Origin of the sequence: Streptomyces sp. NPDC006879 (assembly GCF_042869595.1) — a bacterium.
Taxonomy (GTDB): Bacteria; Actinomycetota; Actinomycetes; order Streptomycetales; family Streptomycetaceae; genus Streptomyces.
Window position 1 is genome coordinate 19,952 of sequence record NZ_JBIAGC010000018.1, and the last position, 98,961, is coordinate 118,912.

Here is a 98,961-nt window from a genome sequence, read left to right on the forward strand (position 1 = left end):
CGGGCCACCGCGTCCCCGCCCCCCCGCCCCCCCCCGTCGGCTCCGACCCCGCCCTACGGCCACCCCGCGCCCCCGCCACCGGGGCCGCCGCGGCGTAGGGGGTGCCCCCTACGCCGCGGCGTCCGCGGTCGGCAGCACGATCTCGAAGCGGCAACCCCCCGGTACGTTGCGCACATCGGCGCGACCAGCATGAGCCTCGACGATGCCCCGCACGATGGCGAGGCCGAGGCCGGCTCCGGCCGGAGGGGTCCGGGCCTCGCTGCCGCGCCATCCGGTGTCGAAGACCCTCGGCAGGTCTTCGTCGGGGATTCCCCCGCAGCAGTCGGTCACCGACACCACCACCCCGTCCGCGCTGCGCTCGGCGGCGACCGCGACGGTGCCGTCGGCAGGAGTGTGACGAATGGCGTTGACCAGCAGGTTTGCCAGCACCCGGGTCATTTCCTTGCCATCCACCTCGACCGGTACGGCGGCCACCGGCTCGCCCACGAGCCGCACGCCGTGTTCCCGGGCCAGCGGGTCGGCACCGGAGAGCGCGTCACCGATCAGGTCGTACACCGACATACGGCTGGTGGTCAGCGCGAGCGCCCCAGCGTGGATGCGGGAGAGCTCGAAGAGGTCACCGACCATGGAGTTGAGCCGGTCCACCTCGGTACGGATCTGGCGGTGGTAGCGGGTCGGGTCGGCGACCACGCCGTCTTCCAACGCCTCTGACATGGCCCGCAGGCCCGCGAGTGGCGTTCGTAGGTCGTGCGAGATCCAGGCCACCAGTTCACGCCGCGAGGATTCAAGAGCCCGCTCCCGTTCCCTTGAGGCCGCGAGCTTGGCACTGGTGGCGGCGAGTTCCCTTGACAGGTGGGACAGTTCGGCGGTGGCGGGGGCCAAGGGCGCCGCGAAGCTCCCGCCGTCGCCGAAGTCACGGGCGGCGAGCGCCAGGTCCCGGCTGCGGGCCACCACCCAGCGGCCCAGTAGGAGGGCGGTGGCCAGCGAGACCACGGCAGCCATCGCGACGACCAGAGTGACGACCTTGAGGTCGTGCGGGGACAAGAACATCGCCTGGGCGACCGCGAGGGTACCGGCGAGCATCGCGGTGACGGCCACAGCGGCCACGACGGCGAGCGATACGGCGACGGAGCGTCGACGCACCGCTCGCAGGGCCAACGCACCGAGCAGACCCGCGCAGGTGGCACCGGCGAAGGCGAAGGCGGCGATCAGCAGCAGGTCCTTCATGCGGCGCCCGCTTCCGGCCGCTGCGCGGTGTCTTCGGGCGTGGTCGGCACGGCCTCCGGTTCGAAGCGGTACCCGACGCCCCACACCGTCTGGATGAGCCGGGGCTGGCCCGGGTCCTGCTCGATCTTGCCTCGGAGCCTGCGTACATGGACGGTCACCGTGGACAGGTCACCGAACTCCCAGCCCCATACGTGCCGCATCAGCTCTTCCCTGGTGTGGGCCCGGCCGGGGTGGGTCAGGAAGTGGGCGAGCAGATCGAATTCCCGCAGGGTCAGCGCGAGTTCCTGCCCGTCCCGTTCCGCCCGGCGGGTCCGGGGGTCCAGGCTCAGACCCGCAGCCCGCAGCGGCCGGGTGGCAGTGGGCCCGGCTCCCGGCTCGCCGCCCTCCCCTCGGCTGCGGCGCAGCACGGACTCCACCCGCAGAACGAGTTCGCGGGGGCTGAAGGGTTTGGTGACGTAGTCGTCGGCGCCCAGCTCCAGTCCGGCGATGCGGTCGTCCTCGTCCCCGCGCGCGGTGAGCATGATCACTGGGACGGGCCGCTGGGCACGGAGGCGGCGACACACCTCGAAGCCGTCGACCCCGGGCAACATGAGGTCGAGCACGACGAGGTCCGGTCGGCCACGGGCGGCGCTGTGCAGGGCGGCGACACCATCGGCGGCCTGCTCCACGAGGAAGCCGGCCCGTTCGAGATATCCGCTGACGACCTCGGCGACCGTCGGGTCGTCGTCGACGACCAGGATCCGGCCGCCCGCGGCCTGCTGTGGGTGCGGGGCGCTGCTGTTCATAGGCTCAGCCTCCCATCTCATGGGGTGACCGGTCGCGCGCCGATGGCCCCCCGCGGGCTGACGTCCGCGTTTCGTAAGGTGTGGATCGCACTTCGGACCCTCCTGGATTCCTACGGTGGGGAGGTGACCGTAGACGTGGTACTTCCCTGTTTGAACGAGGCCGAGGCGCTGCCCTGGGTGCTCGCCCGCATCCCCGCCGGGTGGCGGGCCCTGGTCGTGGACAACGGCTCCACCGACGGCTCGGCGGAGATCGCCCGTGCTCTGGGCGCCACCGTGGTGCACGAGTCGCGGCGCGGGTTCGGAGCCGCCTGCCATGCGGGGCTGATGGCGGCCGAGGCAGAGTTCGTCTGCTTTTGCGACTGTGACGCCTCACTCGACCCCGGTCTGCTGGCCGGATTCGTCAGAACCGTCGCGGACGGCGGCGCCGACCTCGTACTGGGTCGTCGTCGGCCTCGGACGCTGGGAGCCTGGCCGGTGCACGCCCGCGCCGGCAACCTGGCGCTGGCCCGGATGGTGCGCCGGCGCACCGGTCTGAACCTGCGCGACCTGGGGCCGATGAGGGCGGCGCGCCGGGAAGCCCTCGTCGGGCTGGCGTTGACCGACCGGCGCAGTGGCTACCCCCTACAGATGGTGGTTCGGGCCGGTGAAGCCGGCTGGCGGGTGCGGGAGGTCGACGTGCCCTATCTGCCCCGCTCCGGCAAGTCCAAGGTCACCGGGACCTGGCGGGGGACCTGGCAGGCGGTGCGGGACATGCGCGCCGTGCTGGACGCCGCCGGTCCGGCGGCTGTGGTGTCGACCGGCGGTGCCCGGACGGCGACCTCGGGGGGCGGGCGGTGACCACTGTTCTCGTCATCGCCAAGGAACCGGTGCCGGGCCGCGTGAAGACCCGGCTCACCCCGCCCTTCACACCGTCACAGGCGGCACGGCTGGCCGAGGCCGCTCTCGCGGACACCCTTGAGGTGGTCGCCGCCTCGGGGGCCGACCGCTGCGCCCTGGTACTCGACGGGTGCGCCGGGCCCTGGCTGCCGCCCGGCGTGGAGGTGGTCCCGCAGTGCGCCGGGACGCTCGACCAGCGCTTGGCGGCTGCCTTCGCCGGTTGCGAGGGCCCCGCGCTGCTGATCGGGATGGACACCCCTCAGGTGAGCCCGCAGCTCCTGGCTCCCGCGCTGGGCCCCACGGCCTGGCAGGAGCACGACGCCTGGTTCGGCCCGGCCACGGACGGCGGCTTCTGGGCCCTGGGGCTCGCCGCCCCCGACCCGGCGCTGCTGCGCGGAGTCCCCATGTCGTTGCCGCAGACCGGAGCACTGCAGTACGAGCGGCTGCACTCCGCGGGACTGCGCGTGGGACGGCTGCCCGAGCTGCGCGACGTGGACACGGCACAGGACGCCCTGGAAGTGGCGGCGTTGGCCCCGCACGGGCGTTTCGGCGCCCTGCTCGGACAACTGGCACCGGCGGTGGGCGTATGAACGCGCTCGACACCCGCGAGGGCGGTCCGGGCGCCGCATGGCGCGCGGATCCGTACAACGACGCCCTGCGGGCGGGCAGGGGTCCGCTGTTCCTGCGCCGGTCGGACGGCTGGCTGCTGCCCCTGGAGGTGGAGCGCTGGTGCGAGGCCCCCGATACGGCTGACTGGAGCGTGCTCGGGCGGTGCCGCGGGGCGGTGCTGGACATCGGTTGCGGGCCCGGCCGGTTGGTGGCGGCATTGGCCGCTCGCGGCCACCGCGCCCTGGGGATCGACGTCAGCCCGGAGGCGGTGGCCCGGACCGTGCGGTCCGGGGCCAGCGCCCTGTGCCGCTCGGTCTTCGATCCGCTGCCCGGGGAGGGTCGCTGGGACACCAGCTTGCTGATCGACGGGAACATCGGGATCGGCGGTGATCCCACCGCTCTGCTGCGCCGGATGGCGGCGGTGACCGCACCAGGCGGGGTGCTGATCGCCGAGTGCGCGGCCTTGGAGGTGGACGAACGCTGTGAGGTCCGGGTCGTGGACGGGCACGGCAGCCGAGGTGCGCCGTTCGAGTGGGCTCGGGTGGGGGTGCGTGCCCTGCACGCCCACGCGGAGGCGTCCGGCTGGGGGACGCTGCGTCAGTGGACGGTGCAGGGAAGGCACTTCGTGGAGCTGGGGCGCGGGCCTCAGCTGCCGGTACGACGGGACCTCAGCCGGTTCATGACGACCACCAACGCGGTGATCAGCAAGATGGCTGCGAGCACCAGCGCCAGATTGCGGCCGTAGGGCAGCGGCAGCGCGGAGGGATTGGGCGGGGCGCCGGGGCGCAGCAGCAACGGAAGTGTGATCAGCACTACCGCCCCGCCGGCCGCCAGCGCTCCGCGCACCACACCGCGGGTCCGGGCCAGACCCACGATGAGCAGGCCCACGGCGAGGATGAACGGGGCGATCAGGGCATCGTGCAGAACGAGCGCTCCGCCGAGCCAGAGGCCGACCTCCCAGGGATCTGGCTGTACCAGCACCTGCTTGACGCCGATGGCGATCAGCACGATGCCGAGGGCGCCGAGCGTCAGGCGCAGGCCTCGGGCGGGGCGGTGATCGGGGGTGGTCTTGCTGTTCACAGCACCTCCAGGCGTGTGACCCACTTGGTCTGTAGGACTCCGGGACGGTTGGGCGCGATGATCCGGGCGGGGTATCCGTGACTGGGCGAGAGCACTTGGCCGTTGAGGCGGAGCGCGAGGAGCGTCTTGGGGTCACGGGCGTAGGTACGCCCCATCTCCATGACCCGGTAGGCGCCCCGGGTCTCCAGGGAGACCACGCGCAGTGCCGCGTCGGGGGCGGCTCCCGCCCGGTCGAGGAGGTCGCGGATGCGCACCCCGCTCCAGTGCGCGTTCACGCTCCAGCCTTCCACGCAGGCGATCGGTAGCCGGGACTCGTTCTGGGGCAGCGCCGCGAGTTGGTCGAGCGTGAGGACGTACGGGGTGGGGCCGACCACTTCCAGGCGCCAGTCGCGCAGGGCCGAGGCACTGATGCCGGCGGCGGCCACGGTGCGGTTGACGGGCAGGCCCTGCGGGCCGTAGTCGGGATTGCGGGGCGCGAGCAGATCGAGGTCCTTCAGTGGGGTGAAGGACTGGCCCACGGTCGTCAGGGTCACCGCGCCGACGGCCGCGCCGACTCCCAGCAGCAGCGAACGCCGGTCCGGGGCGTCGGCTGCCGGGAGAGCGAGGGTCCCGGGCGAGCGCCGGCTCCAGTGGTCCCTGATCTCGGGGGCCTTGACGGCGATGTGCAGCAGGATCGATCCGGCCACCACCCAGGCCACGGCGAAGTGCACGGGCACGAACGAGAACGGCCAGGGGTACCACTCGGCGATGTTCAACAGCCCGGTGAGGACCTGGAAGACGGCGGAGGCCACCAGCAGCGCCACGGAGAGCCGTTCGAGCCCGTGGCGCACCGAACGGACCGGGGGCCAGATGAAGAGCCGCGGGTAGACGGTCCACAGTTTGGCAAGCAGCAGGACGATCGCCGCGAGCCCGCAGGCGATGTGCAGCCCTTGGGTGATCCGGTAGCCCCAGACGGGACGCGCCGGCAGGTGGCCGGCCAACCAGCTGGGCGGCTGCTGGAGGTAATGGCTGATCAGGCCGGTCAGGAAGCACACGGCAAAGGCTGCTCCGAGCAGGCGGCCGAGCGCGGTGGCGGTACGGGGGTCGTGCAACCGACCAGAAAATCTCATGTCCCCATGACACCGCCGAGTCCGCCCCGGCGGGCGGTTCGACACCTTACGAAACGCGGACGGTGGGCCGTGTCCGGCGGATTCCGCTGAGATGCGCTGCCAGTCTGGGGCCATGTTCCGCCGCACCAGAACTCCGCTGCCGATCCCGGCCCCCGCCCCGGTCCGCACCGCCGCTCCCGCTGACGGAGGGGGGCCGTCAACCGTTCGCCGCACGGTCCTCGTGGCCGTGCTGCTCACCGCGCTGACGGCCGTGCTCGTCGCCACCGTCCGAAAGGACGGGTACCACCGCGACCCGGCTGGCTTGAGCTGCTGGTACGCGGCTGCCTGGCTGCTGTTCGCCGCCGCCGCCTACGCGGTGTGGCGGCTGCCGGTGCGACGGGCGGTGCCGCTGATCCTGCTGGGTTCGGTGCTGGTGGCGGCGACGGGCCTGGTAGCAGGTCCTCGTACCAGCACCGACTCCTACCGTTACGTGTGGGACGGCAGGGTGCAGGCGGCTGGTCATTCGCCCTATGACTACGCGCCGGCCGATCCGGCCCTGGTCGACCTGCGCGAAGACTGGCTGTTCCCGCGGGGCCCCGAGTGCGCTGGGCCGGACCGTGCCCCGGTGGGCGCGGGGGTGTGCACCCGAATCAATCGTCCGCAGGTGCACACGATCTACCCGCCGTTGGCGGAGGGCTGGTTCCTGCTGGTGCAGTCGCTCTCCCCCGCCGATGCCCGGCACAAGCCTCCGCAGGTGGGCGGCGCGCTGCTCGCCGTCGGCGTGACGGGGGCGCTGCTGTTGGTGCTCCGGCGCCGCGGGGATCCTCGGAGCGCCGTGTACTGGGGCTGGTGCCCGGCCGTTCCCGTGGAGGCGGTGAACAACGCCCACGCCGACGTGCTGGCGGTGCTGTTGTCGGTGCTGGCCCTCGGCGTGGTGGTGCGTCACCGGCTGGCCGGCGGTGCATTGTTCGGTCTGGCGATCGCCGCGAAGATGCTGCCGGCGGTCCTGTTGCCGGGCGCCCTGTCGGGCGTGCTGTCCGGGCTCCGCGCCGGAACCCGGACGTGGGCTGACCGGTTGCGCCGGGCCGCGGCCGTGCTGCTGCCCGCCGCCGCCGTCGTCGGCCTGCTGTACGTCCCGTACGTCCTGCTTTCACGCGGCTCCGTCTTCGGCTTCCTGGGCGGCTACGTCAAGGAGGAGGGCTACGAGGACGCTTCCGCCAAGGGCCGCTATGCGCTGTTGAGGCTGGTCCTGCCCGACGACTGGGCGCTGCCGGCCACCTTGCTGGTGCTGGCCCTGGTGGTGGGGCACGTCTTGTGGCGGGGCGATCCGCTGCGTCCCTGGCGTGGCGCACTGGCCGTGACCGGCTCGGCGTTCTTGCTGCTGACCCCGGGCTACTCCTGGTACGCGCTGCTCCTCGTCGCCCTGGTCGCGCTGGACGGCCGCTGGGAGTGGCTCGGCGTGGCGGTGGCCGGCGTCGCGGCCTACGTGAGCGCACGCTGGCTGGGAGGAGGTACGGGTACCGTCGCCTACGCCCTCGCGGGCGCCATGGTGGCCGCCGGATGGTTCGCCCGGGGTCGGGCCGCGCGGGGAGCCCGCGGCGAATGGCCCCTTCAGCGGGCCCGAAGGGCGGTCGCCAGCTGAGCCCGGGAGCGGACGTCGAGCTTCTGGTAGATCCGGGTCAGGCGCGCCTCCACCGTCTTCACACTGAGGAAGAGCATCGCCGCCGCCTCCTGGTTGCTGGCTCCTTCACTGACGAGCAGGGCCAGGCGCGCCTCGGCCTCGGTCAGTGCCGCGGTGGCGGGATGATTGGCCCGGCCGGTGGTCTCCGCGCGGGCCGGGGCGTCCACGGCGAGCTCCGCCCAGGGCTTGGCCCCGCACTGGGTGAACACCTCCGCCGCCGCCTGGAGCGCCCGGCGGGCCGGCGCCTTCCTGCGTCGGCGCCGTTCCACCCGGGCGAGGGTGAGGAGGGTGCGCCCCCGCTCCACCGGGAGCTCCAGCACGGCGAAACGTTCCGCGGTGTCCTGGAGCAGCCCGACGGCGGTGTCGGTCTCGCCCCGCACGGCCAGGCACATCCCGTGCGCCCGGTTCAGAGCGGCGACCACGGTGTCCCGACCGAGGTCCTGAGCGACCTCGCGGACCTCGTCGATGAGCCGGGCCGCCTGGTCGGTCTGGTCGGCGGCCACCAGTGCCTCGGCGAGTTCACCGTGCCACCGCAGGATCGAGGGGTCCACCACCTGCTGGGCAGCCTCCGAATCGGCGACCCGTCGCAGGGTGGTGACGGCCCGTGTGGTCTCCCCCATGGCCAGTTCGACCATGCCCAGGGCGTACAGGCTGCGGGAGAGGAACACCTGGTCCTGTTCCTCCTCAGAAGCCTGGACGCCGCGCCGCGCATAGCTCACGGCGCGGCGGAAACTACCTCCGGTCGCCTCGGCCAGGGCCGCCACGTACCAGGCGGGCCCCGGTGAGAGGCCGGCTTCTATGGTCAGGTCCACCGCTCGGCGGGAGTGGCCGAGGGCGGCGGCACAGCGTCCACGGCGGAGCTCGACCTCGGTGAGGCTGCGTAGGACCTCGAAGACGTCCTCGCTGGAGCCGGTCCGCTCCACGGCCGGTAGCAGGGTCAGGAGTTGCTCGCGCGCGTCGGTGAGCCGGTCATCGAAGAGGGCGTGGCGGACCGCGAGGTACTGGGGGGCGTTGCGCATCACCAGCGGCACTTCGGGCGCGGGCAGGGCGAGCGCTTCGGCGAGGATGTCCTCGGCTCCCCCGTCACCGAGGATCCGGCCCATCCTGGCGCTCACCGTGAGCGCCATCGCCTCGGCGACGGGGTCGCCGCCGATCCGGGCGAGTTCGCCGGCCTCGGCCGCGGCATGGCGGGACCGTACCGGGTCCCCGTCGCACAGGTTGAGCTTCCAGGCGGTGCGGAGTTTGAGGGCGGCCAGCAGGGAGGGGTCGCCGGCCGCGTCGTCCAGGGCCCGAGCGAAGGTCTCGTCCAGCTCACCCAGTGCTTGGCCGGCCGAGTCGATGACGGCCAGGCGGGCCCGCACCCGGTCGGCCGGGGAAGCGTCCCGGGCCAGCACGGCACGGGTGGCCCGGCGCGCCAGGTCGGCCCGGCCGGCACAGCCGGCGTCCTCGGCGGCGCCGACGAGGCGGGCGAGTTCGGCGCCGGGTTGGTCCAGGGGGGTTCGGTCCGCGGCGAGCAGGCCGAGTTCCGCAGCCAGGGTACGGTCCCCGCGACGGCGGCACACGGCAGCGGCGGCGTCCACTTCGGCGGCGAGCGCCTCGTCGGCGGTGTCGACGGCCAGGGCCCGGTGCCGCGCCGCTTGGACGGGGTCGGGGCAGGCCGTCGCGAGGGCGGTGTGTGCGACGGACCGCTCGGCCCATCCGGCGTCGGCGGCAAGGACGGTGGGCAGTACGCCGGCGGTGAAGGCGACGGCGCCGTCTTCACCGATGGTGACCAGCCCAGCCCGTTCGGCATCGGCGAGTTCGGTCTCGGCGTGCAGGCGACCGGCACGGCGCAACAGGGCCGTGGTGGGACGGGCGGCGAGTGCAGCGAGCAGCAAGGTGGTGTGCGCGGCGGGTGGGCCCTCGGCGAGCAGTCGGCGGGCGGCTTCGCGGGCCTGCCCGGAGACGGGCAGCGGGTCGGCGTGGTGCACGAACTCCCTCACCTCGGCGAGCGAGCGGCCCAGCGCGAGGGCGAGTCGGGGGTTTCCGCCGCTGGCCCGGTGGATGCGGCCGGCCAGTCGGGACGGGAGCCGATGGTGGACGAGGAGCTCGGCGACCTCGTCGGCACCCATCGGAGGCACCCTGATGGTGGGGGTGCCGGGGCCGCAGAGGGTTTCGGCGGCGGGGGCACCGCTCTGGACGCATTCGGTGGCCAGGACCCGCACCCGGGGCGGGGCGTGGCGCAGCGCGAACCGCAACAGGTCCACGCTTTCCGCGTCGAGCCACTGGGCGTTGTCCGCGACGATCAGGACGGGGGCTTCCGCGGCGAGGGAACGCAGCACCTCGACGAAGGCGAGCCGCAGGGCGACACCGTCGCGTCCCGCGCGCGGGGCGTCCCGCTCGCGGCGCAGCAGGGCGATGGCAGTGCGCTGTGGTCCGGCCAGGTGGTCCAGGGCTGCGTGGGGGACGGAGATGAGCAGAGCGGCGGCACTCGCCTCGGGTATCCAGCGGTCGGCGGCTTCGGGCGCCAGGGTCAGCACGGTCTCTCCCCGGGCCTCGGCGAGGCCCGCGACCGCGGCGGCGACCGCACTCTTGCCCACGCCGGCCGGGCCGGTGAGCACGGCCCGCCCGCTGTTGGAGGTCAGTGCGCGTTCCACTGCCGTGGTGAGGTCGCTGCGCCCGACGGGCGCGTCGATGTCGGTCCACGCCTCCACGGGCCCCCCTGTCTCTCGGTCTCCGGGCCGCTGTGCCGTTCCGCCCCTGTGCCCTTTCTGTGAGCGCGAGGATACGAGTTCGACCGCCGGACTGGACCCGAGTGTGACGCAGAAATCAGCCAGCTGACCGAAATGACCGTCGGACCTGCCGATGCATGAGGCATCGGCAGGTCCGAGGTGGCAATTGGACCGAACTTCTGTTGGTCAGGTCAGAAGGTCAGGCTCCAGGAGTCGATGTATCCGACGTCGTAGCGGGCGGTGTCCTGAACCCGCAGCTGCCAGGTGCCGTTGGCCGCCACGGCCGAGGCGTCCACCGTGTACGTGGTGATGAGGTTGTCCGCGCTGCCGCCGGAGGCGTTGTGCAGGCGAGTGGTGGCACCGTTCGGGGCGACCAGGTCGACCAGCAGGTCCCCGCGGTAGGTGTGCTTGATGTCCACGGCAACCTTGAGGTCGGCCGGAGCGTTGCCGCTGACTCCGCTCACGGTGATCGCGGAGGAGACGGAGCCGGCGTTGTCGGGGATGGCCACGTCATCGGAGTTGGTGAAGGTGGAGCCGGCCGGCGGGGTGGTGCCGCTCACCGCCGCCACCGTCTTGGCGGCGTCAGCGAGGCCGGCCCCGCAGCCACCGGTGCAGGTGCCGGCGAGCGTACGGGCGTTGGCCTTGATGGCGGCTTCGATCTGGGCGGGGGTCAGCGAGGAGTTCGCGGACTTCATGAGCGCGGCGAGACCGGCGATGTGCGGGGCCGCCATGCTGGTGCCCTGGTACGGCTTGTAGATCTCCGATCCCGGGGTGGTCGTGCCCGAGTTCAGGGTGGAGAGGATGCCGTTCTCCGGGGTGGTGACAGTGCCGGGGGTGTCGGTGGCCCGGCGGGTCTCACCACCCGGGGCGGCGATGTCGATGATCGAACCGTAGTTGGAGTAGAAGGAGCGGTCACCGGTGCGGTTGGTGGCAGCGACGTTGATGACGTTGCCGCAGCTGGCCGGGGAGAAGCCGCTGGCGTCCGCGTTGCTGTTGCCGGCGGCGACCACGACGGTGGTACCGCGGCCGACTGCCGCGTTGATGGCGTTCTGGTAGCTGGTGCCGCAGGTACCCGATCCGCCGAGGCTCATGTTGATGACCTTGGCGGGGGTCGGGTTCGCCGGAACACCGGCGACCGAACCGCCGGACGCCCAGGTGATGGCGTCGACGATGTCGGAGGTGGAGCCTCCGCACTTGCCCAGCACCCGCACGGGCTGGATCTTGGCGCCGTAGGCGATGCCGACGACGCCCTTGCCGTTCCCGGTGGCGGCGGCGATGGTGCCCGCCACGTGGGTGCCGTGCCAGGAGGAGTCGGAGGCTTTGGAACCGAAGCCGCACTCACCGGCGGAGTTCCAGTCGCCGGCGTCGGACGGGTCGTTGTCGCGACCGTTGCCGTCACGGGCGTAGCTGGCACTGGAGATGAAGTCGTAGCCGGGGACGATGTTGGCGGCGAGGTCCGAGTGGGCCACGTAGCCGGTGTCGATGACGGCGACGGTGACGCCGGAGCCGGTGGTCTTGTCCCAGGCGGCGGGAACGTTCATGCCGGCGGTGGACTCGAAGAGGTCCCACTGCTTGGCGTACTCGGTGTCGTTCGGAGTGGCCAGGGCGTACGCGCGGGAGTCGGGCTCCACGTACGCCACGTCCGGGTCGGCACGGAACTCGGCCATCACGTCGGCGGCGTCGGCGGCGTCAAGCGTGCCGCCGAGGTCGACGAGGGCGGCGCCGGTGCCGAGGCGACGCTCGAACGCCACCGATTCGCCGGCCTTGCGGCCCTTGCTCTGGGCGTCGGCGGCAGCCGCCTTGTTCGACCGGGCTTCGGCGGCGTTCGACTTGTAGCCGACGATCAGGTTCTCGACCGGGGCGGTGGGGCTGGGGACGGCTGCCGTCGTGGCGGCGGCCGGAGCCGCTGCGGGCAGGGACAGCGCCATCGAGGTGGTGGCGGTTCCGGCCAGCAGGGTGGCGGAGACCGCCACCACCGATATGAGCCTTCGTCTGGTTGCTTGCAAGGTGATCCCTTTCGCGAACCGCCGTTTCGGGCAGGCCGAAGCGACGGCTGGTGCAGGTGTGGGAGGTGATCGCAGTGCGTGGTGCTACATGCGGTGCCGTGCGCTGTACTTCAGTGCAATGTGATGCGTGCTATTGCCGTGCTGTACTGCGTGCAGTTCTACTCGGGCGGTACTGCGGGGCCGGGCGCGAGCTCCTCCACACGCACCCGGCCACCACTGTTCGCCTGGCTGCTCCGGCCGCGTCGACGGGGCGCGAGAGCAACGGGCGGTACCCGGGATCCACCGGCGCGAACGAATTCGCGTCATGTGGGGTTGGCGAACGGCCGCTCGGGCCGGTGGAGATCGCCGGTGGACAGACAGTAGGCAAAGTCCCCGTGAACTCGATACGGGGAAAACCCTTGTCGCCCCCCCCCTGTCACCCCCTCGGGGCCCCGATCAGGGCTGGAGCCGCACCGGCAGCATCGCCACACTGTTGCCAACAAAGCTCGCGTGCCGGGGCAGTTCGGACTCCTCCATCGCGAGCCTCAGCGTCGGGAACCGGCCGAAGAGCCGCTCCAGCGCGACTGTCGCCTCCATCCGGGCGAGCGGCGCGCCCAGGCAGTAGTGCGCACCGTGCCCGAGGGAGAGGTGCCGCACCGCACCGGACTCGCAGGCGACCCGAGTGACGTCGAACCGCTCCGCGTCCGCACCGTAGGCCGCGCGGTCACGGCCGGCGGCCGAATATCCGGCGAGCACGGGGGTGCCCCGGGGGATCACGGTGCCGGCCAGGACGAGGTCGCGCACCGGGTAGCGGAAGGGGAAGTAACTCACCGGACTGTCCCAACGGAGCGTCTCCTCAACCACCTCCGACCAACCGGCCTTCCCCGCGAGAACCGCCTCCAACTGGTCAGGGTGGGCGCACAGGGCCCGCACGGCGTTGGTGATCAGGTTGAGAGTGGTCTCGTGTCCCGCAATGATCATCAACATGAGGGTCCCCAGCAGCTCATGGGCCCCCAGCCTGTCACCGCCCTCCTCACGGACAGCGATCAACGCGCTGGTGAGGTCATCGCTCGGGTCCGCCGCGCGGGCAGTGGCCACGGCGCCGAGGAGGCCCACCAACTCACGGTTGGCAGCAATCGTTTCTTCAGGGCTGATATCAGTGGCGACCACCTGGTTGGACAAGTGATGCAGGCGGTCGTGGTGTTCGGCGTCCACGCCGAGCAACTCGCAGATGACCCCCATCGGCAGAGGCATGGCGAAGCGCCTGCGCAGGTCCACCACCCCCCGCCCCAGCCCGTCCCCGTCCGCCTTGGCGGCCGGGAGGAGGGCATCGAGCAGGCGCTCCGTCAGTTCCTCTATAGAAGGCCTGAGTTCGAGCACCCGACGGGCGGTGAAGGCCTTGCTGACCAGGGAGCGCAACCGCCGGTGGTCAGCACCGTCCGCGGTGGTCATGCCGCGCACGGTGGCGAAGGTCTTCAGAGGCCACCCGTCGGGGATCCTCCCCTCCTGTAACGCCGTGAAATGATGTGCGTCCTTAGCGACGTCAGGATGGGCGAGGAACTCCTTCAAAGCCTCGTGGCCCAGCACCGCCACGCCCTGGACCTCGCCGGGGAGCAGCACCGGGGCCACGGCGCCCCGCGCGAGCAGACGTGCGTTGGCGGCGTGGGGACAGCCGCCCGTGGGATCCATCCGATGGGGCGCGGTGTTCGAGTCGTCCACGGAACTCACTCCTCATACCGAAGCGGCACTGAGTTTCCACAGTGCTGCCAGGGCGGGGAGTTCCACAACAGTGTCGCCGCCGGTTCTCGTCGCGGGCGGCGACGGGCGGCGCCCGGCGCGCCCGAGCACAGCGCTGTGACCTGGTCGTCGTCACCCCCTCACACCGCGCCGGCCGGTGAGGCCCCCGGTCACACCGCGCTGCTCGCGGCGGGCCCGCCGTCGAGCGTCTCGGTCATGCGCGGCCGGGCCGCCCACGGTTCATTGGGCGTCCTCCGGCCAGCCGTAGCCGGTTCGGGGGCGCTCCGGCAGAGCACCGAGCGCCGCGAGGTCATGGTCGGCGGCGCGCATCAGCTGCCCGGCGAGGTCGCGCATCGCGCGGCTCGCAGCGAGCTCGTCCCCGATCTCCGGGACGTCCACGTCCTCCGGGTTACAGCGCGCCGACCCGTGGCCGGTGAGCGTCTGGTTCTTGGTGACGAGGACCGCCCTGGCCTTGGTGGTGCCGCCCTCCTCGTGCAGCGACAGCCCCACCTTCCATTCCAGGTCCCGCATCATGGCAAGCCTCCTCGTTCGCCGCCCGTCGTCCGCGGCATCGCCGTCGAGCGGGCAGGGCCTCATGACGCGCCCGCCTCAGCGGCCTCACCTCCCAGCATCCCCCCAGGACGGCGGACGCGCACGACGAAGACGATCGTTGGGATGGGCCGAGCGCGAGTCACCGGCTCGCGGGGGGCGCCGGGTGCTTCGCCGGGCGATGCTGGGAGGGGGCCGAGCGAAGCGGAACGGGCGGGAGGTGACCCGATGGATCCGGTGGCCGCCCTGCGGCGGATCGCCTTCCTACTGGAACGCGACCAGGCGCCCACCTACCGGGTCCGGGCCTTTCGTATCGCGGCCGAGCAAGTCGCGTCCATGGCCCCCGAGGAACCGGCGGAACGCGCCGCCGCAGGCACCCTGACCGCCGTCAAGGGCATCGGCGAGAAGACCGCGGCCGTAATCGCCGAAGCGTTGGCGGGGCGGATCCCGCAGTACCTGCAGCGCCTGGAGGAGCGGAGCTCCGCCCCCCTGCCCGCCCCGGTCACCGGTGCGGAGCTGCGGGCCGCACTGCGCGGTGACTGTCACCTGCACTCAGACTGGTCCGACGGTGGCAGCACCATCGAGGAGATGGGCCGCACAGCGGCGGGACTCGGCCACCAGTGGGTGGTGCTCAGCGACCACTCACCGCGGCTGAAGGTGGCCCGGGGGCTCTCCGCGCAGCGGCTGCGGGAGCAGATGCGGGTGGTGGCCGAGTTGAACGAGACGTGGGCGCCCTTCCGTCTGCTCACCGGGATCGAATGCGACATCCTCGACGACGGTTCGCTGGACCAGGATCCGCAGTTGCTGGCGCAACTCGACGTGGTGGTGGTGTCGGTGCACTCGAAGCTGCGGATGGACCGGCGCTCGATGACCCGGCGGATGGTCGCGGCGGTGCGCAACCCGCACGCCGACGTCCTGGGGCACTGCACGGGGCGCCTGCTGACCGGCAGGACACGGCCGGAGTCCGACTTCGACGCCGAGGAGGTGTTCGCCGCCTGCGCCGAGTCGGGCACGGCAGTGGAGATCAACAGCCGGCCGGAGCGGTTGGACCCTCCCAGGAGGTTGCTGCGTCGGGCCGTCGCGGCTGGCGTGCTCTTCGCCATCGACACGGACGCGCACGCGCCGGGCCAGTTGGCATGGCAGGTCTATGGATGCGCCCGGGCTCATGAGTGCGCGGTGCCGGCCGAGCGGGTGGTCAACTCCTGGCCGCTGGAGGACCTCCTCGACTGGAGCCGCGGCACCTGACCCGCCGCTCGCACTGCCCGACACGGCTCAGCCCGCGGTTCAGGGCCGTCTCTCGACGCTCGTAGCGGGCCGAAGCCGCCCCCGCCCGCAGGCTGTGGTGGGCTACTCAGGTCCCCGCCCCCTGCCGAACGCCGCCAGGATCCGCTCTGCGGCCGAGGTGGGCGTCAGCTCGCCGTCCCGCACCTGCCGCTCCACCTCCGGGGCCAGCTCCCGCACCTCGGGGTGCGCCCGCAGCTGCCCGAGGAGTTCGTCGTGGACCATGGACCAGGCCCAGTCGACCTGCTGCCCGCGTCGTTTCGCAGCCAGCCGCCCGCCCGCGTCGAGCAGTGCACGGTGCTGTTCGAGGCGGTCCCAGAGGGTGTCCAGACCGGACCCCTCTCGGGCACTGCAACTCAGCACCGGCGGGGTCCAGGCGGCATCGGCGGGATGCATCAGCCGCAGCGCACCGGCCAGTTCGCGGGCGGCGCTGCGGGCGTCCCGTTCGTGGGGGCCGTCGGCCTTGTTGACCGCGATGACGTCAGCGAGCTCAAGGACCCCCTTCTTGATTCCCTGGAGCTGATCACCGGTACGGGCCAGGGTGAGCAGCAGGAACGAGTCGACCATGCCGGCGACCGTCGTCTCGGACTGTCCGACACCGACGGTCTCCACCAGCACCACGTCGAAGCCGGCGGCCTCCATCACCACCATCGACTCGCGGGTCGCCTTGGCGACGCCGCCCAGGGTGCCCGCGCTGGGCGAGGGGCGCACGAAGGCGGCCGGGTCGACGGCCAGGCGTTCCATACGGGTCTTGTCGCCCAGGATCGAACCCCCGGTGCGGGTGGAAGAGGGGTCCACGGCCAGGACGGCCACCCGGTGGCCAAGGCTCGTCAGCATCGTCCCGAAGGCATCGATGAAGGTGGACTTGCCGACCCCCGGCACCCCGCTGATTCCGATGCGTCGGGCCCGACCGGTGTGCGGTAGGAGCTCGGTGAGCAGCCGCTGTGCCAGCATCCGGTGGTCGGGGCGGGTGGACTCGACGAGAGTGATGGCCCGAGCCACGAAGGCCCGCTTCCCGTCGAGTACGCCCTTCACGTAGCTTTCGAGGTCGAGTGCCACGGGCGACTACAGCTCGTCGTGGCCCAGTGCCGCGCCGAGCCGCGTCACCAGGTCGTAGGCCGCGTCCGGAATGACCGTCCCGGGTGGGAAGACCGCAGCCGCCCCCATGTCGAGCAGGGTGGGCACGTCCTGCGGCGGGATGACGCCCCCCACCACCACCATGATGTCCTCCCGTCCCTCGGCCGCGAGTTCCTGGCGCAGCGCCGGCACCAGGGTCAGGTGCCCGGCGGCGAGCGAGGAGACGCCGACGATGTGGACATCGGCTTCGACCGCCTGACGGGCCACTTCGGCGGGGGTCTGGAAGAGCGGGCCGACGTCGACGTCGAATCCGAGGTCCGCGAAGGCGGTGGCAATCACCTTCTGGCCACGGTCGTGCCCGTCCTGACCCATCTTGGCGACCAGGATCCGTGGGCGTCGGCCTTCCGCTTCCTCGAAGCGCTCGACGAGGGAACGTGTGCGATCCACCGAAGGGGACTCCCCTGCCTCGTTGCGGTACACACCGGAGATGGTGCGGATCTGGCCCGCGTGTCGCCCGTACACCGACTCCAGGGCGTCGGAGATCTCACCCACCGTGGCCTTCGCTCTGGCCGCTCCCACCGCGAGAGCGAGCAGGTTCCCTTCCAGCCCGGGGCCTGATTCTCGTCCGGCCGCCTCGGACAGCGCGCGCAGCGCGTCCTGGCAGGCCTGTTCGTCGCGCTCCTCGCGCAGCCGGCGGAGCTTGGCGATCTGCTGGGCGCGCACCGAGGAGTTGTCGACCTTCAGGACGTCGATCTGCTCGTCGGTTTCCACGCGGTACTTGTTCACCCCGATGACGGGCTGGCGTCCGGAGTCGATGCGGGCCTGGGTCCGGGCCGCGGCTTCTTCCACGCGGAGCTTGGGGATACCCGCGTCGATGGCCTGTGCCATGCCGCCGGCCTTCTCGACCTCCTGGATGTGCTGCCAGGCGCGGCGGGCCAGGTCGTAGGTGAGGCGTTCGACGTAGGCGCTGCCGCCCCATGGGTCGATGACCCGGCAGGTGCCGGATTCCTGCTGGAGCAGCAACTGGGTGTTACGGGCGATGCGGGCGGAGAAGTCGGTGGGCAGTGCCAGCGCCTCGTCGAGGGCGTTGGTGTGCAGCGACTGCGTGTGCCCCTGGGTGGCGGCCATCGCCTCCACACAGGTGCGGGTGACGTTGTTGAAGACGTCCTGGGCTGTCAGGGACCAGCCGGAGGTCTGTGAATGGGTGCGCAGAGAAAGCGACTTGGCGTTCTTCGGGTCGAACTGCTTGACGAGCTTGGCCCACAGCAGGCGGGCTGCCCGGAGCTTGGCGATCTCCATGAAGAAGTTCATGCCGATGGCCCAGAAGAAGGACAGCCGGGGCGCGAACGCGTCGACGTCCAGACCTGCCTCGCGGCCGGCCCGCAGGTACTCCACTCCGTCCGCGAGGGTGTAGGCCAGTTCCAGGTCGGCGGTGGCCCCGGCCTCCTGGATGTGGTAGCCCGAGATGGAGATGGAGTTGTAGCGGGGCATCTTCTGCGAGGTGTACGCGAAGATGTCGGAGATGATCCGCATCGAGGGGCGTGGCGGATAGATGTAGGTGTTGCGGACCATGAACTCCTTGAGGATGTCGTTCTGAATGGTCCCGGCCAGTTTCTCCGGCGGTACGCCCTGTTCCTCGGCCGCCACGATGTACAGCGCGAGAACGGGCAGCACCGCACCGTTCATCGTCATCGACACGGTCATCTTGTCCAGCGGGATGCCGTCGAAGAGTTGACGCATGTCGTAGATGGAGTCGATGGCCACGCCCGCCATGCCCACGTCCCCGGTGACCCGCGGGTGGTCGCTGTCGTACCCGCGGTGGGTGGGCAGGTCGAAGGCGACCGACAGCCCCTTCTGACCGGCCGCCAGATTGCGCCGGTAGAAGGCGTTGGACTCCTCGGCCGTGGAGAAACCGGCGTACTGGCGGATGGTCCAGGGCTGGTTGACGTACATGGTGGGGTACGGGCCGCGCAGGTAGGGGGCGACGCCCGGGAAGGTGCCCAGGAAGTCCAGGCCCTCCAGGTCACGACCGGTGTACAGCGGCTTGACGCCGATGCCTTCCGGGGTTTCCCACAGCAGATCGTCGGCGCTGTCGCCGGTGGACTCCTTGACGGCAGCGCGCCACTGTTCCTCGGTGACGGGTGCCTGAGCGCCGGCGCTGAGGGGAATCTGCGAGAAGTCGGGGATCGAGTGCGGATCGTGCGTCATGCCGCCACTCCCATGCGGTCGAGAACGGAGGTCAGGACGCTCACGGCGTCGCATCCGGCGTAGACGTAGGCGTCGACGCCCTCGTGCTCACCGGGCCGTCCGGCGAGGAAAACCTGTTGGGCACCTGCCGATTTGAGGGCTCCGGCGACGGCCGCGGCCTGCTCTTCGTACAGGGTGTCGCTGGAGCACAGGACGGCGCAGGGAGCGCCACTACGGGTGAAGGCCGCGGCCACGGTGCCCGCGTCCACGGGCACCGGGTCGTGCACCGCTTCCACTCCTGCGGCCTGGAAGAGGTTGGCCGCGAAGGTGACCCGGGCGGTGTGCGCCGAGGCGGGGCCGAGCGCGGCGAGGAACACCTTGGGGCGACTGCCGGTGGCGAGGAGGTGGGCGTCCGAGCGGGACCGCAACGCCTCGTAGTCCTCGTCCCGGCGGACCCTGGGCAATCCCCCGGTGTCGCCTTCGGGCGCGGGTTCCCGGTGTACGGGTTGCTCGGCCAAGTTGGGGAACTCGCTGACGCCGGTGACGGGTTCACGACGGGTGGCGAGCTTCTTCTTGCGCGCCTGCCAGGTGGCGGCGATCCGCTCCCCGAGCAACCCGCTCTCCAAAGCTTGGCGTTGGCCTCCGGCGCGTTCGAGTTCCTGGAAGAACCTCCAGGCGGCATCGGCGAGTTCGCTGGTGAGGCGTTCCACGTACCAGGAGCCTCCGGCAGGATCGGCCACTCGGCCCAGGTGCGACTCTTCGAGGAGGACGGAGGAGGTGTTCCTGGCGATGCGGCGGGCGAAGGCGTCGGGGAGCCCCCACTCGCTGTCGAAGGGCAGGACGCTGACCGCGTGGGCGCCGCCCACACCGGCGCCGAGTGTGGCGATCGTGGTGCGCAGCATGTTCACGTACGGATCGCGCCGGGTCATCATCACCGGTGAGGTGACGGCGTGTTGGCGCTGCGCACCGGCCTGCGGCGCTCCGCACGCCTCCAGGACCCGGGCCCACAGCAGGCGCGCCGCGCGCAGCTTGGCGATGGTCAGGAACTGATCCGCGGTGGCTGCGTAGCGGAACTCCATCTGGCGGCACGCCGCTTCGACGTCGAGTCCGGCCGCGGCCAGGTGGCGCAGGTAGGCGACGCCGGTGGCGAGCGAGGTGCCGAGTTCCTGCGCGGTGGAGGCGCCCGCCTCGTGGTACGGCAGCGCGTCCACGGTCAGGGCGCGCATCTGCGGGAACTCCTCGTGGCAGCGCACCGCGAGCGCCGCGATGCCCTCGGGGTCGTCCAGGGCGAGGGGGGTGGCGCCGGTACGGGCGCCCAGACCCAGCGGGTCGGCGCCGAGGTTGCCGCGCGCCTGGTCGCGGGGCACGGAGCGCCGTTCGTAGAGCTCCAACAGCCCCCGTGCTGCGGCCATCGTTTCGGCGCCGGCATCGAGCACGACGGGGGCGAGGTCGAGGTAGACGCCTTCCAGTGCTTGGGGGAGCGCCTCGACGGGGAGGGCGCTGCCGCCTACGGACAGCCACAGCGAAGTGACGCCGTTCTCCAGGTCAGCAAGGATCGCCGCGTTGGTCCGGGCGGGGTCGGCCAGTTGGTGGCGCTGGCGGACGTCCCAGCCGCCTACGGGGCGGCTTCCGCGTACGTAGGGGGCGAATCCCGGGTAGCCGTTCTCGGGCGAGTCACCGTCTTCGGCCGTGTACAGGGGCCGGGCGGTGAGTCCGTCCTCCAGTGCGGTGGCCAGCGCTTGTTCGGCTGCCGAGCCCGACACCTCTTTGCCCGACTTGCGCAGCACACCTTCCACCAGGTGCTGCCACTGCTCATGGGTGGCATCCGGGAATTCGGAAGCGAGCGAGAGCCCTTCATCGGGCAGAACCGTCATGTCTGGATGCTAGGACAGCCGTCAGATGAGCAGCAGGGCCACCAGATGTGACCTTCCCCTCTCCTGACCTGCGAACAAGGCGTCAAATCGCCACAAGGACACGATGTCCGGATCGGCGCGGCGGTCCCGGGGGCCGTTTTCCGACAGGCGCCCGAAAGGTCACCCTCGGGGCATTCGACGGACTGGAGCGACGGAGCCTATTGGGTTAGGTTAGGCATGCCTAAGTTTCATTCAGCGGACCCTGGAGACCCGGATGGACCCCTGTAGCGCCCCCGATGCTCAGCCGACCGCAGCCGAACGCATCCGGTCGGTCCTCGCCGCCGCCCACTCCATGACCGTGGTCAGCGACGGCCGCCACGCCGAGGTCCACCGCCTCGACGAACTCGGCGCCATGGGGCACGTGCACCTCCACGCCCCCGGCGGGGATTCCGCCCACCCCTCCAACCGGCGCGTCCCCATCCGCCTTGAGCTCACCGACATCGCACCTGTGCCGGTGCGCGACCGGGTGCGCGCCCGCGTCACGCTCACCGGCCTGGTCGAGGAGCCCTACCACGAGGGAAGCACCGAGAGCATCTGCATGGAGTTCGGGCAGGCCGTACTGGAAGACCCCAAGGGCCGCAGTTTCGTCACGCTCGAAGCACTCGAATCGAGCCGGCCCGACCCACTGGCCACCTACGGGGCGAACATGCTCACCCACCTGGTGGACGACCACGGTGAACTGGTCACCCGGCTGATCCGGCTGGTCCACCCTCGCCCGGCAGCAGGAGTGACCCGCGCGATGCCCGTCGGAATGGACCGCTACGGAATCACTCTGCGACTCGAATACCCGGACCGCCACCGAGACGCGCGGCTACTCTTCCCCACCCCGGTGACCGAGGCCGACCAGGCCGGACCGCAGATCCACGCCCTGCTGAGTGCCGCCCGTCGCGCCTGCCACCCCAACCGGCTGCCGAGCTGACGCCGGGGCTCGCGCCCATCAGCAGTCCTCACCCGTTTGCCCTGGTGCCCGAGACGGAGCGCTGTGCACGATCGAGGCTGAGAAGCAGGGCGCCTCTCCTCGACCCCGGGGACGCGCCGGCAAAGGCCGCCGCTTCACCGACCCCAGCAAGCTCTGCGCACACCACCCTCGTCACGAGCCGCCCGCCGGCCGCGGCGTGCGTCGGCTCGCAGCCAGCGGGGCACTTCCACCAACGGGGTCAGCACCCCGGGGCAACCGTGCGGGTGAGAAAGGGGCAGGCGATGGGTGAGGCGATCGGCAGCATGCTGGCCTCGGCGGTGGGCATCGCGATCAGCCCACTGCCACTGGTCGCGGTGATCTTGATGCTGACCACACCGCGCGGTCGTACCAACGGCATGGCGTTCACCGCCGGCTGGGTGGGCGCACTCGCCCTGGTGGTCGGCCTCGTCGTCGCCGTGGGCAGCGGCTTGGAGGGCGACGGGGACACCTCCACGGGCCCACAGTGGCTCAAGCTCGCGCTGGGGGTCGTCTTCCTCCTCCTGGCACTGCGACAGTGGCGCAACCGCCCCCGGGGCGGGCAACAAGCCCCACCACCGAAGTGGATGCGGGCCATGGACCGCTTCACCCCGTCGAAGGCAGCCGCACTCGCGGTGGTGCTGGTCGCGGCCAACCCGAAGAACCTGGCGCTCGCCCTGGGCGGGGCCGCCTCGATCGCCAGCAGCCCGGCAGGTGCGGGCGCCAAGGCGGTGGCCTCGGCGTTGATGGTCCTGATCGGCTCGCTGTGCACGCTACTGCCCCTCGGCGTCTACCTGCTCGGAGGTGAGCGCGCCGCGCGGGTACTGGACAGCTGGAAGAACTGGATGTCGCTCCACAACGCCGCCATCATGGCCACCATCCTCCTCGCGCTGGGCGCCAAGTACATCGGGGACGCCCTGGGCGGCCCGCTCTGAGCCGCCCTTGACAGACACCTCGTACGCCCTGCGCGCCCGCGTCCAATCGACCGATCTGCCCGGCTGCCGGACCGGGCGGGGCAGCCCGCGGCCCGAAGACCGCGAAGGGCAGACCCGGCATGCACCGCCTCCTGGGCAGAGCTGACCCCGGACGCGCCGAAGGCCGCCCTCTCATTTGGATGAGAGAACGGCCTTCGACCTGCGTTTCCGCACAGTCGGGACGACAGGATTTGAACCTGCGACCCCTTGACCCCCAGTCAAGTGCGCTACCAAGCTGCGCCACGTCCCGATGCCCGCTGACCTGGGGTTTCCCCCGGCCGAACGCGCATGAGAACCATACCGTACTTCGCCCGGTGGTCGCGCACGCCTTTAGGACGGCCGCGGCGGAGGGAGCGCGTGTCGAGGTTCTCCACAGCCGGCCGGGAGTCGGGGCGTGAGGGGCGCGTGGCGACCGCGGTCACCGGGTGGCCTTGCCCTCAGTCGGTCTCCTCGCGCTGGCGGATCTGTTCGACGAGCTCCGCGGCCAGGGCCTTGATCCGGTCCAGCCCCTCCCTGCCCCACGTTCTCGGCACGGTGTCGACCGCGCACACCGTCCCCAGGGCGAAGCCCCGTCGGTCCATCAGGGGGGCTCCGATGTAGGAACGGACGCCGTTCTCGTCCGCGACGGCGTTGGCTGCGAACCGTGAGAAGTCCCGAACGTCCTCCAACACCAGCGCACGGCGTCGCACCACGACGTACGGGCAGTAGCCGCGGTCACGGGCGAGCACTCGCTGGGGGTAGGCGCGCCCGGACGGTTCCTCGGGGCCCGTGTGATGGAGGCCGGCGAAGAACTGTCTGCTCTCGTCGATGAAGTTCACCCCCGCGCAGGAGGTCTCGAACTCCCGCCCGATCCTCGCCGCGAAATCGTCGAGGGATTCCTCGGCCCGGTTGCCGAGTCCGAGCTCGCGCAGTCGAAGCGTCCGTTCCGGGGCCTGCAGGTCCACGGGAGTGAGCAGCAGGTGGCCGGTCGATTCGTAGAACGTCACCTCAGGGCCCCCTCCTGACGCACGGCCCCTGGGTCAGTGCTTCTCAGCAGGTGCCGGACCAGGGCGATCAGGGCGTCCGTGCCCGACCGGGCCTCCCGGGCGTCGCAGCTGACGAGCGGAACCTCGGCGGGTAGGTCCAGGGCGGCTCGGACCTCCTGTTGCGAGTAGCGGTGCCCGCTTTCGAACTCGTTGACGGCGACGATGAAGGCGATCCCCCGCCGCTCGTAGAAGTCCAGCGCCGGAAAGCAGTCCGCGAGTCTCCTGGTGTCGGCCAGCACCACGGCTCCGAGGGCACCGCGGCTGAGCTCCTCCCACAGGAACCAGAAGCGTTGCTGCCCCGGGGTGCCGAAGAGGTAGAGGACGTGCCCGCTGGCCAGTGTGATCCGGCCGAAGTCAAGTGCGACCGTCGTCGCGGTCTTCGCCTCCACGCCCTCCAGGGGATCGGTCCCTTCACCCTGGCTGCTGAGCAGTTCCTCGGTGCTCAGGGGTTCGATCTCGCTCACCGCGCCCACGAACGTGGTCTTGCCCACACCGAAACCACCCGAGACCAGGATCTTCAGCGTTGCCGGCGCCACCTCCGCGGGGACCGCCCCGTTGTCGCGGTCCTTGGAACCTTCAAAGTCGTCTACGTAGACCATCGAGCACCGCCTCCAGCAGCGACCGGTCGTCACAGGCACGTGCCGGGAAGCGCGGCGCCTGGGCCACCACCGCGCCGCACTCCAGCAGGTCGGACAGGAGCACTTTCGTCACCACCGCGGGCAGCCGCAGATGCCCGGCGACTTCGGCCACGGACACCGGACTGGCACACAGCTGCAGAGCCTGTGCGTGGTCCGGCCCCCAGGCGTGGTGGGCCGGCTCACCGGTCGCGTGCACCAGGGAGAGCAGGTCCAGCGCGGACGCCGGGCGGGTGCGGCCGTTGCTCACTTGGTAGGGGCGGACCAGGCGGCCCGCCGCGTCATCGAGCCAGGGCGGGTCGTGCGGTGCGGGCGGAGCCTTCACCGGCCCGTGGCCTCGGCGGAGGCCGGACCGGGCCGCCGTGGACCGACGCCGAGGCTCGGCCGGACGCTCTTGACGAGCATCGCCATCTCGTAGCCGAGAACGCCCGCATCGGCTTCCCGGTCTGCCAGGACCGCGAGGCAGGTCCCCGAACCGGCGGCCGATACGAAGACCAGGGCGCGGTCGAGCTCCACCACCACCTGGCGGACCTCCGCCCCCTCCCCGAAGCGGGCTCCGGCACTGCGGCCGAGTGAGTACAGCCCGGAGGCGAGGGCCGCGAGGTGGTCGGCACTGTCCGGATCGAGGCCGTGGACGGACTTGACCAGGCCGTCGGCGGTGAGCAGGACCGCGCTGCGGGTGAACGGCACGCGCTGTACCAGCCCGCCCAGCAGCCAGTCGAGGTCGCCGGTGTGGCCCGGCGTTGCTTCGGTCGTGGACATGAGAAAGGAGGCTCCTTGGTGAAGGGGTTCGGGGACGGGCCGCATCAATCCGGGCCCGGGTCCAGGTAGCGGTTCGCCTCGTGATCCGCGTCGTCGATGTCGAGCCGCGCCTGCCCCAGACCGAAGCCGCGCTGGAACGCGGCCATCAACCCGGGGTCGTGCAGCGGGGGTTCGTCTTCTCCGCAATGGCTTGACGCGGTCGGTGCCCGCAGGTGTGCGGCGAGGTGGTGCTGGCCTTGGCGCCGCGGAAGCGGCGGGCGCTCGCCCGCGTAGGCCGGCCCAGCGGTGGTCCGGGCAGCGGGAGACGGCGAGGGTGGTGGGCACCTGTGGTCGAGCGGCGGGACCGGGGCCGGGGAGCTCTGTGCCGCGGTGACGCCGGGGTGCGGATCAGCGGCAGAGGAGGCAAACGGGGCTGGAGACTGTGGGGGGACGGTCGCTTCGGCCGGCTCCTGCGGCCCCATCAACGACTGCGGGAGCACGGCGACGGCGAGCACCCCGCCATAGATGTTCGGCTTCAGTTGCACCGCGATGCCGTGTCGCCGGGCCAGTGCCGATACGACGTACAGGCCGATCCGTCCGTCGGCGAGCAGACCGGCCACGCTTACCTGGTCCGGATCGCAAAGCAGGGTGTTCATACGGGCCTGTTCCGCGGCGGGCATACCCAGGCCTCGGTCGTCCACCTCGACGGCGATGCCGGCGGTGACACGTTCGGCGCGCACGAGTACGTCGGTGTTGGGGGCGGAGAAGACGGTGGCGTTCTCGACGAGTTCGGCGATCAGGTGGATGACGTCAGCGGCGGCGTGACCGCCGATGCTCACGGAGTCGGGGGGCACCACCTTGACCCGCGAGTACTGTTCGACCTCGGCGACCGAGGAGCGCAACACCTCACTGATGCCGATGGGCCTGGTCCACTGGCGTCGGGATGTGGCGCCGCCCAGCACGGCGAGGTTTTCGGCGTGGCGACGGATGCGGGTGGCCAGGTGATCGACGTGGAAGAGCTCCCTGAGCAACTCAGGGTCCTCCACCACGTCCTCCAGATCGTCGAGGAGGGTGATCTCACGGTGAACGAGTGACTGGAGTCGTCGGGCGAGGTTGACGAACACCTCCACCTTCTGGTCGTTCTCGCTGGGCCCGGCGGGCACCGGGGGGCCGGGCACGGCGGCGGCACGAGCCAGAGCGACGAAGGCGCCCTCGCGGGCCAGGCGCAGTTCGTGGGCAAGGCGGCCGAACTCGTCCGTGGGCGCGACGACCGGCGCGGGACGGCGCTCAGGTAACTCTTCTCCGCGTTCGATCTGCTCGACGGCCCAACGCAGTTCCTTCTGCCCGCGCGCGTTCGCCCGGCGCAGGGACTCGCAGTGTTCGGCGACGGTCCTCGCGGGCCGCTGAGCCCCCAGGGCCGCAGCCGCGAGGGATGCCAGGACGAGCGCGCCGCAGCCGGCGAGCACGGGCCAGAGCTGGACGTCGGGGCGGGCATGGGTGAACTGGAGGGTGAAGATCACTGCGGCGGCTCCGGCGAGCGCGGCGGCGAGCGCGGGCAGGACGGCGGCACGGACCAGCTGGGCCCGTATCCGCGGCACCGTGCGGTGGGTGGCGGGGCGGGCGGCTGCGCGGCCTCGACGGCCGCCCTCCCGGCGGGGGGCGCGGTCTTGGCGCGCCGCGGGTGCGCGGAGCTCGGACATCGGCGTCCTCGGTAGATGGGGCCACCGGGCGGGGCCCGGCGTTGATCACCGATGGCCCACGCTAATGCGCAGCCGCGGCCCGAGACCGCCCAGTCCGCGAACTTCGCCGCACTGCTTCCCGCTCCGGGAGGAGCGCTCGTACGACCGCCCGAATAATCCTGGCCTGGCCTGGGGCTTTGGTCGTGTCCAGCCCGCCCGGCCGCTTCCGTGGGAGCTCCGGACCCACGGAGGTCGGGGCCGGGAGGAGGCGGCGGCCCCGGCGCCGCTCCGCAGGGGACCGTCGTCCGGCATCCGCCCGACGGACGACGAGCAGGATCGGGCCGCGAACCCCGGTCAGTGGACGGACCGTCACCCACCCGGTCCCCGGGACGCGAAGGCCCGCGCCCCGGGACGGGCAGTACACCGCGTCATGCAACGCGACGACGACCCGGCCGGTCTCACTTCGTCTCGACCCGCCCCACGGCGTTGGGACCGGCGGTCAGGGCACTGACCGCCGTGTGCCACGCGGTGTCCTCGGAGTCGAACTGCATGCGGAGGTAGGCCGCGACGAGGCGAGCGAGAGCGGCCACCCGTTCGGGGTTCTCATCGGTCGTCTCGGCAGCGTCGTAGCCGGAGACACCGCCGAGGAGGTGCTCGGCGCCGAACAGGGTGAGCAAGGTCTTGGGTGCAGGGGCGAGGGTGTAGGGGTCGGCGTGCCAGTCGGGGCCGATGTCGGTGAAGTGACTCGGGTCGTCCATGTCGCCGGTGACGACCAGGGCGGGGGAGCTCATGGTGGTGAGGTCGAGGGTGTCGAGGAAGGAAACCAGCGGGGCCATCGGGCCGTTGAGGATGTCGCCGCCCCGGCCTGGTGCGGCCAGCAGGACACCGGCCTTGATCCGGGGCTCGATCAGGTTCACCTCCTCCCCGGTGTGGGGGTCCGCGGCGCGGGCGCCCAGGAGGAGGCTGGCCGTGTGGCCGCCCATGGAGTGCCCGGCCACCGCGACCCTGGCGTGGTCGACGCGGCCGGCGAGTTGCGGTACCGCCTTCTCAATCTCGTCGAGCCCATCGAGGATGTGGCTCATGTCCTCGGCGCGCGAGCGCCAGAACAAGGGGGCTCCAGGAGCTTCGGTGAGCTGGTGGCTCAAGGTCCGGGAGCTGAGGTGGGTGGGTTGGACGACGACGAATCCGGCTGCCGCCCAGAGGTTGGCGAGGGGGGCGTAACCGTTGAGCGAGGAAAGGTGGTTGGAGAAACCATGGCCGTGGGAGAGCAGGATGACGGGTAGGCCGGCTCCGGTCCCGGGCGCCGAGACGCGCAGGTGGAGTGCTACCGGTCGTCCGGGGACCTTCAGGACGACCGGGCCGTACGACAGGACGGGAACGGGCGCGACGGTGTGGGTGGAGGCGTTCATGGCGGGTTGGCCCCTTCTGCGGTGCCTGGGCCGCTGCCGGCGTGGGCCGGGCGGCGGGCACGTGGTCAGGCGCGATCCAATGCGGTTAGACTGAAGCGGATCGCTGTTCCATTTAAATATCCGGAACAGTGATCCGGTTTGTCAATGGTCCCGGAGGAACGAGTGACGCCCACGCAGGATCCCGCCCCAAGAACGCCGACCCGAAGCAAGCGGGCCGACGCGCGGCGCAACCAGGAGACTCTGCTCGCCGCCGCGGCCGAGGTGTTCGTGGCCTCGGGCGTCGATGCGCCGATCCGCCAGATTGCGGCCAAGGCCGGTGTGGGGCTGGGAACGATCTACCGGCACTTCCCCACCCGGGCGGATCTGGTCACCGCGGTCTACCAGCACCAGATCGAGGCCTGCGCGGAGGCCGGCCCGAGATTGCTGACCGAGGCGAGTCGCCCGTTCGACGCGCTCCGCCAGTGGATCGACCTCTTCACCGGTTTCCTGGTCACCAAACACGGGCTCGCCGACGCCCTGCAGTCCGACAGCGACCGCTTCGCCGCGCTGCACACCTACTTCCTCGACCGCCTAGTGCCCGTCTGCGGGGAGCTGCTCAGCGCCGCGGTGGAAGCCAAAGACGTTCGCCCCGGCATCGAGCCCTACGAACTGATGCGCGGCGTCGGCAACCTGTGCATCGGTCGCGACAGCGACCCGCGCTACGACCCCCGTCGGCTGATCGCCCTGCTCCTCCAGGGAATGCGGCTGCCCTCGACTGACTGAGCGCGCAGGTCCCGTCCGAGCGGGACGAGGGCGTGACCTCGTGGAGCGGTGAGGATCGGCTGCGGATCAGGCGGGGCCGGACACCAGCCCTACGCGGTGGGCGAGAACGACGGCCTGCACACGGTCACGCAGACCGAGTTTGGCCAGGATCCGAGAGACGTACGTCTTGACCGTCTCCGCCGCGATGACCAGCGATTCGGCGATCTCGGCGTTCGAGTGGCCCTCCGCCAACTGCCGGAAGACCTCCAGCTCGCGGGGGGTGAGCGCGCGGATGACCTCCTCCCGGGCCGGGCGGGCGGCGTCCCTCGGCCGCAGGTGTTCCGCGAAGTGGCCGATGAGGTGACGGGTGACAGCAGGGGCAAGCAGAGCCTCGCCACGAGCCACCGTGCGGACGCCGGCCACCAGTTGGGCGGGCGGCGTGTCCTTGAGAAGGAATCCGCTGGCCCCGGCCTTAAGCGCATCGTAGACGTAGGCGTCGACGTTGAAGGTGGTGACCACCAACACCTTGGGCGGCGCCTCGGCACCGGGGCCGGCCAGCCGGGCCGTCGCCTCGATGCCGTCGAGCAGGGGCATCCTGATGTCCATCACGACGACGTCGGGTCGCAGTCGCCGCCCGGCCTCGACCGCCTCGTACCCGTTCTCCGCCTCACCGACCACCTCCATGTCGGGCTGAGCCGAGAAGATGGTGACGTAGCCGGTGCGCACCAGGGCCTGGTCGTCGCAGACCAGCACCCGGATCGGCCGGTCCGGCGGAGGAAGCGGCACCGGTGCGCGCGTCGGGTCGCTCACGGTCTCAACTCCTGGGCGGGCTCGGTCGGGATCACTGCACGGACACCGAAGCCACCGCCGGGCCGCGGTCCGGCGACCAGTTCACCATCTACCGTTCGTACCCGTTCACGCAGCCCGGCCAGCCCCCGCCCGCCGGCGGGCGCACCGGCCTCGACCGTGCGGGCCGTTCCTTTGGTGACCACCTCGATCTCGGTCCGCGCCGGGCCGTACCGTACCCGCACTCGGGTCGACTGCCCGGCCGCGTGCTTCATCGCGTTGGTCAGCGCTTCCTGCACCACCCGGTACCCCGCCAGCTCCACGTCCACGGCCTGTGGCCGCCGCTCGCCGTCTTCGGTGAACTCCACCGGCTGTCCGGCCGCGCGGGCCCGAGCGACCAGGTCGCCCAGTTTCCCCAAGGTGGGTGCCCGGTCCACCTCGGCCACGGCCCCCGGCGCGGAGGTAGGGTTGCCGGTCGCCTCCAGTACGCCCAGCAGGTACCGCAGCTCCGTCAGCGCCCGCCTGCCGGTGTCGCTGACGGCCGCGAGCCCCGCGCCCGCCCTCGCGGGCGCGGAGTCGAGGAGGAACTGCGCCGCGTCGGCCTGGACCACCATCGCCGTCACGTGATGGGTCACGACGTCGTGCAGCTCCCGCGCGATGCGCGCCCGCTCTTCCGCCGCGGCCACCTCACCGGCCAGCCGCCGGCGCTCGGCCTCCGCCATCCGCCCCCTCCGCACGCCGCTCCCCACCAGCCATGCCGCGCACAACCCCAGACCGAACGCCACGTAGTCGGCGAACCCCTGCGGCGAACCCAGCCGGTTCAGGACAGTGGCCATTACGACATAGCCCGCGCAAGCCGCTGCAACCGTCCCACCCCGGAGGCGGGACTGATGGGCTCCCGCGGAGTACAGCGACAGATAGAGGCCCAGGCTCGCGAACGTCGTCGCGAAACCCAGCACCTGATGCACCGCGAACGCGGCACCGACCACGGCGAGAACGGCGGCGGGCCACCGGCGCCGAAAGGCAAGCGGCAGGGTCTGAGCCAACGTCAGACCCACGCCCAGCAGGTCCACCGGCCGCTGCGGCAGGTCACCGATCTGCGCCCCCAGCTTCGACAGGACCGGCACACCGGCCGGCGCCGTCAGCGCCAGGGCGAGCAACGCGTCCTTGCCGAAGTCCTGCCGCGCGTCCCACCAACCGAGGGGCGCCCGCAGGAGTTCCGTTGCTCGCGGCGGCTTCGGGAGCCTCACGTCCTTCTCCTCCAGTCTGCCGGCGGCGCTCAGCGCTGCGTCTGCCGCCGCGTGACCGGAGCCCCGCGCCGCCGGGCGAGGACGAACATCGGCACGGCCAGCGCCAGACCGACGACGGGCACGGCCGAAGCCTCCAGGCCGAACACCCCGCCGGTCAGCAGGGGCGGGCCGGACGGCTGCGTGCTCAGCACCCCCTCGATGGTGTGCCCCGAGACCGGTATGCCAAGCAGCGTCTCGGTGGTGTTCCACGCGAAGTGCAGCCCCACCACGAACCAGATGCTACGCCGCCACAGGAACGCCGCCCCGAGGAGGACCCCCGCCTCCACCGCGATCGCCAGCCCGCTCCACAGGGTCGCTCCCGGGTTGAGCAGATGGGAGCCCCCGAAGAACAAGGCAGTACCGGCAACGGCGACCGAGCTGCCCCACAGCTTCTCCAGGGCCTGGAAGGCGAGCCCGCGGAACATCAGCTCCTCCGTGACGGCGGTGCCGATCTGGACCATCACCACGGACGTCACGACCCCGGCGATCCCGTTGTCCGCCCAGGAGAACGAATAGCCCCCGAACACCGCGACCACCAGCACCGAGACGAGCACGAACACCAGCCCGACCGCGCCGCCCCGCAGCGCCTCCCGGGCGACTCCCGGACCGTAGACCTCCGGTACCGCTCGCCGCACCAGTTTGCGCATGACCGCCCAGTACACGCCGAGGGCGGCCACCGCACCCAGCACCGGCACCGGTCCGGGACCAGTCGCGGTGACCCCCGAGACCAACCCGATGCCCACCACTCCGGTCAACATCCAGCCCAACGGGTGGCGCACGATTCGGCCGAACCTACCCCCGCGGTTCCCAGCTGGGCCACCGGCATCGAACTTTTGCTCGCGTTCTGCGTCTTCTTGCGTGACGGACATCGGATCCATCGCGGCCTCCCCTTGGCGCCGGTCGCACGGACTGCGACCCACGACCACGCTAGGGACGGACCGGGTCACGGGGATCACCCGCCGGGGGACGATCCAGGTAGCTCTCACGGGGGATGCACTTCGCGGTTCGCGGGGTCCGTCCACCTGCCCACGGCATGAACACCGGCGAGCTCGCTCAGTGCGAGGCGTAGCGGACCCAGGCGTCCGTGAGGTCCTGGAGCGCCGCCCGAGTGGCGCCGTTGCCCTCCAGGTGATCCGTGAAGGTCTGCAACCGGTCGGGGCCCTGTGGCCAGTCCGGATCAGCGGCGGCCGTCCTGGCGAGAGCCCCGACCGCGTCCTGGTCCGTCACGTGGCCCGACAGCCACATCGTGAACCCGCCCATCGGGCCACCCCTTCGTCCCAGGTCACCGGCACGGACCCAAGCCGCCCAGCGCCCAGTGCCGCGAGGCAGGATACGCGCCCACTCACAGCCGCCGGCGCCAGAGCAACGGATTCCGGCCGCCCCCGGGCTGCACTCGGCAGGCCACGGAGGCGGAAGATCGACTTCCCGGCCGAGCTCACCCCCACGAGACTGGGCAGATGCGTACCGGAGGAGGCTGAGGTGCCCGATGACGGAATCGGAGGAGGATGCCCAGACCATCCGACTCGTAGCCGAACGGCTCATGGCGGCCCACCCGCACCTGGACGTCAATGTGGTGCAGGGGTCGGTGCAAACGGCATACGAAGAACTCAGGTACGCACGGGTGCGTACCTACCTGCCCGTGCTCGTGGAGCGCCGGGCCAAGGACCTGCTGTCCCCCAGGGAATCGGGCGGACACGACTCCTGACCCACGGCACGTGGGCGCGGGGCCTGTGGGGAGGACACCACGACTGCTGGCCCCACGCACCCATGCCGTGTTGGTGGCAGCCCGTGCTGACCGAAATCCATGCGCGAACGCCCTCACCCGCAAGAGGGGCGGCCGTCGGGACGCACCTCGTACGCCTGACGTGACAGTGGTCGGCGGTGGCCGTGAGCCCCGGACCGGGCCTTGCCGACGCGCCCCGGCACGGGCCCGCACGCACCACTCATGAGCGGGCGCGGTTCGACTGCCCCGCGCGGAGCCGAGATGTCCGGTTCATCGCGAGACGCTGCCGCAGCGTGGCGGCGGCCCGGACCGTCCGCGGCGAGCTTCCCCCCTCCTGACCTTGAAGGCCCGGGTCGGGGAGGGCAGCGAGCCCCTCCCCGGCCCTGCCCCCTGTGGCACCGGGCCCTCGGGGGCAGCGGCACTGGCGGCGCCCCTCAGCGGGAGGCCGCAGGCGCCGGGTCCCCTCTGCCGTCGTCCGATGTGCTCGGGCTGGCCGCGGCGTCGGCCACCACCGAAGAGGCCGCCTCTACGGCGCCGGCGATCGAGTCGGTCAAAGGCTCGGGCTCCGGCGAGCCGGCCGCAGACCCGCCGACGGCGAACGGGCGCCACCAAGGCTCGTGCGGAACCCGCTTCGCGGACGGCTCGAAGGGCTCTCCGGGCAGCGGCAGGGCGAGCGAGGCACCGGCGCGTTCGGCGGCCTCGACGCTGCCCTCTCCCGGCTCCGACCAGGGGTGCGGGGCGAGGTTGAAGGTGCCCCAGTGGATGGGGAGCATGGTGCCGATCGGCATGCCGCCCTGCAGGTCGAGGTGGGCGCGCATCCCCTCTTGCGGGGTCATGTGGATGTCGGGCCAGTACTCGCTGTACGCCCCGATCTGGATCATCGTCGCATCGAACGGCCCGTGGGCAGCGCCGATCTCCTTGAAGCCCTCGAAGTAGCCCGTGTCGCCGCTGTGGTAGATCCGGTGCTGGTCGCCGGCCACCACCCAGGAAGCCCACAGGGTGTGCTGTTGGTTGCGCAGGCCGCGGCCACAGAAGTGACGTGCCGGGGTGGCGGTGAGCCGCAGCCCGGCGATCTCGGTGTCCTCCTGCCAGTCCAACTCGCGCAGTCGATCGGCTGACACCCCCCAGCGTTCGAGGTGGGCACCGACGCCCAGCGGAACGGCGAACACCGTGTCCGTGCTGGCCAGCGCCTCGATGGTGGGCATGTCCAGGTGGTCGTAGTGGTCATGGGAGATCACCACGGCGTCCACGGGCCCCAAGGACGCCAGTGGCACCGGGACCGGATGGAGCCGCTTGGGGCCGGCGAAGGGGAACGGGGAACAGCGCTCGCCCCAGACCGGGTCGAAGAGCACTCGACGCCCGTCGATCTCCGCGAGCACACTGCTGTGCCCCATCCAGGTCAGGCGCAGGCCGCTGGCCGGTGGTCGCGCAAGATCGGCCAGGGTGGTGGGGTGCACCGGGATCGGGGCGGCCGGGACCCGACGGATCCGTTGCTCCTTGTGGAAGTAGATCTTGGCGAACTCGACCATGGATCCGGATGGTCGGTTACGGGTGCCCTGCGGGTTCTGGAAGACGCCGTCGGCGAAGTTCGGTGAGCGGCGGATCCGCTCCATCCGCTGGCCGGAGGGGTCCGCGCCGAATGCGGCGGGCCGCCGGGAGCGCAGTGCGGGGCGCAGGTCGCGCAGGCCGGGGAGGGAGGGACGGGGGCCGGTCACGGAGCCTCCTGTGAGGGGGTGGACTGGAGGTTTCAATCTTGCCAACGTGCAGGTCCTCCGCAGGATTCCCGCGCCTTGTGCCGCAGACTGGGGGGACGGAGCGGGATCTGGGGCTTCGACCCCCTTTTTTGACAGGTCCGGCTCGGTCTTCGGATACTGCCATTGCTGAACTACCGTTCAGTAATGTATTCGAGGAGTCAACAACCTTGACCACCCCTCACGAGCCCTCTCCGGGGCAGACGGCGTTCGCCCGGGTCAGCGCGGAAACCGACGGGCCACGCCGGTCTGCCGCCCGGGCCAAGGCCGACCTCCGCCCCCTCGGCAACCCCGCTACAGCGCCCCGGGCCCGCTCATGAGCGAGCCGCAACTACCGCGCCCCCGCGTACGCCTGGCAGCGACGGAACGACGTGAGGAACTCCTGCGGGCCGCGGTCGCCCTGATCGAGGCCCGGGGTGTGGTCGCCCTGCGGGTATCGGACGTGGCCTCCGCCGCGGGGGCCAGCAACGCACTGGTGCTCTACCACTTCGCGTCGAAGGAACGACTTGTCGCAGCCGCGTTCGAATACGCCGCCCAGGAGGACCTGGCACACCTGCGCCGCATCCTGACCCGCCGCACCTGTGCCGTACGAAGGCTGCGCGCAGCCGTGCGGTGGTACGCGCCGACCGGACGCGCCCGCGGCTGGCGACTGTGGATCGAGGGCTGGGTGGCCGCCCAACACGAGCCCGCACTACGGGAGGTGGCCCGCGAGCTGGACCGCCAGTGGAAGATGGCCCTGGCCGGGGTGATCTCCGAGGGGGACGAGAACGGCGAGTTCAGTTGCGCGGATCCGGCTGCCGCGGCGCTACGGCTGACCGCGCTGCTGGACGGTCTGGCCGTCCAGCTGACGGCATACGGAAGCGGCGACCTCACGCGCACCGAGGCCCGCCAGTGGGTGGACGAGGCCTTGGCCCACGAACTCTCTCTGGACCCGGCCGCCCTGGTGACCCGCTGAGCACCTGCCCACCCCTCCTGGGTCCCGCGCAAGAACGAGCGACGCCGCCTGCCCCCGAAGGACCCCCGGGAGAACCGACGACAGGCTCCGCACCGGTCCCTAGCGGCTGGGCACGACGCCGGTTCGAACCGCCGAGAGCCGACCGCCCCGCGGAGGTGCCTTACAGCGGCAGCAGGTCCGGACGCTTCGCCTCGACGTGGTCACCGCTGGATTCGCCGCGCAGTCGGCGACCGATCCACGGGACGAGGTGCTCTCGGGCCCAGTGGATGTTGTCGCGCGTGGCCTCCGCGGAGCCGCGCGGGCGCAGCGGTGGCCAGGGCTGGTCGGGATCAGTGGGCACGTCGAGGCCGAGGACCTGGGCGGCGCGCAGGGCCACCCTGGTGTGCCCCTCGGGCGACAGGTGCAGCCGGTCGCCGTCCCAGGCCCGCCGGTCCTGGACGGACTTCAACGACCAGAGGTCGAGGACCGGGCAGCCGTGCCGGTCCGCGATGGCCCGCACGTGGGCGGTGTAGGTGGCGACCTTCCCGCGCAGGTGGCGCAGGACGGGTACCCCCCTGGTATCGAAGCCCGTGGTGATCATGACCGTACCGACCGCGGACGTCAGATCGGCCACGGCCCGCTCGAAACGTTCGGCCACCAGGTCCGGATCGCTGCCGGGGCGGATGATGTCGTTGCCGCCGCCACAGAAGCTGACCAGATCGGGGGCAAGTTCCCGCGCTCGGGGGACCTGTTCCTCGACGATCTGGTCGAGCAGACGCCCGCGGACGGCGAGGTTCGCGTAGCGGAACTCACCTTCCGGGCGGCGGTCGGCGAGCAGCACGGCCAGGCGGTCCGCCCAACCGAGGAAACCTCCGTCGGGTCCAGGATCGCCCACGCCCTCGGTGAAGCTGTCGCCGATGGCCACGTAGGAGGTGGTCGCCGTCAGAGCGGATACGGAGAACCCCCCGGAAGGGGGCAGCTGGGCCGGTGTTACCGGTGAAGTCGGGGGTGTTGAGTCGCCTGCCACGAGGAACCATCCTTCACCGTGACATGTGACCTACGCGACCGTAGGGAGGGCTTGACGGGGCGTGATCTGTACCACCCGGTCTGTTTCGGGGAACGATCGCCGGCCGGGAACCCCCCTCCGGGCCCCGGCCGACCGGCCCTGCTGCCAGGCGTGCGGCGCCGGCCGACACCCCCTTTGGAGCCCCACCGACGTTCACCCGCGGTACCAGCTGGTACCGCGGGCTCACGGGGGACCGCGGTGCACCACGTTCGGACGCGGCGGCCCGCACTCCGCCTTAAATGCTCACGCCCTTGCTCCGCAGATAGGCGAGCGGGTCGACGTCGGAGCCATAACCCACTCCGGTGCGGATCTCGAAGTGCAGGTGCGGGCCGGTGGAGTTGCCCGTGGAACCGGACAGCCCTATCTGCTGACCGCCGGAGACGGTCTGACCGGCGGAGACCGCCAGGGAGGAAAGGTGGGCGTACTGCGAGTAGCGGCCGTCCTCGTGGCGGATGACCACTTCGTTGCCGTAGGCGCCGGCCCAGCCCGCCGAGACCACGGTGCCGGCACCCACGGCCTTGACGCTGGTTCCGGTGCCCACCGCGAAGTCAACACCCGTGTGATAGCCGCTGGACCACATGCCGCCGGCCAGGTGGTAGGGCGTGGTGATGGAGGCACTGACGGGGGCCGTGAATCCCCCGGCGGTGGCAGTGCTGGCCGCAGGGTTGGCAGCAGTGGACTCCTTGGATGTGGTGGCCTTCGGCGCAGCCGCACGCTCGTTGGAGCGCGTGGCGCGCCCGGCGGAGTCCGCCTGGCCGGAGGAAGGCGCCGCCTGCTGTGCGGGGGCGGTGGAGCCGGCCCGAGAGGGACGCGAGGATTCGGTGGAGCCGCCCGCCTTCGCGTGTAGCGTGAGCTTCAGACCCGGGTGGATCAGCGAGGGGTTATCCCCCACCGCCTCACGGTTGTCGGCGTAGAGCCGCTCCCAGCCACCCCGCACGTGCTCCGCCTGGGCGATCTTGGACAGGTAGTCACCGACGGCGACGGTGTACGTCCTGGTGGGGGCGGACTTGGGCGCCGCAGCAGGAGTCGCTTTGACCTGCTGCTGGGCCGGGGACTGCGCGGGCAGTTGCACGGCATGAGCGCCCGTCGCGGCGCTCTGACCGGCGGCCTGCGCGCCCGTGGCACCGAGCAGTGGCAGAGCCAGGGCGGCTCCGCCGGTTCCGGCGACGGCTATGCCGCGGGACACCGGACGGGCCAGGCCGGTCTTGGGGCGACGGTGCTTACCCTTTGCGGGCATGGCGAATTCCTCTCCGGCGCCTGCGAGGTGAGCTGTCGGGTTCGAGCTGGAGATGCCCGGTCGCCGGAGGCGACTTCACCCCAAGCCTTTCCTGAAAGATCAAGAAAGGCACTTACCTGGTTCCCCCGCTCCTGCCGCGCGAATGAGTCGGATGCGGTTCCCGAGTGGCGGCAGGATTCGGCGGTCCACCCGGATCGATGGTGAAGATAATCCAGTCGGAGCCCTGGTAACAAGCCATGAATTCCCCTTTGGATTAGGAGAAATGATTCATCGCCGGAATTACCGTCACCCTCCGTCTATTGCCGGAGGCCAACAACCCACCGGACAAGGCGATTCACCCACACCGGCCCGCCACGTACGGTCACCGTTATGATCCTGCTCACGGGGAACGGCGCCCCAGCGCCGATACATCTGTCGTACGGGGGTGGAAACTTGACGCCAAGCACTCCAATTCGGACAGATGCACCATCTCGCCCGTACCGGATCATCCAACACAAGGAGACTTCGTGCCCCAGCAGATACCGCCCCCGCCGGCCGAAGCGGAGCCGGAGCTCGCCGGAGTGCGCAACTTCCGAGACGTGGGCGGACTTCCCACCGTTAGCGGGCATCACGTGCAGATCGGGCAACTATTCCGAAGCGGGCATCTCGCCCATGCCACCCCAAGCGATGCGGAGTTCCTGAGCTCCCTCGGTCTGCACACCATCTTCGACTTCCGCAACGAGGCGGACCGCGCCCTCGACGGGCTCGACGTCGAACTCGCCGGCGTACGGAACGTCAACATCCCCCTCACCGATCCGGCGGACGGCTCGGAGTTCTGGCAGTTGGTGCGCGAAGGCGACCTGGTCCAGTTGCGCAAGATCCTGGGTGCGGGCAGGGCAGCGGAACGGATGTCCCATTCGTACCGCGAGATCATCTCGCAGCGCACCGCCGAGCACAGCCGAGTGGTGCACGCACTGGCCACGGACAGCGTTCCGGCCCTGATGCACTGCGCCGCGGGCAAGGACCGCGCCGGCCTCTCGATCGCGGTGACGCTCATGGCGCTGGGCGTGGAGCGGGACGCCATCGAGGCCGACTACCTCAAGTCCAACGCCCCTCACCGCCGCTACCGGGTCAGCACCCAGAGCCTCGCCCCGACGGCCCGCAGCGCGGAGGTCACAGAACTCCTGAGCCCGCTCTTCGAAGCCCGGGCGGAGTACCTGCACGCCGCCTTCGACACGATCGAGGACATCTGGGGCACCATCGACCGCTACCTGCATCAGGGGCTGGGCCTGGCCCCAGCGACGCTGGAGGGGCTGCGCGGGCGCCTCCTGCACTGATCCCGGCGCCCCACAGGCACAGCGGAACCGTGGCGCCAACAGCCCCTCGGCACCATCACGCGGGCCGGACCGATGCCCCCTGCCCGACCGTCGGGGGCATCGGATCAGCGCCCGCTGACCGCCTGCTTGACCAGGGTTCGGCCGAAGTCCCACATCAGCCCGCCACCATCGTGCGCCTCGTCCATGACGGCCCGGAAAGCAAGGACGAACCTCTCGACGTCCGCCTCGTTGATGACGAGCGGTGGAATCAGCTTGATCACTTCGAGGTGGTCGCCGGATACCTGCGTCAGGATCTGGTGCTTCTGCAGGAGCGGGACGACGACCATCTGTGCGAAGAGCCCTCGTCGCGCCGCCTGGAGCATCGCCCACCGGCTGCGCAACCGGATCGAGTTCGGCCGACCGAACTCGATCCCGATCATCAGTCCACGACCGCGGACCTCGTGCAACAGCTCGTACTCGGAACTCAGTGCTGCCAACCGGTCGCGCAGCAGATCGCCGACAGCCCGGGCGTGGGCGACGACCTCTTCGCTCTCCAGGACGGAGAGCACCGCCAGTCCGGCCGCCATCGCCTGGGCGTTGGACCCGAAGCTGGCCGAGTGGACCAGGACCCGGTCCATGGAGGAGTACACCTTCTTGAAGATCCAGTCCTTGCCCAGGGTCGCCCCCACCGGCACGTACCCGCCCGAGAGGGCCTTCGCCACGCAGACCAGGTCCGGTTCCACACCCTCCTCGTGCTGGTAGGCGTAGAAGTCGCCAGTGCGCCCGAGTCCGGTCTGCACCTCGTCCGCGATCAACAACGCCTTGTGGCGCCGCAGCAACTCCTGGGCCCCGCGCAGGAATCCGGGGGGAGCTGCGTGCACGCCCTTGCCCTGAACCGGTTCGACGATCAGCGCGGCCACATCACCGTGCCGCAGCTCGCGCTCCAGTGCGGCCAGGTCCCCCAGGGCGATCGCGGTGTCGGGCAGCAGGGGGGCGAAACCATCCCGGAAGCCATCTTCACCGTTGACCGAGAGCGAGCCGGCGGTGAGCCCGTGGAAGGCGTGCGCGCAGTAGAGCACCCGAGGGCGACCGGTGGCGTAGCGGGCGAACTTCAACGCCGTCTCCACGGCTTCGGTGCCGCTGTTGCCGAAGAAGACGCGGTCCAGGTGCGGGCTGTGAGCGAGTAGGCGTTCGGCCAGCAAGCCGGGCAACGGCGGGCAGTCAAAGCGGGTGAGGTCGGCCAGCGAGGCGTCCAGTACGTCGTGCAGGGCCTGACGGACCACCGGGTGGTGGCGCCCGAGACCCATCACCCCGAAGCCGGCGAGCATGTCCAGGTAGTCCCGGCCTTCGGCGTCCCAGAAGTGTGCGCCCCGCGCCCGGACGTACTCCTTGTCGAAGCCGATGGTGTGGAGCATCCGGGGAAGCTGGTGGTTCAGGTGTTGCGCGTGCAGCGCGTAGCGTTCGCCGCCCCGGGCGGCGAGCAGGGCCCGCAGGTCGAAGGCCGTGGACGCGCCGGGCTCTCCCAGTGTCATCGGGATCCCTCCGTGGATGCCCCGGCCTTCAGACCGGGTGGGTAACGGACTCTTGTGGAGCAGGAGAAGGTCGGAGCCCGGCCGGATTGATCCGGTGGCCGCCCCCAGCCGACCGGCCCTCCCTGCCCCGGCTGGACCTGCTGGCGGCGGAGCTGAGGAGGTTCACCCGTCGAGCAGCAGAAGCGCCCGAACACGTCATGTGCCGCGCTCCCCCGCACCCTCAAGGGCGACGCTGATCCGCCCCGCGATCTCCACTGGGGTGAGACCGACGTCGGCGAGGACCTCGCCACGTTTGGCATGGGCGAGGAACTCCTCGGGAATGCCGAAATTGCGCAGTGGTACGTCCTGACCGGCATCCCGCAGCGCCTGCCCGACCGCGACGCCGACACCAGCGGTACGGCAGTTGTCCTCGACCACCGCCACGAGTCGGTGGCGGGCCGCGAGCGGGACCAGCGCGGGGTCGAGCGGCTTGACCCAGCGCGGATCGACCACGGTGACGCCGGTGCCCCGCTCCGCCAACAGCTCCGCCGCCGCGAGTGCCACGGGGGCCATCACTCCGACGGACACCACGAGGACGTCCGGGACGGAACCACGGCGCAGGAGGTCCATCTGGCCGGCCCGGCCGCTCGCCGGCAGGTCCTTGCCGACCGTTTCCTTGGGGAAGCGCAACACGGTGGGCGCGTCCGTCACCTCCACCGCCTCGCGCAGTTGTACGCGCAGTTGGGTGGCGTCCCGCGGAGCCGCGATCCGCAGACCGGGCACCACCTGGAGCAGCGAGAGGTCCCACATGCCGTTGTGGGAGGGGCCGTCGGCGCCGGTGACCCCCGCCCGGTCGAGGACGAAGGTCACCCCGCAGCGATGCAGAGCCACGTCCATCAGGAGCTGGTCGAAGGCCCGGTTGAGGAAGGTGGCGTAGAGGGCGACCACCGGATGCAGGCCGGCGGTCGCCAGGGCAGCGGCCGAGGTCACCGCGTGCTGTTCGGCGATGCCCACGTCCCACACGCGGTCGGGGAACCGTGCGGCGAACTCGCCCAGGCCCACGGGGTGCAGCATGGCCGCGGTCACCGCCACCAGGTCGGGTCGTTCGGCGCCGAGCGACAGCATCTCCGCGCCGAAGACCTCCGTCCAGGAGGGCCCCGCGGCGGGTTCGAGCGGCGCGCAGGTGTACGGGTCCATCACCCCGATGGCGTGGAAGCGGTCCTTCTCGTGTTCCAGCGCCGGGGTGTGGCCGCGACCCTTCTCGGTCAGGCAGTGCACGACGACCGGTCCGTGGAAGCGCTTGGCGCGCCGGAGGGCTGCTTCCACGGACCGGATGTCGTGTCCGTCCACCGGGCCCAGGTACTTCAGCCCCAGGTCCTCGAAGAGGCCTTGTGGAGCGACAGCGTCCTTCAACCCCTTCTTCGCTCCGTGCAGGGATTCGTACAGCGGTCCGCCGACCACCGGAGCGCTTTGGATCAGGTCCCTCGCCTCGGCGAGGAACCGTTCGTATCCGTCGGTGGCGCGCAGCACGCAGAGCCGGTCGGCCAGTGCTCCGACGGTCGGGCCGTAGGAGCGCCCGTTGTCGTTGACGACGATGACCAGCGGGCGCCGCCTCGCGGAGGCGATGTTGTTGAGCGCTTCCCAGGCCATTCCCCCGGTCAGGGCGCCGTCGCCGATGACGGCGACGACGTGGTCCCTGCTCCCCTGTACGTGCTGGGCCTTGGCCAGGCCGTCCGCCCAGCACAGGGCGGTGGAGGCGTGCGAGTTCTCGACGATGTCATGCTCGGACTCCGCGCGGGAAGGGTATCCGGAGAGTCCGCCTTTTCCGCGGAGTTTGGAGAAATCCTGGCGGCCGGTCAGGATTTTGTGCACGTAACTCTGATGCCCGGTGTCCCAGAGGATCCGGTCCTTGGGCGATTCGAACACGCGGTGCAGTGCGATGGCGAGTTCGACGACGCCGAGATTGGGACCGAGGTGTCCCCCGGTCCGGCTCACGGCATGGATCAGAAACTCTCTGATCTCCGAGGCGAGTCCATCGAGATCGGCCGTCGGGAGCGCCTTCACATCACGTGGGCTCCGGATATTCTCCAGAATTGACATGGTGTGCCCCCTCTTCCTTCACCCACGGTTTCCGGAGACGGTTTCCCGAGCGGCACGCAGGGACTCCTTGAGCGATCCCATCGTGGCGAGTACCGCGGTCGGCTCGTATCCGCAGTGCGCCATGCAGTTGGCGCAGCGCGGGTCCTTGCCCCGGCCGTACTTGTCCCAGTCGGTTTCCTCGATGAGCTCACGGTAGGTGGGCACGTACCCGTCGCTCATCAGGTAGCAGGGGCGCTGCCAGCCGAAGAGCGAGTAGTTGGGGATCGCCCAGGCGGTACAGGGGAAGTCGGCCTTGCCTTCGAGGAAGTCCAGGAAGAGCGGGGAGTGGTTGAGCCGCCAGCGTCGCCGGTTGCCGCCGGAGAACGCCTTCCTGAACAGCTCACGGGTCTGCTCGACGCCGAGGAAGTGTTCCTGGTCGGGCGCCTTCTCATAGGCGTAGGCGGGCGAGATCATCATCTCGTCCACCTCCAGGTCGTCATTGAGGAAGTTCAGCACCTCGATGATCGTTTGGGGCGTGTCGGTGTTGAAGAACGTGGAGTTGGTGGTGACGCGGAACCCGCGGCTCTTGGCCTCCTTGATGGCGGCCACCGCCTCGTCGAACACCCCCTCCTTGGCGACCGACTCGTCATGGCGCTCGCGCAGGCCGTCGATGTGGACGGCGAAGGCGAAGTAGGGCGAGGGCGTGAAGTCTTCGAGCTTCTTGCGCAGCAGCATGGCGTTGGTGCACAGGAAGACGTACTTCCGTCTGGCCACCAACTGTCGGACGATCTCGTGGATCTGCGGGTGCATCAACGGCTCGCCGCCGGCGATGGAGACCATGGGAGCGCCGGACTCCAGGACGGCTCCCACCGCCTGTGCCACCGGCATGCGCTGCTTGAGCACCCCGGCCGGGTGCTGGATCTTTCCGCAGCCCTCACATTTCAGGTTGCAGGCGAAGAGCGGTTCCAACTCTACGATCAGCGGGAACTTCTCCCGTTTGCGGAGCTTCTGTTCGAAGAGATAGGTCCCGACCCTGATGGACTGTCGCAGCGGCATGGCCATCTGGCTCACCTCCGGGGGAGCAGCAAAGTACGGTGCCAGTCAAAGAAAGCGGGAAGGATGGCACGAAGGACACGGAAGGCCGATATTCCTCCGCGGACCGTGCCGATTCGGACGAGCTCGTGCTCCGGAGCGTCCACGACCACCCGTACGGACGCAACCGGACGCGGTCCGACGCTGACCGCGCTCCACAGGGTCGACGCCGACTCCATGTCCACCGCGATCGCCCCGCCGGCACGCAGCGCGGCCCGTTCCGGCCCCCGCACCACGTGGTCGGAGCCGATCAGCGGTCCGGTGTGGATGGTGCGCCCGGGTACCGCGCTGCTCAGCGCGGCCTTGAGCGCACTGGTCCCCTCGCACACCGTGGCCCCGCGCGGATCGCGGGTCTCGGTGGCCACGACGAGGTCTCCGGGGTTCATGCCGGGAACCAGCCCGGCGCAGAAACCGGTGGCCAGGACCGCGGCCGTACGCAGCCGCGGCCCCTGCAAGGTGCGCACCAGCGACCGCTCGGCGGCCCGCGGCCCCATGCCGGTGCGCAGCACCAGCAGCGTCCCCGGGGCACCACTTCGGCCACCGCCGCGCAGCGCGAGCCGCTCGATGCCCAGAGCGCAGGCCACCACCAGCGGGAGGTCCTCCGTGGCGCTCTGTGGGGCGCTCATCCGAGGGCCTCGCGGGTGGGACCCGAGGCCGCGGTCCGCAGCACCGGGGGTTCCCCGAACAGGTAACGGCCCAGTGCAGTCAGCGGAAACACCTGCCGGTACAGGTGGTAGTTGATGGAGAAGTCCCAGGGAAATCCGGTACCAGTGAAGTACGGCTCGTCCCAGGAACCGTCCGGGGCTTGGTTCCTGGCCAGCCAGCTGACGCCGCGCTGAACCGCCCTGCCCTCCCGTTCGCCCGCAGCGAGCAGGGCGAGGAGCGCCCAGGCGGTCTGCGAAGGAGTGGAAGCTCCCTTGCCCGCCCATTGGCGGTCCTGGTAGGAGCGCAGATCCTCCCCCCAACCGCCGTCCTCGTTCTGGACGCTCTCCAGCCAGCTGACCGCCCGGCGGACCGCTGGATGGCCGACCCCGAGCCCGGCGGCCACCAGCGCCGGCACCACCGAGCCGGTGCCGTATACGTAGTTGACTCCCCACCGACCGAACCACGCTCCGGTGGGCTCCTGTTCGCGAAGCAGCCACTCGATGCCGCGTCGCGTGCGCGGGTCGTCCGCCTTGCCTTCGACCGCGAGCATCTCCACGACGTGCGCGGTGACGTCCGCCGACGGCGGGTCGATCACCTCTCCGAAGTCGCAGAACGGCAGACGGTTGGGCAGTGGGCTGGTGTTGTCGGCGTCGAAGGCGCCCCAAGCCCCGTTGCGGGACTGCATGCCCAGGTTCCAGCTCACGCCCCGGGCGATCGCCTCCTCCACCCGGGCTGGCTCGGGGTGTTGGATACGACGCAGCGCGAGGACGACCTCGGCGGTGTCGTCGATGTCGGGGTAGACGTCGTTGTGGAACTCGAAGGCCCAGCCGCCGGGCGCCAGCCCGGGGCGTCGCACCGCCCAGTCGCCCGGTCGACGGATCTCCTCGGCGAGCATCCAGTCGGCTGCCTTCACCAGGGCCGGATGGTCGGGCCGCACCCCTGCATCGACCAGCGCGATCGCCGCCAAGCAGGTGTCCCAGACCGGGGATTGACAGGCCTCGACCATCCGGGCGCCGTCCTCGCGCCATACCGCGAAGCGGTCGAGGGACTCCAGTCCGGCCCGCATCACCGGGTGGTCGAGGTCATGGCCGAGCAGGTGTAGGGCGATCACCGAGTAGACCGCGGGTGGTTGGATGCCGCCCCAGCAGCCGTCGTCCTCCTGGCGCTCGATGATCCACCGGGCGGCCAGGTCCATCGCCGATCTCCGCAACGGGCGCAGGGCGACCTTGTGGTAGGCGTGCAGCGCCTTGTCCATGCGCTGGAAGAACCCGTCCCAGGTGCCAGCCGGAGCCAGGGGCTGCGGCGGGGCTGGGTTCCGGGGGTCGGTGTGGAGCTCATCGAGTGCGAAGGGCGCGGGTCGCACCGGCCGCATCGCGGACACCACGGTGAGTGGGACGATGGTCTGCCGGGCCCAGCAGCCGAAATCGTAGATGTTGAGCGGGAACCATTTAGGCAAGAAGATGAGTTCGGGAGGTAGTTGGGGAAGATCGTCCCACTTCCACCAACCGAACAGAGCCAGCCAGATCCGGGTGAACACCCGGGCGGCTGCGATGCCGCCCTCAGCCCGGATCCAGGCGGAGGCCCGCGCCATATGGGGGGCGTCGGCCTCGTCCCCGGCCAGTCTCAGAGCGACGTAGGCCTCGATGGTGGCGGAGAGGTCGGCCGGGCCACCGTGGAAGGTGGACCAGGTGCCGGCCGGGTCCTGCTCCCCACGGATGAAGAGCGCGGCGGCGTGGGTGGTGTCCGCGTCCCGGATCCCGAGGAACTGCCTCAGGAGCAGGTCCTCCGCGTCCATGGTGACGTTGGTCTCCAGGTCGCCCTTCCACCATCCCGCGACGTCCTGGCGGGCCAGTAGGTGGTCGATGGCGCGTTGGGCGGCCAGGGCCGCCCGGGCGTCCACATCGGTTGATTCGCTGTCCGCTTCGGCGCGGGGCTGCTGTACAGCCTCGCTGCTTCCGTCGGTTGTCGCTGTCATGGCTTCCCCTCCGTGCAGTGCGTGTCATCTGCTGTGCGAAGCGGGTCTGCCGTCGACCGGCGCCTTGGGGCGCCGGCCGGCGACGCGCGAGTCATATGCTGAGAGTGTTCACCGCTTTCGCACGACCACGAAGTCGGCGAGGGCGACGAGCTGTTCCCGCACGTGGTGCGGCATGTCGACCTCCAAGAGGGCGGCGACCGCGACCGCGTGTTGGCGGCGCGCCTCCTCGGCGGTCCAGGTCCGGCCGCCCGCCTCCTCGATGAGCGCGGCGCGGGCGGCGAACTCCGCTTCCGAGAAGCTGTCGAACTCGCTGCTCTTCGCATCCGCGGAGAGCAGTTCGGCCAGCTGCTCGGAAGCGGGACCGCCGGCGGCCAGCGCGGCGACGACCGGCAGGGACTTCTTGCGCTGGCGCAGGTCGCTCCAGGTCTGCTTTCCGGTGGACTCCGGGTCTCCCCAGATGCCGAGCAGGTCATCGACCGCTTGGAAGGCCAGACCCAGGTGGTACCCGTACTCCTCCAGCTTGTCGGCCGTACGGTCGTCCGCGCCGCCCAGGACTGCCCCGATGGAGACGGCACAGGCCAACAGGGCGCCGGTCTTGTTCCCCTCCATCTCCAGGCACTCCTCGACGCTGACCCGCTCCCGGTGCTCGTAGGAGATGTCCTGGGCCTGACCGTCGATGAGCTTGCGGGTGGCGGTCGTCAGGCGCCGGGTGGCTCGCCCGGCCTCCACGGTGCCGATCTCCAGGAGCACCTCATTGGCCAGGGCGAAGAGGGCGTCACCGACCAGGATGGCCTGCGCGGGGCCGTGCACCTTCCACACGGTGTCGCGGTGGCGGCGCTGCTCGTCGCCGTCCATCAGGTCGTCGTGCAGCAGTGAGAAGTTGTGCACCAACTCGACGGCCACGGCACCGGGAACGCCCACCTCGGCGGGAACTCCGGCAGCTTCCGCGGACAGCAGGGCGAGCGCCGGGCGCACGGCCTTGCCACCGTCTCCGGCCGAGGGGCGCCCCTCGGCGTCGATCCACCCGAAGTGGTAGGCGGCGACGGTGTCCATCGGCGGTGCGAGCCTGTCCACGGCGGCGCGCAGCACGGGCGCGGACAGGGCGCGTCCCCGCTCCAGCAGCGCCGCCGTGTCCAGGCTGTCCGTCTTCCCGACAGCCGGGTTCCCCGGGTTCAATGGCTCTCCTCTGGTAACTGTGCTTGCAGCGTTAGTCGTCATGCCGCCTCCTGGAGCGGATGGGCGTGGGGGCGGCCGAGCGCGCTCAGTGCGGCGTCCGCCGCGCCGAGGCCGCTGCGGACAGCGCTTTCCATGGTCGCGGGCCAGCCGGTGGCGGTCCACGCGCCGGCGAGACAGAGGCCAAAAGCGTTCGTCCGGGCCGGTGGGCGCAGTCGCCCCACGCCGGGGCTGGGAGCGAACGTCGCCGTCCGCTCCCGGGTGACGAAGAAGTCCCGCACCTTGGCGCCCCGGGCGGCCGGAAGTAGCCGTTCCAGCTCGGGCAGATAGGTGGCGCGCAGCGCCGAGACGGGTTCGTCGATCTCGCGGTGTGCAACGGACTGGGACAGCGCCAGGTACTGTCCACCGTCGGTGAGCCCGGAGGAGTCGGTGCGGTCGAAGACCCATTGGACCGGTGACCCGAGTGCTGCGAAGAAGGGCTGCTTGAGCACCTTCCGGTCGTAGACGACGTGCACGTTGAGGATCGGTGCGGTGCCGATGTCGAGGATCTTGTCGGGATCGTCCAGGGCGCCTTGCGGAAGCAGGCCGTGCGCCTCCCGCTGTGGAACGGCGAGCACCACCGCGTCGGCGTCCAGGGGCCCATGCTCGGTGGCGATCCGCCAGCCGTCGGCCTCGGTACGGGTCACCCCTGTGACCTTCGTGCGCAGTTCGGTACGGACTCCTGCGGCATCAAGTGCCTTGCGGGCAAGGGTGTCGTGGAGTTCACCGAGCGGGACCTGGGCCCAGCCGATGTCGGCCGCGCCGGAGTCGGAGAGCAGCCCGGTCTTGAAGACCATCGCGGCCAGGGCGAGGGAGGAGTCGGCGGCGCTGGCGTTGAGGGTGGCGATGCCGACGAGGTCCCACAGTGCCTCGACGGCGCGCGGGGACTGCCCGTACCGGCGCAGCCAGGTGGCGAAGTCGAGTCCGTCGAGCGAGGGATCCGTCAGATCCAGCCGGCGCAGCGCCAGTGCGGCCCGCCCGACCCGGGCCCGCTCGACCGGTGAGAGGTGCGGGTAGGTGGCCAGTGCGGCAGCCAGGTGCAGGGGTACGGGCAGACCGGAGCGGCGCAGCCGTCCGAGCCGCGGGCCGCGGGGGCGGCCGACGTCCAGCACCGGTACGTCGAGCCGTTCCTGGATCGGCGCGAGCGCGGCTGCGTCGATCCGCTCCAGGAACCAGCGGTAGGCGGTGCAGCAACGGAGGTAGACGTGCTGACCGTTGTCCACGATCAGCTCCCCGCGGCGGAAGGAGAAGGCGAGGCCGCCCAGTCGGGGCCGGCCTTCGAGCAGGGTGACCTCCAGCCCGGCGTCGGCGAGTTGGAGGGCAGCCGTGATGCCGGCCAGGCCACCACCGACCACCACGGCACGCTTCGCGGTCATACGCCCTCCCGGGGTGCGGGGGCGGGCCGGACGGGAAGTGCGGCCACTGCACCCAGGGACGCCGCCACGCCCTGCCGGGTTGCAGCGCGTGGCTGGTTCCGCACTCCTTCGTGACGTGCGCTGTGGTGGGTGCCCATCAGCCCCGCCTGGTCCGCTGACGGGTGATGTGTCGGGTGTCCAGTCCGGACAGGCCGCGTACCGCCACGTAGGCCTTCTCCCGGGCCGGGAGGGAGACCCGGCCGCGCAGGACCGCTTCCGGCTCGCGTTCGATGCGGTCGAGCAGTCGACGGTAGATGCCGGCCATGGCGGCGACGCAGGCGCCGCTGCGGCGGTCCAGCAGGGGGAGCAGCCGGTATCCCTCAGCGAACAGGGCACGGGCCCGGCGTACTTCATAGTGCACCAGCCCTGCGAAGTCCGAGCCGGCAGGCAGACGTTCACTCGCGAACCCTTCGGAGCAGCCGAACTTGGCGAGGTCCTCAGCGGGAAGGTAGGTCCGTCCGTTTCCGGCGTCCTCACGAACGTCCCTGAGGATGTTGGTGAGTTGAAGGGCGAGTCCCAGGGTGTCGGCGTACTCGGGGGCGCGTTCGGCTCCGGGTGCGCCGGGCTGGGTGCCGAACACGCCGAGCGAGAGGCGCCCGATGGCTCCGGCGACACACCGGCAGTAGACCTTGAGGTCGTCCCAGCTCTCGTAAGTTTCACCGCGGACGTCCATCAAGACGCCGTCGATGAGTTCGTCGAGTCCGGCCAGGGGGATGGGGAACCGCCGACCGGCGTCAGTGAGGGCCACCGCGACCGGGTCGGTGTCGTCCTGTGCCACCTCGCCCTCGCGGATCCGTTTGAGCAGGGCCCGGGTCTCCTCCAGGCGGACCTGTTTCACCTCGGACGCCAGGGTGCCGTCGCCGATGTCGTCGACGCGACGGGAGAAGGCGTACAGGGCCGACATCGCCTGTCGCTTGTCGGTCGGCAACAGCCTGATGCCATAGGCGAAGTTGCGTGCCTGTGATCCGGTGACGGCCTCGCAGTAGCTGTATGCGGCGAGTACCGGTGCGGACGCGTTTAGTTGGCCCTCCACGGTGGGGCTCACCCCTTTCTCGGCGCAGTGCGCAGGACGGCGCCCACCTCGCGGAGCAGGCTGAGCTTGGTGGGCTTGGGCGGACCGGGAAGGACGTCGAAGCCGGCGGACTTGATGGCGGTGAGTGCTGCGCGTCCACCGCCGGTGAATCCGGCCAGGAGCAGCCGGAGTCTGCCGTGGACGCTACCCACCAGGGGGATGCCTTCATCCAGGAGCCGGTGGGCGCGTTCCGCCTCGAAGGCGACTAGGGCGCGCACCGATGCGCCGGCATGAGGCGCGGCCAGTGACTCCTCGTCGACGTGGAAGCGGCGCAGGTCCTCCGCCGGGAGGTACACACGGCCGCGCGCCAGGTCCTCGGCGACATCCTGGAGGTGCTCGACGATCTGGAGTGCGGTGCAGACGGCGTCGGAGCGTCGGATCCGTTCCGGGCTCGCGGTGCCGGTGATCGCGAGGACGAGGCGACCGACCGGATTGGCGGAGAGCGCGCAGTATCCGAGCAGGTCCTCGTACGTCTCGTAGCGCATGACCCTCTGGTCCACACGGTTGGCCTCGATGAGACCGAGGAACGGTTCGGGCGTGAGCTGGTGTCGGGTCACCACCGGCTGCAAGGTGCGCAGGATGGGGTGGCGGGGGGTGCCGTCGAAGACTCTCAGCAGGTCCGCTTCGACGGCGTCGAGCATCACCAGACGGTCATCTGCCCCGGCGGCTTGCACGCCGAGCAGTTCCGCGTCCGCGCCGCCCGGGGCGAGGTCGCCGTCGCCGATGTCGTCGACCAGGCGCGCGTACCCGTACACCGCCATCAGGTCGGCGCGCCAGGCCCTTGGCAGGAAGAAGGGGGCCACCGGGAAGTTCTCGTCCGCGGCCTTGTCGAGAGTGGCGATCTCATGCGTGTCGGGCCGGGTCGGTCGCGTCTCGGTCACCGCCCGCCGCCCGCCGCGGGGACGGCCTGAGCGCCGCGGGACCGGAGACTTCCCATCGCCATTGCCGTCACATCTCCCGTTCTACACTGCCGACCAAATACATCCTATTTCGGACACGCCGCCGGTCAGCCCCCGGGCGGGACGCCGTCGGGCAGAGCCGAGGGGTATCACCCCACTTGCGGCGAATCAGCACCGCTACAGCTTACGTTGTACAACGCCATTCGGTGCGCGTGGGTGTTCGCCGCATCGCAAAAGGCCCCCACCGCCGGTGAGCGGCGAGGGCCCTCGGGGCGGTTCCGCCCGCGTCACGCCCGAAACCGGGCTACTTCCCGGTCTCCTTCTCGTACGCCCTGACGACCTCGTCCGTAGGACCGTCCATCAAGAGTTCGCCCTTTTCCAGCCACAGGACCCGGTCACAGGTGTCCCTGATGGACTTGTTGCTGTGGCTGACCAGGAAGACGGTGCCCGCTTCCTTGCGTAGCTCGCGGATGCGCTGCTCCGAGCGGATCTGGAACTTCCGGTCACCGGTGGCCAGTGCCTCGTCGATCATCAGCACGTCGTGGTCCTTGGCGGCGGCGATCGAGAAGCGCAGACGCGCCGCCATGCCGGAGGAGTAGGTACGCATCGGCAGGGTGATGAAATCGCCCTTCTCGTTGATCCCGGAGAAGTCGACGATGCCCTGGTAGCGCTCGCGGATCTCCTCGCGGCTCATCCCCATGGCCAGCCCTCCGAGCATCACGTTGCGCTCGCCGGTGAGGTCGTTCATGAGGGCCGCGTTCACGCCGAGCAGCGAGGGCTGTCCGTCCGTGTAGACCCGGCCCTTCTCGGTGGGCAACAGGCCGGCGATGGCACGCAGCAGGGTCGACTTGCCGGATCCGTTGGTGCCGATGAGACCGATGGCCTCACCGCGGTAGGCGGTGAAGGAGACCCCGCGCACCGCGTGCACCTTGCGCACGCCGCGGGACTCGTTGGCCTTGCCGCGGCGGAGGATCTTGTTGAGCGCCGCGGTGGCGCTGCCCTTGCCGCCGCCACCGGCGTTCACCCGGTAGACGATGTGCACACCGTCGGCGATCACCGTGGGGATGCGGCCCCCACCCTGGTCGAAGTTGACGTCAGCCACGGCCGTAGCGCTCCTCAGCCTTCCAGAAGTACACGAAGCCCAGCAGACCGGCCACCGCGGCCCAGCCGAGGGCGAAGAGCCATACGTGCGGCGGCAGCTGGGCTTGGGTGTAGCCGTCGATGATCGCGAAACGGACGAGGTCCATGTAGATCGCCGCGGGGTTCCACTGGAGGATGTCCGCGATCCAGGCGGGCTGCTCCGCCAGCATCAGGGGGATGGAGAACATCACGCCCGAGGCGTACATCCAGGTGCGCATGACGAACGGCATCAACTGGGCCAGGTCCGGGGTCTTGGCGCCGAGCCGGGCGAAGATCAACGCGAGGCCGGTGTTGAAGAGGAACTGCAGGCTCAGCGCCGGCAGCACCAGGAGCCAGGAGAGTGTGGGGTAGCTGCCGAAGCCCACGGCGACCGCGAAGACCACGATCATCGAGTACATCAGCTGCTGGAGCTGCTGGAGGGCGAAGGAGATGGGGAGCGAGGCACGTGGGAAGTGCAGCGCCCGGACCAGCCCGAGGTTGCCGGAGATGGCTCGGACACCGGCCATCACCGAACTCTGGGTGAAGGTGAAGACGAAGATCCCGGCCACCAGGAAGGGGATGTATACCTCGCGTTCCATCCCCCGGTCGGCCTTCAGGATCAGGCCGAAGATCAGGAAGTACACGAGCGCGTTGAGGAGCGGGGTGGCCACCTGCCAGAGCTGGCCGAGCTTCGCCTGACTGTACTGGGCCATCAGCTTGGCCTGGGAGAAGGCCAGGATGAAGTGGCGCCGACCCCACAGCTGCCGGACGTACTCGGCGAGGCCTGGGCGGGCACCGCTCACCGACAGGCCGTACTTCGCGGCGAGCTCGGCCGGGGTCAGCCCGGCGTCCGGCGACGGCGGCGCACTCGTGGCGAGCGCGCCGTCATGGGTTGAGTCACTCACAAGCTGAAACTTTCGTCTTCACATTGCGGGGCCGGTGGGCATCAGCCCGGCCTGATCCGACAGGTGCGTCGGAAGTGGCCGGGCCGGTGCCCATGGTCTCAGAAACGAGCTTGTCAGATGACGGGCGGTCGGCCCAGCCGGGTCAGCCTCCAGACCGTCCGCCACCTCATCGGGCGGCGCGGCCCGCAGGCGGAGGTCCAACCCTCTCGAAACCCACTGAACCAGGCCTTCATGGCCGGGCCGCCGGGCCTGCGCAGCAAGGTCAACAGCAGCCACACGCCGAGGTAGACCGGGATGATCAGCGCCGGCAGGTTGCGACGGGCCAGCCACACCCGGTTACGTGCCACCATGCGATGGTAGACGGCGTGCCGGGAGGGTTCGGTGGTCGGGTGGTGGAGCACCATGTCGGCCCGGTAGTCGATGCGCCAGCCGGCGTCGAGCGCCCGCCAGGCCAGGTCGGTCTCCTCGTGCGCGTAGAAGAACTCCCCGGGCAGGCCACCGACCTGCTCGAACACCTTCGTCCGCACGGCGCTCGCGCCGCCGAGGAAGGTCGTCACCCGGGAGGAACGCATCGGGTCGGAGGCCCGCAGTCGCGGGACGTGCCGTCGCTGGGTGAGGCCGGTGTCCGGGTCCGCGATGCGGAAGCTGACGATGCCCAGCCGCGGATCGGCGGCGAAGGCCTGCCGGCACAGCTGCGCGGTGTCGGCGCGCGGCAGCAGCCCGTCGTCGTCGAGGAACAACACGACATCCACCTCGCTGGCGCCGGCCCCGAAGGCCTCGATGCCGGCGTTGCGGCCCCCGGGGATGCCCAGGTTCTCCGGGAGGTCGACCGTGCGCACCCCTGGCGGAACGGGTCCCACCGGGGCGCCGTTCCCGACGACCACGACCTCGACGGGATCGCCCTCCTGGCGGGCCACCGAGTCGATCAGCGCCTTGAGCTCCTCGGGCCGGTTTCCCATCGTGATGATGACCGCCCCGACCTTGAGGGGGGAGCTCGCGCCCTGGATCGTCATTTCAGCCTGCTGGAGGCGAGGATCGACACGAGGTGCAGCAGCGTCTGGAGCACCGCGATGCCGGCCAGGACCGCGATGCCCAGGCGGGTGAAGTACAAGTCCCCCTGGAGCATGTCGAGGACCGCCACGGCCAGGATGAACAGGCTGGCTTCGATGCCGCCGACCAGCCGGTGGAACTTCAGCGCAGCCGCCGCCCGACGGGCCAGCGCGAGCCCCGAGGACCGCGGCACCGAGGCCTCGTCCTTGACCGCCGGAAGGCCGCTACGGGTGCGGGCCACGTCGACCAGGTCGGTCTCCGCCTTGATCAGGATCGCGCCGAGTGCCGCCACGGTTCCCAGGAAGGCCCACATCCAGTTGGTCTGTGCGCCCTGCTGGTGGAACAGGTCGGCGCCGCGCAGGCCGAAGCCGACGAGGAGTGCCGCCTCGCACAGGTAGTGGCCGATCCGGTCCAGGTAGACACCGGTGATCGAGGTCTGGCCGCGCCAGCGGGCCACCTCGCCGTCGACGCAGTCGAGCAGGAGGTAGACCTGGAAGAGCACGGCCGCCAACACGGCGCCGGACAGCCCGGGAATGAGTAGGGCCGCTCCGCCGAGGACCCCGACGACCACCATGAGGTAGGTCAACTGGTTCGGCGTCACGCGGGTGTTCACCAGGTACGGATCGATGTGCAGCGAGAGCTCGCGCATGTACAGGCGCCCGGCCCAGTGCTCACCGCTGCGCCGGTCCTTCACGCCCTCGGGGTGAACGACCGGACGCAGTTCAGCTACTGATGGTCTTGGCATAGTCAGCGTAAGCGTCCCTGATCTCGTCTGCGGGCAGGTTGAGGTGTTCCAGGACCGTGAAGCGTCCCGGTCGGGTCTGCGGCGCGTACTCCACGGCCCGCACGAACTCCTCCACGGTGAAACCGATCTCCTCGGGCAACACCGGAAGTCCGTGACCGCGCAGCACATCGGCGAAGAGCGCCGCGTCCTCCCGGGCACCTCGCAGGTGCATGGCGAAGGCGGCGCCGATGCCCACCTGCTCGCCGTGGAGCGCCGAACGCCCCGGGTAGAGCAGGTCGAAGGCATGGCTGATCTCGTGGCAGGCACCCGAGGACGGGCGGGAGTCACCACTGATCGACATGGCGATGCCGGAGAGGACCAGCGCCTCCGCGAGCACCGTGAGGAACTCGTCGTCGCCCACCCCACCGGGGTGGCGCAGCACCGATTCCCCGGCGGTGCGGGCCATGGCGGCGGCCAGCCCGTCCACCGGCTCCCCGGTGACCCGGTGTGAGAGCTCCCAGTCCGCGATCGCGGAGATGTTGGAGATCGCGTCGCCGATGCCGGAGCGGATGAACCGCACCGGGGCGTCCCTGATCACATCGAGGTCGATGACCATGGCGATGGGCGTGGGGACGCCGTAGGAGCCTCGCCCGTTGTCGTTGTCGAGGATCGAGACCGGCGAGCAGATGCCGTCGTGGGAGAGGTTCGTGGCCACGGCGACCATGGGCAGGCCGACCCGGGCCGCGGCGTACTTCGCCACGTCGATGATCTTCCCTCCGCCCAGGCCGACCACCGCGTCGTAGCGCTTGCCCTTGATACCGTCGGCGAGACGGACCGCCGAGTCGATGGTTCCGTCGATCACCGGGTACCAGTCGGCGGCGGGGAGCTGGGGAGCCAGCTTGGCGCGCAGCGCCTGGCCCGATCCGCCGCTGATCGCGATGGCGAGCTTGCCGGACGCGGAGATCCGCTGGTCGGCCAGCAGGTCGCCCAGCTGGTCCATCGCCCTGCCGCTGATGTCGACGACGACGGGCGAGGGGATGAGCCGGGTCAGTACTGGCATGCGATCTGCCGGCCCTTCGCGAGGTCCTCGTGGTTGTCGATCTCCACCCAGCTGACCTCTCCGATCGGGGCCACGTCCACGGTGAAGCCGCGGTGCACGAGCTCCTGGTAGCCGTCCTCGTAGTAGAGGTCGGGGTCGCGCTCGAAGGTGGCCTTCAGTGCGTCGGCCAGCTCGGCGGCGGCCTCGGCCTCGATCAGGGTGACACCGATGTACTCGCCGGTGGCGCTGGCGGGGTCCATCAGCTTGGTGATCTTCTGGACTCCCTTGCCCTCGGCGGTGACGACCTTCATCTCCTCCTCGGCGAGCTGCTTGACGGTGTCGAGGGCGAGGATGATCTTCTGGCCGTTGCCGCGCGCGGCAAGGAGGGTCTTCTCCACCGAGACCGGGTGCACGGTGTCACCGTTGGCGAGGATGACGCCCTGCTTGAGGACATCGCGGGCACACCACAGGGAGTAGGCGTTGTTCCACTCCTCGGCCTTGTCGTTGTCGATGAGGGTCAACTTCAGGCCGTACTTGGCCTCCAGGGCGGCCTGACGCTCGTACACGGCCTCCTTGCGGTAGCCGACGACGACGGCCACCTCGGTCAGGCCCACCTCGGCGAAGTTGCCCAGGGTCAGGTCGAGGACCGTGAGGCTCTCCTCCTGACCCTCCGGGCCCACTGGCACGAGGGCCTTGGGGAGGGTGTCGGTGTAGGGGCGCAGACGCCGCCCGGCACCGGCTGCGAGTACGAGGCCGATCATGCTGCTTCTCCTTCGTCATGTACGGCGGGTGCTCCGGAGGACACCCAGAAGCGGATGCTCTCGACGAGCACCAGCAGGGCCACGGCCACGGCGAGGGCCGTGAGCGCGACGGGAAAGTCGGTACGGGGCGTGAGCACGGCGGCGAGCACCACGACCAGCAGCACCCGCCCCTCGTGGCCGCCGATAGCCCGCGTCAGCCAGCGGGGGGGCGCACCGGTGCCCCCGCGGATGCGGTACACCGTGTCGTAGTGATGGTAGGCGACCGCCGCAACCAAGCCGAAAGCAGCCGGAAGGGCTCCGTTCACCTCCGCTTTGACGGCGAGGATCAGGATCGTCACGTATTCGGCCGCCCGGAACAGCGGGGGCATCAACCAGTCCAGTGCGCCCTTGAGCGGTCGCCCCACCGCCACTCCGGCGCACAGGGCGTACCCCAGCGCCGCGGCGACGGTGAGGGGAGCGCCGTACCTGAGCGCCCCCACGGTCCCGAGGAGGGCGAGGGCCCCGACGACGGCGATCACCAGGCGACCGCCGAACGCGGGACGACCGAGCGTCAGGGCCGCGGTCTCGGCGAGCGGGCCGGAATCGGCGAGGTCGGCCAGCGCCTGTGCGGCCCGGTCCGTCCGGTTGGCCTTGCGGGTCAGGGAGCGCAGCACCCGGCCCGCGGTGGTGTAGAGGGCGGCGAACGCGCAGCCGACCAGCAGGGCGTAGAAGGTGATGCGCGGGGTGGTGAGGGCGGTGAGTAGCGCGATCAGCGCCCAGCGCTCACCGATGGGCAGCACGATCATGCGCCGGAGCCAGACCGTCCAGCCGAGGCCGTCCAAGCGGTCGGAGAGGGCTGCGGTGGGGCTGGTGTTGGCGGTGGCGTCGTGGTTGGCCTCGTTGAAGGCGAAGTCCACGACATGACGGCAGGTCATGAGGACCATCGCGCCGAGCGCGAGGACCCATACATCGTCTCCGTCGCGGGCCGCGCCGAGCGCGAGGCCCGCGTAGAAGGCGTACTCCTTGGCCCGGTCGAAGGTCGCGTCGAGCCACGCCCCGAGGGTGGAGTACTGAAGCGAGTAACGGGCCAGCTGGCCGTCGGTGCAGTCCAGCACGAAGGAGAAGATCAGCAGCACGCCGGCCGCCACGTAGCCGCTCCGGCTGCCGGTGGCCGCGCAGCCGGCGGCGATCAGTGCGGTGATCAGGGAGGCGGTGGTGACCTGGTTGGGTGTCAGGCCGCGGCGGGAGCACCAGCGGGCCAGGTAGCGCGAGTAGGGGCTGATGCAGAAGGTGGTGAAGAAGCCGTCGCGGGACTTCACCGCGGTCCGCAGCCGGACCGCTTCGCCGTCGACGGCGGCCAGGGCCCCTTCGGCTTCGGCCCGTCCGCGGGCGTCGAGGGGGACGGCCGCGACCAGGGGGCCCAGTTCGGGGCGGTGGACGGGGACGCCCTCGGCCTGAAGGGCCTGGGCGAGGCCGTCGGGCAGGGTGCCGGCGTGCAGGTCGGGCTCAGCGGCGGCGCGGGCGAGTGCGGCGCGGGCTGGACCGTGGACACTGAGCGCGCCGGGGACCGCACAGGCTTCGAAGCGCGGATCGGTCAGGGCCAGGCGCAGTGCGTGGGTGTGGCCGACGAAGCGACTGTCCACCACGGCCACCCGCTCCTGGCTGGGCAGGGCGTCGAGGACGATGCCGGCGTCCCAGGGGGCAGGGGCGTGCCGCACATCGAAGCCGAGCAGGCGTAGTTCGCCCTCGATCGGCGATCCGGGTACCGGCGGACCGGTGAGGATGGCGGTCGGCAGACGAACTCACTCCTTGGTACGGGCGCCCCGAGCTGGGGGCCTGGCGGCACGTCGGCAGAGGCTATCGGATGAATCGGAGCGAGCGTTCACCACGTGTTTACGCCTGGGAACGGCACTGGCTCACCGCAGGGCGCTTGGCTCACCGCCGAACGCTGATCATCATGGTCGATTGGCGCGCACCCCGACAAATGCGGGGGTTTCCGCAGGTCAGCGCAGATGACAACGGTGGTCAGCATCGCGTTGACAGATACCCCCCACCCCTATCTACTGGATGGGTGAGAACGCGCCAAGCATGACGAATCCGGAGGTACTGGACATGGCGAAGGACCACGCCCCCACGGCCCCCGAGCCTCGTGGTACAGCAGCAGCCGCACACCGTGGACGACTGCGCCTGGCCCTCGGCATCACCGCGAGCGTGATGGTGGCCGAGATCCTGGGCGGGGTGATCACCGGCTCACTGGCACTGGTGGCCGACGCGGCGCATATGGCCACGGACGCCCTGGGCCTGTCCATGGCCCTGCTCGCCATTCACTTCGCCTCCCGACCCGCCACCGCCGGGCGCACGTTCGGCCTGGCGCGCGCGGAGATCCTGGCCGCCCTCGCGAACTGCCTGCTCCTGCTCGCGGTCGGCGGCTACGTGCTCTACGAGGCCGTGGGGCGCTTCTTCGAGCCCGCCGCGGTCGCCGGTGGGCCGGTACTCGCCTTCGGGACCGTCGGACTGGCAGCCAACCTCGTCTCCCTGGGGCTGCTCCTGCGCGGCCAGAAGGAGAGCCTCAACGTGCGGGGCGCCTTCCTGGAGGTGATGGCGGACGCCCTGGGATCGGTCGCCGTACTGGTCTCCGCCGTGATCATCATGACCACCGGCTGGCAGGCGGCCGATCCGATCGCCTCTCTCGCCATCGGGCTGATGATCGTGCCACGCACGCTCAGACTGCTGCGTGAAACCCTGGACGTGCTGATGGAGTCCGCCCCCAGGGGTCTCGACGTCCGGGAGGTCCGGGCCCACCTGCTCGCCGCCGAGGGTGTCGAGGAGGTACACGACCTGCACGCCTGGACCATCGCCTCGGGACGGCCGGTGCTATCCGCCCATGTGGTGCGCTCCGAGGACCGGTCGACCACCCTCGACACGGACGCCGGCCAACTCCTGCGGGAGCTTCGAGAGTGCGCCACCAATCACTTCGCGATGGAGCACAGCACCTTTCAGGTGGAGCCGTCCGGGCATGCGCGCACCGAGAACGGGCTCTGCGCCTGAAGGCACCGCCGGCGCCTCACGCAACCGACAAGCGCGGTTCGCCGGGCATTCGAGCGGGCGCACGTCCTCGGTCACCCATACGCCCATCACCCCGACGACCATGACCCCGCCGAGGTCGACCACCCCCCTCAGGGGGGATACTTCGTACAGGTGTGCGGCGATTCCAGTGACGTCCCCCCGGGCACCATCAGGTATCCAGCGGCCTTCGAAAGCGTCGCGTTGGTGGGGGGGGGGGGGGGGGCCCCGGCCCCCCCCCCCCCCCCCCCCCCCCCCCCCCACCACAGCGACATCGGCCGGCACGTCCGGGCGAAGTGCGGACAAGCCGCATTTGTACGGCAGACTGAAGGCCGAAGACCGATTTGAAGGATGGTTAATGCCGACCACACCAGCCACCGTGGCGCACAGCTCCTCCACCGGCACCGCCCCTCTGCCGATCATGCTTGAACTGGTCGACGAGGACGGCAACACCATCGGCACGGCGGAGAAGCTCTCCGCGCACCAGGCTCCCGGCCAGTTGCACCGGGCGTTCTCGGTGTTCCTCTTCGACGAGGAGGGACGACTGCTCCTGCAACGCCGCGCAGCCGGGAAGTACCACTCCCCCGGCGTCTGGTCCAACACCTGCTGCGGCCATCCGTACCCCGACGAGTCCCCCTTCGCCGCGGCGGCCCGCCGTACCCACGAGGAGCTCGGCCTGTCCCCCTCGCTCCTGGCCGAGGCCGGAACGGTGCGGTACAACCATCCAGATCCGGCCTCGGGCCTGGTCGAGCAGGAGTACAACCACCTCTTCGTGGGACTGGCCCAGTCCACGCTGCGCCCGGATCCGACGGAGATCGACGAGACGGCGTTCGTGACAGCTCGGGAACTGGACGAGCGCCACGCGAAGGAGCCTTTTTCAGCCTGGTTCATGACCGTGCTGGACGCCGCACGGCCGGCCATCCGTGAGTTGACCGCAGACGCCGCCGGCTGGTAGCCACTTCCGCCCTCAGGACGGGCGGCCGGCGAGCGGCAGAGCCGCCCAGATGACCTTGCCTCCGCTGGCGGTGTGCTCCACGTTGCAGACACCGCCGGCCTCGGTGGTGATCTCACGCACCAGTAGCAGCCCACGGCCGCCGGTCTGACTGAAGTCGGCCTCCAGGGCCTTGGGGCGGTACGGGTGGTTGTCCTCGACGGCCACCCGTACCCAGGCGGGGCCGATCGCCACTTCCACGGCGACCTCGGGCGAGAGCAGTGCCGCATGGCGCACCGAGTTGGTGACCAGCTCCGAGACGATCAACAAGAGGGCGAAGTCGAGGTCCTCGGTGACCGGTACGCCTTGCCTTGCGATCAGATCGCGAACCGCGTGCCGGGCCTGCGGAACGGATTCTTCAGTCGCAGGCGCCGTGAACCTCCACACGCCTTCGTACGACGGGGGCCCGGTCACCGCGGGGTCCTGACCTTGGCCGGGCGGGATGCTCCCGCGGATGTCCATGTTCCGGTCCCCGCCGTCGCGCTCGATGGTCTCCACGCGATCCAGTGTGGGAAAGCGTGCCTACAGGCCACCTAGCTGACAAGAATTCAGCAGCTAAAAAGCGGATTCTGATCGAGCGCGCATAACTCTGTTATTTATTCGAATCCTTTTGGCGCCATCCAGCATTCTTTTGAGCCACCGCTCCCCCGGCTCCGAACTCGTCCCCGTCCCCCTCGGTCACCATCCGCAGCACGCGCCGAGCGCCCACACCCAGCGCGATCAGACTGAGTCCGTCGAAGAGCAGGGCCAGGGAGAAGAAGGCGCCGATGACGTACCGGCTGTTGTCGGGCCACCCCGCCAGCACCAGCACGCCCAGGAGGATCCCGAAGGCGCCCTGCACCAGCGTGAGCCCGAAGTGCGGCCCGCGCACCACGAGGGCACCGGCCAGCCGGAAGATGCCTGCCGTCAAGAAGAGCAGCGCCGCGAACATGGTCAGCGCCTCGGCGCTCGCCTCGGGCTGCCGCAGGATCACCACACCGGCCGCGATGTTGACGGCCGCCACCACCACAGCCAGCCAGAAGTAGTTGCTCCTGCGCGACTGAACCGCCTGGAGCAGCCCGACCACGCCGCCGATGAGCAGCAGCCAGCCGAAGAGGAACATCGAGGTGAGGGTGGCCAGGCCGGTGTAGACCAGACCGACCAGTCCGGCGACCACCAGGACGGCTCCGAGCACGGCGAGCCAGCCGAAGCTGCGCCTGAGCTTTCGCCCCTGGCGCTCGGCATCAGTACCCGCCCCGCTCGTCGAAGCGTCCAAAGACCCTTCGGGGCGGGGGTCGGCAGGAATCTCGGCCATCAGCGCTTCTCCATCCCAGCGCCCCCCTACCGGACTCCCCGATCATAGGTTTGGCGGCCGGGGATAGCATCCGGCGCATGGAACGCCGCACCCAGAGTCAGGCATCCGACCTTCCGGAGCCCGAAGGCCGTCCCGGCGACGCCGTACGCCCACTCCCAGCGGGCCAGCAGCGGGCGGAGCTGCTGCACACCCTCGCCGACGGCATCGCCACCGTGGTCATCCACCATCCGGCGAAACGCAACGCGATGACCGCCGCCATGTGGAGGCAGCTGCCCCGCCTGCTGGCGGATCTGGCCGCCGAACCCACCCTGCGCGCCCTGGTCCTCACCGGGGCCGACGGGACCTTCTGCGCGGGCGCGGACATCTCCGCCCTCGCCCCTTCCCGTTCCCGCGACGAGGAGGATCACGCGGTCGAGGAGCCGGAGGAGGACACCAAGGACCTGGCGCGATACGCCGAGGAGGCCCTGGCCGCATTCCCCCGGCCGACACTGGCCGCGATCCGCGGGTACTGCGTGGGGGGCGGCTCCCAGTTGGCTGGAGCCTGCGACCTACGGTTCGCCGAGGAGGGCGCGCTCTTTGGGATCACCCCGGCCAAGCTCGGCATCGTCTACCCGTCATCCTCGACCCGACGGCTGGTCGCCCTCGTCGGTCCGGCGACCGCCAAGTACCTCCTCTTCTCCGGTGAGCTGATCGACGCCGCGCGAGCGCTGCGGACCGGTCTGGTGGACGAGGTGCTTGCGATCGGCGAACTCGACCGCCGGGTAGCGGAGTTCACCCGCGTCCTGGCGTCCCGCTCGCGACTGACCCAGTCAGCGGCCAAGGAGTTCGCCGACGGGCGCACCGACCGGGACGCCTACTGGGCGGCACAGGCCAGCGCCAGTACCGATACCGCCGAGGGGGTCGCCGCCTTCCTGGAACGCCGACCACCGCGGTTCTCCTGGCCGCAGGGTTGACGGGATCGCCCCGTTCGGACGCCGGCTCGGTGCTTCAGCGCGGGACGTAGCGGTTGCGGCTCTGCCAGTACGCGACGAGATCGGCGGGCGCCTTGTCCGGCGAGCCCGCGCCGTAGGGCGGCTGCGGGTCGTACTCGGTGATCAGTTGCACGGACTGGGCCACGTCGTCCCCGGCGATGCGGCCGATCAGGCTCAAACCCATGTCGATGCCGGCGGAGACGCCCGCGGCGGTGACGTACTTGCCGTCCGTCACCACGCGTTCGCTGGTGGGTCGGGCCCCGAAGAGCGGCAGCGCTTCGAGCGCGAGCCAGTGCGAGGTGGCCCGGCGGCCCGCCAGCAGCCCTGCCGAAGCCAGCAGCAGCGAGCCGGTGCACACCGAGGTGGTCCAGGTGCTGGTGGAGTCGGCGGTGCGCAACCAGTCGAGGAGCACCTGGTTGTCCATCTGGTCGATCTGGCCCGGCCCGCCGGGGACGAGGATGACGTCGGGACGGGGGACCTCCAGGAGCGAACGTTCGGCGACGAGCGTGAGCGCACCGGAGTCGTTGAGGACGGGGCCGGCCTCTTCGGCGACGAAGACGGGGGCGGCACCGGGCATCCGACCGAGCGTCTCGAAGGGGCCCACCGCGTCCAGGGCGGTGAACCGGTCGTAGAGCACGATGGCTATCTGCATGGGGTGACTCCTTGGTCACTAAGGGTGGTGTTGAACGGGTACGACGGGTAGGTGTGCGGCGCGCGGCCGTACACCTGCTCCGGAGCTAGCGCCCCGAAGGGTCAGGAGGGTTGGACGAGCACGGCTCCGGCGCCCGTCGCGCGGCCGAACCGGCGGCGGTACTCGGTGGGCGACTGGCCGAGGGTCCTGACGAAGGCCCGGCGCATCGCCTCGGGGGTGCCGTAGCCGCAGTCCCGGGAGATCTGGGCGATCCCCGCGGCGGTGTCCGCGAGCAGCCGCCTGGCGTGCTCGACTCGCACCTGGTCCACATAGCGCCCCGGTGTCACTCCGGTCTCGGCCCGAAAGGCGCGGGCGAAGTGACGCGGGGAGAGCCGGGCGCGCAATGCGAGGGCCTCGACGCTGAGGTCACCCTCGGGATGCTCGGTGATCCACTGCTGCACCTCGCGCAGCGGGTCACGGCGGGCCGACTGGGCAGCGAGCTGGGCACTGAACTGGGCCTGGTTGCCCGGACGGCGCAGGAAGACGACGAGGTACCTGGCGATCGTCTGGGCGACCTGGCCTCCGAGGTCCTCTTCGACCAGGGCGAGTGCCAGATCGATGCCCGCGGTGACACCGGCCGAGGTCGCGAGCCGGCCGTCACGGACGTAGATCGCGTCCGAGTCGACATCGACCTCGGGATGGCAGCGGGCCAACTGTTCACAGATCTGCCAGTGGGAGGTGACACGGTGCCCGTCGAGGAGTCCCGCTGCGGCCAGGAGCAGCGCACCGCTACAGACGGACACCAGCCGCTCGGGGAGCGGGCCGTGGCGGCGCAGCCAGTCGATCAGCTCGGGGGGCGGGTTCCGGGTGCCCTGGCCGCCGGGGACCAACAGGGTGTGCGGGGTCGATGCCCGGTGGAGGGCGAGGTCGGGGACGAGAGTCAGCCCGCTGGAAGAGCGCACCGGCCGCCCGTCGAGCGTGGCGGTGCGGATCTCGTAGGGCGCCCGGTCCTGTTCCCGCCCGGCGCAGGCCCCGGCGAAGACCTCGACGGGGCCCGTGACGTCGAGGCTCTGCACTCCCTCGAACAGCAGGACGAGAACGGATCGCTGTGACATGCCCCCATCCTGGGCATTGGCGTGCATGGCCGCAATGACGGGCTTCCCACCTTTCCAGCCATCCCAGAAGCTAGGGTTCCACCCGTACCGACCAGTCGGTAACCTGCGGCCATGACTTCGCTCCCTGCACGCGCCGGACGGCGCTGTCACCACGCGGTCAACCCTCTTCACTCGACCTTGTACTTCTCACCCGACTTCGCCAAGGAGATGGCCGGAGTCGGCATAGAGAACCCCAAGGCGGCCTACCTCGCCGGGCGCTCGGCCCCGATGGGTGCAGTGGGACCGGGCACGGTCGCGGCGGCCTTCTACAACTTCAACCACGAGATGATCAAGGAGTTCCTCCCGGCGGTGTGGCAGGACGCCACCCCCGAGGCGGTGCTCGCAGCCAGACTGCGCGCGGCCGACTCGACCCTGCGCAGACTCCTCGGTGAGGAGACGGTGGCGAGCCCCGAAATGGTGGAAGCCGCCGAACTGGCCTTGCAGGCAGCATCCGCATGCACCCGCCACGCCCGCCCGCTGTACGCGGCCCACGCCGACCTGCCGACCCCCGACGAACCGCACCTCGCGCTCTGGCACGCCGCGACCCTGCTGCGTGAACACCGCGGCGACGGGCACCTCGCCGCGCTGCTCGACTGCGGGCTCGACCCCGTGGAAGCGCTGGTCACCCACACCGCCACCGGCAAGGGCATGTCCCCGCGCTGGCTCCTGGCCACCCGTGGCTGGCAGCGCACCGACTGGGACGCCGCAACAGCCCGACTGCGGGAGCGCCGACTGCTCGCGGCGGACGGCGAGTTGAGCGAGACGGGCCTGGCCCTGCGCGCCGAACTGGAGGAGCGGACCGACCACCTGGACATCGCCCCCTACGAACGTCTCGGCGCCGCAGGGGTGGAGCGACTGACCGAACTCGCCCGGGGCTTCCTGATGATCGCCTTCAACGCCGGGGCGTTCCCCGCCGACCTCACCGGCAAGGACTGAGAAGAGCACATGAGTAAGAAGGCTCCCGTCTCCGTCGGTCCGCGAGTTCCCGACCGCCACCTGCCACAATGACAGGCTCAAGTTCATTGAGAAGGCGGTAGGGGATCGTGACCACGTCCATCGAAGGCAGGATCGCCGAGGAGCTCGGCGTGCGGGAGCGGCAGGTCAAGGCCGCCGTCGAGCTGCTCGACGGCGGCTCAACCGTCCCGTTCATCGCTCGCTACCGCAAGGAAGCGACCGAGATGCTCGACGACGCCCAGCTACGCACCCTGGAGGAGCGGCTGCGCTACCTGCGCGAACTGGAGGACCGCCGCACGGCGATCCTGGAGTCCGTACGGGAACAGGGCAAGCTGGACGCCGTATTGGAGGCCCGGATCCGGGCGGCCGAAACCAAGGCTCGCCTGGAGGACATCTATCTGCCCTTCAAACCCAAGCGGCGCACCAAGGCGCAGATCGCCCGCGAAGCCGGTCTCGAACCGCTGGCACAGTCACTGCTGACCGACCCCTCGGTGGAACCGGCCTCGGCCGCCGCCGCCTTCGTGGACGCCGAGCGGGGAGTCGCGGACGCGCAGGCCGCCCTGGAGGGTGCCCGGGCGATCCTCACCGAGCAGTTCGCGGAGGACGCCGACCTCATCGGGGAACTGCGCGAACGCATGTGGGGCCGCGGCCGGCTCTCGGCGAAGGTACGGGAGGGCAAGGAGGAGGCCGGCGCGAAGTTCGCCGACTACTTCGACTTCACCGAACCGCTCACCGCCCTGCCCTCGCACCGGGTGCTCGCCATGCTGCGCGGCGAGAAGGAGGACGTCCTCGACCTCACCCTGGAGCCGGAGGAACCCTCGGAACTGCCCGGACCCTCCACCTACGAAGGCCTGATCGCACGCCGGTTCCAGATCGCGGACCGGGGACGCCCGGCCGACCAGTGGCTGGGCGAGACGGTCCGGTGGGCGTGGCGCACCAAGATCCTCGTCCACCTCGGCGTGGATCTGCGGACGCGGCTGAGGCAAGCCGCCGAGGACGAGGCGGTCCGGGTCTTCGCTGCCAATCTCCGGGACCTCCTGCTGGCCGCGCCCGCGGGGACTCGTGCCACGCTGGGACTGGACCCGGGCTTCCGCACCGGTGTGAAGGTCGCCGTGGTCGACGCGACCGGCAAGGTCGTGGCCACCGACACGATCTACCCGCACGTACCGGCCAACAAATGGGAGGAATCCCTCGGTCGGCTCGCCCGCCTGGCCAAGGAACACGCCGTCGAGCTGGTCGCCATCGGCAACGGCACGGCCTCTCGCGAAACCGACCGGCTGGCAACCGACCTCATCGCCCGTCACCCCGAGTTGGGCCTGACCAAGGTGATGGTCTCCGAGGCCGGGGCCTCCGTCTACTCGGCTTCCGCCTTCGCCTCCCAGGAACTTCCCGACCTCGACGTCTCACTGCGCGGCGCGGTGTCCATCGCCCGTCGGCTCCAGGACCCGCTCGCCGAACTCGTCAAGATCGACCCGAAGTCGATCGGGGTGGGCCAGTACCAGCACGACCTGTCGGAGGTGAAGCTCTCACGCTCCCTGGACGCGGTAGTGGAGGACTGCGTCAACGGCGTCGGGGTGGACGTCAACACCGCTTCTGCGCCACTGCTCTCCCGAGTCTCCGGCATCAGCGGCGGACTCGCCGAGAACATCGTCGGGCACCGGGACACTCACGGCCCCTTCCGCAGCCGCAAGGCGCTCAAGGCGGTCGCCCGACTGGGCCCCAAGGCCTACGAGCAGTGTGCGGGCTTCCTCCGCATCCGCGGAGGAGAGGACCCGCTGGACGGCTCCAGCGTGCACCCCGAGGCGTATGCGGTGGTCCGGGCGATGGGCAAGGCGGCAGGCAGCGAGGTGGCGGCTCTGATCGGCAACACCGCCGTGCTGCGCTCGCTGCGCCCGGCGGAATTCGTGGACGACGCCACCGGCATCGGGCTGCCCACGGTGAACGACATCCTGCGCGAGCTGGAGAAGCCCGGCCGAGACCCGCGCCCGGCGTTTCGCACGGCCAGCTTCAAGGACGGAGTCGAGAAGATCGGCGACCTCGCCGCCGGGATGGTCCTGGAGGGTGTGGTGACCAATGTCGCGGCCTTCGGCGCCTTCGTGGACATCGGCGTCCACCAGGATGGTCTGGTGCACGTCTCCGCCATGTCCAAGACATTCGTCAAGGACCCTCGCGAAGTGGTCAAGCCCGGGGACATCGTCCGGGTCAAGGTGCTGGACGTGGACACCACGCGCAAACGCATCTCCCTGACCTTGCGGTTGGAGGACGAAGCAGCCTCCTCGGCCGGCACCGGCGAGCGCTCGGAGCGGCGTTCCGGTGGTCGGCCCCCGCACCAGCGGGGCGGTGGTGCGGGCCAGTCACGCGGTGCGGGCGGCGGGAGCCGAGGGGGCCAGCGCGGAGGCGGAGCCCCGGCTCCCGCCAACAGCGCGATGGCCGACGCCCTGCGTCGGGCCGGGCTGACCGGCCCCAAGGACGATCGGCGCCGCTGATGGCTTGATCGATCCCCCTGCTGGTCACCGGCCTTGCCAGATCGAACAGAAGATCTGTAGGCATGGAGGGTGTGCCCGGCTCGCCAGACCGGGCGAGCCGGGCACCTGCACGTCCGAGGAGCCCATCCCCCACCACCTCCGAAGGCCCAGGATCTCATGCCACTTCGCATGCACGCCTACCGCCGATGCCCGAGGACGGGTCACCAGGGTCACCAGAGGGAGCACATGCAGTACCGGCAACTCAAGTTACGCAGACGGTGCCAAGCGATGCTCGGCGAGTTGGACCTGCCGATCCCGTTCTCCATCGACGACCTGTGCGACCGGATAGCGCAGCGGCGGGGACGGCCCATCCGTCTGCACCCGCTGCCCAAGGAAGCCGCCGAGAGCGGCGTCTGCGGACTGTGGATCGGTACCGACCACGAGGACTACGTCTTCTACGAGGCGCAGACCACGCGCGTGCACCGGGAACACATCATCCTGCACGAGCTCGGACACATCCTCTTCGGCCACAACTCCCTCACTGGCGAAGGCGGAGCGGACGGGCAGCCACCACGGATCATGGGCCGCACCAACTACACCACCCGGCAGGAGCAGGAGGCCGAACTCCTGGCCAGCTTGATACGCACCCGCGCAGGCGATCCGCCCCCCTCGGGCTCGCCGGAGGAGGGGACCGTGCAGTGCACCCTGGAGAAGCTGGACTCGGCTTTCGGCGTGAGGGCCTCCTATGTCCAGCGATGACATAGCGCAGTTCGGCAACGCGCTCGCCGTCCCGGGCGTGATAGCCCTGTGGCTCGCGGTCCTGGCCCGCTCCCGCGCAGCCCTGCACTCACCTCAGCAGCGCGGTCTGTGGCTGGCTGTGGCCACCGCAGCCGCCGCCATGACCTTGAACCTGCCCGCCGTGGTCGAACTGGCCACCGAAGACCCTGGTTCGGCCCATCTGGTGGCGCTCACCCGGAATTTCATCGGCGTGCTCTCCGCCGGGGCGGTGCTCTACTTCGTCGCGGCGACCACCAGCGGACGCCGCCTGCAGACCGCGTCCTGGGTCACCGCCACCCTTCTCCTCCTCGGGCTGCTGGGCCTGGACTTCGCAAGCGCCGACCACGGCGCCCATGGCATCCCGCCACAGGGTTCCCCCGTGCCTTCGCTTGCCTACTGGCTGACCTTGATCGGCGCCCACCTACTCGCCAACACCGTCTGCGTCTACGTCTGCTGGCGCTACAGCAGGGTCGCCGAGAGTCGGGCGCTGTCCGCAGGGCTCCAACTGTTCGGGCTGGGCACGGCCCTGGCCGGGCTCTTCTGGCTGGGCTACCTGGTCAAAGCACTGTCCGGGGCGGGCTGGCCGCTACCGTACCTGCCCTTGCTGATGAACCTGCACGCCTTCCTGCGCGCCGCCGCCATCTTGGTACCAACCCTGTTCACCCTGCGGCGCACCGTGGCCGAGGTGACAGCGGCCTGGCGGTTGTGGCCACTATGGAGCGACCTGGTGCAGGCCGTGCCACACGTGGCCCTGAACAAGCCCCGGGCCCGACTGTGGGAGCTCCTGTGGCCGCCCATGCCCCGTCAGCTGCTGGTGTACCGCAAGGTGATCGAGACCCGCGACGCCATCTTGCTGCTCGCCGACTACGTCGCCCCCGAAGTTCCTGACCTGGCCAGAGAACACGTCCGAGGCTCCGAGGCCGGCGCCGACGGCGAGGCTGCCGTGCTCGCCTGCGTGATCAGAAGAGCCCGGGCGGCGAAACTGGCCGGAGACCCACAGCAGCAGGGCGGATTCGGCGCCGGTGCCTTCGGCGGGCACGGCCTGGAGGACGAGAAGCAGTTCCTGATGGCGGTCGCCGCGGCATACACCTCACCGGCCGCCCGGTCCTTCTCCGCCCGATCCTGAGAAAAGAGATCCGCCGCATGCCCACCGCCCTGATCACCGGCGCCACCTCCGGCATCGGCGCCGCCTTCGCCCACCGCCTCGCCGCCAAGGGCGTCCATCTGGTCCTGGTGGCCCGGGACGCCGAGCGGCTGGCGTCGACCGCGGACACCCTGCGCACCTGCTTCGGAGTGTCGGTGGAGGTCCTGGCCGCCGATCTGCTCGTCCCGGAGCAGTGCCGCACTGTAGAGGAGCGGCTCGCGGCCCGTGGTGAACACGGCCACCCGCCGGTCGACATCCTGGTCAACAACGCCGGCTTCGGCCTGCCCGCACCCTTCCCCCACAGTCCGGTGGAGGACGAGGAACGCCTCCTGGACCTGTTGGTGCGCGTCCCGCTGCGTCTCACCCACGCAGCGGTGCCGGGCCTGCGGGCCCGCGGGCGCGGGGCGGTCCTCAACGTCTCCTCGGTGGCCGGGCTCCTCCCCACCGGCACCTACGGCGCGGCCAAGGCCTGGGTCACCGCGTTCAGTGAATCCCTGCGCGTGGACCTCGCGCCGCATGGCGTACGCGTGCTGGCCGTGGTTCCCGGCTTCACCCGCACCGAGTTCCAACAGCGCGCAGGCATGGACGTCAGTGCGCTGCGCGACAGCGTCTGGCTGGATCCGGACGATGTGGCCGCCGGGGCCCTTCGGGACCTGGCCAAGGGTCGCCCACTCAGCGTGACCGGCTGGCGGTACAAGCTGTACGCCCATGCGGTCCGCCATCTGCCCCGCACCACGGTGGCGCAACGGCTGGCCCGCAAGAGGCACGCTCCTACGGGAGCGGCAGCCGGCGCTTGCGAAAGCGGTCGCCCCTCCCACTGACCTGGTGTCGCGGCGTCTACGGTCGTGGGCTTCGGGCCCCCGCCGCAGGACGGTCTCAGCCCTCGGTCACCCGCCCCTGCGAGACGGTCAGCCGACGGTTGGTGCATACCGCGTCCAACATCCGACGGTCGTGGGTGACGAGCAACAAGGTCCCCTCATAGGCTTCGAGGGCCGATTCGAGTTGCTCGATGGCCGGCAGGTCAAGGTGGTTGGTCGGCTCGTCCAGTACCAGAAGGTTCACGCCACGCCCCTGGAGGAGGGCGAGGGCGGCCCGCGTGCGTTCACCCGGCGACAGCGTGGCCGCCGGCCGCAGCACATGGGCGGCCTTGAGGCCGAACTTCGCCAACAGGGTTCGCACCTCGGCCGGTTCCATCTCCGGCACGGCGACCGCGAAGGCTTCCAGGAGGGGCTCGTCCCCGAGGAACAGCCCGCGCGCCTGGTCCACCTCACCCACCAGGACGCCCGAACCCAGGTGCGCGGCACCGCAGTCCAGCGGCAGACGCCCCAACAGCGCGGCAAGGAAGGTGGACTTGCCGGAGCCGTTGGCGCCGGTGATGGCGATCCGATCCGCCCAGTCGATCTGGAGGCTCAGCGGTCCGAGGGTGAACCCGCCCCGGGTCACGGTTGCTTCCCGGAGCGTGGCGACGACCGCGCCGGAGCGCGGGGCGGAGGCGATCTCCATCCGGAGCTCCCATTCCTTGCGGGGCTCGTCCACCACGTCCAGGCGTTCGATCATGCGTTGGGTCTGCCGGGCCTTGGCCGCCTGCTTCTCGCTCGCCTCGCTGCGGAACTTCCGGCCGATCTTGTCGTTGTCCGAGGACTTGCGGCGGGCGTTCTTGACGCCCTTGTCCATCCAGGAGCGCTGCATCTGCGCCCGCCCCTCCAGGGACGAGCGCTTGTCGGCGTACTCCTCGTACTCCTCGCGGGCGTGCCTGCGGGCGGTGTCGCGTTCCTCAAGATAGGCCTCGTAGCCGCCTCCGTAGAGGTTGACCTGCTGTTGCGCGAGGTCGAGTTCCAAGACCTTGGTGACGGTGCGGGTGAGGAACTCCCGGTCGTGACTGACGAGGACGGTGCCCGAGCGCAGGCCCTTGACGAAGGCTTCGAGCCGATCCAGGCCGTCGAGGTCGAGGTCGTTGGTGGGCTCGTCGAGCAGGAAGACGTCATACCGGGAGAGCAGCAGTGAGGCGAGGCCCGCACGGGCCGCCTGACCTCCGGAGAGGGCCGTCATGGGCAGCTCCAGGCTGATGGCGAGGCCAAGGGAGTCGGCCACCTCCTCGGCCCTTTCGTCGAGATCGGCACCGCCGAGATCGAGCCAACGCTCCAGGCTCTGGGCGTAGGCGTCGTCGGAGCCCGGCGCGCCGTCGACCAGGGCCTGGGTGGCGGCGTCCAGCTCGGCCTGCGCGGCGGCGACGCCCGTGCGTCGAGCGAGGAAGTCGCGGACCGATTCGCCCGGGCGGCGTTCGGGCTCCTGAGGCAGGTGGCCCACGGTCGCGGTGGGCGGGGAGAGCCGCAGCTCACCCGTCTCTGGAGTGTCCAGACCGGCCAGCAGCCGAAGCAAAGTGGACTTTCCGGCTCCGTTGACGCCGACGAGCCCGATCACGTCACCGGGGGCGAGGACCAGGTCGAGGCCGCTGAAGAGGGAGCGTTCGCCGTGGCCGGCGGCGAGGTCCTTGGCGACGAGGGTTGCAGTCATCAGGGTCCAGATCCTAATCGGGTGCGGCGCGGCTTCGAACACGGGGAATCCCGCTGAACACTCGCGGGGCCATGGCGGCCGAATGGCGATCGTGGGACAGCAGGTGCCATGGACATGGCTGGGGTTTCCGGGGGTGAATACGATCGAACGGAACTACGGCCCCTACCACTTGGAGCTACCGTGCACCGCAGAGTCATTGCCCCGAGCGTGTTAGCAGCCTCCCTCCTGCTGGTGATCCCAGCAGCAGCCGCGGGCTACACACCGGGCGCGCCAGGCCTCGGCGATCCCTACTACCCGGCCAGTGGCAACGGCGGCTATGACGTTTCGCACTACGACCTGAGGTTGCAGTACCAACCGAAGACCGATCTGCTCCGAGGCACCGCCACCCTGCTCGCCACAACGACCCAGGACCTGTCACGCTTCAACCTCGACTTCGGCCTCAAGGTGAGCGAGATCCGGGTCGGCGGTGTGAAAGCAGCCTTCACAAGATCGGGTGATCAGGAGCTGGAGGTCACTCCCGCCACCCCCCTGCCCAAGAACCAGCAGATCACCATGGTGGTCAAGTACGCCGGTAAACCCTCCCAGCTCAAGATCGGCGGGTGGACCGCCTGGCACCGCACCCCCGACGGCGGGGTCATCGCCCAGGAGCCCGAGGCGGCTGCCTGGTGGTTCCCCAGCAACGACCACCCTCTGGACAAGGCCACCTTCGACATCTCCGTCAGCGTGCCCGACGGGACCCAGGCGATCAGCAACGGAGTGCTGCGTTCCCAGAGCTCCAAGCTGGGCTGGACCCGCTTCAACTGGCGTTCCAACAAGCCGCAGGCCACCTATCTGGCCACCCTCGCCGTCGGCCGTTTCGACATCACCACAGGCACGACCTCCGATGGCCTTCCGGTGGTGAACGCCTACAGCAAGGACCTCGGCGACAATGCCGGCGCCGCCCGCGCCAGTGTGGAACGGACCACCGAGGTGGTCGAGTGGCTCAGCCAAAATCTCGGCCCGTACCCCTTCAACGCGCTGGGCGGCTACGTGCCCAATGTGACCACCGGCTATGCGCTGGAGACGCAGACCAGGCCCTACTACAGCCCGCGCCAGTTCGCGGCCGGCTCGAACGTCTCGGTCGTCGTCCACGAACTCGCCCACCAGTGGTACGGGGACAGCGTCTCGGTCTCCGGGTGGAAGGACATCTGGCTCAACGAGGGGTTCGCCCGCTACGCCCAGTGGCTTTGGTCCGAGGAGGAGGGCGAGGGCACCGCTCAGGAGCTCGCTGACTGGGTGTACGCAACGCGTCCGGCCGAGGACCCGTTCTGGCAGGTGGCACCGGCGGACCCGGGGCCGGAGAACCAGTTCCACATCGCCGTCTACGACCGCGGCGCCCTCGCCGTCCAGGCCCTGCGCAACGAGGTCGGTGACCGCAGCTTCTTCAAGATCCTCAAGGGGTGGCCCACCGAGCGCGCCTACGGCAACGCCACGGTGACCGACTTCCTCCGGTACGCCGAGCGGGTCTCCGGCAAACCGCTGGCGACACTCTTCGACACCTGGCTGTACCAGCCGGCGAAACCCGCCGTGCCGACCGCGCCCGGGCAAGCCCGGTCGAAGACCGGCGCGGGTGCCGGTCCCGCGGCGCACCGGAGCGTCGAACGGGTGCACCCCGCGCCGCAGCCCCGCTCCTGGAAGAAGATCGCCGCGACCAACACTGTCCACGACACCGGGGGCCACTGACCTCTCGCCCGGTGCGGCGCCGGCGGTGGAACCGGCGCCGCACCGGCACTGGCGCGTACGGCTCCCACGCCGTCAAGGTCATACTGCTCGGCCACGCGAGGGCGCACGGGCAGCACGGGCAGCACGGGCCAGCGGCAGCCAACGCAGCCGGGCGGGGAGCAGCGGCACCGTGTAGCGCAGTACGGTGCTCAACCGCCTCAAGCGGCGCTCCTGGCGCTCGGTCCACTCAAGGCCCAAGGCCGCCCGGGCGTCCGGCGGGAGGTAGCCCACCGTGACGAAGGCGCGCAGCCGCAGGAAGGGCTTGCGCAGCACCGGCCAAAGGAGCCTCAGCGCTGTGCGGAGCCAGCGCGGGCCCCGGTCGGGCGCGCTCAGTGGTAGGTCGGTCGCCAGGAGCTCCCGAGCGACCACGGTCGGCTCCAACACCTCGTCCCGGATCCGCGCGTAGTAAGGCCAGAAGTCCTCCAGGGTCGCGGGCAGCTCCCGTTCGTTGATACCGAGGACCTTCCCGAGCAGCCGCCATTCGGCGTAGAGCCGGTGGCGCTGGGTTTCGTCGAGGGGGCGCCACAAATAGCCCACGGCGTGCAGGTAGACGGGAAAACCCGCGTTGTGCACCCAGGCGTAGGTGCCCGCTTCCAGCGCGTGGTAGGGCCGTCCGCGCGGGTCGGTCCCCCGGATGTCGCGGTGCAGTCGGCGCAACCGTCGCCCCTCCCGGGCCGCCTCCTGGCCTCCGTAGACCCACTGCTGCACGGAGCTCACCGAGCGAACGGCGCGTCCCCAGGGGTCACTGCGGAAGACGGAGTGGTCGTCCACCCCGGCGCCGACGGACGGATGAGCCGTTTCCAGGACGAAGGAGGGCGGCAGGATCAGCAGCGCCCGGACGTCTCCGGCGAGGTGCCACAGGAGCCCGTCCGTGGGCAGCTGGGGTGGACTCGTGGTCTGTGCGCAATCGCCCCTCATGGATACATGGTCCGTCAAGATTCCCGGTGCACGAGTGTTACCTCGAAGTAACTCCGGCTGCTTTGATGGCGCCCGCCGCAACTTTCCCGTCGGTAACCCACAGGCAGCAGGAGACTTGATGCCGTTCTCCACCCCCCGCCGTAGCCGCCTTGCCGCTCTCGCCGCGACCGTCGTCGCAGCCGCGCTGGCCACCACCGTGCCCACGGGCACCGCACAGGCGCAGACCGCCTCGACGCCGAACCTGAGCGTCCTGTCGTACAACGTCTTCCTCTTCAGCAAGACCCTGTATCCGAACTGGGGACAGGACCACCGCGCCCAGGCGATAGCCAGTGCGCCCTTCTTCCAGGGGCACGACGTCGTGGTCCTCCAAGAGGCCTTCGACAACTCCTCCTCGGACTCCCTCAAGAGCCGGTCCGCCTCGCAGTACCCGTACCAGACCCCGGTGGTCGGTCGCACCAAGAGCGGTTGGGACGCCACCGGCGGCTCCTACTCCTCGACCACACCGGAGGACGGCGGCGTGACGATCCTCAGCAAGTGGCCGATCGTGCACAAGGAGCAGTGGGTCTACAAGGACGCCTGCGGCGCCGACTGGTGGTCCAACAAGGGCTTCGCCTACGTGGTGCTGAACGTGGGCGGCACCAAGGTGCACGTGGTGGGCACCCACGCGCAGTCCACCGACCCCGGTTGTGGTTCCGGCGAGGCGGCCCGGATGCGCTCCCGCCAGTTCAAGACGATCGACTCCTTCCTCGACGCCAAGAACATTCCGGCCGACGAGCAGGTCATCGTCGCGGGAGACATGAACGTCGACTCCCGTACCCCCGAGTACGCCAGCATGCTCGCGGACGCCGACCTCGCCGCCAGCGACACCCGGACCGGACACCCGTACTCCTTCGACACCCGGGACAACTCAATCGCGAAGGACCGCTACCCCTCCGACCCGCGCGAGGACCTCGACTACGTGCTGCACCGGGCCGGCCACGTCCGACCGGGCGGCTGGAACAACGACGTGATCAAGGAGCAGAGCGCGCCCTGGACCGTCTCCAGCTGGGGCAAGAGCTACACCTACACCAACCTCTCCGACCACTACCCGGTGACCGGTTCGGCACGCTGAGGCGTGCTCCGGGGGTAGCTCCGGGTGGCCGCAGGCCGGTTGCAGCCGGCCTGCGGCCACCGGGCGTCTCAGCTTCCCGGTTCGTAGAGGGAGTCGAGAACCGTGCCGTACTGCTCGCGGATCACCGCGCGGCGCAGTTTCAGCGAGGGCGTCAGCTCACCGCTGTCCGGTCCCCACTCACGGCTGAGCAGCCGGTGGCGTTTGATCTGCTCGGTGCGGTTGAGCCGGGCGTTCGCCGCCGCGACCGCCCGTTCCACCTCCTGTTGGACCGCGGGGTGGTCGACCAGCCCGGCGAGGCCGTCCGCGGAGCTGATCCCGCGGGCTTTCGCCCAGGCCGGGGCCAGCTCGGGATCGAGCACCAGCAGCGCCACCAGGTAGGACCGTCCGTCCCCGTGAGCGAACGCCTGCCCGATCAGCGGGTGCTCCTTGAGGGTGTTCTCGACAAGCGCCGGGGAGACGTTCTTGCCGTTCGAGGTGACGATCAGTTCCTTCTTGCGGTCGGTCAGCCACAAGAAGCCCTCCTCGTCGAGGCGACCGATGTCGCCGGTGGGGAACCAGCCCTCCGCGTCGCAGGCGCTCTCCACGGTTCCGTCCTCGCGCAGGTAGCCGTCGAAGACAGTCGCCCCCCTGGCCAGGATCTCGCCGTCCTCCGCGATCCGCAGCTCCACCCCTTGGATCGGGCGCCCCACCGACCCGAGCCGGAACACCTCGGGGCTGTTGACCGTGCACACCCCGGAGGTCTCCGTCAGCCCCCAGGCGTCCATGATCGTGAGGCCGAAGCCCGCCCAGAAGCGGACCACCTCGATCGGCATCGGGGCGGTGGCGCTGCCCGTCCAGCTCAGCCGGTCCAGTCCGGCCAGGGACAGCACCGGATCGAGGACCTGGGACTTCACCCGCGCGTAGGAAGCAGCCAGCTCGGCGGGTACCGCGCGACCCTCCTCCCGGTGCGACGCGTGACTGCGGGCGATCTCGGCAGCAGTGTCGATGGCCCGCCGTTGTTCCTCCGGCAGGGCGGCGAGGGCGGCCCGCAACGACGCCGCGAGCTTCTCCCACACCCGGGGTACGCCGAAGAACTGCACGGGGTGCAGTTCCCGCACCGCGGCGGCGACGGCCGTCGGCTCGGCGCACAGCCGCACGTGCGCCGCGCGCAGCAGCGGCAGGTAGATGCCGAGGATGCGCTCCGCGATGTGGGCGAAGGGCAGGTAGCAGATGTGCTCGGCGTGTTCGGGCAGCTCGGTCATGGCATCGAGCCGGACGGACTGCAAGAGGATGTTGCGGTGGCTGAGACGAACGCCCTTGGGGTCGCCGGTGGTGCCCGAGGTGTACACGACGGTGAGCGGGTCCTCGGGCCGGGCCTGGCGCCAGACCTTCTCGAAGGACTGCGGGTCGTGCAGGCGGGTCCCACTGGCGTACACGGATCCGTAGCTGCGATGACCGCCCGCCTCGGCCTCCTCGACGACGATCAGCTGCGCCAGCGGCACGCTCTCCTCGGCCAGCAGCGGCTCCCAGCGCGGTAGTTCACGGGCGCCTTCGAGGAGCGCGAACCGTGCCCGGCTGTGCCGGGCGATATGGGCGATCTGGCCGGGGGCACTGGTGCCGTAGACGGTGACCGGCACGGCACCGAGGTGGACCAAGGCGAGGTCGCTGAGCCAGTGCTCGGGGCGGTTGCCCACCATCATCAGGACGTGTTCACCCCGGTCGATGCCCAGGGCGGTGTAGCCGGCGGCGAGGACGGCGACCTTGCGTCGGACCTCGGCCCAGGTGAGAGTGGCCCACGCGCCGCCGGCGGTGCGCCAGGACAGGGCCGGAAGATGGCCGTACGTGGTGGCGTTGCGCGCGAGCAGCGCGGGAAGGGTGATCGTCTCGGGTGGTCCGGGCAGTTCCAAGGTGGTGGGCATGGCGGACTCCTGGCCGTTTCACATCATTGGTGCGACAGCAATACTGTTGAACCGAGGTGCGTTGAGGTGCAGGATCAGAGAGCGAGGCACAGGCGATGACCACCCAGGCCCAAGAGCCCACGCTCACGGTCGATGAACTCGCGGCCCGGGCGGGTGTCACCGTTCGTACCGTACGGTTCTACAGCACGCGGGGCCTTTTGCCCCCTCCCGCGATCGGACCGCGCAGGGTGGGACACTATGGTCCCGAACACCTGTCCAGGCTGGCGCTGATCGAAGAACTACAGCACCAGGGAATGACGTTGAGCGCGATCGAGCGCTACCTGGACGCTCTGCCGGCGGACCTGAGCGCTCATGACCTGGCGATCCACCGGGCGTTGATCACTGCATGGGTGCCGGACGCCTCCGAGCAGACCTCACGCGCCGAGTTGGAGGCACGCGCCGGACGTGGCCTGTCCGAAGACGATGTGCGGCGGCTGACGGCCATGAACGTACTGACGACCGACCGGCACGGGGAGTACCGGGTGGACCTCGGTCTGCTGCGACTCGGGGTGGCCCTCTTGGACGTGCCCATCTCCCACGAGACGATCCTGACTGCACGCAACGTCCTGTTGGAACACGCACGGGCAGCAGCCCAGGAACTCACCCGGCTCTTCCGGGACGAGGTGTGGGGACCCTTCACGCGGGAGGAGCCCGACGCCGCGCAGGTGGAGGCGATGAAATCCCTGTCCGCCCATATGCAACCCCTCGTGGTGCAGGCGCTGGTCACGGCCTTCCAGCGGTCGCTGCGGCAGGAGCTGCGGGCGGCGTTCGACGCGGAGGAGGGCTCCGGCCCGGGCCGGTAGCCCGGCCCGGTCGGAGCCCTCCGGGCGTGCGCTCAGTCGCCGAAGGTCTCTCCCCGCTCGGCCTTGGCCAGCAGCAAGGCCGGCGGCTCGAACCGCTCACCGTAGCGATCGGCCAACTCGCGGGCGCGCGCCACGAAGCCGGGTAGCGCGCCCTCGTAGCCGTTGATGTACTGGAGGACGCCACCGGTCCAGGCCGGGAATCCGATCCCCATGATGGAGCCGATGTTGGCGTCAGCGACCGAGGTCAGCACGCCCTCCTCCAGGCACCGCACGGTGTCCAGTGCCTCCGAGAAGAGCATGCGCTCCTTCATGTCCTCGAACGGGATCTGCGCCCCGGACCGGGTGAAGTGCTCCCGCAGCCCCGGCCAGATCCCCGTCCGCTGCCCGTCGACGTACTCGTAGAAGCCGGCGCCACCGCTTCGACCGGGGCGAGCGAACTCGTCGACCATGCGGTCGATGACTTGGTCCGCCGGGTGGGCGGTCCACGTGCGGCCGGCCTCCTCGAAGGCCCGCCGGGTCTCGTTGCGGATCTTGCGGGGAAGGGTGAGGGTCAACTCGTCCATCAACGAAAGCACCCTGGCCGGGTAGCCGGCCTGCCCGGCCGCCTGCTCGATGGAAGCGGGCTCGATACCCTCCCCCACCATCGCGACGCCTTCGTTGATGAACTGGCCGATGACCCGTGAGGTGAAGAACCCCCGGCTGTCGTTGACGACGATCGGTGTCTTGTTGATCTGTCGCACCAGGTCGAAGGCACGGGCCAGGGCCTCGTCCCCGGTGCGCCCGCCCTTGATGATCTCCACCAACGGCATCTTGTCCACCGGGGAGAAGAAGTGCAGGCCGACGAAGTCCTCGGGACGCTCTACCCCCTCCGCCAGTACCGTGATGGGCAGTGTGGAGGTGTTGGAGCACAACAGCGCGTCGGGCTCGACAACGCCCTGGATCTCCTCGAAGACCTTGTGCTTGAGCGCGGTGTCCTCGAAGACCGCCTCGATCACCGCGTCGCAGCCGGCCAGATCGGCAGCGTCGGCAGTCGGGGTGATCCGGGCCAGCAGCTGCGCCTTCTTGGCCTCCGTGCTCCGACCTCGCGCCACCGCCTTGTCCAGGAGCTTGTGCGAATACTCCTTGCCGCGCGCCGCGGACTCCAAGGAGACGTCCTTGAGGACCACCTCGATTCCGGCGCGGGCACAGGAGTACGCGATGCCCGCGCCCATCATGCCGGCACCGAGGACTGCGACCTTGCGGACCGGGCGGGACGGCACGCCCTGCGGACGGCTAGCTCCGGAGTTGACTGCCTGGAGGTCGAAGAAGAACGCCTGGATCATGTTCTTCGCGGTCTGGCCGGTCACCAACTCGGTGAAATAGCGGGCCTCGATGACCTGGGCGGTCTCGAAGTCGACCTGGGAACCTTCCACGGCCGCCGCAAGGATGTTGCGGGGGGCGGGATAGGGAGCGCCGTTCAACTGCTTCTTGAGATTGGCCGGGAACGCCGGCAGGTTCGCCGCGAACTTGGGATTGGCCGGGGTGCCGCCGGGAATGCGGTAGCCGGGAGCGTCCCAAGACTGGTGGGACTCGGGGTGCGCATCGATGAAGGCACGGGCCTTGACCATCATCTCCTGCGGATCACGGGCCAGTTCATGTACCAGTCCGTTTTCCACGGCACGCCGGGGACTGTACTGGGTGCCCTGGAGCAGCACCTTCAGCAGCGCGTCAGCGATGCCCATCAGCCGCACGGTGCGCGTGACGCCGCCACCGGCCGGCAACAGGCCGAGGGTCACCTCGGGCAGACCGATCCTCGAACCGGGAGCGTCCAGGGCGATCCGGTGGTGACAGGCCAGGGCGATCTCGTAACCGCCCCCGAGGGCTGCCCCGTTGATCGCCGCGACCACCGGCTTACCCAGCGTCTCGATCCGGCGCAGGGCCCGCTTGACCGCCATGCCCTTGTCGAAGGCCAACTGGGCGTGCTCGGGCCCCAGCTGGATCATGTCCTTGAGGTCTCCGCCCGCGAAGAACGTCTTCTTCGCGGAGGTGACGATGATGCCGCGGATGGCGTCCCGCTCGGCCTCGGCTCGATCGGCGACGGCCGTGATGGAGTCCATGAACGCCTGGTTCATGGTGTTGGCGGACTGGCCGGGGTCATCGAGGACGAGGGTGACGACGCCGTTCTCGTCCGACTCCCAGCGGATCGTGCTGGACTCGCTCATGGTTGCTGCTCCGTAAGGGGGTGGGGAGGGGCGGGGTCAGACACGCTCGACGATGGTGGCGATGCCCATGCCGCCGCCGACGCACAAGGTGGCCAGGCCATAGCGCTTGTCCTGGCGTTCCAGTTCGTCGACCAAAGTGCCCAGGATCATCGCTCCGGTGGCCCCCAGTGGATGCCCCATCGCGATGGCCCCGCCGTTGACGTTGACCTTGTCGAGGCTGATTCCCATGTCCTTGACGAACCGCAGGACCACTCCCGCGAAGGCCTCGTTGATCTCGACCAGGTCGATGTCGTCCATGCCGAGACCGGCCTTCGCCAGAGCCTTGCGGGTGGCCGGGGCGGGTCCGGTGAGCATGATGGTCGGCTCGGAGCCGGACACCGCGGCGGAGACGATCCGAGCGCGCGGAGCGAGTCCGTAGCGCTCGCCCACCTCCCGCGACCCGATGGCGACCAAGGAGGCTCCGTCGACGATGCCGGAGGAGTTGCCCGCGTGGTGGACGTGGTCGATCCGCTCCACCCAGTGGTACTTCTGCAGGGCCACCGCGTCGAAGCCGCCGAGTTCACCGATGTCGGCGAAGGAGGGCTTCAGACGGGCGAGGGAGTCGGCCGTGGTGCCCGGCCTAATGAACTCGTCGTGATCGAGGACGACCAGACCGGTGCGGTCGGTGACCGGGACGACCGAGCGCGCGAAGCGGCCGTCCTTCCACGCTGCCGCGGCCCGCTCCTGGGACAGCGCCGCGTACTCGTCCACGTCCCGTCGGGAGAAGCCCTCGACGGTGGCGATCAGATCGGCCCCGATGCCCTGCGGGACGAAACCAGTGTCGAAGTTGGTCATCGGGTCGGCGAACCAAGCGCCACCGTCCGAAGCCATCGGGACCCTCGACATCGACTCCACGCCACCGGCAAGGACCAGGTCCTCCCAACCGGAACGGACCTTGGCCGCAGCCATGTTGACGGCCTCAAGCCCCGAGGCACAGAAGCGGTTCTCCTGCACCCCGGCCACGGTGTCCGGTAGGCCTGCCGCGATGGCAGCGATACGGGCGATGTCGGAGCCCTGATCGCCCACCGGCCCGACGACGCCGAGCACGATGTCGTCCACGGCGGCCATGTCGAGGTCGGGATTACGGTCGCGCAGCGCGTGGATCACTCCGACGACCAGGTCGATCGGCTTGGTGCCGTGCAGGGCCCCATTGGCCTTGCCACGGCCACGCGGGGTGCGGATCGCGTCGTACACGTACGCTTCGGAACTCAACTCAAAGCCTTTCGAAAGGACGCCGGGAGGGGCGGCGAGGAGTGGCGGGGGGAAGGGTCAGCCCAGCAGGGAGCGGCCGATGATCTCCTTCATGATCTCGGTGGTACCGCCGTAGATGGTCTGGATACGACCGTCAGTGAAGGCCCTGGCCACCCGGTACTCCGTCATGTAGCCGTAGCCGCCGTGCAGTTGAAGGCAGCGATCAGCGACCCGCTTTTGCAGCTCGGTGGCCCACCACTTGGCCATCGAGGCGTGCACGGCATCGAGCTCGCCCCGCGAGTGGTCGGCGATGCACCGGTCCAGGAAACTGCGGGTGACGGCGCACTCGGTCGCCATCTCGGCTATCTCGAAACGGATGTGCTGGAGCCTGGAGAGCGGCCGACCGAAGGCCTCCCGCTCCTTGACGTAGGCCGTGGTGATCTCCAGAAGGTGTTCGGCGGCTGCGATCGCAGCCATCGCGATACCCAGGCGCTCCTGCGCGAGATTGGTCATCAGGTGCACGAATGCGCCGTCTCGCTGACCGAGCAGGTTCTCCTTGGGTACGACGACATCCCGGAAGAACAACTCCGCGGTGTCCTGGGCCTTCTGGCCGATCTTGTCGAGGTTGCGCCCCCGCTCGAAGCCGACCATGCCCCGTTCGACGACCAAGAGACTCAGCCCGTGCGCACCCCCCTCCGGCGTGGTCTTGGCAACGACGATCACGAGGTCCGCCAGGATCCCATTGGAGATGAACGTCTTGGAACCGTTCAACAACCAGTGGTCACCACGGTCTTCAGCCGTGGTGCGAATGCCCTGGAGGTCGGAACCGGCGCCCGGCTCGGTCATCGCGATGGCGGTGACGATCTCCCCGCTGCAGAAGCCGGGGAGCCAGCGGCGCTTTTGCTCCTCGGTGGCCAGGGAGGTCAGATAGGGGCCGATGACGTCGTTGTGCAACCCCAGGGCCAGTCCCGGCGCGCCGGCGCGGGTGAACTCCTCGGCGATGACGGCGGCATACCGGAAGTCGAGGTTGCCGCCACCACCGTACTCCTCAGGCACCGCGAGGCCGAGCAGTCCTTGCCGCCCGGCCGCCAGCCAGGCGTCACGGCTGACGACCCCGTCCTTCTCCCACTGTTCGTAGTGCGGGGCCACTTCCTTGGTGAGGAAGGTCCGCACGGTCTCGCGGAATGCCTCGTGGTCGGCAGTGAACAGTTGCCGTTTCACTCCGGGCTCCGATCTTCGCTGTGGCTGTGGTCGTGTCGGACGCTGCCGGGGCCGGTCGCCTCCAGTGCGGGCAGAGCCCAGTCGCGGGCCACCTCCGCGGTGTCGGCGCCGGGCGACGCCGGGCCGCGCCGGATCGATACCGGCGTGACCGAAAAGCGGGGCGCGGGCGCCGGCTGGGTGATCCCGCCATGGTCGGTGAAGGTGCCCCGCGCGGCGAGGTGCGGATGCTCGGGTGCCTCCCGCAGCGACAGGACGGGCGCGACGCAGGCGTCGGTGTGCTCGAAGACCTCCGACCACTCGGTGCGGGTGCGGGTGCGGAAGGCCGCTGCGACATGGCCGCGCAGTTCCTCCCAGCGGCTGAGGTCGGCACGCGCCCCGGCCTGCTCGGAGGTGAGCCCCAGGAGTTCGGTGAACTCGGCGTAGAACTGGGGCTCCAGCGCCCCGACGGCCATGTGGCGGCCGTCGGCGGTCTCGTAGGCGCCGTAGAAGGGGCAGCCTCCGTCCAACAGGTTCGCCGCCCGGCGGTCGCGCCAGCCCCCGGCGGCCAGCGCCCCGTGGATCATGCTGGTGAGGTGTGCCGCTCCGTCCACGATCGCGGCGTCGACGACCTGTCCGGTGCCAGTCGCCCGGGCGTGCTGGAGCGCGGCGAGGACCCCGACCACGAGGTAGAGCGAACCGCCGGCGTAGTCCCCGAGCAGGTTCACCGGCACGGTGGGCGGTTCCTCCGGCCTGCCGATCAACCCCAGGGCGCCGGTGACGGCGATGTACGCGATGTCGTGCCCGGCACGGTCGGCGAGCGGACCCTGCTGACCCCAGCCGGTCATCCGCCCGTACACCAGGCGCGGATTGACGGCGTGACAGTCGGCGGGGCCGACACCCAGTCGTTCGGCGACACCCGGCCGGAAGCCTTCGATCAACACGTCCGCCCGGGCGGCCAGTTCCAGAGCCCGGGCACGGCCGTTGTCCGTCTTGAGGTCGAGGAGCACTGAACGCTTGTTGCGGTTGGTGACATCGTGCTCGGGTGCGATGCCCAGGGGCGATCCGCCCGGTCGGTCCACGCGTACGACGTCCGCCCCGAGGTCGGCGAGGAGCATGGCGGCGAAAGGTCCCGGGCCGATGCCCGCCAGTTCGAGCACGCGCACGCCGGTCAGCGGGCCGGCGTTCTGCGCCGCTGCTTCCGCTTCTGCCATCAAGCCCCCAGAGGACACCTCGGACCATGCCGAGTGGTGTGACACTAGTGATGTAACACCAATGATGCTAGGAACACGTTCCACTCAGCACAAGCCCCGGGCCGCCCGCCCTCAGGAATGCAAGGTGACCTGTGGCCGTGCAATGCGCAGTGCCACATAAGCCCACCACGCTCGGCCCAACCCATTGAGCTCCGGGGTGGGAAACGTCCGGTGCTCCAAGAGCCCCGGGCGAAGGCGCACACCTGAACTTCACGCCTCTCAGCCGCCCCGACGCTCGTCCAGCACCTTGACCGAGCGCTTGAGCGCCACGGTGCGGTAGCTCTCCTCCACCCACTCGCACAACACCTGCGCTCCGGGAGCCCCCGGCTCGGCCAGCGGGACCGTCACCCAGCCCGATTTCCCCAGGCCGTAGCCAGCCGACTCCGCCTTCGGAGCACTCATCGCATGAGCGTGCAACGCGGGGTCCTTGAGCTTGACGGTGACCGTAGGTGGAAAAGCACCGGTCACGTCTCCAAGAAAGACGAAGATCTTGCGGTCCACCTTCACCACACAGTCCTCAGGCCCCCAGGGGTACTCCTCCACGGCCCCCGGCAGTTCCAGCGCGAAGGCCCGCACCCCCTCCCACTTGTGCAGCGCACTTCTCGTCACAGCGGACAACGGGCCTCCCTGCTCGCACCAGCCGAACACCCTCACGCTAGCCTCAGCGGCCAGCACCGGCGCGGGCGACGCGTTCCGGAGAGCGGAGGGCAGCTATGAACACACCGGACAGGGCAGGACGCGACTTCGACCTGGTGCTCTACGGAGCCACCGGGTTCGTGGGCGAACTGACCGCCCAATACCTCGCCGAGCACGCCCCCAGCGACTGCCGCTGGGCGATCGCCGGCCGGAACAGGGAGAAGCTGGAGCAACTGCGCGAAGGACTCGGTCGGCCCGAATTGCCGTTGTTGCTGGCCGACGCGAAGGACGGCGCCGCGCTGCGCGAGCTCGCCGCGTCCACCCGGGTGGTGGCCACCACGGCCGGCCCCTACCTCTGGTACGGCGAGCCTCTGGTGGCGGCCTGCGCGGAAGAAGGCACCGACTACGCCGATCTGACCGGAGAGGGCGAGTTCGTGGACCGCGTGTTCCTCGCCCACGACGCCCGGGCCCGAGAAACCGGCGCCAAGCTCGTCCACGCCTGCGGTTTCGACTCGGTCCCACACGATCTCGGCGCCTACTACACGGTGCTCCAGCTCCCCGAGGACGTACCACTGCGGGTCGACGGCTTCGTCCGCTCCCAGGCGCTGATTTCCGGCGGTACGCTCGCCTCCGCCCTGACCGTGATGAGCCGGGGACGGCAGACCCTGGCGGCGGCGCGGGAGCGGCGCCTGCACGAACCCAGGTTGCCCGACCGGCGCGCCCGCGCCCCGCTCGGCGCCCCTCGCCGGAGCGCCGAGACAGGCACCTGGGCGCTGCCGCTGCCCACCCTGGACCGCACCGTCGTGGAACGCTCGGCTTCGACCCTGCGGCGCTACGGCCCCGACTTCCGCTACCGCCACTACGCCTCGGTCAAGCACCTGCCGGTGGCGGCCGGGGGTGTGGCGGCCATGGGAGGTGCCCTGCTCGCCGCCCAGGTGCCACCCGTGCGGCAGTGGTTGATGGACCGCTACCAACCCGGCCGGGGGCCCGATGCCGAGCGTCGGGCCCGCAGCTGGTTCACGGTGCGCTTCGTCGGTGAGGGCGGCGGGCGGCGGGTGCTGACCGAGGTCTCCGGCGGCGACCCCGGCTACGGGGAGACGGCGAAGATGCTGGCCGAGTCGGCGCTCTGTCTGGCCTACGACGAGTTGCCCGCACGCGCCGGACAGCTCACCACGGCCGTGGCGATGGGCGACGCGCTACTGTCGCGGCTCCACGGTGCCGGAATCCGTTTCCGGGTCGCGCACACGAGCTGAACGGACCCGGCGCGCAGGCGAGTTCCACCGAGATCATTCAGACGCGGCAGCACCAACGAGCACCCGCCGGCACAGAGAGTCGGCCCGGCGGGTGGTCTCGGGGAGCCGGAAACGTGGGCTCAGCGCCAGGACCTGTTCGCAGGCGTTGTCCAGTCCCGTACGGTGCCCGACGGAGACGAAGACCGGCTTGATGCCGTCCTGGGTCCGCAGGGCGCGCCCGACCTCGGTGCCCTCGACGTCGCACAGCGAAGAGGCCTGCCCGCGCTGTACACCGGGTTCCTGGTGGCGGAAGGTGAAGGGGTTCTTCGCGACGCCGATCGTCGGCGCTCCGGTGATCACTCCGAGGTGGCAGGCCAGTCCGAAGCGACGCGGGTGGGCAAGCCCGTAGCCGTCGCAGACGATCAACCCCGGGTCGGTGCTCAGCGCATCGAGCGCAGCGAGCACCGTGGGCACTTCCCGGAATGCCAGGAGTCCGGGAACGTAGGGGAAGCTGACCCGGCCGACGGCCGTGGCCTCCTCCACCACGTCCAAGGTGGCGGCGTCGAACACCACGGCTGCCGCGGCCACCAGGTCGCGTGCGTCGTCGTAGGCCACGTCGACACCGGTGACCCTTCCCGTGCCGGGGGCCGGGCCGTCCTCTCCGAGAACGAGCCGGGTCCGCAGCTGGTCCTGGATGGCGCGGGCTTCCCGCTCGTCGGCCGGGGTTCGTACGCTCGTCATGGTCCTGCCGAGGGTACCCAGCCGCCGGGCGTGGCGGGCAGGCGGTGGACGGTCGGGGAGATGGCCGAAAGGTAGCCTCGGGCCATGTTCGTCATGGAGCTCACGTACACCGGGTCCATCGAGGCCGCCGAAGCGCTGATGGAACCGCACATCGCCTGGCTGGACGCCCAGTACGAGGCCGGCATCTTCCTGGCTTCGGGGCGGAAGGTGCCCCGGGACGGTGGCGTGGTCCTGGCCGCCGGAGTCCCTCGGGAGGAGATCGAGCGGTTGGCGGCACAGGACCCGTTCACCCAAGCCGGGGTGTGCACGTACCGGATCACCGAGTTCGTGGCTACGAAAACCTCGGCGGACCTGACGACCATCCGCGAATAGCCGCTGCAGCAGACGCCGCTGACGTACCACCGGGCCCGTCAGGGATCACGGGCCCGGTGCATCGCGTGCTCGTCTTCGGTGCCGGGGCGCAGGCGCGCACGAGTGGGCTTCGGTGCGGGTCCCGGAGCCGGAGGTGCACAGCGCTTGCGCCGGCCTCATCCGCCAGGACCGCGGTCGATCCGCTCCCGCGCGACGCGACCGGCGGGAGCACGGGCCGGCCGCATCACGCGTCATTCGATCCGGGCGGCCCGCCCCTTCTCGCCGGCGGCCCAACAGGACCCGTCCCTGGCGCAGTCCACCGTGTCGAAGGATCCCGTGTCGAAGGGACGCCAACTGCGTCCGCCGTCGCGGGTGAGGTCGGTGCCGGTGGGACCGACGGCCAGGGCGCTGGCACGGCCCCTCGGCAGCCAGGCCACACCTGAGCGGTAGGCGGGGGGCGGCGCGCCCGCAGCCCGCCAGGTCCGGCCCGCGTCCCCGGTGGCCGCCGCGGCCTGCGCAGAGGACTGGTCGGCACGGTAGTCGCCGCCCACGGCCAGGCCGTGGCGACGGTCGCGGAAGGCCAGGGCGAAGACGCCCCTGGCCCCCTCGCCGGCTGGGATCGTGGTGTCGGCGACCCGCCAGGTCAGGCCGCGGTCCGGGGAGTGGAAGACCCGGCCGACACGGGCACCGCCGGTGGCGAACCAGGCGTCCCGCGGTCCCGCGCTGACCAGGCACTGGCCGCTGGCCGCGAACCCCGCTTCGCCGGGTTCGGCCGCGGGCATGCCGGTGCTCGGCAGGACACGCCAGGAACGTCCCGCGTCCGAGGTGGACAGGATGCGGAACTTTCCGTCCACCGGATCGCTCATGGCCAGCCCGTGACGGTGGTCGAAGAAGGTCAGGCAGTCGTAGAAGGCCCGCGGGTCAGTGTTGCGGAAAGTCTCGCTCCAGGTCGCCCCGCCGTCCTCGGTGCGCAGCACTCTGGAGGATTCGCCCTCACCGATGGCAAGGACGACGGCCCGCTGAGGGCCGAAAGCCTCGACGTCACGGAACTCCAGGTCGGAGGCATCGGGTGGCGAGACGTCGTGCCAGCTGCGGCCACCGTTCGAGGTGCGCAGCACGGTGCCCTGCGATCCCGCGAGCCAAGCGGTCGAGCGGTCGACCGCGGCCAGCCCACGAAAGCGGGCGTTGGTACCGGTGTCCTTGAGCGCCCAGTGGGCGCGCCGGTGCTGGGCACCCGCCTCGGCGGGGACTGCTGCCCCCACCCATAAGACTGCCGCGCACATGCCAATCGCCATGATTCTCATGGCGGCGGAACCTAGTGCACCCGGTGATCTCCGTCCAGGCCGCGTCCAACCGCCCAGAGCGCGCGACGCCGGTAGTGACACCTCATCGCGCTGTCACGCATTGCGGTGACACACGTCACGTGGCTCCGCAGCGCACGCAAGGGCCAGTTTTTGCGTCTCTCCCCGTGCCGGTCCTCAACCCCGATCCACCCCAGGGAGCAGGCCTTGATCACCATCATCGAGCAAGCCGTACAGGCCCGCCTGGTCGCAGCCGCTCCCAAGGTGCGAACCGTGACGACCACGCTTCGCTACGACCGCACGGACCCCTACGCGGTCGAGATGGTCTTCCCTGCACCGGCCACCCTGGAAGGCATCGAACTGACCTGGACCTTCTCCAGGGAACTCCTCCTGGAGGGACTGACGCGCCCGACGGGGATGGGCGACGTGCGGGTGCGCCCGTACAGCCGCACCCGCACGGTCGTGGAGTTCCACGCACCGGAGGGGGTGGCCGTGGTCCTGATCACCTCGGCCCAGCTGAGGCTCTTCCTTGACCGGATCTCCCACTTGGTGCCACGCGGAAGGGAGCAGCTGCACCTCGACCTGGACCTCGGCCTGGCGCAGTTGTTGGACGAAGCCGGCTGACCCTCGCCCCGAGGACGGCGATCGATCCGCGGCAACACCAGGGGCCTTCGGACGAAGCGCCCGCCGGACCCGGTGCCGCGGCACCACCCTCCGCCCTCGAAGAAAACCAATTGCGCCTCCGGTGGGGCGTCCGTAGCGTCATCGGTGGCACTTGCCGTCATCGATAGGAGAAGGACGTTGCTCTACTGAGGTCACGAGACGCCGTCTCACGCACCCTGCCGCGACCGTCTGCCCGCACTGCGGGCCCGTCCGGCGTGCGACCTCGGTAGCGAGCCCGTCCCTACGACCCGGACCTTGCTTGCGCCTTCTTGAGCCCGACGGCGTCTCCACGTGTTGCCCGTGACCCCACGCAACCCAACGGAGGCCTCCATGTCACCATCGCCCACTTTCATCACCTGCTCCACCCTCGACTTCGACTGGCCGGACGGCACTCCCGTCTTCGAAGGGCTACAACTCGCCGTGGGCCCAGGGCTCACGGGCCTCGTTGGCCGCAACGGATGTGGGAAGTCGACCCTGTTGAAGCTCATCGCAGGTGAACTCGTGCCCACCGAGGGGCAGGTGAAGGTCGTCGGGACCATCGGCTACCTCCCACAGGGAGCCACTTTGGACACATCCCTGCGGGTCGACGAGGCCCTCGGCATCGACACCACTCGCGCAGCCCTGCACGCCATCGAGGCGGGCGAGAGTACCGAGGTCAACTTCGCAGCGGTCGGAAACGATTGGGACGTGGAAGAGCGGGCGCGCGCCATGCTCGATCAACTCGGTCTGGCCGCAGTACATTTGGATCGGACCATTGGTGAAATCTCTGGTGGAGAATCCCTGTTGCTGAGGTTGGCCGCCCTGCTGCTGCGCCGACCCGATGTGTTGCTCCTGGACGAGCCCACCAACAATCTCGACCTGGCTGCTCGGCGGCGGCTTTACGCGGCAGTGGAGTCCTGGGCCGGCGTGATGGTCATCGTCAGCCACGACCGCGAACTCCTGGAGCGGATGGACCGGATCGGTGATCTGCACGAGGGCGAGTTCCGCTGGTACGGGGGTAACTTCAGCGCGTACGAGAAGGCGCTGGCAGCCGAACAGGAAGCGGCCGAGCGAATGGTCCGAGTCGCTGAGGCCGATGTCCAGCGCCAGAAGAGGGAGCTGGCCCAAGCGCATGTCAAACTCGCCCGGCGCAAGCGCTACGGGCAGAAGATGTACGACACCAAGCGGGAACCCAAGATCGTCATGAACAGCCGGAAACGGCAGGCGCAGGAGTCCGCCGGCAAACACCGGATCATGCACGCGGCCAAGCTCAGCCAGGCCCGGGAACGCCTGGACGAGGCAGTGGACGCCGTGCGCGAGGAAGCCGAGATCCGTGTGGAGCTCCCGCTGACCCGGGTGCATCCGAGCCAGGAAGTACTGACGCTACGTGAGCTGGGACTGGCGCATGGCACCCAGATCCCGGGCGCCATGGAAGTGCGCGGACCCGAGCGGATCGCCCTGGTGGGACGCAACGGAAGCGGGAAGACCACCCTGCTCCGCACGATCGCCGGCGAGCTCGCCCCCGCCACCGGAGAAGCCCTCGTCCATACGGCCGTACGACTGCTGCCCCAACGACTGGACGAGGAGGTGCTGGACGACGGGCTGTCGGTGCTGGAGAACGTGGCCCGCACCGCGGGTACGGCCACGACCAACACGGTCCGCGCACGGCTTGCTCATTTCCTTTTCCGAGGCGCACGCGCGGACCGGCTCGCCGGGACCCTCTCCGGAGGGGAGCGCTTGCGCGCCGCGCTGGCGGCCCTGCTGCTCGCGGAGCCGACTCCGCAACTCCTTCTCCTTGACGAGCCGACGAACAATCTGGACCTGCCCTCGGTCGGGCAGTTGAAGGCGGCGCTGGACGCGTTCGAGGGAGCACTGATCGTGGCGAGCCACGACATCCCCTTCCTCACCTCGCTGGGCATCACGAAGTGGTTGTTGCTGGACGGCGAGCTCAAAGTGAGCACGCAGCAGGAGGTACAGGCCGCCTTCTGGGAGAACTGAGGGGCGGCCGGTGGGGCGGAGCCCGTAGCGACGGTGGACCCTCGTCCTTGGGGAGCCCACGCCCCGCCGGCGCCGCACGGTACCGCCACCCGGTCGCCTCTGCGGGAAGGCCCGCCCGCCTTTCGTGGGCGGGCGGGCCGCCGCCGGCAACCCGGCGGAGCCACATGCCCCTCCTGGTGACCGCGCGTGGAGCGTCCTCCCGGATCCGCTGGACGACGGGCAGCGGGTTTGGCACCGCAATTGATCAGTGGGAGGGGCGCCGGGCGGAGCACAGGGGTGATGATGAGCACCCGTCACCCTTTGGAAGCTGGGAGATACCTGAAGTGCCGAGCCGCACCGCCCTGATCCGCCGCCCAGGCCCACGTCTGACCGAGGGCCTGGTGACCCACATCGAGCGCACACCGGTAGATGCCGATCTCGCCCTGGAACAGTGGGAGGGTTACGCGCAAGCTCTGCGGGAGCACGGCTGGCGCACGGTGGAGGTCGAAGCCGCCGACGAGTGCCCGGACGCGGTCTTCGTCGAGGACGCGGTGGTGGTCTACCGCAACGTCGCACTGATCGCCCGCCCCGGCGCCACCTCGCGCCGCGCCGAGACAGCCGCCGTTGAGGACGTCCTGACGGGACTCGGATACTCGGTGAACCGGGTACGCGAACCGGGCACCCTGGACGGCGGGGACGTTCTCAAGATCGGCGACACCATCTACGTCGGGCGCGGTGGGCGAACGAACGCGGCTGGGGTGCAGCATCTGCGCGCGACCTTCGAGCCGCTCGGCGCCCGGGTGGTGGCCGTCCCCGTGGCCAAGGTCCTCCACCTGAAGTCCGCGGTGACCGCTCTGCCCGACGGCACGGTGATCGGCTACCCGCCACTGGTGGACGCGCCCTCCGTGTTCGCCCCGTTCCTGCCCGTTCCGGAGGAGGGCGGCTCCCATGTCGTGCTGCTCGGCGAGGAGAAGGTCCTGATGGCCGCGAGTGCGCCGAAGAGTGCACAGCTGTTGAGCTCATTGGGCTACGCGCCGGTCGTGGTGGACATCAGCGAGTTCGAGAAGCTCGAAGGGTGTGTGACCTGCCTCTCAGTACGACTGCGCGACCTCCCGGCATAACGCACCGCAACTGGACATATCACATCACGGGCTTGGCTGCTCCTCACGACGGCTTTAACCTACGGTTTCGTAACCTACGAATCCGTAGGTAAGCCCTTATGCCCGCCAGTCCCCTGGAGCACCCGTGACGATCACCTCTCCCCACCTCGGCAGCTCGGAGGCGTGGACGGACGCCAAGCTGCTGTTCGCGCTGGAAGAGGTGGTGGAGAAGGAGCTCAACCGCCACCTGAAGGTCACCAAGGACTGGATGCCCCACGACTACGTGCCGTGGGGCGACGCCCGCAACTTCCCCGCCTTCTTCGAGGACGGAGAAGCGTGGGAGGTCGGTCAGTCCAAGGTCACCGAGATCGGTCGGACCGCGCTGGTGGTCAACCTGCTCACCGAGGACAACCTGCCCAGCTACCACCACGAGATCGCCACCCTCTTCGGCCGGGACGGCGCCTGGGGCACCTGGGTACACCGCTGGACCGCGGAAGAGGGTCGTCACGGCATCGTGATGCGCGACTACCTGCTCGCCTCGCGTGCGGTGGATCCGGACAAGCTGGAGCAGTTCCGCATGGCGCACATGTCGGAGGGCTTCGAGTCCGACAACCGTCACTCGATGTTGCACTCCGTGGCGTACGTGGCCTTCCAGGAGCTCGCCACGCGGATCTCACACCGCAACACCGGCCACCAGTCGGGAGACCCGGTCTGCGATCGGATGCTCGCCCGCATCGCCACCGACGAGAACCTCCACATGGTCTTCTACCGAAACCTGCTCGGCGCGGCGTTCGAACTCGCACCGGACCTGACCATGCAGGCCGTGCGCGACGTGGTCGTCGAATTCCGGATGCCCGGGCACGGTATGCCCGGCTTCGAGCGTGCCGCCGCGCAGATGGCCATCGGCGGGATCTACAACATGCGGATCCACCACGATGACGTCCTACAGCCGGTGCTGCGCTTCCTGAAGGTCATGGACATCGACGACCTCGGACCCGCGGGCCAGCAGGCCCAGGACGAGCTGGGCCTGTTCATGAACGGCCTGGACGTCGAAGCCGCCAAGTTCGACGAACGGCTCGCGGCCCGCCAAGCCCGCCGAGCCGCCCGCGGCCTCGCCTAGCGGACCAGGCACGTCACACGGCCGACTGCCGATCGGGGCGGCGCAGCGCCGAACGCTCCTGTTCGGACAAGCCGCCCCACACGCCGAAACGCTCGTCGTTGTTCAGCGCGTATTCGAGACAGGCCGCCCGCCCCTCACATGCGGCACACAACCGCTTCGCGTCCCTGACGGAGCTTCCCGGCTCGGGGAAGAAGAACTCAGGCCCCGTCTGTGCGCAGAGCGCCTGTTCCTGCCAGGAGAGGGAGCGCTCAGATGTAGTCGTCTTGATCGGCATGACGGGATCGTGTCGTGGCCGGATGTACGTGCGATCAACGATCGTTCAACGCCTGTGACTCGACCGCCACCGCGGGCGCGTCCGGCCCGCCGCCCCGTCCTCAGGCGGTCGGTGGGGTGCTGGTGATCACCGCGAAGCGCGCTCCATAGGGATCCGCGATCTTCGCGAAACGACCCACGTCCTCCATCGTCACGGGAGGCATCCGGACCTTGCCGCCGAGGAGTTCGGCCTGGGCGGCGGTCCTGTCGCAGTCGGCAACCTCGAAGTAGGGGCTCCAGTACGGTGAACGGGTGTCCTCCACGGGATCCGCGCCAACGGGGACGAGCCCGCCAAAAGCAGCATCGTCGGTGGTACCAGCGGGTTTGACCATGGTGTAGGTGCCCCCGGCGAACGGCACCCGCACCGCTTCCCAGCCGAAGACGGCCGAATAGAAGCGGCAGGCCTCCTCTGTGTCAGGGGTGTAGAGCTCCGTCCAGCACAGGGTGGCGACCTCGGTGACGGCGTCCAGGCCGGGGGTCCGCCCGGGCTGCCAGGTCGCGAAGGGCGCCCCCGCCGGATCGGTGAAGATCGCCATCCGGCCGAAGTCCATCACGTCCATCGGCTCGCTCAGCACGCCACCGCCAGCCGCCCGTACCGCCTCGGCGGTGGCGTCCGCGTCCTGGCTCTGGAAGTACAGGGTCCAGGCGGGGCGCCCCTGGTCCTCGGCGACGGCCATGCCACCGGCCACGGTCTTTTGGCCCAGGCGGAACATCCCGTAACCGCCCACCTCGGGGCCGCCGGCCAGGAAGTCCCATCCGAACAGTCCCGAGTAGAAGGTGTCGGCACCCGCGGTGTCGGGGGTCGCCAGGTCGACCCAGCACGGGGAGCCGTTGAGGTAGTCGGTGGTGAGCATGGTCTCTGTGCTCCTCGTCGGGAAGGGGCCAGGATCGCCCCGGCGGTCAGTCGGAGGGGCGGGCTCGACTGGGCTGCACCCGCTTCGGCTCGCCCGGCATCTTCGGATAGTCGGGGGGATAGGGCATGTCTGCCATGCCGCGGTCGCGCTCGTCGCGATCTGCCCGCTCCAGCAGAGCGTCAAGCGTGAACCGGTACTGATCCATGTCACGGTGTACGTCACCGAGCTCGGCAAGGCGCGCTGGCATCGTCAGCACATCGAAGTCCCGCGGCTCGACCTGCTCCAACTCGTCCCAGTGCAGTGGGGCCGATACGGGCGCGTGTGGCTTGGGGCGGACCGAGTAGGCCGAGGCGATGGTGCGGTCACGGGCGGTCTGGTTGTAGTCCACGAAAATGCGCTCCCCGCGCTCTTCCTTCCACCACGCCGTGGTCACCTTGCCCGGCATCCTGCGTTCCAGTTCCCGTCCCACGGTGATCGCGCAGCGGCGCACTTCGGTGAACGTCCAACGCGCTTCGATGGGCACGAAGACGTGAAGCCCGCGGCCACCGGAGGTCTTCGGCCAACCGCGCAGGCCGAGCTCACCAAGGAAGGAGCGGAGCTCCCGGGCAACGGCCACGGCGTCCTTGAACCCGGTCCCCGGCTGGGGATCGAGATCGATGCGCAGCTCATCCGGGTGATCCACGTCCGTGCGTCTGACCGGCCACGGGTGGAAGGTCAGGCAGCCCAGGTTCACCGCCCAGAGCACGGCGGCGATTTCGGTCGGGCAGATCTCGTCGGCCGTCCGGCCGCTGGGGAAGGCGATGTGGGCGGTGGGAATCCACTCCGGAAGGTTCTTGGGAGCCCGCTTCTGGAAGAAGGAGTCACCGTCCACCCCCTCAGGGAAACGCTCAAGGGTCGTGGGACGGTCGCGCAGGGCGCGAGTGATGCCCTCACCGACGGCGAGGAAGTAGCGGGCCACATCCAACTTGGTCAGCCCCCGCTCGGGGAAGTAGACCTTGTCCGGATGGGACAGCCGTACGGCACGCCCGCCGGCGTCCAGTTCCACCGCAGTACCCATGTGCGCCACGGTAGGCCGCCCCCGAGATGTGTGCACACCGGGCATACCGCGCCAGGAGGTCGCAGAATCGTTTCCATGGACCTGCCCGTGATGCCGCCCATCAAGCCGATGCTGGCCAAGTCCGTGGCCAGGATCCCCGCCGGCATGCAGTACGAAGCGAAATGGGACGGTTTCCGGGCCATCGGATACCGGGACGGCGCTGAGGTGGAGCTGGGAAGCCGCACAGGTAAGCCGCTGACCAGGTATTTTCCAGAACTGGTCGAGGCACTGCGGGAGAACCTGCCGGAGCGCTGCGTGATCGACGGAGAGATCGTCATCGTGCACGGCGGGCGGCTGGACTTCGATCGGCTCACTGAGCGCATTCACCCTGCGGCGTCACGTGTGACCTTGCTATCTAAGACCATGCCAGCACGTTTCATCGCCTTCGATCTCCTTGCGCTCGGGAACGACTCCTTCCTGGACGCCCCGTTGCGGATCCGGCGGGCTGCCCTGGTCAGGGCCCTGGAGCGGGCAAGCGCACCGGTACACCTCACGCCGGCCACCTTGGACGTGCCGACCGCCGAAGTCTGGTTCGAGCGGTTCGAAGGCGCGGGGCTGGACGGCGTGATCGCCAAGCCCCTGGACCTGCCCTACCGACCCGACGTCCGGGTCATGTTCAAGATCAAACACGAACGAACCGCGGATGTCGTGGTGGCCGGCTACCGCTTCCACAAGAGCGGTCCTGTCCTCGGCTCACTGCTCCTCGGACTTCACGATCACGCAGGCGCCCTCCAACACGTCGGCGTGTGCGCGGCGTTCCCCACGAAGCGCAGGGCGGAGCTGGTCCAGGAACTCGAGCCGCTGCGGATGCCCTCCCCCCAGGGGCATCCCTGGGCCGCCTGGGCACAGGAGTCGGCGCACACGGGTACGCGACTGCCGGGCGCTCCGAGCCGCTGGTCGGGCAAGAAGGACCTTTCCTGGGTGCCGCTGCGACCCGAGCGGGTCTGCGAGGTGGCCTACGACCACATGGAGGGCGATCGCTTCCGTCATACCGCGCAGTTCCGCCGTTGGCGCCCGGACCGCACTCCGCAGGAGTGCACTTACGCGCAACTGGAGGAACCGATCTCGTACGACCTCGCGAACGTACTCGGCGCCGGGTGAACGGCCGATGCGAGCGTGCGGGTCGCGCGCGCCCAGGCGGTGCACTTGTCATCGGCCGGCCAAGCTCGGGGGCATCCTTCCACACTCGCATACTCCCATGAGCCCGGGCGGCGTCACCACGGCGTCATATCCTCTGCTGGAGACCCGTCCCCGAAGAGGAGTGCAGTTGTGGCCAAGCGGACCGTGCCGGGCGAAAGAGCGGATCGGGCCTTCCCAGCTGCCAACTGCGTGTGCGGTGTGGGAGTGGTGGTGTCTGACCCGCAGGGGCGGGTCCTCCTGGGCTTGGGCCACGACGGGTACTGGGAACTTCCCGGCGGCAAGACGGACCCGGGTGAGAGCTTCGAGGAGGCCGCCTGCCGCGAGTTGGCCGAGGAGACCGGGCTGGAACTGCCGGCCGTTGCGATCAGCATCCGGTCCGTGCTCCTCGATGAGAAGGGTGGGGTCACTCGGCTGACCGCCGCGGCCGTCGCCACGGTCAGCGCGGCCGGCGAGCCCTCCGTGACCGAGCCCGACAAGATCGCGCGCTGGGACTGGCACCGGCTCCAGGACCTGCCGGCGAAGTTGTACGGACCCTCAGCTGCCGTCCTGTACGCCTGGCAACCAGACATTGCCCCGTCAACGGTTACCGCGCACCACTACCCGCTGGCCTGAGGGCATCCGGAGTGAAGGTGCCCTCACCAAAGTCTTCGGCCAGGGGCCGCTTGGCGATGCCGTCCATGGCGGCACGCAGTTCGGCACTGCGGGGACGTCCACGGTCCTTCTCCGGTTGCTCCCCCAGCCATTGGACCCAGGCCTCGCAGATACTCTCGGCCTCACATTGACCCGCGGCAGTCTGGGAGAAGTTCCCGCCCTCTCGGGCGAGGAAGCCTTCTTCGATCATCCGGTCGAACACGGGTGGGAGGGCCTCGGGCGGAGGTGATCGGTGTACAGGCCCCCATGCAGGGTCCGAGCACGGTGGCCGCGCCGAAGACCGCCCCGATGGCGCCCTGCACTTGCCCCGCTCGCGCAGAGGGATCACATCAGCGATGAGGGTCATGGCGGTGACCGTCAGGCCGCCCACGCCGACGCCCTGCAGAGCCCGCCATGCAAGGAGCAACGTCATGTTGCCCGCCAGGCCACACAGGAAGGATCCGCTGATGAAGATGACGGCCGAGATCTGGAAGATCACCTTGCGACCGAACAAGTCACCGAACTTGCCGGCCACAACGGTGGCCACGGCTCAGCGAGCAGATAGGACGTGACCACCCAGGACTTGTGACCGGCGCCGCCAAGACGCCCCATATCTCCCATTGCACCGACCGGTGGTGGTGCCGTTCCGGCGGCGCCGCCGCACGAGCGGCCCTTTGTCTCGTGGTGTCGCAAGGAGTGGGATGGAAACCAGATAAACGCGTTCCGCCTGCGGCATGGGCACCCGGGCGTGCTCACAGCGGGCGTGTTCGGGTGCCATTCATGACATGTCGTGAGCCCCAACCGCGCGTGTCGATGCTACTGACCTGCGGACTCAGATGGTGGTACGGGCTGTCGCGTCCAGCTCGCGGAAGGCGTCAGAGTAGTACTGAACTTGATTGGGTGATGTCGGAGCCGTTCGCCTGACGGCGATGGGTCCGCTCCGGTAGCCCTGGACTGTGAGATACGCACAGGGCGGCG

87 protein-coding genes, 1 tRNA gene, 2 pseudogenes and 1 riboswitch are annotated in these 98,961 nt (G+C 70.2%); of the genes and pseudogenes, 30 read left to right on the plus strand and 60 right to left on the minus strand.

Going from position 1 to position 98,961, the window contains the following annotated elements:
- Positions 1–108 precede the first annotated feature (108 nt).
- Both ACFYMC_RS16080 and ACFYMC_RS16085 read right to left on the minus strand, forming a co-directional pair.
- Positions 109–1,227, minus strand: a complete 1,119-nt coding sequence (locus tag ACFYMC_RS16080) for a sensor histidine kinase (protein WP_388524747.1) — start codon at positions 1,225–1,227, stop codon at positions 109–111.
- A complete protein-coding gene (locus ACFYMC_RS16085) occupies positions 1,224–2,012 on the minus strand; it encodes a response regulator transcription factor (RefSeq protein ID WP_388524749.1) in 789 nt (262 codons plus the stop codon). Before ACFYMC_RS16085 ends, ACFYMC_RS16080 begins: the two co-directional genes overlap by 4 nt.
- A 123-nt stretch (positions 2,013–2,135) precedes the next feature.
- On the opposite strand from ACFYMC_RS16085, the gene ACFYMC_RS16090 reads away from it, so the two are divergent.
- Genes ACFYMC_RS16090 through ACFYMC_RS16100 form a run of 3 tightly spaced genes read left to right on the plus strand, consistent with a single transcriptional unit; the run spans position 2,136 to position 4,242 of the window.
- A complete protein-coding gene (locus ACFYMC_RS16090) occupies positions 2,136–2,849 on the plus strand; it encodes a glycosyltransferase family 2 protein (protein WP_388524752.1) in 714 nt (237 codons plus the stop codon).
- Complete coding sequence (locus tag ACFYMC_RS16095; RefSeq protein ID WP_388524754.1) at positions 2,846–3,478, plus strand: DUF2064 domain-containing protein; 633 nt, start codon at positions 2,846–2,848, stop codon at positions 3,476–3,478. The genes ACFYMC_RS16090 and ACFYMC_RS16095 overlap by 4 nt, the downstream gene beginning before the upstream one ends.
- Positions 3,475–4,242 (plus strand): class I SAM-dependent methyltransferase, encoded by a 768-nt coding sequence (locus tag ACFYMC_RS16100; RefSeq protein ID WP_388524756.1) that lies wholly within the window; start codon positions 3,475–3,477, stop codon positions 4,240–4,242. The genes ACFYMC_RS16095 and ACFYMC_RS16100 overlap by 4 nt, the downstream gene beginning before the upstream one ends.
- Here ACFYMC_RS16100 and ACFYMC_RS16105 read toward each other — a convergent pair.
- Both ACFYMC_RS16105 and ACFYMC_RS16110 read right to left on the minus strand, forming a co-directional pair.
- Positions 4,143–4,577, minus strand: coding sequence for a hypothetical protein (locus tag ACFYMC_RS16105; protein ID WP_388524758.1), 435 nt, complete (start codon positions 4,575–4,577; stop codon positions 4,143–4,145). The genes ACFYMC_RS16100 and ACFYMC_RS16105 overlap by 100 nt on opposite strands.
- Complete coding sequence (locus ACFYMC_RS16110) at positions 4,574–5,686, minus strand: molybdopterin-dependent oxidoreductase (protein ID WP_388524760.1); 1,113 nt, start codon at positions 5,684–5,686, stop codon at positions 4,574–4,576. The genes ACFYMC_RS16105 and ACFYMC_RS16110 overlap by 4 nt, the downstream gene beginning before the upstream one ends.
- 112 nt (positions 5,687–5,798) lie before the next feature.
- On the opposite strand from ACFYMC_RS16110, the gene ACFYMC_RS16115 reads away from it, so the two are divergent.
- The gene (locus ACFYMC_RS16115) at positions 5,799–7,307 is read left to right on the plus strand and encodes a hypothetical protein (RefSeq protein ID WP_388524762.1); all 1,509 of its coding nucleotides are present in this window, start codon (positions 5,799–5,801) and stop codon (positions 7,305–7,307) included.
- Here the strand turns inward: ACFYMC_RS16115 and ACFYMC_RS16120 are convergent.
- From ACFYMC_RS16120 to ACFYMC_RS16135, 4 genes are all read right to left on the minus strand, one after another.
- Positions 7,277–10,039 carry an AAA family ATPase gene (locus ACFYMC_RS16120; protein WP_388524764.1) on the minus strand — a complete coding sequence of 921 codons (2,763 nt, stop codon included), beginning with the start codon at positions 10,037–10,039 and terminating at the stop codon, positions 7,277–7,279. The genes ACFYMC_RS16115 and ACFYMC_RS16120 overlap by 31 nt on opposite strands.
- A gap of 209 nt (positions 10,040–10,248) precedes the next feature.
- Positions 10,249–11,985 (minus strand): S8 family serine peptidase, encoded by a 1,737-nt coding sequence (locus ACFYMC_RS16125; RefSeq protein WP_388524959.1) that lies wholly within the window; start codon positions 11,983–11,985, stop codon positions 10,249–10,251.
- 513 nt (positions 11,986–12,498) lie between these two features.
- Entirely contained in the window at positions 12,499–13,731 is a 1,233-nt protein-coding gene (locus ACFYMC_RS16130; protein WP_388524961.1) for a cytochrome P450, read from the minus strand.
- Positions 13,732–14,019: 288 nt separating this feature from the next.
- A complete protein-coding gene (locus ACFYMC_RS16135; protein WP_388524766.1) occupies positions 14,020–14,313 on the minus strand; it encodes a DUF1876 domain-containing protein in 294 nt (97 codons plus the stop codon).
- A 243-nt stretch (positions 14,314–14,556) separates the two neighbouring features.
- Here ACFYMC_RS16135 and ACFYMC_RS16140 point away from each other — a divergent pair, with 243 nt between their 5' ends.
- A complete protein-coding gene (locus ACFYMC_RS16140; RefSeq protein ID WP_388524769.1) occupies positions 14,557–15,573 on the plus strand; it encodes a PHP domain-containing protein in 1,017 nt (338 codons plus the stop codon).
- 102 nt (positions 15,574–15,675) lie between these two features.
- On the opposite strand, the gene meaB is transcribed toward ACFYMC_RS16140, so the two are convergent.
- Genes meaB through ACFYMC_RS16155 form a run of 3 tightly spaced genes read right to left on the minus strand, consistent with a single transcriptional unit; the run spans position 15,676 to position 20,747 of the window.
- Positions 15,676–16,668, minus strand: coding sequence for a methylmalonyl Co-A mutase-associated GTPase MeaB (gene meaB / locus ACFYMC_RS16145; RefSeq protein WP_388524772.1), 993 nt, complete (start codon positions 16,666–16,668; stop codon positions 15,676–15,678).
- 6 nt (positions 16,669–16,674) lie between these two features.
- Positions 16,675–18,894 (minus strand): methylmalonyl-CoA mutase, encoded by a 2,220-nt coding sequence (gene scpA / locus ACFYMC_RS16150; protein ID WP_388524775.1) that lies wholly within the window; start codon positions 18,892–18,894, stop codon positions 16,675–16,677.
- Positions 18,891–20,747 (minus strand): methylmalonyl-CoA mutase family protein, encoded by a 1,857-nt coding sequence (locus ACFYMC_RS16155; protein WP_388524778.1) that lies wholly within the window; start codon positions 20,745–20,747, stop codon positions 18,891–18,893. The genes scpA and ACFYMC_RS16155 overlap by 4 nt, the downstream gene beginning before the upstream one ends.
- Before the next feature lie 253 nt (positions 20,748–21,000).
- On the opposite strand from ACFYMC_RS16155, the gene ACFYMC_RS16160 reads away from it, so the two are divergent.
- Together ACFYMC_RS16160 and ACFYMC_RS16165 are read left to right on the plus strand one after the other, a co-directional pair.
- Positions 21,001–21,705, plus strand: a complete 705-nt coding sequence (locus ACFYMC_RS16160) for a DUF2470 domain-containing protein (protein ID WP_388524781.1) — start codon at positions 21,001–21,003, stop codon at positions 21,703–21,705.
- Between the two features lie 281 nt (positions 21,706–21,986).
- Positions 21,987–22,655, plus strand: a complete 669-nt coding sequence (locus ACFYMC_RS16165; RefSeq protein ID WP_388524784.1) for a GAP family protein — start codon at positions 21,987–21,989, stop codon at positions 22,653–22,655.
- A gap of 215 nt (positions 22,656–22,870) precedes the next feature.
- Here the strand turns inward: ACFYMC_RS16165 and ACFYMC_RS16170 are convergent.
- The 7 genes from ACFYMC_RS16170 to ACFYMC_RS16200 all read right to left on the minus strand — a co-directional run bounded on the left by ACFYMC_RS16170 (position 22,871) and on the right by ACFYMC_RS16200 (position 28,183).
- A tRNA-Pro gene (locus tag ACFYMC_RS16170) sits at positions 22,871–22,944 on the minus strand.
- A gap of 187 nt (positions 22,945–23,131) precedes the next feature.
- The gene (locus ACFYMC_RS16175) at positions 23,132–23,680 is read right to left on the minus strand and encodes a GAF domain-containing protein (protein WP_388524787.1); all 549 of its coding nucleotides are present in this window, start codon (positions 23,678–23,680) and stop codon (positions 23,132–23,134) included.
- A complete protein-coding gene (locus ACFYMC_RS16180) occupies positions 23,677–24,318 on the minus strand; it encodes an ATP/GTP-binding protein (protein WP_388524790.1) in 642 nt (213 codons plus the stop codon). The genes ACFYMC_RS16175 and ACFYMC_RS16180 overlap by 4 nt, the downstream gene beginning before the upstream one ends.
- Positions 24,296–24,679, minus strand: a complete 384-nt coding sequence (locus ACFYMC_RS16185) for a DUF742 domain-containing protein (protein ID WP_388524792.1) — start codon at positions 24,677–24,679, stop codon at positions 24,296–24,298. Before ACFYMC_RS16185 ends, ACFYMC_RS16180 begins: the two co-directional genes overlap by 23 nt.
- Positions 24,676–25,116, minus strand: coding sequence for a roadblock/LC7 domain-containing protein (locus ACFYMC_RS16190; RefSeq protein ID WP_388524795.1), 441 nt, complete (start codon positions 25,114–25,116; stop codon positions 24,676–24,678). Before ACFYMC_RS16190 ends, ACFYMC_RS16185 begins: the two co-directional genes overlap by 4 nt.
- A gap of 44 nt (positions 25,117–25,160) precedes the next feature.
- Positions 25,161–26,795, minus strand: coding sequence for an ATP-binding protein (locus ACFYMC_RS16195; RefSeq protein ID WP_388524797.1), 1,635 nt, complete (start codon positions 26,793–26,795; stop codon positions 25,161–25,163).
- Positions 26,796–27,232: 437 nt separating this feature from the next.
- The gene (locus tag ACFYMC_RS16200) at positions 27,233–28,183 is read right to left on the minus strand and encodes an alpha/beta hydrolase family protein (protein WP_388524800.1); all 951 of its coding nucleotides are present in this window, start codon (positions 28,181–28,183) and stop codon (positions 27,233–27,235) included.
- Between the two features lie 162 nt (positions 28,184–28,345).
- On the opposite strand from ACFYMC_RS16200, the gene ACFYMC_RS16205 reads away from it, so the two are divergent.
- Complete coding sequence (locus ACFYMC_RS16205) at positions 28,346–28,945, plus strand: TetR/AcrR family transcriptional regulator (protein ID WP_388524802.1); 600 nt, start codon at positions 28,346–28,348, stop codon at positions 28,943–28,945.
- Positions 28,946–29,011: 66 nt separating this feature from the next.
- On the opposite strand, the gene ACFYMC_RS16210 is transcribed toward ACFYMC_RS16205, so the two are convergent.
- From ACFYMC_RS16210 to ACFYMC_RS16225, 4 genes are all read right to left on the minus strand, one after another.
- Positions 29,012–29,734 carry a response regulator gene (locus ACFYMC_RS16210; RefSeq protein WP_388524805.1) on the minus strand — a complete coding sequence of 241 codons (723 nt, stop codon included), beginning with the start codon at positions 29,732–29,734 and terminating at the stop codon, positions 29,012–29,014.
- Entirely contained in the window at positions 29,731–30,960 is a 1,230-nt protein-coding gene (locus tag ACFYMC_RS16215; protein ID WP_388524807.1) for a sensor histidine kinase, read from the minus strand. The genes ACFYMC_RS16210 and ACFYMC_RS16215 overlap by 4 nt, the downstream gene beginning before the upstream one ends.
- Before the next feature lie 29 nt (positions 30,961–30,989).
- Positions 30,990–31,778: a CPBP family intramembrane glutamic endopeptidase gene (locus tag ACFYMC_RS16220; RefSeq protein WP_388524810.1), complete on the minus strand. Its 789-nt coding sequence runs from the start codon at positions 31,776–31,778 to the stop codon at positions 30,990–30,992.
- A 274-nt stretch (positions 31,779–32,052) separates the two neighbouring features.
- Positions 32,053–32,259, minus strand: coding sequence for a YozE family protein (locus tag ACFYMC_RS16225; protein ID WP_388524813.1), 207 nt, complete (start codon positions 32,257–32,259; stop codon positions 32,053–32,055).
- A gap of 226 nt (positions 32,260–32,485) precedes the next feature.
- Between ACFYMC_RS16225 and ACFYMC_RS16230 the strand changes: the two genes are divergently transcribed.
- Positions 32,486–32,704, plus strand: a complete 219-nt coding sequence (locus tag ACFYMC_RS16230) for a three-helix bundle dimerization domain-containing protein (protein ID WP_388524816.1) — start codon at positions 32,486–32,488, stop codon at positions 32,702–32,704.
- Between the two features lie 452 nt (positions 32,705–33,156).
- On the opposite strand, the gene ACFYMC_RS16235 is transcribed toward ACFYMC_RS16230, so the two are convergent.
- Positions 33,157–34,437, minus strand: a complete 1,281-nt coding sequence (locus ACFYMC_RS16235) for an MBL fold metallo-hydrolase (RefSeq protein WP_388524819.1) — start codon at positions 34,435–34,437, stop codon at positions 33,157–33,159.
- 352 nt (positions 34,438–34,789) lie between these two features.
- Here ACFYMC_RS16235 and ACFYMC_RS16240 point away from each other — a divergent pair, with 352 nt between their 5' ends.
- The gene (locus tag ACFYMC_RS16240) at positions 34,790–35,428 is read left to right on the plus strand and encodes a TetR/AcrR family transcriptional regulator (RefSeq protein ID WP_388524822.1); all 639 of its coding nucleotides are present in this window, start codon (positions 34,790–34,792) and stop codon (positions 35,426–35,428) included.
- A 160-nt stretch (positions 35,429–35,588) separates the two neighbouring features.
- Here the strand turns inward: ACFYMC_RS16240 and ACFYMC_RS16245 are convergent, their stop codons facing one another.
- Positions 35,589–36,386, minus strand: coding sequence for an SGNH/GDSL hydrolase family protein (locus tag ACFYMC_RS16245; RefSeq protein ID WP_388524964.1), 798 nt, complete (start codon positions 36,384–36,386; stop codon positions 35,589–35,591).
- A 322-nt stretch (positions 36,387–36,708) separates the two neighbouring features.
- Positions 36,709–37,710, minus strand: coding sequence for a peptidoglycan DD-metalloendopeptidase family protein (locus ACFYMC_RS16250; RefSeq protein ID WP_388524825.1), 1,002 nt, complete (start codon positions 37,708–37,710; stop codon positions 36,709–36,711).
- A gap of 4 nt (positions 37,711–37,714) precedes the next feature.
- Positions 37,715–37,903, minus strand: a riboswitch (cyclic di-AMP (ydaO/yuaA leader).
- A gap of 313 nt (positions 37,904–38,216) precedes the next feature.
- Between ACFYMC_RS16250 and ACFYMC_RS16255 the strand changes: the two genes are divergently transcribed.
- On the plus strand, positions 38,217–39,026 hold the full coding sequence (locus ACFYMC_RS16255; RefSeq protein WP_388524827.1) for a tyrosine-protein phosphatase: 810 nt from the start codon (positions 38,217–38,219) through the stop codon (positions 39,024–39,026).
- 104 nt (positions 39,027–39,130) lie between these two features.
- Here ACFYMC_RS16255 and ACFYMC_RS16260 read toward each other — a convergent pair whose 3' ends face one another.
- The 16 genes from ACFYMC_RS16260 to ACFYMC_RS16335 all read right to left on the minus strand — a co-directional run bounded on the left by ACFYMC_RS16260 (position 39,131) and on the right by ACFYMC_RS16335 (position 58,278).
- The gene (locus ACFYMC_RS16260) at positions 39,131–40,537 is read right to left on the minus strand and encodes an aspartate aminotransferase family protein (RefSeq protein WP_388524829.1); all 1,407 of its coding nucleotides are present in this window, start codon (positions 40,535–40,537) and stop codon (positions 39,131–39,133) included.
- A gap of 195 nt (positions 40,538–40,732) precedes the next feature.
- Positions 40,733–42,616: a 1-deoxy-D-xylulose-5-phosphate synthase gene (gene dxs / locus ACFYMC_RS16265; RefSeq protein WP_388524831.1), complete on the minus strand. Its 1,884-nt coding sequence runs from the start codon at positions 42,614–42,616 to the stop codon at positions 40,733–40,735.
- 18 nt (positions 42,617–42,634) lie between these two features.
- Positions 42,635–43,657 (minus strand): adenosyl-hopene transferase HpnH, encoded by a 1,023-nt coding sequence (hpnH, locus tag ACFYMC_RS16270; RefSeq protein ID WP_388524834.1) that lies wholly within the window; start codon positions 43,655–43,657, stop codon positions 42,635–42,637.
- 5 nt (positions 43,658–43,662) lie between these two features.
- A complete protein-coding gene (locus ACFYMC_RS16275) occupies positions 43,663–44,313 on the minus strand; it encodes a 1-hydroxy-2-methyl-2-butenyl 4-diphosphate reductase (RefSeq protein WP_388524836.1) in 651 nt (216 codons plus the stop codon).
- The gene (gene shc, locus ACFYMC_RS16280; protein WP_388524838.1) at positions 44,310–46,307 is read right to left on the minus strand and encodes a squalene--hopene cyclase; all 1,998 of its coding nucleotides are present in this window, start codon (positions 46,305–46,307) and stop codon (positions 44,310–44,312) included. Before shc ends, ACFYMC_RS16275 begins: the two co-directional genes overlap by 4 nt.
- 108 nt (positions 46,308–46,415) lie before the next feature.
- Entirely contained in the window at positions 46,416–47,483 is a 1,068-nt protein-coding gene (locus ACFYMC_RS16285) for a polyprenyl synthetase family protein (RefSeq protein ID WP_388524841.1), read from the minus strand.
- A 38-nt stretch (positions 47,484–47,521) separates the two neighbouring features.
- Complete coding sequence (hpnE, locus tag ACFYMC_RS16290) at positions 47,522–48,895, minus strand: hydroxysqualene dehydroxylase HpnE (RefSeq protein WP_388524844.1); 1,374 nt, start codon at positions 48,893–48,895, stop codon at positions 47,522–47,524.
- A 136-nt stretch (positions 48,896–49,031) separates the two neighbouring features.
- Positions 49,032–49,979, minus strand: coding sequence for a presqualene diphosphate synthase HpnD (gene hpnD, locus ACFYMC_RS16295; RefSeq protein ID WP_388524847.1), 948 nt, complete (start codon positions 49,977–49,979; stop codon positions 49,032–49,034).
- On the minus strand, positions 49,976–50,887 hold the full coding sequence (gene hpnC, locus ACFYMC_RS16300) for a squalene synthase HpnC (protein ID WP_388524850.1): 912 nt from the start codon (positions 50,885–50,887) through the stop codon (positions 49,976–49,978). Before hpnC ends, hpnD begins: the two co-directional genes overlap by 4 nt.
- A 322-nt stretch (positions 50,888–51,209) precedes the next feature.
- Entirely contained in the window at positions 51,210–52,007 is a 798-nt protein-coding gene (locus ACFYMC_RS16305; protein ID WP_388524853.1) for an ABC transporter ATP-binding protein, read from the minus strand.
- On the minus strand, positions 52,000–52,929 hold the full coding sequence (locus tag ACFYMC_RS16310; RefSeq protein WP_388524856.1) for an ABC transporter permease: 930 nt from the start codon (positions 52,927–52,929) through the stop codon (positions 52,000–52,002). Before ACFYMC_RS16310 ends, ACFYMC_RS16305 begins: the two co-directional genes overlap by 8 nt.
- Before the next feature lie 113 nt (positions 52,930–53,042).
- On the minus strand, positions 53,043–53,942 hold the full coding sequence (locus ACFYMC_RS16315) for a glycosyltransferase family 2 protein (RefSeq protein WP_388524859.1): 900 nt from the start codon (positions 53,940–53,942) through the stop codon (positions 53,043–53,045).
- Entirely contained in the window at positions 53,939–54,724 is a 786-nt protein-coding gene (locus ACFYMC_RS16320; protein WP_388524862.1) for a CDP-alcohol phosphatidyltransferase family protein, read from the minus strand. Before ACFYMC_RS16320 ends, ACFYMC_RS16315 begins: the two co-directional genes overlap by 4 nt.
- Complete coding sequence (locus tag ACFYMC_RS16325; RefSeq protein WP_388524864.1) at positions 54,702–55,763, minus strand: iron-containing alcohol dehydrogenase family protein; 1,062 nt, start codon at positions 55,761–55,763, stop codon at positions 54,702–54,704. Before ACFYMC_RS16325 ends, ACFYMC_RS16320 begins: the two co-directional genes overlap by 23 nt.
- A complete protein-coding gene (locus ACFYMC_RS16330; protein WP_388524867.1) occupies positions 55,751–56,503 on the minus strand; it encodes a sugar phosphate nucleotidyltransferase in 753 nt (250 codons plus the stop codon). Before ACFYMC_RS16330 ends, ACFYMC_RS16325 begins: the two co-directional genes overlap by 13 nt.
- Positions 56,500–58,278 (minus strand): DUF5941 domain-containing protein, encoded by a 1,779-nt coding sequence (locus ACFYMC_RS16335; RefSeq protein WP_388524967.1) that lies wholly within the window; start codon positions 58,276–58,278, stop codon positions 56,500–56,502. Before ACFYMC_RS16335 ends, ACFYMC_RS16330 begins: the two co-directional genes overlap by 4 nt.
- Before the next feature lie 306 nt (positions 58,279–58,584).
- On the opposite strand from ACFYMC_RS16335, the pseudogene ACFYMC_RS16340 reads away from it, so the two are divergent.
- Positions 58,585–59,530: pseudogene (locus ACFYMC_RS16340) on the plus strand (cation diffusion facilitator family transporter); the annotation flags it as partial.
- Positions 59,531–59,903: 373 nt separating this feature from the next.
- A complete protein-coding gene (idi, locus tag ACFYMC_RS16345; protein WP_388524870.1) occupies positions 59,904–60,500 on the plus strand; it encodes an isopentenyl-diphosphate Delta-isomerase in 597 nt (198 codons plus the stop codon).
- A 12-nt stretch (positions 60,501–60,512) separates the two neighbouring features.
- Here idi and ACFYMC_RS16350 read toward each other — a convergent pair whose 3' ends face one another.
- Positions 60,513–60,998 (minus strand): ATP-binding protein, encoded by a 486-nt coding sequence (locus ACFYMC_RS16350; protein WP_388524969.1) that lies wholly within the window; start codon positions 60,996–60,998, stop codon positions 60,513–60,515.
- 130 nt (positions 60,999–61,128) lie between these two features.
- Positions 61,129–61,830: an HdeD family acid-resistance protein gene (locus ACFYMC_RS16355; protein ID WP_388524873.1), complete on the minus strand. Its 702-nt coding sequence runs from the start codon at positions 61,828–61,830 to the stop codon at positions 61,129–61,131.
- A gap of 77 nt (positions 61,831–61,907) precedes the next feature.
- Here ACFYMC_RS16355 and ACFYMC_RS16360 point away from each other — a divergent pair, with 77 nt between their 5' ends.
- Positions 61,908–62,783 (plus strand): enoyl-CoA hydratase/isomerase family protein, encoded by an 876-nt coding sequence (locus ACFYMC_RS16360; protein WP_388524875.1) that lies wholly within the window; start codon positions 61,908–61,910, stop codon positions 62,781–62,783.
- Positions 62,784–62,817: 34 nt separating this feature from the next.
- Here the strand turns inward: ACFYMC_RS16360 and ACFYMC_RS16365 are convergent, their stop codons facing one another.
- Both ACFYMC_RS16365 and ACFYMC_RS16370 read right to left on the minus strand, forming a co-directional pair.
- A complete protein-coding gene (locus ACFYMC_RS16365) occupies positions 62,818–63,453 on the minus strand; it encodes a DJ-1/PfpI family protein (RefSeq protein ID WP_388524878.1) in 636 nt (211 codons plus the stop codon).
- Positions 63,454–63,554: 101 nt separating this feature from the next.
- Entirely contained in the window at positions 63,555–64,547 is a 993-nt protein-coding gene (locus ACFYMC_RS16370) for a GlxA family transcriptional regulator (protein WP_388524881.1), read from the minus strand.
- A 111-nt stretch (positions 64,548–64,658) separates the two neighbouring features.
- Between ACFYMC_RS16370 and ACFYMC_RS16375 the strand changes: the two genes are divergently transcribed.
- The 5 genes from ACFYMC_RS16375 to ACFYMC_RS16395 all read left to right on the plus strand — a co-directional run bounded on the left by ACFYMC_RS16375 (position 64,659) and on the right by ACFYMC_RS16395 (position 70,747).
- A complete protein-coding gene (locus ACFYMC_RS16375) occupies positions 64,659–65,522 on the plus strand; it encodes a hypothetical protein (RefSeq protein WP_388524884.1) in 864 nt (287 codons plus the stop codon).
- A 107-nt stretch (positions 65,523–65,629) separates the two neighbouring features.
- On the plus strand, positions 65,630–68,026 hold the full coding sequence (locus ACFYMC_RS16380) for a Tex family protein (RefSeq protein ID WP_388524887.1): 2,397 nt from the start codon (positions 65,630–65,632) through the stop codon (positions 68,024–68,026).
- A gap of 267 nt (positions 68,027–68,293) precedes the next feature.
- Positions 68,294–68,764 carry a hypothetical protein gene (locus ACFYMC_RS16385; RefSeq protein ID WP_388524889.1) on the plus strand — a complete coding sequence of 157 codons (471 nt, stop codon included), beginning with the start codon at positions 68,294–68,296 and terminating at the stop codon, positions 68,762–68,764.
- On the plus strand, positions 68,751–69,908 hold the full coding sequence (locus ACFYMC_RS16390; protein WP_388524892.1) for an MAB_1171c family putative transporter: 1,158 nt from the start codon (positions 68,751–68,753) through the stop codon (positions 69,906–69,908). Before ACFYMC_RS16385 ends, ACFYMC_RS16390 begins: the two co-directional genes overlap by 14 nt.
- Positions 69,909–69,925: 17 nt before the next feature.
- The gene (locus ACFYMC_RS16395; RefSeq protein ID WP_388524894.1) at positions 69,926–70,747 is read left to right on the plus strand and encodes an SDR family NAD(P)-dependent oxidoreductase; all 822 of its coding nucleotides are present in this window, start codon (positions 69,926–69,928) and stop codon (positions 70,745–70,747) included.
- A gap of 55 nt (positions 70,748–70,802) precedes the next feature.
- Here ACFYMC_RS16395 and ACFYMC_RS16400 read toward each other — a convergent pair whose 3' ends face one another.
- Positions 70,803–72,440 (minus strand): ABC-F family ATP-binding cassette domain-containing protein, encoded by a 1,638-nt coding sequence (locus ACFYMC_RS16400; RefSeq protein ID WP_388524897.1) that lies wholly within the window; start codon positions 72,438–72,440, stop codon positions 70,803–70,805.
- A gap of 180 nt (positions 72,441–72,620) precedes the next feature.
- On the opposite strand from ACFYMC_RS16400, the gene ACFYMC_RS16405 reads away from it, so the two are divergent.
- Positions 72,621–74,162: a M1 family metallopeptidase gene (locus ACFYMC_RS16405; RefSeq protein ID WP_388524899.1), complete on the plus strand. Its 1,542-nt coding sequence runs from the start codon at positions 72,621–72,623 to the stop codon at positions 74,160–74,162.
- A gap of 78 nt (positions 74,163–74,240) precedes the next feature.
- Here the strand turns inward: ACFYMC_RS16405 and ACFYMC_RS16410 are convergent, their stop codons facing one another.
- Positions 74,241–75,119 carry an oxygenase MpaB family protein gene (locus ACFYMC_RS16410; protein ID WP_388524902.1) on the minus strand — a complete coding sequence of 293 codons (879 nt, stop codon included), beginning with the start codon at positions 75,117–75,119 and terminating at the stop codon, positions 74,241–74,243.
- Positions 75,120–75,237: 118 nt separating this feature from the next.
- Here ACFYMC_RS16410 and sph point away from each other — a divergent pair, with 118 nt between their 5' ends.
- The gene (gene sph, locus ACFYMC_RS16415) at positions 75,238–76,230 is read left to right on the plus strand and encodes a sphingomyelin phosphodiesterase (protein WP_388524904.1); all 993 of its coding nucleotides are present in this window, start codon (positions 75,238–75,240) and stop codon (positions 76,228–76,230) included.
- A 68-nt stretch (positions 76,231–76,298) separates the two neighbouring features.
- Here sph and ACFYMC_RS16420 read toward each other — a convergent pair whose 3' ends face one another.
- Complete coding sequence (locus tag ACFYMC_RS16420) at positions 76,299–78,128, minus strand: AMP-dependent synthetase/ligase (RefSeq protein ID WP_388524906.1); 1,830 nt, start codon at positions 78,126–78,128, stop codon at positions 76,299–76,301.
- A 95-nt stretch (positions 78,129–78,223) separates the two neighbouring features.
- Here ACFYMC_RS16420 and ACFYMC_RS16425 point away from each other — a divergent pair, with 95 nt between their 5' ends.
- Positions 78,224–78,970 carry a MerR family transcriptional regulator gene (locus tag ACFYMC_RS16425; RefSeq protein ID WP_388524909.1) on the plus strand — a complete coding sequence of 249 codons (747 nt, stop codon included), beginning with the start codon at positions 78,224–78,226 and terminating at the stop codon, positions 78,968–78,970.
- A gap of 32 nt (positions 78,971–79,002) precedes the next feature.
- On the opposite strand, the gene ACFYMC_RS16430 is transcribed toward ACFYMC_RS16425, so the two are convergent.
- From ACFYMC_RS16430 to ACFYMC_RS16450, 5 genes are all read right to left on the minus strand, one after another.
- Positions 79,003–81,171 (minus strand): 3-hydroxyacyl-CoA dehydrogenase NAD-binding domain-containing protein, encoded by a 2,169-nt coding sequence (locus ACFYMC_RS16430; RefSeq protein ID WP_388524912.1) that lies wholly within the window; start codon positions 81,169–81,171, stop codon positions 79,003–79,005.
- 36 nt (positions 81,172–81,207) lie between these two features.
- Entirely contained in the window at positions 81,208–82,422 is a 1,215-nt protein-coding gene (locus tag ACFYMC_RS16435; RefSeq protein WP_388524915.1) for an acetyl-CoA C-acetyltransferase, read from the minus strand.
- Between the two features lie 57 nt (positions 82,423–82,479).
- A complete protein-coding gene (locus ACFYMC_RS16440; RefSeq protein WP_388524918.1) occupies positions 82,480–83,622 on the minus strand; it encodes an acyl-CoA dehydrogenase family protein in 1,143 nt (380 codons plus the stop codon).
- Positions 83,619–84,812, minus strand: a complete 1,194-nt coding sequence (locus ACFYMC_RS16445; RefSeq protein WP_388524920.1) for a CaiB/BaiF CoA transferase family protein — start codon at positions 84,810–84,812, stop codon at positions 83,619–83,621. Before ACFYMC_RS16445 ends, ACFYMC_RS16440 begins: the two co-directional genes overlap by 4 nt.
- Positions 84,813–85,070: 258 nt before the next feature.
- Positions 85,071–85,469, minus strand: coding sequence for an MmcQ/YjbR family DNA-binding protein (locus ACFYMC_RS16450; protein WP_388524923.1), 399 nt, complete (start codon positions 85,467–85,469; stop codon positions 85,071–85,073).
- 95 nt (positions 85,470–85,564) lie between these two features.
- Between ACFYMC_RS16450 and ACFYMC_RS16455 the strand changes: the two genes are divergently transcribed.
- Positions 85,565–86,740 (plus strand): saccharopine dehydrogenase family protein, encoded by a 1,176-nt coding sequence (locus ACFYMC_RS16455; RefSeq protein WP_388524926.1) that lies wholly within the window; start codon positions 85,565–85,567, stop codon positions 86,738–86,740.
- 33 nt (positions 86,741–86,773) lie between these two features.
- Here the strand turns inward: ACFYMC_RS16455 and ACFYMC_RS16460 are convergent, their stop codons facing one another.
- Entirely contained in the window at positions 86,774–87,460 is a 687-nt protein-coding gene (locus tag ACFYMC_RS16460; RefSeq protein ID WP_388524928.1) for an endonuclease V, read from the minus strand.
- A gap of 84 nt (positions 87,461–87,544) precedes the next feature.
- On the opposite strand from ACFYMC_RS16460, the gene ACFYMC_RS16465 reads away from it, so the two are divergent.
- Positions 87,545–87,832: a YciI family protein gene (locus tag ACFYMC_RS16465; protein ID WP_388524931.1), complete on the plus strand. Its 288-nt coding sequence runs from the start codon at positions 87,545–87,547 to the stop codon at positions 87,830–87,832.
- 230 nt (positions 87,833–88,062) lie between these two features.
- Here the strand turns inward: ACFYMC_RS16465 and ACFYMC_RS16470 are convergent, their stop codons facing one another.
- On the minus strand, positions 88,063–89,106 hold the full coding sequence (locus ACFYMC_RS16470) for a WD40/YVTN/BNR-like repeat-containing protein (RefSeq protein ID WP_388524933.1): 1,044 nt from the start codon (positions 89,104–89,106) through the stop codon (positions 88,063–88,065).
- A 213-nt stretch (positions 89,107–89,319) separates the two neighbouring features.
- On the opposite strand from ACFYMC_RS16470, the gene ACFYMC_RS16475 reads away from it, so the two are divergent.
- The 4 genes from ACFYMC_RS16475 to ACFYMC_RS16490 all read left to right on the plus strand — a co-directional run bounded on the left by ACFYMC_RS16475 (position 89,320) and on the right by ACFYMC_RS16490 (position 93,951).
- On the plus strand, positions 89,320–89,736 hold the full coding sequence (locus tag ACFYMC_RS16475) for an SsgA family sporulation/cell division regulator (protein ID WP_388524936.1): 417 nt from the start codon (positions 89,320–89,322) through the stop codon (positions 89,734–89,736).
- A gap of 369 nt (positions 89,737–90,105) precedes the next feature.
- The gene (locus tag ACFYMC_RS16480; RefSeq protein ID WP_388524938.1) at positions 90,106–91,752 is read left to right on the plus strand and encodes an ABC-F family ATP-binding cassette domain-containing protein; all 1,647 of its coding nucleotides are present in this window, start codon (positions 90,106–90,108) and stop codon (positions 91,750–91,752) included.
- Positions 91,753–92,075: 323 nt separating this feature from the next.
- A complete protein-coding gene (gene ddaH, locus ACFYMC_RS16485; RefSeq protein WP_388524940.1) occupies positions 92,076–92,852 on the plus strand; it encodes a dimethylargininase in 777 nt (258 codons plus the stop codon).
- Positions 92,853–92,976: 124 nt separating this feature from the next.
- Positions 92,977–93,951 carry an acyl-ACP desaturase gene (locus ACFYMC_RS16490; protein ID WP_388524943.1) on the plus strand — a complete coding sequence of 325 codons (975 nt, stop codon included), beginning with the start codon at positions 92,977–92,979 and terminating at the stop codon, positions 93,949–93,951.
- Positions 93,952–93,964: 13 nt separating this feature from the next.
- On the opposite strand, the gene ACFYMC_RS16495 is transcribed toward ACFYMC_RS16490, so the two are convergent.
- The 3 genes from ACFYMC_RS16495 to ligD form a co-directional block, all read right to left on the minus strand.
- On the minus strand, positions 93,965–94,225 hold the full coding sequence (locus ACFYMC_RS16495; protein WP_388524946.1) for a WhiB family transcriptional regulator: 261 nt from the start codon (positions 94,223–94,225) through the stop codon (positions 93,965–93,967).
- Between the two features lie 100 nt (positions 94,226–94,325).
- Positions 94,326–95,117 (minus strand): VOC family protein, encoded by a 792-nt coding sequence (locus tag ACFYMC_RS16500; protein ID WP_388524948.1) that lies wholly within the window; start codon positions 95,115–95,117, stop codon positions 94,326–94,328.
- Positions 95,118–95,163: 46 nt separating this feature from the next.
- The gene (gene ligD, locus ACFYMC_RS16505) at positions 95,164–96,174 is read right to left on the minus strand and encodes a non-homologous end-joining DNA ligase (protein ID WP_388524951.1); all 1,011 of its coding nucleotides are present in this window, start codon (positions 96,172–96,174) and stop codon (positions 95,164–95,166) included.
- A 75-nt stretch (positions 96,175–96,249) separates the two neighbouring features.
- On the opposite strand from ligD, the gene ACFYMC_RS16510 reads away from it, so the two are divergent.
- Positions 96,250–97,314 (plus strand): ATP-dependent DNA ligase, encoded by a 1,065-nt coding sequence (locus tag ACFYMC_RS16510; protein WP_388524953.1) that lies wholly within the window; start codon positions 96,250–96,252, stop codon positions 97,312–97,314.
- Between the two features lie 183 nt (positions 97,315–97,497).
- The gene (locus ACFYMC_RS16515; RefSeq protein WP_388524972.1) at positions 97,498–97,965 is read left to right on the plus strand and encodes an NUDIX hydrolase; all 468 of its coding nucleotides are present in this window, start codon (positions 97,498–97,500) and stop codon (positions 97,963–97,965) included.
- Here ACFYMC_RS16515 and ACFYMC_RS16520 read toward each other — a convergent pair.
- Together ACFYMC_RS16520 and ACFYMC_RS16525 are read right to left on the minus strand one after the other, a co-directional pair.
- Positions 97,937–98,206, minus strand: coding sequence for a hypothetical protein (locus ACFYMC_RS16520; protein ID WP_388524956.1), 270 nt, complete (start codon positions 98,204–98,206; stop codon positions 97,937–97,939). The genes ACFYMC_RS16515 and ACFYMC_RS16520 overlap by 29 nt on opposite strands.
- Positions 98,207–98,226: 20 nt before the next feature.
- Positions 98,227–98,631, minus strand: a pseudogene (locus ACFYMC_RS16525) (MFS transporter); the annotation flags it as partial.
- Positions 98,632–98,961: the final 330 nt, after the last annotated feature.

Bases quoted from the DNA above. Each gene is read 5' to 3' on its own strand.
- ACFYMC_RS16320 (WP_388524862.1), bottom strand. From the start codon at position 54,724: ATGCCAAGACCATCAGTAGCTGAACTGCGTCCGGTCGTTCACCCCGAG.
- ACFYMC_RS16500 (WP_388524948.1), bottom strand. From the start codon at position 95,117: ATGCTCACCACCGACTACCTCAACGGCTCCCCGTGCTGGGTCGACCTG.
- ACFYMC_RS16400 (WP_388524897.1), bottom strand. From the start codon at position 72,440: ATGACTGCAACCCTCGTCGCCAAGGACCTCGCCGCCGGCCACGGCGAA.
- ACFYMC_RS16085 (WP_388524749.1), bottom strand. From the start codon at position 2,012: ATGAACAGCAGCGCCCCGCACCCACAGCAGGCCGCGGGCGGCCGGATC.
- ACFYMC_RS16165 (WP_388524784.1), top strand. From the start codon at position 21,987: ATGGGTGAGGCGATCGGCAGCATGCTGGCCTCGGCGGTGGGCATCGCG.
- ACFYMC_RS16510 (WP_388524953.1), top strand. From the start codon at position 96,250: ATGGACCTGCCCGTGATGCCGCCCATCAAGCCGATGCTGGCCAAGTCC.
- ACFYMC_RS16495 (WP_388524946.1), bottom strand. From the start codon at position 94,225: ATGCCGATCAAGACGACTACATCTGAGCGCTCCCTCTCCTGGCAGGAA.
- ACFYMC_RS16155 (WP_388524778.1), bottom strand. From the start codon at position 20,747: ATGACGGTTCTGCCCGATGAAGGGCTCTCGCTCGCTTCCGAATTCCCG.
- ACFYMC_RS16395 (WP_388524894.1), top strand. From the start codon at position 69,926: ATGCCCACCGCCCTGATCACCGGCGCCACCTCCGGCATCGGCGCCGCC.
- ACFYMC_RS16365 (WP_388524878.1), bottom strand. From the start codon at position 63,453: ATGCAGATAGCCATCGTGCTCTACGACCGGTTCACCGCCCTGGACGCG.
- hpnE (WP_388524844.1), bottom strand. From the start codon at position 48,895: ATGACCGCGAAGCGTGCCGTGGTGGTCGGTGGTGGCCTGGCCGGCATC.
- ACFYMC_RS16080 (WP_388524747.1), bottom strand. From the start codon at position 1,227: ATGAAGGACCTGCTGCTGATCGCCGCCTTCGCCTTCGCCGGTGCCACC.
- ACFYMC_RS16250 (WP_388524825.1), bottom strand. From the start codon at position 37,710: ATGCCCGCAAAGGGTAAGCACCGTCGCCCCAAGACCGGCCTGGCCCGT.
- ACFYMC_RS16375 (WP_388524884.1), top strand. From the start codon at position 64,659: ATGACTTCGCTCCCTGCACGCGCCGGACGGCGCTGTCACCACGCGGTC.
- ACFYMC_RS16445 (WP_388524920.1), bottom strand. From the start codon at position 84,812: ATGGCAGAAGCGGAAGCAGCGGCGCAGAACGCCGGCCCGCTGACCGGC.
- ACFYMC_RS16240 (WP_388524822.1), top strand. From the start codon at position 34,790: ATGAGCGAGCCGCAACTACCGCGCCCCCGCGTACGCCTGGCAGCGACG.
- ACFYMC_RS16385 (WP_388524889.1), top strand. From the start codon at position 68,294: ATGCTCGGCGAGTTGGACCTGCCGATCCCGTTCTCCATCGACGACCTG.
- ACFYMC_RS16460 (WP_388524928.1), bottom strand. From the start codon at position 87,460: ATGACGAGCGTACGAACCCCGGCCGACGAGCGGGAAGCCCGCGCCATC.
- ACFYMC_RS16200 (WP_388524800.1), bottom strand. From the start codon at position 28,183: ATGAACGCCTCCACCCACACCGTCGCGCCCGTTCCCGTCCTGTCGTAC.
- ACFYMC_RS16355 (WP_388524873.1), bottom strand. From the start codon at position 61,830: ATGGCCGAGATTCCTGCCGACCCCCGCCCCGAAGGGTCTTTGGACGCT.
- ACFYMC_RS16360 (WP_388524875.1), top strand. From the start codon at position 61,908: ATGGAACGCCGCACCCAGAGTCAGGCATCCGACCTTCCGGAGCCCGAA.
- sph (WP_388524904.1), top strand. From the start codon at position 75,238: ATGCCGTTCTCCACCCCCCGCCGTAGCCGCCTTGCCGCTCTCGCCGCG.
- ACFYMC_RS16275 (WP_388524836.1), bottom strand. From the start codon at position 44,313: ATGAGCGCCCCACAGAGCGCCACGGAGGACCTCCCGCTGGTGGTGGCC.
- ACFYMC_RS16110 (WP_388524760.1), bottom strand. From the start codon at position 5,686: ATGAGATTTTCTGGTCGGTTGCACGACCCCCGTACCGCCACCGCGCTC.
- ACFYMC_RS16370 (WP_388524881.1), bottom strand. From the start codon at position 64,547: ATGTCACAGCGATCCGTTCTCGTCCTGCTGTTCGAGGGAGTGCAGAGC.
- ACFYMC_RS16190 (WP_388524795.1), bottom strand. From the start codon at position 25,116: ATGTCCACGACCGAAGCAACGCCGGGCCACACCGGCGACCTCGACTGG.
- ACFYMC_RS16315 (WP_388524859.1), bottom strand. From the start codon at position 53,942: ATGACGATCCAGGGCGCGAGCTCCCCCCTCAAGGTCGGGGCGGTCATC.
- ACFYMC_RS16225 (WP_388524813.1), bottom strand. From the start codon at position 32,259: ATGGGCGGGTTCACGATGTGGCTGTCGGGCCACGTGACGGACCAGGAC.
- ACFYMC_RS16260 (WP_388524829.1), bottom strand. From the start codon at position 40,537: ATGACACTGGGAGAGCCCGGCGCGTCCACGGCCTTCGACCTGCGGGCC.
- shc (WP_388524838.1), bottom strand. From the start codon at position 46,307: ATGACAGCGACAACCGACGGAAGCAGCGAGGCTGTACAGCAGCCCCGC.
- scpA (WP_388524775.1), bottom strand. From the start codon at position 18,894: ATGACGCACGATCCGCACTCGATCCCCGACTTCTCGCAGATTCCCCTC.
- ACFYMC_RS16465 (WP_388524931.1), top strand. From the start codon at position 87,545: ATGTTCGTCATGGAGCTCACGTACACCGGGTCCATCGAGGCCGCCGAA.
- ACFYMC_RS16125 (WP_388524959.1), bottom strand. From the start codon at position 11,985: ATGGCGCTGTCCCTGCCCGCAGCGGCTCCGGCCGCCGCCACGACGGCA.
- ACFYMC_RS16100 (WP_388524756.1), top strand. From the start codon at position 3,475: ATGAACGCGCTCGACACCCGCGAGGGCGGTCCGGGCGCCGCATGGCGC.
- ACFYMC_RS16325 (WP_388524864.1), bottom strand. From the start codon at position 55,763: ATGCCAGTACTGACCCGGCTCATCCCCTCGCCCGTCGTCGTCGACATC.
- ACFYMC_RS16425 (WP_388524909.1), top strand. From the start codon at position 78,224: ATGACCACCCAGGCCCAAGAGCCCACGCTCACGGTCGATGAACTCGCG.
- ACFYMC_RS16160 (WP_388524781.1), top strand. From the start codon at position 21,001: ATGGACCCCTGTAGCGCCCCCGATGCTCAGCCGACCGCAGCCGAACGC.
- ACFYMC_RS16130 (WP_388524961.1), bottom strand. From the start codon at position 13,731: ATGGATCCCACGGGCGGCTGTCCCCACGCCGCCAACGCACGTCTGCTC.
- idi (WP_388524870.1), top strand. From the start codon at position 59,904: ATGCCGACCACACCAGCCACCGTGGCGCACAGCTCCTCCACCGGCACC.
- ACFYMC_RS16470 (WP_388524933.1), bottom strand. From the start codon at position 89,106: ATGGCGATTGGCATGTGCGCGGCAGTCTTATGGGTGGGGGCAGCAGTC.
- ACFYMC_RS16330 (WP_388524867.1), bottom strand. From the start codon at position 56,503: ATGATCGGCCTCGTACTCGCAGCCGGTGCCGGGCGGCGTCTGCGCCCC.
- ACFYMC_RS16180 (WP_388524790.1), bottom strand. From the start codon at position 24,318: ATGGTCTACGTAGACGACTTTGAAGGTTCCAAGGACCGCGACAACGGG.
- ACFYMC_RS16390 (WP_388524892.1), top strand. From the start codon at position 68,751: ATGTCCAGCGATGACATAGCGCAGTTCGGCAACGCGCTCGCCGTCCCG.
- ACFYMC_RS16420 (WP_388524906.1), bottom strand. From the start codon at position 78,128: ATGCCCACCACCTTGGAACTGCCCGGACCACCCGAGACGATCACCCTT.
- ligD (WP_388524951.1), bottom strand. From the start codon at position 96,174: ATGGGTACTGCGGTGGAACTGGACGCCGGCGGGCGTGCCGTACGGCTG.
- ACFYMC_RS16140 (WP_388524769.1), top strand. From the start codon at position 14,557: ATGGATCCGGTGGCCGCCCTGCGGCGGATCGCCTTCCTACTGGAACGC.
- ACFYMC_RS16410 (WP_388524902.1), bottom strand. From the start codon at position 75,119: ATGAGGGGCGATTGCGCACAGACCACGAGTCCACCCCAGCTGCCCACG.
- ACFYMC_RS16195 (WP_388524797.1), bottom strand. From the start codon at position 26,795: ATGTCCGAGCTCCGCGCACCCGCGGCGCGCCAAGACCGCGCCCCCCGC.
- ACFYMC_RS16350 (WP_388524969.1), bottom strand. From the start codon at position 60,998: ATGGACATCCGCGGGAGCATCCCGCCCGGCCAAGGTCAGGACCCCGCG.
- hpnH (WP_388524834.1), bottom strand. From the start codon at position 43,657: ATGGCCATGCCGCTGCGACAGTCCATCAGGGTCGGGACCTATCTCTTC.
- ACFYMC_RS16480 (WP_388524938.1), top strand. From the start codon at position 90,106: ATGTCACCATCGCCCACTTTCATCACCTGCTCCACCCTCGACTTCGAC.
- dxs (WP_388524831.1), bottom strand. From the start codon at position 42,616: ATGTCAATTCTGGAGAATATCCGGAGCCCACGTGATGTGAAGGCGCTC.
- ACFYMC_RS16430 (WP_388524912.1), bottom strand. From the start codon at position 81,171: ATGAGCGAGTCCAGCACGATCCGCTGGGAGTCGGACGAGAACGGCGTC.
- ACFYMC_RS16230 (WP_388524816.1), top strand. From the start codon at position 32,486: ATGACGGAATCGGAGGAGGATGCCCAGACCATCCGACTCGTAGCCGAA.
- ACFYMC_RS16455 (WP_388524926.1), top strand. From the start codon at position 85,565: ATGAACACACCGGACAGGGCAGGACGCGACTTCGACCTGGTGCTCTAC.
- ACFYMC_RS16115 (WP_388524762.1), top strand. From the start codon at position 5,799: ATGTTCCGCCGCACCAGAACTCCGCTGCCGATCCCGGCCCCCGCCCCG.
- ACFYMC_RS16135 (WP_388524766.1), bottom strand. From the start codon at position 14,313: ATGATGCGGGACCTGGAATGGAAGGTGGGGCTGTCGCTGCACGAGGAG.